The following is a 115,343-nucleotide window of genomic DNA, read 5'->3' as shown; positions in this document are numbered from 1 at the left end:
GTGGCAACCCGTGACACAGGATGACTTGCTGCGCGAACGCAGCTTCAACAATACGCCCATGCTGCTCAGCGTGCAGCCGTCAAACAGCGTGGCTCAGCCTCTGCGCATCATCTTCGGCCGCGAACCGGTCGACAAGCCTTTCGTGCTGACCCTGGCCAGCGGCGAACGCAGCGTGGCCATCCGCGCCGATGGCATCGGCCATTTCACGGTCGAGCAATGATGGGCATCTCCCGACACTACCGCCAGCGCGGCTTCACTTTACTGGAAGTATTGGTGGCCCTGGTCATCGTCGGCACGGCCCTGGGCGCGTCCTTGCGCGCCGTGGGCAGCCTGACGCAGAACAGCGATGGCTTGCGCAGCGCCATGATGGCCACCTGGTCGGCGGAAAACCACCTGGTGCGCTTGCGCCTGGCAAAAACCTTTCCGCAGACGGGCAAGCGCACGGTCGACTGCCCGCAAGGCGATTTAAAACTTATCTGCGAGGAGGAAGTGGTGGCCACGCCGAATCCCCGCATCCGGCAAGTGCGCGTGAACGTGTACGACGTGCAATACCCGGCCCGGCGCATCGTGCGCCTGGTCTTGCTGGCGTTTAACGACTGATGGCGCGCCGCAATCACTCCGCCGCTGGCTTCACCCTGATCGAGCTGCTCGTGGCGATCGGCATTTTGGCCATGGTCGCCGTGCTGGGCTGGCGCGGCCTGGACAGCATCATGCGTTCGCGTGAAGTGCTGACCAGCCAGCTGGAGCAGGCGCGCGGCATGCAGCTGGCGTTTGCCCAGATGCAAAGCGATTGCGACCATCTGGCCGGCGCCGGCCAAAGCAATACCCTGCTGAATGGCCGCACCAACCTGAGCGCCGAGACCGACCGCCTGACTCTGGTGCGCCTGGCCGCATCGGAACAGGAGCCGCAACAGTTGCAAGTGGTCACTTACCGCCTGCGCGGCGGCGTGCTGACGCGGCGCGAGTCGAACGGCACGCGCGACCTGGCGGTGCTCGACACCCTGTGGCAGGCGGCGCGCGACGATACCGATAGCTCCAGCGCCGACGTGGCCCTGATGCATGGCGTCGACAGCATGGTCATGCGTGGCTGGAACAATGGCGCCTGGAATGTGCTGACGGCGGGCGTCACCATCTCCACGCAAGTGCCGGGCCTGGAAGTGACCTTGCAAATGCCGGGCCAGGACGCTGGCCTGTCCAAAGTCTTTTTATTGGGACCGGGATGAAGCCCGTCAAGCTCCCTGCGCGCCAGCGTGGCGTGGCCGTCATCACGGCCCTGCTGCTGACGGCGCTGGCCATCACGGTCGTCGCCAGCCTGTTCTGGCAGCAGCAAGTGCAAGTGCGTTCGATGGAAAACCAGCGTTTGCGCCTGCAGACACAGTGGGCCATGCGCGGCATGGTTGACTTCGCCCGCTTCTGGTTGCGCCAGGACAATCCCATGCTGACGGCGCTGGACGGCGTGTGGGCGACGCCCATCGAGGAAGCGCGGCTTGACGATTACGTCGACCGTGAAAAGGTCGATACGGAAAAATTCGACGCCACCGTCTCTGGCCGCGCGCTCGACGCGCAGGCGCGGTTTAATATTACCAACCTGGTCGCCGCCACGGGCGGCATCAATCCGAAACAGGTGCTGGCCTACCAGCGATTATTGTCAAACATGAAGCTCGATAGTGGCTTGGCGCAGGCCACGGCCGATGCCGTGCTGCGCGCCAAGCCGAAACCACGCACTGGTAGCAGCGGCAGCGATGGCAAGACGCCCGCCGTCCCTGTCGCCTCGGGTAGCAGCAGCGAGCCGGTAGCGTTTACGCAGGTGGAGGATTTGCTGTCCGTGCCCGGCTATACGCCGCAGATGATCGAGCAATTGCGCGATGTCGTTATTATCTTGCCGGAGATCACGGGTGTGAACGTCAATACGGCCCCGGCCGAGGTGCTGGCTGCCGTGACGATGATGTCGCTGTCCGAGGCGAGTGCCCTGACTTTGAGCAATCCGCGTAAAAAGTTTGTTGATTTAGCAAACTTCAAGAATAATATTGATAGTAAGCAAGTGATTGAAGATGTGGAACTCGATGTGAAGAGCCGCTACTTTCTCACCGTCATCCGTGTGCGGCTGGACCGTGCCGCCCTGGATGCCGTGGCGCTCATCAATCGAAAAACGGATCCGCAGCGCACCACCAGCCTGGTCTGGCTGCGGGAAAATTAACAGCTGAAAGCGAGTCACTTTGACAATATTGTATATCCGTCACCCGGCCAAGGCGTCCACTGACAGCGCACCGGCCTGCCCCTTCGTGCTGGCCGGCGACGGCGGCGCCCTGCAGCAGCAGGGCAGCGCGCCGCTGGGCAGCCTGGGCCAGCTGATCGCTGGTGCGAAGCAGGTGGTGCTGCTGCTGGCGGCGGCCGACGTGACTCTGCTGCGCCTGAAAACGCCGCCACTGGCTGGCGCCCGTTTGCGCGCGGCCTTGCCCGGCCTGGTGGAAGAACATATCCTCGGCGACACCCAGGATTGCCTGTTGGCCGCCGGCGCGCCCGACGCTGCCGGCATGCGCACGGTGGCCGTGGCGCAGCGCGCCTGGGCCGAGGTACTCGTGAAAGCTTTGCTGGCGCAGGGCGCGCGCAAGGTGGCGCTGCTGCCGTCGCAGCTATGCCTGCCCTTGCAGCCGGGCAGCGTGACGGCATTCTTGCAGGCAAGCGGCGACAGCCTGGAACTGGCCTTGCGCCAGGCACCGCAAGAAGGTTTGGGCCTGGTATTGCCGGCCCAGCCGCAGCAGGCGCTGCTGACGACGCGCGCGTTTGCCGGCGATGTGCCACTGACGGTCTACGTGGCGCAGGCCGAGCTTGCGCAATATCAACAGCTCGCTGCCGGCATGGATGGCGTGACGCTGGAGCCTGACCACTGGGCGCACTGGATTGCTGGTGCCAAGAATGCAGGACTGGACCTGGCCGCCGCGCTTGGCACGGCCACGGGATCTGCCACGGAATGGCGCCGCTGGCGCTGGCCGCTGCGCCTGGCGCTGCTGGCAGTGATCGTCAACCTGGCCGGCATGAATATCGAATGGATGCGCCTGAAGCGCGAGGCCGCCACCGTGCGTACCTCGATGCAGCAAACCTTCAAGGCCGCGTATCCGAATGAAGCGCCCGTGTTTGGGCTGGAAGCGGAACAGATGCGGCGCAATATCGCTGCCGCCCGCCTGCAAAGCGGGCAAGCGAGCATGGATGACTTCACCAGCATGAGCGCGGCACTGGGCGAGGCCCTGGGTGGCCTGGCCGGGCGCGGCGTGGTGGCCTCGCTGGAATACCGCGAGCGCAGCCTGATCGTCAAGCTGAAACCGGACATGGTCGATGCCAGCGCACAGGCGCAGGTGCGCGATGGCCTGGCCGCGCGCAAGCTGGCCTTGAATGAAACGGCGCCGGGCGTGTGGAAGATCACGCCGGCCACGGGAGCAAAAGCATGAGTGCAGCAGTAAACAAGGCGCGCGCCGCGTTGACGCGGCAGCAGCAGGCCGTGCAAGCCTTCTGGGCGGAACGCACGCAGCAGGAGCGCAAGTTGTTGACCATCGGCGGCGTGGTGGCGGGGCTGGCCCTCGTCTACGCGGTGTTTTTCGAGCCGGCCTGGACGGGACGCATCGCCTTGCAAAAGAGCTTGCCCGAGCTGCGCCAGAACGCGGCCCAGTTGCAGGCACTGGCACGTGAAGCGGGCGAACTGGCGCGCCAGGCGCCCGTGCAGGTCGCTCCCATGGGCCGCGAAAGCCTCGACGCCTCGTTGAAAGCGCGCGGCTTGACGCCACAATCGCTGTCGCTGACGGGCGAATACGCGCGCGTGCAGCTCAATGGCGTGCCGTTTGCCAGCGTCATGCTGTGGCTGGACGGCTTGCGCCGCGAAGGCCGCGTGGCGGTGCAGGACGCGAAGATCACGGCACAGGGCAAGGCGGGGCTGGTCGATGCCAGTCTGACCCTGCACCAGAGTCCGGGCGCGGCACGATGATGCGCTTGCTTGGCTGGCTGCTGGCCATCATCGTCAGCGTGTGTGTCACCCTGCTGGTATTTTTCCCGGCTGGCTGGGTCGCGGGCATCGTGGAAAAGCAGACAGGCGGACGTTTGACCTTGGGCGACGCGCAAGGTACCCTGTGGCGCGGTTCGGCCTTTATTGGCGGGGCGGCCAGCGCGAATGGCGCCGTGACGCCACTGCTGCCGGGGCGGTTCAGCTGGCGTATTTCGCCGTCCGTGCTGTGGGGATCGGTCGACGTGGAATTGCAGAATGCGCAGGCGCTGTCGCAGGCCGTCAATTTGCGCGGCTCGTGGTCGCACTGGCAGGTCAGTCCGGCGGCCCTGCTGCTGCCGGCCGATGGCCTGGGCGGCCTGGGCGCGCCGTTAAATACCGTGGCGCCGACGGGCAGCATGCGCCTGTCGTGGAGCACCCTGGAGCTGGCTTTGGTGCAGCGGCAGTTTTCCGCCGTTGGCCGCACCACCTTGCAGATGACGGACATGGCCTCGCGCCTGTCGTCCTTGCGTCCGCTGGGAAGCTACGAGCTTGATTTCGATTGGCAGGGGCAGCAGGCGACGTTGACCTTGCGCTCCCTCAAGGGACCGCTGCTGCTCGACGGCAGCGGCAGCCTGCAACAGGGGCGCATGCAGTTTTCCGGCCAGGCCCAGGCCGCAGCAGGATATGAAGAGACCTTGGCGAGTTTGTTGAATTTGCTGGGACAGCGCCGTAGCAATAGCGAAAAAAACATCATCGCCTTAGAGTTCAGACAATGAAAAAACCATCCGTGAGCCCCCATACCTTCTCCTTTTCGCTGCGCCGCCTGTCGGCCGCCGCCTTGCTGTGCTGTTCCGTGGCCGGCATGCCGGCACCCGCCTGGGCCGCGCCCGGCGATGAAGCGGCACTCAATTTCGTCGGCGCCGACATCGAATCGGTGATCAAGGCAGTGGGCCATTACACCAACATCAATTTCGTCATCGATCCCCGCGTCAAGGGCACGATCACGCTGGTGTCGGAAAAATCCATCAGCAAGACGCAAGCCTTCGGGCTGCTGGCCTCCGCGTTGCGCCTGCAGGGCTACGCGGTGGTCTCCGGCGACGGCTATGCGAAAGTGGTGCCGGAAGCGGACGCCAAGCTGCAATCCGTGCCGACCCAGGTGGGCAACGGCGCCAGCCAGGTGAAGGGCGACCAGATCGCCACCCAGGTGTTTTACCTGAACTACGAATCGTCGTCCAATCTGCTGGCCGTGCTGCGCCCCTTGATCTCGCCGAACAACACGATCAACGCCAACCCGGGCAACAACTCCTTGGTGATCACCGATTACGCGGATAACCTCAAGCGCCTGGCGAAGATCATCGCCGCGCTCGACGTGCCCGCCTCGACGGACCTGGACGTGATCCCCGTGCGCTATGCCATCGCTTCCGACCTGGCCTCGATGGTGAACAAGCTGATGGAAGGCGGGAATGCGGGTGCCGGCGCGGCCGCCGACACGGGCAAGGTTTCCGTGCTGGCCGACCCGCGCACCAATTCGCTGGTGCTGCGCGCGCCATCGGCGGCGCGCGCCAACCTGGCCAAGTCGCTGATCTCCAAGCTGGACCAGCCCACCACGCAGCTGGGCAATGTGCACGTGGTGTACCTGAAGAACGCGGATGCCACCAAGCTGGCGCAGACCCTGCGCTCGGTGGTGACGTCGGACGGCACGGCCGCCACGGCGCAGCAGGGCACCAGCAACCAGGGCACGAATAACCAGATCAGCCAGAACAACAGTGGCATGAACAGCACTGGCCTGGGCGGCAATACGCAAAGCGGCACCACGGGTGGCGCTTCGCTGAACAACGGGCCGCAGCAGCTGTCGTCCGGTGGTGCGGCCGGCTTTATTCAGGCCGATGCGTCGACGAATACCCTGATTCTGACGTGCAACGAGGCTGTCTACCGTAACCTGCGCGCCGTAATCGACCAGCTCGACGTGCGCCGCGCCCAGGTCTACATCGAGGCGCTGATCGTCGAAGTGACGTCGTCCAAGGCGTCCGAATTCGGCGTGCAGTGGTTGGGCCTGTCAGGCGACAGCAGCAGCAACTACCGCGTGGGGGCGCTGCAGTCGTTCGCCTCGGGCACCACCAACAACATCGGCGCCATCGCCACGGGCGGCGGCAAGGTCTTGCCGACGGGCGGTCTGACGGTGGGCATCTTCAAGCAGATCAACGGCGCGCTGGGCCTGGGCGCCGTGGCGCATGCGCTGGAATCGGACGGCAACGCCAACATCCTGTCGACGCCGAACCTGATCACCCTGGACAATGAACTGGCGACCATCAAGGTGGGCCAGAACGTGCCTATCCTGACCGGTCAGTACACCAGCACGGCCGGCACCAATACCAATCCCTTCCAGACCATCGACCGCAAGGAAGTGGGCCTGACCCTGAAGGTGCGCCCGCAGATTTCCGAGGGCGGCACGATCAAGCTGGGCATCTATCACGAGACGTCGAGCGTGGACAAATCCACGGCGTCGGCCGTCAGCGGCATTACCATCAACAACCGCGTGATCGAAAACAATGTGCTGGCCGACGATGGCCAGATCATCGTGCTCGGTGGCCTGATCGAGGACAGCACGGGCGACAATGCGGAAAAAGTGCGCGGCCTGGGCGACATCCCCCTGATTGGCAACCTGTTCAAGTACCAGACGCGCGAGCGCAAGAAAACGAATTTGATGATCTTCCTGCGCCCCGTCATCGTGCGCAACAAGGAGCAGAGCGGCAGCCTGGCGGCCGACCGCTACGACTACATGCGCTCGGCCGAGACGGCTGCCGTGCCGGCCACGGGCAATCTGATGCTGAAAGACCTGGGCACGCCCGTCCTGCCGGCCCTGCAGGATGGCCAGCCGGTGGGTGGCAACATGGTGACGCGCCCCGTGCCGCCGGCACCGACGCCGCCGCCAGGCGCGCCGGCCAACGCCGCCACGCCGCCGCTGCTGCAGCAATACCAGCAGCAGTCGCAGTCGCAGCCTCCGCAGCAGCAGAAGTGACGGGACAGCCATGAGCAATCTGCTTCCCTACGCCTACGCGCGCGATTTCGGCCTGCTGGCCCGGCCCGGCGCGGTCGATGGCGCCCCGGTCGACGTGCTGGTGGCGGCATCGACGGCGCCTGCGGCCATTGCCGAAGTGTCGCGCCGTTTCGGCCAGATTCAATTGACGGTGCTGCCGCGCGGCGAACTCGATGCGGCCATCGCCAGCGCCTACGCGGGCGGCGGCGGCGACGCGTCGCAGATGGCCGATGAATTCGACGCCGACCTGGACTTGACCAAGCTGCTGCAGGACGTGCCGGCCATCGAGGACTTGCTCGAATCGTCCGACGACGCGCCCGTCATCCGCATGATCAACGCGCTGCTGACGCAGGCGCTGCGCGAAGGTGCTTCCGATATTCACATCGAGCCCTTCGAGCAGACGTCCGTCGTGCGCTTTCGCATCGACGGCAGCCTGCGCGACGTGGTGCGCCCCCGCAAGGCCATCCACGGTTCGCTGATCTCGCGCATCAAGATCATGGCGCAGCTCGACATTGCCGAAAAGCGCTTGCCGCAGGACGGCCGTATCACCCTGCGCGTGGGTGGAAAACCCGTCGACGTGCGCGTCTCGACCCTGCCGACGGGGCATGGCGAACGGGCCGTATTGCGTTTGCTGGACAAGGAAGCGGGCCGCCTCGACTTGCAGCACTTGGGCATGAGCGCCCCCATGTTGAAACAGTTCGATGGTCTGATCACGCAGCCGCACGGCATCGTGCTCGTCACCGGTCCCACCGGTTCGGGCAAGACGACGACTTTGTACGCGGCGCTGTCGATGCTCAACGCCACCACTACGAACATCCTGACGGTGGAAGACCCGATCGAGTACGACCTGGCGGGAGTGGGGCAAACGCAGGTCAACCCGCGCATCGACATGACTTTTGCCAAGGCGCTGCGGGCAATTTTGCGGCAAGATCCCGATGTGATCATGATCGGCGAGATCCGCGACCTGGAAACGGCGCAGATCGCCGTGCAGGCATCGCTGACGGGTCACCTGGTGCTGGCGACCTTGCACACGAACGATGCGTCGGCGGCCGTCACGCGATTGCTGGACATGGGCATCGAACCGTTCCTGCTGTCGTCATCCTTGCTTGGGGTGCTGGCGCAGCGCCTGGTGCGCAAGTTGTGCGGCTCCTGCAAAACCTTCGATGGCCAGTACTGGCAGGCGGTCGGTTGCGAGCAGTGCGGCCAGACGGGCTACCAGGGCCGCGTGGGCGTGTACGAGCTGCTGCGCACGACGGAGCAGATCCGCGCGCAGATCCACAACCGCGCCTCGGAAGCGGACGTGCGCGCCGTCGCCCTGCAGGACGGCATGACGAGCATGCGCGACGACGGCGAACGCTGGCTGCGCGACGGCACCACCACGCAGGCTGAATTGCTGCGCGTGACCAAAGACTAGGCCCGCCACCATGCCCGCATTCCGCTATGAAGCCGTCGACGCCCAAGGGGCCACCCGCAAGGGCGTGCTCAATGCCGATAGCCCCCGTTCCGCGCGCGCCGAGTTGCGCGTGCAAGGCCTGGTACCGCTGACCGTCGAGCCGATCGCCGCGCAGGTCGATGCCGCCGGCGTCACCAAGCGGCGCGGCTTCGGCGAGCGCCTGTCCAGCACCGAGCTGGCCCTGTTTACGCGCCAGCTGGCCAGCCTGCTGGAAGCGGGCCTGCCGCTGGAGCAAGCCTTTTCCGCCCTGCTGGAACAGGCCGAGCGGCAGTATCTGCGCGACCTGATCGCTTCCATCCGTTCGGAAGTGATAGGCGGCGCCGCGTTTTCCGACGTGCTGGCGCGCCATCCACGCGATTTTGCGGAAATTTATCGTGCGCTGGTGGCGTCGGGCGAGCAGATCGGCCATTTGTCGCGCGTGCTGTCGCGCCTGGCCGACTATATCGAGCGGCGCAATGCGCTGGTGCAGAAGGTCAAGCTGGCGTTTACCTATCCGGCCATCGTCACGGTGGTGGCGTTTTCCATCGTGATTTTCCTGCTCACCTACGTGGTGCCGCAGATCGTTTCCGTGTTCGCCAATACCAAGCAGAAGCTGCCCATGCTGACGGTGATCATGCTGGCGCTGTCGGACTTCGTGCGCCACTACGGCATCATCGTGGCGATTGCCCTCGTCGGCGCCTGGGTGGCCTGGCGCCGCGCGCTGCAGCAGCCTGCATTGAAACGGCGCTGGCATACCTGGCTGCTGACGGCGCCCCTGTACGGCAAGTTCGAGCGCAGCCTGAACACGGCGCGCTTCGCCAGCACGCTGGCCATCACCACGGGGTCCGGCGTGCCGATCCTGCGCGCGCTCGACACCAGCCGCGATACCTTGACCAATGTGGCGATGCAGGAACTGGTGGCCGAGGCCAGCGGCGCCGTGCGCGAGGGCGTCAGCCTGGCGCGCGCGCTGTCGGCGCAAAAGCATTTTCCGCCCATGCTGATCCACATGATACGCGCGGGCGAAATCACGGGCGAGCTGCCGGCCATGCTGGAACGCGCCGCCAGTGCGCAGGAGCAGGATCTGGAACGCCGCACCCTGACCATCGCCGGCTTGCTGGAGCCGGCGCTGATCCTGGCCATGGGTGTGGTGGTGCTGCTGATCGTGCTGGCCGTGCTGATGCCGATTATTGAGATTAATCAGCTGGTGCGTTAAGAGAAATATCAAGGAAACCATGAAGCGTTTGCCACAACTTGTAAGTTTGCTCGCCGTCGTGGCGCTGTCCGTGTCGCTGGCCTACTGGGCCATGCAGCTGTTCAAGGCACCGCAACGCCCCATCAATCCACCCCCCGTGCCGGTGGTGCAGGATGCCAGCGTGGAGGCGGGCGCTTCGCTGTTCGGCGGCCAGGTCAGCGTGGCCACGGCCAGCAACTACCAGCTCAAGGGCGTGGTCGCCGCCGGCAATGGCCGTGGCAGCGTGGCCATCATCTCGACCGATGGCAAGCCTTCTGTGGCACTGCCGGAAGGCGCCGAGGTGGTGCCAGGCGTGACGGTGCTGGAAGTGCATGCGCGCCATGTGCTGCTGCGCGATGGCGGCGTCAGCAAGCGTATCGACCTGGTGGCCGACGACAAGGCGCTGGCTTTGCCGGCGCAAGTGTCCGCCACCCCGGCGCCGGCCCCTGCGCCGACAACGAATTTGGTGCCGCCGCCGCTGCCGATGGAGCAGCAGCGTCCGGCAACCATAATGCCGGCGCCGCCGCAGGTGACCACCACCAGCACGCCGCCGTCGAATTGAGCTGATTTTCGGAACTACCCCATTACCATCATGCTGATGGCGCCGTGTCGCCATCGCGACAGGAGTCCTCATGTTTTCCATCCGTGCCGTCCTGGCAGCAGGCTGCGTGGCGGCGCTGTGCGCCTTGCCACAAGCTGGCGCCGCCGCTGATGTTCCCGCCGTCATTGCCCCTCCCCCTGTTTCCGCTTCCGCGCTGGCCGTTCCCGCACCCGTAGCGGCGCGTCCGCGCATCGCCCTGGTGCTGTCGGGTGGCGGTGCGCGCGGTCTCGCGCATATCGGCGTATTGAAAGTGCTGCAGGAGCTGCATGTGCCGATCGACATGGTGGTCGGCACCAGCATGGGTGGGGTGGTGGGCGGCGCCTATGCGGCGGGCGCGTCCGTGGCGGACCTGGAGAAGATGGCGCGCGAGACCAACTGGGCGCGCGTGGTGGCCGACCGGCCGCCGCGCGACGAGCTGGCTTTCCGCCGCCGCGAGGAAGATTTATTGCTGCCGTCGCGCATCGAATTTGGCGTGAGCCGCAATGGCATTTCCACGCCGCCGGCCGCGGCCAGCAATGCGGCGCTGGAGATGGCCTTGAACCGGCTGCTGCCGGCCGGCATGCGCGACCGTCCCGCCAGCCAGCTGCCGCTGCCTTTCCGCTCGGTGGCGTCGGACCTGGTCAATGGCGAGCTGGTGGAGCTGGTCGACACGCCGCTGTTCCTGTCGATGCGCGCCTCGCTGGCGGTGCCGGGCGTGTTTTCGCCCGTGCGCGTCAACAACCGGCTGGTGGTGGACGGGGGCCTGGTGCGCAACCTGCCCGTCGACATGGCGCGCGCCATGGGCGCCGACATCGTCATCGCCGTTAACGTGGGCACGCCGCTGGCGCCGGAAAAAGACCTGGGCAGCGCCATCGGCGTGGCGCAGCAAATGCTGCAGATTCTCACGGAGCAGAACGTGCAGCGCTCGCTCAAGGAGCTACGCCCGCAGGATATCCTTGTGGCGCCGGACCTGACGGGCGTCAGTTTCCTCGACTTTGAAAATTATGCGCGCGCCATGCGCGCCGGCGAGCAGGCGGCGCAAGCGCTGGCCGCGCGCCTGGCTCCCCTGGCCCTGCCGCCGGAGCAGTATGCGGCGCGCGAGCAGCTGCGCCTGGCCGCGCCGGCCCTGCTGGACGTGGCCTTGCCGCTGACCCGCCTGGTGGTGGAGAGCGAGGGGGATATCAACCCGCGCATCCTGCAAGCCCAATCGGGGCTGGAGGAAGGGCAGGCGGTCAGCCAGGAAGACGTGCTCAAGGCGGCCGGCAAGCTGTATGGCCGGGGCGACGTGGCGCGCGTGGAGACGGAAGTGGTCGATGCCGGTGAGCAGCGCGCGGTGACCATCAAGGCGGTCGAAGCGCCATGGGCCAGCAATCGCCTGCGCTTGGGCCTGGAGCTGTCCAGCGATTTCAGGGACAGCAATAGCTTTGCCCTGAAGCTGCTGCATGTGCGTTCGAACCTGAACAGCTGGGGCGGCGAGTTGCGCAGCATGGCGCAGATCGGCAATGCGCGCGGCTATGGCGTGCAGTTCTGGCAGCCGCTGGGTGCCGGCAACCCGTGGTACATCGCACCGCAGTTGCAATACACCTCGTCGGCGATGGATTTGTTCGACCAGGGACGGCGCAGCGCGCGCCTGGCCTATAACGGCCAGACGGCGGCGCTGGTACTGGGACGCCAGTTCGGCAACTGGGGCGATTTGCAGTTTGGCGTCACGCGCAGGGAAGTCAAGGGCAAGCTGGCGATTCCGGCCGACCCCGCGCTGCCTGAGTTGCGCGCGCTGGGCAGCACACAGTTTGTGCAGTTCCGCGCCGATACGCTCGATTCGCCCGGCTTCCCCACGCGCGGCGTGCTGTTTGACGCCACCTGGACGCGCGATACGACCACGGGGTCGGGCGAAGCGGCCGTGGGTCAATCGTCCATCACGGGGTTGAAGGCTTTTAGCCGCGGCAACTGGGCTGGCCATGTGTATGGCGAATGGGCGCGCTCGCAGCGTGGCGAGGCACCGCTCAACCTCGGTGGTTTCCTGCGCCTGTCCGGCACGGAATTTCAATCGGTGAGCGGGCGCAGCATCGCCCTGGCGCGCTTCGTGATGGCGCGCCGCATCGGTTCCCTGCCCAGCACTCTGGGCGGCGCCGTGCGGGCCGGATTTTCGCTGGAAATGGGCGGCGGTTTCGACCAGAACGCGCGCTGGAAGGCCAGCAAGTTCACGCAGGCGAGCAGCGCCTTCATCTCCGTCGATACGCGCTTCGGCCCCGTGTACGTCGCCTCGGGCGCGTCCAAGGGCGGCGAGAGCACCTTCTATCTGTTCCTGGGACCGGTCTGGTAAACGGCGCCCGGCGCTGCGGCCGAGCTGCGGCGCAAAGCCGTGAAGGCGGCAAATTCCCATGAACGGAAACCCAGCAGCAGGGTGAAACCGTCGCGCTCGGCGGGCGCCAGGCGCCGGTCATTCTGGTGCAGCCGCGCCAGTTCCTCGGCCAGCTGGCGGATTTTCTGCACCAGCTCTTGCGCACTCGACAGCGACAGGCGCGCCGGGATGCACATCAGGGTTTCGCCGGCGCCGTCGAAATGCCCGCTGAAATAATCGGCCACCACATGTTCGCGGAAGTACTGCTGCACCGGGCCGTCGGCCAGCCAGTGGAAGGCGTTCGAGACGCGCAGGCTGTAGCGGTTCAGCGGTTTGAGTTCGATCAGGCCTAGCCGGTCCAGTTCGGCCAGGCAGCCGATGCACTCGGCCTGCGTCAGCGCATACGTTTCCACCACCTGCTCCAGGCTCCAGTGGCCCAGGCAGCAGATCGCCACCAGCAGCAGGCGCGGATGCGCCACCAGCGACTTTTCCTGCACCAGGGTGAGTGTGTCGGCATGCGGCGTGATGTCGGCTGCGCCGCGCAGTACGTCTTCCATGGCGATGCCGGAGGCCTTGCAGATCAGGGCCAGGCGCGACAGCGACATATCGTGCTGGCCAAACATGCGCTTGACGCTCGATTCGCTCATGGCGATGCGTTCGGCCAGTACCTTGTACGTGATGCCGGCGGCGCGCAGTTGGGTGCGCAGCACGCGCAAAACCAGTTCAGGTGAACTCACGAGATATCCTTTTTTACAAGTTTGGTAGCGGATGACGGTACCGAATGTAGCCGCTAATGGCACTTTGCACAAGGTGATAGTACTTCTCGGCAAAAGAGATGACACTCCCGCTTGTGGCTCGCGCAGCGCGCTACAACCAGGCAATCCATCCACTTGTAGAGGTTATCCATGTTTCCATCTTTCCGTTTCCCCGCAGCGCTGCTGGCGTTGGCCGCCATCGCTCCCCTGCATGCCGCCGCAGCCGAGCCTGTACCAGGTCCTTTCTATGCGGGCGCCAGCTATGGCTTTCGCGCCAGTAGCGGCCTCGATTGCGTGCCTGGACAAGGCGACTGCGACAAAAGCAGCAAGCGCAATGGCAAGGCCTACCTGGGTTACAGTTTCGACGCGCTGCCGTTTCAGGGCGGCGTGGCCCTGCCTTCGGTTGAGCTGGTGGGGTATCTGGGTGGTGAAGTCAAATCCGGCTTCGACACGGGCGCAGGCAAGGTTGCCGGCCGCGGCAAGTTCACCGGCCTCGGCATGCAAGGCGTGCTCGCCTACCAGTTCGACGCCTTCAGCCTGAGCGGACGCGCCGGTGCTGCCTATACGCAGGGCAAGGTCGATTATCTGGGCGGCGGTTCGGACAAGAAGGACAAGATTGGCTTGATCTATGGCGTTGGCGCGGCGTATGCGCTGAACAAGAACTGGTCGCTGCACCTCGATTGGGACCGCGTGCCCGTCAAGTACAACAGCAAGCAAACGACCAAGGTTGACATGTTTTCGCTGGGCGCGTCCTACCGTTTCTGACGGTAGGTGGCCGGCAATGATGGCCTGATGGCGGACGCCCCCAGAAACGGGGGTGTCCGCGGGCGGCCTATTTATCCGTTTCTACCTTCAGCAGCAATTTCGCCAGCAGGCGTTTTTCCTGCTGGCGCTGGCCGGACATGGTTTTCACGTGCGCGCCGGCGGCGCGCTGCAGGGCGGCTGTGGCGACGGGGTTGCGTGGTTTTTGCGAGGGTTCGACGCGGAACTGCATTTTCTGCCGCGTCGCCAAGGCCTTGTTTGCCATCGGTTTCCCTCCTTGATTACAGCACGTAGCGCGACAGGTCCTCGTTGACCGACAGCGCCTCCAGGCGTTCATTCACATACGCGGCATCGATCACCAGCACGTTTTCCGTCGTGCTGCTGCCTTCGCTGGCCGTAAACGACACTTCTTCCAGCAGTTTTTCCATCACCGTGTGCAGACGGCGCGCGCCGATGTTTTCCGTGCGCTCGTTGACCGAATAAGCGATCTCCGCCAGGCGCGTGATGCCTTCCGGCGCGAATTGCAGCTTCAGGTTTTCCGTCGCCAGCAAGGCTTCGTACTGCATCGTCAGGCAGGCGTCGGTGCTGGTCAAAATGCGTTCGAAGTCCGAAATCGACAGCGATTCCAGCTCCACGCGGATGGGGAAGCGCCCCTGCAGTTCGGGAATCAGGTCCGACGGTTTCGACAGGTGGAACGCGCCCGAGGCGATGAACAGGATGTGGTCCGTGCGTATCATGCCGTATTTGGTGTTGACGGTCGTGCCCTCGACCAGCGGCAGCAGGTCGCGCTGTACGCCAGCGCGCGAGACGTCGGCGCCGCCCGATTCCGAGCGCGAGGCGATCTTGTCGATTTCATCCAGGAAGACGATGCCGTTCTGCTCGACGTTCTGGATGGCCTTCTGTTTCAGCTCATCTTCGTTGACCAGCTTGGCCGCTTCTTCCTCGACCAGCAGTTTCAATGCTTCGCGGATCTTGACCTTGCGCGCCTTCTTGCGCTGCCCGCCCACGCCCGAGAACATGGACTTGATCTGCTCCGTCATTTCTTCCATGCCCGGCGGCGCCATGATTTCCATCTGCGGACCCGCCTCGGCCAGCTCGATCTCGATTTCCTTGTCATCGAGCTCGCCCTGGCGCAATCGCTTGCGGAAGGTCTGGCGCGTGCTGTCGCCGTTGCCGCTGCCGCTGTCCACGGCCGCAGGCGTATTCGGCGTGAAACCGAAGTCGCGCGCCGGCGGCACCAGGATGTCGATCACGCGGTCTTCTGCCGCATCTTCGGCGCGTGCGCGCACTTTCTTCATTTCCAGCGCGCGCGTCTGCTTGATGCCGATGTCGATCAGGTCGCGGATGATGGTGTCGACATCGCGGCCCACATAGCCCACTTCCGTAAACTTGGTCGCTTCGATCTTGATGAACGGCGCCTCGGCCAGCTTGGCCAGGCGGCGCGCGATCTCCGTCTTGCCGACGCCAGTGGGGCCGATCATGAGGATATTCTTGGGCGTGATTTCATGGCGCAGGGGCTCGGCCACCTGCTGGCGGCGCCAGCGGTTGCGCAGGGCGATGGCGACGGCGCGCTTGGCCTTGGCCTGGCCCACCACGTGCTTGTCGAGTTCGGTAACGATTTCCGACGGGGTCATGTTCATGATCATAGTTGGCTTTCTGTATTCTTTGCTCGGGGACGTTTAGTCCAGCGTCTCGATGATGTGCGACATATTCGTGTAAATGCACAGCTCGGCGGCGATGGTCAGCGATTTCTTGACCACTTCGGCCGGCGACAAGTCCGTGTTTTCCTGCAGCGCCTTGGCGGCGGACTGGGCGAAGGTGCCGCCCGAGCCGATGGCGCCGATGCCGTCTTCCGGTTCCAGCACGTCGCCATTGCCCGTGATGACCAGGGTCGACTCGCTGTCGGCCACCAGCAGCATCGCTTCCAGGCGGCGCAGCACGCGGTCGGTGCGCCAGTCCTTGGCCAGTTCGACGGAGGCGCGCAGCAAATTGCCCTGGTGCTTTTCCAGCTTGCCTTCAAAACGGTCGAGCAGGGTGAAGGCATCGGCGGTGCCGCCGGCAAAGCCGACCAGGACCTTGCCCTGATACAACTTACGCACTTTGCGGGCCGTGCCCTTCATGACGATGTTGCCCAGCGTTACCTGGCCGTCGCCGCCCAGCGCGACTTGCTTGCCGCGCCGGACGCAGAGGATGGTGGTGCCGTGAAATTGTTCCATAGTGACCTCAAAAGATTCGTGCCGATGCGTGCAGCGTCATGCGGTGCGCGCCCATGGCTCAAAAGTGGGGATGGAAAAGGCAATTGCAAGCGGCACTTGCCGCAGCCCTGTCTGCTTTAGTGTAGTCGGCGCGGGACGAAAAAAAAGCACGCAACGCAGGTTGTGTGCTTTTTTTCGCCATCGCGGGGCCGCCGGGGCGGCCGCGCCAGGTGAGGGAGATCAGTCGCCGTACAGCTTTTGCTTCAGTTCGCGCCGTTGCTGTGCTTCCAGCGACAAGGTGGCGGTCGGACGGGCGATCAGGCGCGGGATGCCGATAGGCTCGCCCGTTTCTTCGCACCAGCCATAGTCGCCGGCGTCGATGCTGGCGATCGATTGCTGTACTTTCTTCAGCAATTTGCGTTCGCGGTCGCGCGTGCGCAGTTCCAGCGCATGCTCTTCCTCGATGGTGGCGCGGTCGGCAGGGTCCGGTACGAGCACGGTTTCACGCAAGTGTTCCGTGGTTTCGCCGGCGTTTTTCAGCAAGTCTTTTTCGAGCTGCTGCAGGCGCGCCTTGAAGAATGCCAGTTGTGCCGGATTCATGTAGTCATCTTCGCTCATGGCGCGAATTTGGTCTTCGCTGATGAGAGGGATGTCTTGGTTGGCGGCCGGGGTCGATTTATTAGTTTTGGTCATAACTTCGCTTACCTTCGATACGACAGAGTTTTCAAATTGATCAGTTGATGCGGCGATGCCGAGCAACTGTACAGGTTCCGCTGGGCATTGCTGTCCGGATGTACTGCTTGCGACCTTGGCTTGCCGGCGGCGGCCAGGACTACCGGCCGGCTACATTTGCCATGTTGATAACTTTTTACCGCTCTATGCCAGTCGCGCTATGCGCGCGACAATGGGCGTGTTGGGTGGATCGCTTGCATGCCTGGCATGTGGCCAGTGGCAGTTTGCCAGCATTTCATGACAGGCGAACGACATGGGCCGTTTTCGTCGCTGATTTTGGCATGCTTTGCCTTATATTGCCATCCCGATTTGTTGCCTAGCCGATCAGAGACGGCTACTTGTTGGTTTATACCAGCAAGATGGGTGTCGGACAGCGGGAAAGCATGCTTAACTTTCCCTTTTGTTTCTGCTTTGCAAAGAATACTTTGCAAAACCCGGCTAGTTTATACCAAACATTGTTCGAGTCCGCGAATAAAAATGTCTTTTGGTAGATTCTTGCCAATAAACACCATTTTGCTGCCACGCACCTCATTCTCTCCCCATTTGGCGCCCAGGTCGCTGCCCATCAACTGGTGCACGCCCTGGAATACCACCTTGCGTTCGGCACCCTGCATCAGCAGCACGCCCTTGTAGCGCAACATGCGCGGGCCATACACTTGCACCAGGCCGCCGAGGAACTCATCGAGCTTGGCGCTGTCGAACGGTTGCGTGCTCTTGAAAACAAAGGCGGCGATATCGTCGCTATGCTGCGCATGGTGGTGGTCTGCGTGGCCGCAATCGGTGGCGCAGGCGTCGCTGTGCTCGTGATGATGTGCTTTCTCGCCAGTATGCTCATGGGCGTGCTCGTGCTCGTGCGCGTGGTCATGATCGTGGACGTGCGCCGTTTCGGTGGCCAGGAAATCCGGGTCCAGTTCCAGCTTTTCATTCAGGTTGAAACCGCGGATGTCGAGCACTTCGGCCAGCGGCGCGCGGCCGAAATCGACCCTGGCGATGGGGGCGCGGGGATTGATGCGCTTCAGGCGGCGAGTCAGGGTGGCCACGTCCTCTTCACTGACGAGGTCAGTTTTCGACAGCAGCAGCTTGTCGGCGAAGCCCACTTGCCGCTGGGCTTCCTCATATTCATCGAGTTGTTTCATCGCATGGCGGGCATCGACCACCGTGATAATGGCGTCGAGCATGTAGTGGCTGCCCACTTCTTCATCGACAAAAAAGGTTTGCGCCACGGGGCCGGGATTGGCCAGGCCCGTCGTTTCGATGACGACGCGGTCAAATGCCAGCAGGCCGGCGTCGCGCTTGCGCGCCAGTTCCGTCAGGCCCACGATCAGGTCGCCGCGTACGGTGCAGCAGATGCAGCCGTTATTCATCTCGATGATGTGCTCGTTGCTATCCTGCACCAGGATTTCATTGTCGATGTTTTCCTGGCCAAACTCGTTTTCGATCACGGCGATGCGCATGCCGTGGTCTTCCTGCAGTATGCGGTTGAGCAAGGTGGTTTTGCCGGCGCCCAGGAAACCGGTAAGGATGGTGGTTGGAATCAGTGCCATGAAGGATGCCTATGCTGTAATCGATGGTGCCGCCGCGCAAGCGGAAGAATGCGGACGATTATGCCGGAATTTTGCAAATGCTTGCAAATGCGCGCCCATCCGCTTGATATGGATCAGGCTGGTCTACTGGCGCGGCTGCCTACTTGAGCTTGGCGCGCGGGTGCGCCTGGTCATACACGTGCGCCAGATGCTGGAAATCGAGGGCCGTGTAGACCTGGGTCGAGGTGATGCTGGAATGGCCCAGCATTTCCTGCACGGCGCGCAGGTCGCCCGACGATTGCAGCACATGCGAGGCGAAAGAGTGGCGCAGCACGTGCGGGTGCACGTTGGCGGGGATTTCGGTGGCCAGCGCATGCGCCTTCAGGCGCAGCTGCAATACGCGCGGCGAGATGCGCGTGTTGCGCGTGCTTAAAAACAAGGCAGCGCTGCCATCCCTGGCGGGCGGGCGCACGGCCAGCCAGCTGGCCAGCGCGACGAGCGCTGCCTTGCCAACGGGTACCTTGCGCATCTTGTTGCCCTTGCCCGTGACGATGACTTCGAAGCTGGCCATGTCTAGCCAGCCCAGCGAGGCGTGCTGGCCGCCCTCGGCCTTGCAGTAATGGGTGTCCAGGCTGGTCAGTTCGGAGACGCGCAAGCCGCTCGAATACAGCAGTTCGAACATGGCGCGGTTGCACAATTGCTCCGGCTCGGCGCTACCCTGCTGGTGTTGCGCGGGCGCCACGAGGCGCACGGCATCGTCCACCGACAGGGCTTTCGGTAAGGTTTTGGCCCGCTTGGGGGCGCGGATGCCGTCGACGGGATTGGCGTCGAGCTTGGTCTCGCCACTGAGCCAGTTGAAAAAGCCCCGCCACGACGACAGCTTGCGGGCGATCGAACGCGGGTCGAGGCCGCCGCTGTGCAGCTTGGCCGTGTAGCGGCGTATTTCGTTGTGTGCGAGGGCGGTCCAGGGCGTATCGCCGCTTAGTTCCAGCAAGGCGCGCAGGTCGCGCCCGTAGGCGTCGAGCGTGTGCGGCGACAGCTTGCGCTGCGTGGCCAGCTGCGCCAGGTAGCTGGCCAGCCATTCAGCCTTGCCGCGCGCCTCGCCCATGACTGACTCAGGCAGGCGAGCCGGCGCGCAGCGCGGCCAGGGCGGCGCTGGCCGTGGCGCCGATATGCACGAGGAAGTCGGTGCCCATGCTGGAGGTAAAACGTTCGCTGTCGGGCGAACCGAGCACCAGCAAGCCGAAGGTGCCTGTGGTGCCGGGGGCGCGCAGGGCGATCATGACGGTCGATTCGATTTTATCCGCCTGCAACCAGTGCACGGCCTCGAAATCGCGGTTGCTGCCGCAGTACGGCGCTTGCAAGCTGTTGGCGAACATGCGCACGTCGGCCGTGACATCTTCCGTGAACCAGCCATTGGCGTGTTCCGGCAGCACTTGCCACAGGCGCAGGCTGACATAGGGCACGTCGAAATTGCTTTGCAAGGCATCGACCAGCACGCGCGGCATGGCCGCATCGCTGCGCACTTGCAGCATGGCCTGGTTCCAGCCGTGGAACTTGCTGGCGATGTCGCCATTTTCCTCGGCCAGGCGGCTCAGCTTGGACATGCGCAGTTCCAGCGCCTTGTATTTGTCACGCATCACTTCCATTTGCCGCTCCTGCAGCGAGATGGTGCGTCCCGTCAGCGGGCTGCTCAGCTTGACCTCGCCGAGCAGCGCGGTATGCTCTTCGAAGAAAGTCGGATGCTCGCTCAGGTACTGGGCGACGGTGCTGGAATCGAGTGTGGCGGTCATTGAGAATGTCTGTCAGTGAAGGATGAACGCTTCATTCTAACCGAGAGTACGCCCGCATAGGCGCAAAGGGCAGGGCGCCGATGCATTTTCCGCGCGCACATGAAAAAGGCGGCATGGTTGCCCATGCCGCCTTGCATTCCTTGCTCAGCAATCACCCATTGAGGGTGACGTGCGGGGCATTAGAAGTTGTGATGTACGCCCAGGCCGATGTAGCTGACCGAGGTGGTGTTGTTGTAGTTGGCGGCGCTGGCCGATTTCTTGTTCGAAATATCTGCGTACAGGTAGGTACGTTTCGACAGATTGTAGTCATAGCCCAGCGATGCCTGTTTGGTCTTGGCGACGCCATCCGGCGTTTTCTGACCGTAGCCAGCGCGGATCTTGCCTGGGCCGACGTCGTAGTTGGCGCCCAGCACCCACGATTTGGTGTCGGTGTTGACGATTTTGAAATTGCCGTCATCCTGATGCTGGTACGACGCCATCAGTTTCAATTCCGCGATTGGATTGAACGATGCACCGACCGACCACAGTTTGGCTTGCAGGCCGTTACGCTCGTAGGCAGCCATGGCTGCGAACTGGGCGTAGTTGTACGTTGCCGAAACCGAGTACGGGTTCGATGCTGGCGCCACATTGGCTGCTACGGCGAAATTGCCCGTGGCATTCGTCGTCAGGTTGCGCACGGTGGCTGCAACGGCGGCGTTGTTGTTCGCTTCCTTGGCGGCCACGGTGGCGTTGAACTGGAAACCGCTCATGACTGGCGAGTTATAGAACACGGCATTCGAGAAGCGGTTTTTCGAGTTGCCTGGTGCGCTCAGCGGATCGCTACTATAGGCGGCCACGGTCAGGTCGGTCTGGAAACCCGCTGGCGTCGGCATGCCGGACCATGGTTCGAAACTGGTGCTCGTTTCCTGGAAGGCGGTCAGGCCACGACCCAGGCGCAAGGTACCGAAGTCGCCTTGCAGGCCGACGCGGCTTTGACCCTGGAACAGCGGACGCGAATTGATGCCCGAGGTGTTTTCTACGGTGCCGGTGTCGGATTCATAGCGAATTTCCAGTTGGAAAATAGCTTTCAAGCCATTGCCCAGATCTTCCGTGCCCTTGAAACCCAGCTTGTTATTGTCGCGTTTGGTGACGCTAGTGGTTCCATTCGATGCTTTACCCAGGCCTGCATCGATCGTGCCGTAGATTTGGACGGACGACTGTGCTTGTGCGGTTGCGGCAAAAGCGCCGAAGAGTGCGAGGGCAACGAGTGTTTTTTTCATGTCTTATTCCCTATTAAAAGTGAGTTCCGTCCGAGATCCGAGCAGATTGAAAGGCGCCAATTGCCGCGTTCCGATGAATGAACCTTAATTCGTCGGCGCGCAAGTCGCGCGGGATTGGTCAAATGTGCGTGAAAAGATTGGTGAAAAGCGTCATAAATCCATGGCCCTGTTGTATTTTTGTAACGCGCGGTTTCTGCCTATCCTGCGCCGATGGCCAGCCTTCTCCCTCTCGCCACGGTGGCAGCGCCTTGCCATATTGGCGTGTTCCGGCAAGGACATTGTTGCGTTGAATCAAGTTCTTAAGCCGGCTTGGTCGGATTTATGTCACAAGGACGTTACACTAAGGGACGGCCTGCACTGATGGGCCCGGAGACGACACTATTATTAGAATCATTGACTCAATATCGAGAATCGATGGCAAATCGCGAAACATTAGGATTGATCAAGGGCGCACGTGCCGGCGATGTGGCGTGCCAGCTGGCGTTGGGACGGGTGTATCTGTTCGGACAGGGTGTGCCGCAGAGCTTGCCGACAGCCTTGCACTGGCTGGCGCGGGCAGCCCAGGAGAATAGCCAGGAAGCATGCTTGCTGATCGGTACGCACGTGCCGTTCGAAGTGGCGCAACCGGCAGCCAGGACACTGATTCCGTATTACGCGCAGGCGTTCGATGCGGGCCTGGTGCAGGCGGGCCTGGTGCTGGCGCAACTGGTGCTGGGCAACAACGCCAGCAGTTGCGAAACCTTGCGCGCCAAGGCGCGCGTGGCGCTGGACGCCGCCGTGCGTGCCGGCTTGCCCGATGCGCAATGGTTGTTATCCATGCAAGAAGGATCGTCCGCAGCCTCCATGCCGGATAGCGGCGTCGCTGGCGAGCAAGCCCTCGACGGCGACGCGCCCCTGTACGCCTGGCTGGAGCAGGCCTGGAGCCAGGGCAACCATGCCGGCTTCCTGACGCAAGGCTTGCCGCAGGCGCGCGAGCTGTTACAGCGCCAGGCCGCAGCCGGGGCGCGCACGATCGCGCTGGACACGCAGCAGGTGCTGTTGTTGTCGCGTTGTGCCCAGGCACTGGCCCCAGGCGGCGATGTCGAGGGTTGGCAATGTTGCGAGCTGGCCGCGCATGGCGGCGACCGCACGGCGCAGCTGGAGCTGGGACTCGGCTATGCGCGCATGGATGCGCATGGCCGGCGGCTGGCCACGCGCAGCGGCGCGGCCAATTTCAAGCGGGCCGTGCGCTGGCTGACGCAGGCTGGCGAGCAGGGCCTGGCCGAAGCCTGGTTCGTGCTGTCGCGCATCTATACAAAGCCGGAATTTTCCCAGCGCAATGTGGTCGAAGCCCATTCCTGCCTGGAGCGTGCCGCCGACCTGGGACATGGCCCGGCCCAGCTCGAGTGCGGCATGCATGCCTGGCGCAATCGCCGCGATAGTGTCAACAACGATGTGCGTGCCGCCTATTGGCTGCTGCAGGCGCAGGCGCAAGGCAGCAGTGAAGCCGAGGCGGCGCTGGCGAAGATCGCGCCACGCGGCGAGCCCGGCGACTGGGGCCAGTGCGCCGCCCTGCACGCCGATGGACAACTGCGCCAGCTGGGTCAGAGCCACCCTTTGCTGGCGGCGCGGCTGGAGCTGGCGCGCCGCTTTCACCTGTCGCGTGCCGAGGCGCTGCTGCTCGATCTCCATGCGGCCGACCAGGGGCATTGCCTGCTGATCGATATCAGCGCCACGCATGGACGCGGCAAGCGGCGCCTGGCATTGATCCGCACGGCGCAGGAGCGCCAGCTGGTCGACCAGGTAGTACGCCTGTTCGAACGCGTCGATTGCGGCGTGACGGGGCCGGAAGGCAATTACCGGCAACGCCTGTACCGCCTGAAGTGTTACTTGGCCGAGCTGGGTGTCACGCAGGAACAGCAGTTCCTGGCGGCCTGACTTTTACTCCTGATTGTTCGCTGTTTACAGCTCGATTACAGCTCGATCGTGCCTTCGAACACGGTCACGGCCGGGCCCGTCATCAGGACGGGCTGGCCGGGGCCTTGCCAGGCGATCGACAGTTCGCCACCGCGCGCGCTGATGCGCACGGGCGAGTCGAGCAGGCCGCGCATGATGCCGGCCACGGCGGCGGCGCAGGCGCCGGTGCCGCAAGCGAGCGTTTCGCCCGCGCCCCGTTCATACACGCGCAGTTTCACGTGATGGCGGTCGATGACCTGCAGGTAGCCTGCGTTGACTCTGCGGGGAAAGCGCGGATGGTGCTCGATGCGCGGGCCAGATTGCTCCAGATCCTGCGCGTCGACATCGTCGACCACTTGCACGGCATGCGGGTTGCCCATCGACACGACAGATACCAGCACGGGGGTACTGTGGCCCGGCAGCGCCAGGTCCAGCGGCCACAAGGTGTCGTTACCCTCGGCCACGCCATCGAGGCCGCCAGCATCGAACGGCACCAGTTTTGGCTCCAGCACGGGCGCGCCCATGTCGACCGTGATGCTGCCATCGAGCTCCAGGCGCGGCGCAATGATGCCGGCCATGGTTTCCACGCGGATGCTGGTCTTGCTTGACAGGCCTTTTTCGCTGACGAACTTGACGAAGGCGCGCGCGCCGTTGCCGCATTGTTCGACTTCGCCGCCATCGTTGTTATAGATGCGATAGCGGAAGTCGCAGCCGGGCAGGCGCGGCTTTTCCACCACGAGGATCTGGTCGGCGCCGATGCCGAAACGGCGGTCGGCCAGGCGTTGCCACTGGGCCGGCGTGAAGTCGATATCTTGATTGATGGCATCGATGACGATGAAGTCATTGCCGGCGCCATGCATCTTGGTAAATTGGAGTTTCATGTTTTGCCGTATCACTTGTGCTGGTTATAGAACGACGCTTCGCCTTCGGGACGCGTCTTGAAGCGTTTATGCGTCCAGAAGTACTCGGCCGGCGCTTCGCGCACGCGCTCTTCGATAAATGCGTTCATGCGGCGCGTGGCGGCCGTGATGTCGTCGCCCGGATAATCGTCCCAGGCCGGGTAATAGGTCACTTTCCAGCCCTGGTAATTGGGCAAGAAGGTGGCGATGACGGGAATCACCTGCGCCTTGGCGGCCAGCGCCAGGCGCGCCGTAGCCGTCAGGGTGGCGGCGGGGACGCCGAAGAAGGGCACGAATTCCGCATCCTTTTCACCGAAATCCATGTCCGGCAGCATGAAATACGGCAAGCCGTCGCGCAGCGCGCGCAGAATCGTCTTGATGCCGTCCTGGCGCGTAAACAACTTGGGCGGCTTGAAGCGCGAACGGCCGTTGCGCAAGGCCTGGTCGAAGGCGGCGTTCTTTTGCTGCACATACATGGACGAGGCCGAAATTTCCATGGCCGTGGCGGCACCGGCCACGTCGAGGCAGACGAAGTGCGGGCACAGCAAGATGGTGGGCTTGGCCGCGATCTGCTGGCCCGGGAAGGCGGGCACTTTTTTGATCAGGCGATTCAGGCGTTCTTCCGACGACCACCACAGGATGCTGCGCTCCCACACGCTGCGTGAATACGCCTGGAAATGCTGGCGCGCCAGCGCCACGCGCTGCTGTTCCGTCAACTCCGGCATGCACAGGCGCAAATTCGTCAGGGCGATGGCGCGCCGCGTGGGCATGGCGATGAACAGCACGCTGCCGACGGCCACGCCGAAGCGGCCCAGGATGGGCAGGGGCAGCCAGTGCAGCAGCCACATGAAAGCGATCAGCAGTCTCATGGCTGCTCCTTGGCCGCATCGGGGCTGGCCGGCGTGGGCGGCGCCGCGCCGCGCGGCACCTTGTAGCGGTTGTAGCTCCACAGGTATTGCGCGGGACTACGCGCGATCAACTGTTCCATCGCCGCGTTGATGGTGCGCGCCTGCTCTGCCGAGGTGCTGGCTAGCGACTCGGTGAAGGGTACGAAATGCACGATGTAGCCGCGCCCGCCGGGCAGGCGCTCGGCGTAGGTGATGATGACTTCGGCGCCGCCCATTTGCGCCAGCTTGGCCGGCAGGGTCATGGTGTAGGCGGGGCGGCCGAAGAAATCGGCCCACACGCCTTCGCCCTCTTGCGGCACCTGATCGGGCAGCAAGCCGATGGGCTGGCCTTTTTTCAGGCATTTGGCAAAGATGCGCACGCCCGACATGTTGGCCGGCGCCAGCATCAGGTTTTCGCGCGCGCGGGCCCCTTCGATCAGCGGCTTCAGCGCGGCGCGCTTGGGCGGGCGGTACATCACGGTGAGCGGTGTGCGCAGGGCGATTTGCTGGGCGACGATTTCAAAGCAGCCCAGGTGCGGCGTCAGGAAGACGATGCCGCGGCCATGCTGCAGCGCTTTTTCCACCAGTTCCCAGTTTTCCACCGTCGCATGGCGCGCCACGCGTTCGGCTGGGGCGCACCAGATGAAAGGCAGTTCCAGCACGCTCTTGCCCGCTTCGGCCACGGCCGTGTGCAAGTGTTGCGAAAACCCCGCACCCTGCATATTCTCGCGCATGCGGCGCCGGTAAGACGGGGATATGGCGTAAATCACCCAGCCGAGTACAGCGCCAAGGCCATGCAGGACGGGCAGGGGAAAGATGGATAAAAAGCGGAAAATTGGGACTAACATGAATAAGCTGTTTCCAGGAATGGCGTGTTGCCGTGCCAAAATTTTTTAAGAAGCGTAAAATACCACGTATGCAGTAACCGCTGAGTTAATAGACAACTTGCGAAGCGGAATATAAATATCGCTAAAGCGTCGCAGGCAAAATCCTCTTTACTGCGACAGAACATTCACATAGTAATCAGGAGCTTGCAATGTCAAACGACTATCTCTTCACTTCCGAATCCGTCTCGGAAGGCCATCCCGACAAGGTTGCCGATCAAATTTCCGACGCCATCCTTGACGCCATCCTGACCCAGGATCCGACCGCCCGCGTGGCTGCCGAAACCTTGTGCAACACGGGTCTGGTGGTACTGGCTGGCGAGATTACCACTCACGCCAATGTGGATTATATTCAAGTTGCGCGCGAAACCATCAAACGTATCGGCTACGACAACACGGAATACGGCATCGACTACAAGGGTTGCGCCGTGCTGGTGGCCTACGACAAGCAGTCGCCCGACATCGCGCAAGGCGTCGATGAAGGTGCGGGGATTGACCTGGATCAAGGCGCTGGCGATCAGGGCCTGATGTTCGGCTACGCCTGCGATGAAACGGCCGAGCTGATGCCTGCCGCCATCCATTACGCGCACCGCCTGGTCGAGCGCCAGTCGCAACTGCGCAAGGATGGCCGTCTGCCATGGCTGCGTCCGGATGCAAAATCGCAAGTGACCCTGCGCTACGTCGATGGCCGTCCCGTCGGCGTGCACACGGTCGTGCTGTCGACCCAGCATGCGCCGGAAATCTCGCACAAGCAGATCGAAGAAGCGGTCATCGAAGAAATCATCAAGCCCATCCTGCCGCGCGAATGGCTGACGGAGACCAAATTCCTCGTCAACCCGACGGGCCGTTTCGTCATCGGCGGTCCGCAAGGCGATTGCGGCTTGACCGGGCGCAAGATCATCGTCGATACCTACGGTGGCGCAGCCCCGCACGGCGGCGGCGCGTTCTCGGGCAAGGATCCGTCGAAAGTCGACCGTTCGGCAGCCTACGCCGCTCGCTACGTGGCGAAAAACATCGTCGCGGCAGGTCTGGCGCGTCAATGCCAGGTGCAGGTCAGCTACGCCATCGGCGTGGCCAAGCCGATCAACATCACCGTCTACACGGAAGGCACGGGCGTGATTCCCGACGCGGAAATCGCCAAGCTGGTGCTGGCGCACTTCGACCTGCGTCCAAAAGGCATCGTGCAAATGCTGGACCTGCTGCGTCCGATCTACCAGAAGAGCGCCGCTTACGGCCACTTCGGCCGCGAAGAGCCGGAATTCACGTGGGAGCGCACCGACAAGGTCGCCCTGCTGCGCGACGCTGCCGGTCTGAAGTAATCTAGTCCGCTTGCAAGAAAAGCGCCCCGGCCAGCAGGCCGCGGGCGCTTTTTTTATGGGTGCGCATGGGACGGCGCGTACCGAACGGCGCGGTCATGGGGATACACTACAATTCATTGCAAATAAAACAATTAGGGAATTTCATGATCTTGTTGCGCCCACGCTCGCTGCTTGTTGTTCTGCTGGCTACATTGAGCCTGTCCGTTGTCGCGGCGGCGCCGGCTACGCTGACGGTGGGGCAATGGCTGGACAAGGCAGAAGGGGGCGATGGCCATGCCGTGCTGACCCTGGCGGCGGCCGGCAAATTTGTTTTCCCCGATGGTACGCTGGCGACGCCGGTCCAGATCCGGCCCGAGCTCACCGAGTTGATGGAGCAAATGTCGGTACGCCAGGCCTTGCATGTGCTCACCATTTATGCGGACAGTGGTTTTCTCGCCACGGATCCCGATGCCTGGCGCTCGAATATCAAGCCCGATCCCGTGATCACTTGCAAATGGGCCATGCGCGCCGCGAATTACCCGACCGACGGCAGCAAGGCCGATAAAGACATGGTGCCCATCCTGCGCGACCTGGCCGATGAAATGGCGCGGCGCCTGGATGCTGACGCGCGCGCCAGCTGTCTCAGCCAGGGCAAGAACTGGCCGCGCAAACCCTAGGGTGCCAGCGCGCGCCGCGGACCTGACAAGCGGCCGGCCCGCTTGACTAATGGTTGCCGCCGGCGCATGGCCAATGTTATGATGCAGGGTCCGAGGAGCGTTGCGACGAAGAAATTCGCCAGGCTCGGAATATCCTGCAACTGCGCTCACGTACCTTTTTCAACTGAAAGGAGGGCGTGATGAACGCCGTACTCAAATCGCAACACGACTACACCATCGCCGATATCACTCTGGCCGCATGGGGCGACAAAGAAATCAAGATTGCTGAAACGGAAATGCCTGGCCTGATGGCCATCCGCGAAGAATTCGCGGCAGCGCAGCCCCTGAAAGGCGCGCGCATCACCGGTTCCATCCACATGACCATCCAGACCGCCGTGCTGATCCAGACTCTGGAAGCACTGGGCGCGCAAGTGCGTTGGGCATCGTGCAACATTTACTCGACGCAAGATCACGCTGCCGCCGCCATCGCTGCCGCCGGCACGCCTGTCTTCGCCATCAAGGGCGAGTCGCTGGACGACTACTGGGAATACACGCACCGCATCTTCGAATGGCCGAGCGTGGATGGCAAGGCTGTCTACTCGAACATGATCCTCGACGATGGCGGCGACGCTACCCTGCTGCTGCACCTTGGCGTGCGCGCGGAAGCCGATCTGTCGGTGCTGGCGAATCCGGGTTCGGAAGAAGAAATCTGCATGTTCAACTCGATCAAGAAACACTTGGTGACCGACCCGACCTGGTACTCGAAGCGTCTGCCGGAAATCCTGGGCGTGACGGAAGAAACCACCACCGGCGTGCACCGTTTGTATCAGATGCACAAGGAAGGCAAGCTGGCTTTCCCTGCGATCAACGTCAACGATTCCGTCACGAAGTCGAAATTCGACAACCTGTACGGCTGCCGCGAGTCCCTGGTCGACGGCATCAAGCGCGCCACCGACGTGATGATCGCCGGTAAAGTGGCCGTCATCGCCGGTTACGGTGACGTGGGTAAAGGTTCGGCACAAGCCATGCGCGCCCTGTCGGCGCAAGTGTGGGTGACGGAAGTCGACCCGATCTGCGCACTGCAGGCGGCGATGGAAGGCTACCGCGTGGTGACCATGGATTACGCCTGCGAACACGGCGACATCTTCGTTACCTGCACGGGCAACTACCATATCCTCACGCACGACCACCTGACGCGCATGAAAGACCAGGCCATCGTCTGCAACATTGGTCACTTTGACAATGAAATCGACGTTGCTTCGTTGAAGCAATACGAGTGGGAAAACATCAAGCCGCAAGTCGACCACATCATCTTCCCGTCGGGCCGCCGCATCATCCTGCTGGCCGAAGGCCGCCTGGTCAACCTCGGTTGCGGCACGGGCCACCCGTCGTACGTGATGAGCTCGTCGTTCGCCAACCAGACGATCGCCCAGATCGAGCTGTACGCGAACACGGCCAATTACCCGGTCGGCGTGTACACCCTGCCAAAACACCTGGACGAAAAAGTCGCCCGTTTGCAACTCAAAAAGTTGAACGCGCAGCTGACGGAACTGACGCAAGAGCAAGCCGACTACATCGGCGTGCGCACGGAAGGTCCATACAAACCCGAACATTACCGTTATTAATCGGTAGTCCGGGGCTGTAACTCACCCTCTGAGGGCCGGCGCCTGCCGCCGGCCTGACCCTACTTTTGACAGGCTAGAGAAATGCGCTTGCTACTGATTTGGTTTATCAATGCGGCAGCCCTGTTTGCCGTTCCTTACCTGATGCACTCGGTGACGATGAGCAGCGGCTGGACCGCGCTGCTGGCCGCTGCCGTGCTGGGGCTGGTCAATGCGCTGATCCGCCCATTGCTGATCTTGCTGACCCTGCCCGTGACATTCTTGTCGCTGGGCCTGTTCATCCTGATCATCAACGGCTTCCTGTTCTGGCTGGTGGCGCAGGTGATAGATGGTTTCCATGTCGCCAGTTTCTGGTCTGCCGTGGGCGGTGCCATTCTGTACAGCATCATTTCCTGGGCCTTGTCGACCTTACTTTTGAGTAATGACGATGGAAAAGCATAATTTCAGTATTGAGTTTTTCCCGCCAAAAACCCCGGAAGGGGCGGAAAAGCTGCGCGCCACGCGTATCAAGTTATCTGAATTGCATCCGAAGTATTTCTCGGTGACGTTTGGCGCCGGTGGCACCACGCAGCAGGGTACCCTGGACACCGTGCGCGAGATCCTGGCGGCCGGCGAACAAGCCGCGCCCCATCTGTCTTGCGTCGGCGGGTCGCGCGAATCGATCCGCGCCGTGCTGGCCGACTTCAAGGCGGCCGGCGTGAGCCGTATCGTGGCTTTGCGGGGCGACTTGCCCAGCGGCTATGGCGCTTCGGGCGAGTTCCGCTACGCCAACGAGCTGGTGGAATTCATCCGCGCCGAGACGGGCGACCATTTCCATATCGAAGTGGCCGCCTATCCGGAAGTGCACCCGCAAGCCCGTTCGCCGCAGGACGACTTGAACGCGTTCGCGCGCAAGGTGCAGGCGGGCGCCGATGCGGCCATCACCCAGTACTTTTACAATGCCGATGCGTATTTCCAGTTTGTCGAGCAGACACAGAAGATGGGGATCAACGTGCCTATCGTGGCCGGCATCATGCCGATCACGAATTACACGCAGCTGATGCGCTTTTCGGACATGTGCGGTGCGGAAATTCCACGCTGGGTGCGTCTGAAGCTGGCCAGCTTTGGCGATGACAGCGCGTCCATCAAGGCTTTTGGCCTGGACGTGGTGACGGGCTTGTGCGAGCGTTTGCTGGAAGGCGGCGCGCCAGGCTTGCATTTCTATAGCATGAACCAGGCGGCGCCCACTACCGCCCTGTGGCAGCGCCTGGTCAAGTAATTCCTCGGGGTTATAGCGCCTAACAGAACCGTAGCGAGCGGATGCGAGTTGTGGCTGAGAAGCGGAACTGTGCTATAGCACAGTGAGCATCGGAGGCCGCAAATCGCGACGCGCAGTAGGTTATGTTAGGTGCTATCAGAACAGATCGCCCTCGGTCATTATGTGATCGAGGGCGATGTCGTATTCGCCACTTGCGAAGTGTGCCGCCAGGCAGGCATAGGCGATCCCCAGGGTGCGCGGACGGGGCGCTTGCGCCAGGGTACGGTCGTAATAGCCGCCGCCATAGCCGAGGCGAAAACGTTCCAAACTAAAACCCAGGCAGGGCACCAGCAGGGTGGTGGGCGCCGGGCGCAGGCGTAATTGGGCGGGCACGGCCACGCCCATGCCATCTTTCACCATCGCTTCGCCGGGCCTCCAGTTGCTGAATGCCAGCGGTGCATGCTTTTCCAGCACCACCGGCAGGCATAATTTCACGCCGCGCGCGTCCAGCTGCGCATACGCGCCATGCAGGTCCGGCTCGCCATGCAGGGGCCAGTACACGCCCAGTTCTGTAATATTTTCCTGCGCGCACCAGTCGAGCAGACGCCGGGCGATGGCAGCGTCCCACCCTGCGCGCGTGGTCTCGGGCAGGGCGCGGCGGGCCGCCAGCAGGGCCTTGCGCAAGCCGGCTTTGTCCTGTGGAGCAATGGGTGGCCGTGCAGCCGGATCGCATGTTATTCTAGGGTCGCTATTCATATCACCATCAAGTTAAGATTGAGAGTCGTACATTGATTTCCCCACTGAAATGGATTGCCGGCACGATGCTGTGTGTTGCATCGGCCTTGTCTCCCCTGGCCGCCCTGGCCCAGGTGCCAGCCACCGTCTCTCCTGCCGCACCGGACACGCGCAGCGAGGACGATGCCTTCCTGCTGCTGCGCGACGCCGCGCGCAAGGATGACGCCGAAAAAGCCGACTTTTATGCGGGTCGCCTGACGAATTACCAGATTCCATCGTATGTTGACTATTATCGGCTGAAACCGCGCATCAAACTGCTGACCGAGGCGCAATTTCGCGATTACCTGAACCGCTACAAGGGCAGTGCCATCGCCGACCGTTTCCGCAACGACTGGCTGCTGGAGCTGGGCCGCAAGCGTGATTGGGTCGTGTTTGACGAGCAATACCCGCAATTCGCCCTCGATGACGACACCCAGCTCAAGTGCTATGCGCTGATGTCGCGCGCCGCCAAGGGGCAGAACGTGGCGCCCGAGGCGCGCAACCTGCTCGTGTCGCCGCCCGGCTATGGCGAAGCGTGCGGCAGCCTGATCGCCATGTTGGCGCAAAATGGTCAATTCGACACGAATGACCTATGGGCGCAGATTCGCCTGGCGGGCCAGACGAATGCCACTGGCCCGGCGCGCCGCATCGCGCTGCTGCTGGGTGCGTCCGACGCGAAGATGGCGCAAGCCATCGATTTACCGGCGCTGATGCTGGCCAAGGGACCGGGACCCAGCCGCGCCGACCATGAAATGTACCTGGTGGCCGTCGGCCGCATGGCGAAAAGCACCCTGAAACTGGGCGTGGTGGCGCTGCAAAAAGCCAGTGGGCAGCTGACGCCGCAGGAGCAGGCCATCGGCTGGGCCAACCTGGCCTTGCAGGCATCGTATTCGCTGGCGCCGGAAGCGTTTGAATATTGGCAAAAATCCAATGGCGCACCATTGACCCTGGAACAGATGCAGTGGAAAACGCGCATAGCCCTGCGCGAAGGCAGCTGGCCCGTGGTGAAGTCGTCCATCCAGGCCATGCCCGCCTCCCTGCGCACGGACCCCACCTGGGTCTACTGGCTGGCGCGCGCACAGCAGGCGGAAACCCCGGGCCGCCCGAATACCCAGGCCGATACCCTGTACCGCACGATTGCCGACCAGTCGAATTTCTATGGCTTGCTGGCCAACGAAGAACTGGGCAACCATTTGGTCTTGCCGCCGCCGGGCCAGCCCGTCACGCCGATGGAAATCGCCGCCATGGCCGCCAATCCGGGCTTGCAGCGGGCGCTGAAATTTTTCAACATGCGCTTGCGCTTTGAAGGCACGCGCGAGTGGAACTGGGAATTGCGTTCGATGACGGATCGCCAGCATCTGGCGGCCGCGGAATTTGCGCGCCAGAACAATGTGCTCGACCGCATGGTCAATACCTCGGACCGCACGCGCCTGGAAGTCGATTACACGCAGCGCTACCCGACGCCGCACGACGACGTCATGCATCCGGCCACGCAAACCCTGGGCCTGGATAAAGCCTGGGTGTATGGCTTGATTCGCCAGGAATCGCGCTTCATCATGGATGCGCAGTCGCATGTGGGCGCGTCCGGCCTGATGCAGGTGATGCCGTCGACGGCCCGCTATGTCGCCAAGAAGATCGGCCTGACCGATTTCGTCACGGAAACATTGAGCGATGTGCGCACCAACGTCTTGCTGGGCACGAATTACCTGAACATGGTGCTCGGTGGCCTCGATGGTTCGCAAGTGCTGGCCAGCGCCGCCTACAACGCGGGACCGGGGCGCTTGCGCATCTGGCGCGCCACCATGACGCGTCCGCTGGAAGGGGCCGTCTTCGCCGAAACGATTCCGTACACGGAAACGCGCGGCTACGTGAAAAACGTGATGGCCAACGCCACCTATTACGCGGCCCTGTTCGAGAAGCGCCCGCAATCGCTGAAAGCACGCCTGGGTACCGTGGGGCCGAAAAACAGCGCCATCGCGGCCGATTTGCCTTGAACCATACCTTTGATACCCGACCATGCAAACGACTATCCTTGACCCCAGCCTGACGCAAACCCTGGCCGCCGCGCGCGAACCGGGCCTGACCCTCATCATCGGCAACAAGAATTACTCATCGTGGTCGATGCGCCCGTGGGTGGCCATGACAGCCTTCGGCATCCCGTTCCAGGAAGTGCGCGTGCTGCTCGACCAAAGCGACACGGCCACTAAAATCGCCGAATATTCGGCCTGCGGCCGGGTGCCCGTGCTGCTGGCGGGAGAAATAACCATCTGGGACAGCCTGGCCATTTGCGAATACCTGGCCGAGCAGTTTCCTGACAAACACATGTGGCCGCAAGACGTGGCCGCGCGCGCCATGGCGCGTTGTGTCTGCGCGGAAATGCATTCCGGCTTTGCCGGCTTGCGTACGGATATGTCGATGAATATCAAGGCCAAGTTGCCGGGCCGGGGCCGCACGGCTGCCGCGCAGGCGGACATAGGCCGCATCAGCGAAATCTGGGAAGAGTGTTTGTCGCGCTTTGGCCACCACCAGTTCCTGTTTGGTGAGTTTTCCATCGCCGATGCGTATTTTGCCCCCGTCGTCATGCGTTTCCGCACCTATGGCGTGAGCCTGGCGCCGGCCCTGAACGCGTATTGCGAGCGCGTGCAGGCGCACCCGGCCGTGGCGCGCTGGATCACGGAAGCGCTGGCGGAGACGGAAGTGGCTGCCAAGCACGACGCGGAATTACCTGATTAAGAAAAGAGTGTTATGAAGATTTACACGGTCGGTGGTGCGGTGCGCGACCAACTGCTGGGCTTGCCCGTGAAAGACCATGATCACGTCGTCGTGGGCGCGACGCCCGACGACATGCTGCGCCAGGGCTTCCGGCCTGTCGGCAAGGATTTCCCCGTGTTTTTGCATCCGAAGACGCAGGAAGAATACGCGCTGGCCCGCACGGAACGCAAGACGGCACCCGGCTACCGGGGCTTTGTCTTCCACACGGCGCCCGACGTCACGCTGGAAGAAGACCTGGTGCGGCGCGATCTCACCATCAACGCCATCGCCCGGGCCGAAGATGGCAGCCTGACCGACCCGTTCGGCGGCATCGAGGATATTCGCAACAAAATCTTCCGCCACGTCTCCGATGCGTTCGGCGAAGACCCCGTGCGCATCTTGCGCCTGGCCCGCTTTGCCGCACGTTTTGACGCTTTCACCGTGGCACCGGCCACCATGGCCCTGATGCGGCGAATGGTGGCGGATGGCGAAGTCGATGCCCTGGTGGCCGAGCGCGTCTGGCAGGAAGTGGCCAAGGGGCTGATGGAAAGCCATCCTTCGCGCATGCTGACGGTGTTGCACGAGTGCGGCGCGCTGGCGCGCATCATGGGGGAAATTCAGCTCAGCGAACGCTTGCTGCAGGTCATCGACCATGCCGCTGCGCAAGGTCATGAATTGCCCGTGCGCTTCGCCGCCTTGATGCTGCATGTGAGTAAGGATGCCATCGAGCAACTGAGCGAGCGCCTGCGCGTGCCCAACGAGTGCCGCGAGCTGGCTGTCATGGCGGCGCGCGAGCTGGACAATATCAACGGCGCGCTGAACTTGACCGCCGAAGCCGTGGTGAGCATGTGCGAACGCTGCGATGGCTTGCGCAAGCCGCAGCGCTTTGCGCAGATGCTGCAGGCCGTGGCGTGCGATGGGCTGGTCGCGGGCGACTTTGCGCCGGCGGCACGGCTGCAGGGCGGGCTGGACGCGGCGCGCGCCGTGAATGCGGGCGCTTTGGCGCAGGGCTGCGTGGAGCCGAAACGCATCCCCGAAGTCATCCATGCGGCGCGGGTGGCGGCCGTGCAAGCATTCCTGGCTCAGGCTTGAATGGTGGGAATAGGCTACAATGGCGACATAATGTTGCACTGCACAATATCGGCCTGACGTGCCGCAGCACCGCCCCAGGAGTCGTCGTGACCTTACCCAAGTTATTTCAAAATCCGTTTCGCCGCTGGCTCAGTCGTAGCGGCGGCGGGCGTCCGACCGTACTGGTCAAGCAGTTGCATGAGCGCGACCGGCGCCGCATGATGAAGCATTTCCTGTCGCTCGAAAAAAGCGATCGTTTGCTGCGCTTCGGCAGCGCCTTGCCCGATGAACTGGTGGCGCAGTACGTGCAGAAGATGGATTTCTCGCGTGACATGATTTATGGCGTCTACAACAGCCTGTTCAAGCTGGTGGGCGTGGGCCATCTGGCGTTCGCGCCGAAGGACAAGTCGCCGGCGAAAAGTGTCGTGACGGACAAGGAGCAGGTGGCCGAGTTTGGCGTGTCCGTGTCGAAATCCATGCGCGGCATGGGCGTGGGCTCGAAACTGTTCGAACGGGCGGCGATTCACTGCCGCAATAACGATGTCGATACCCTGTACATGCATTGTTTGTCGTCAAACAAGACGATGATGCATATCGCCAAGAAGGCAGGCATGGAAATCCAGCGCGACTATGGCGAAGCTGATGCTTATTTGAAACTATTGCCGCCGAACCCGACCAGCATGCTGCAGGAAGCCGTGCAGGAGCAGTTTGCCATGTTCGACTACACGTTCAAGGCGAACGCGCGCGCCGCATTCAAACTGTGGGATCGCTTGCCAGGACGCAAGAAGAAGCCCGAGCCACCGTCACCGCCGTCACAGTAAGGGCAGGGCCGTCGTATCCTTGATGCGCTGCAAGGCAAAGCTCGATTTCACGTCCAGCACGGCCGGGTGGCGCAGCAATGTCGCCATCATGAAGCGCGAAAAGTGCTCCATGTCTTCCACGTGCACGCGCAGCAGATAATCCATTTCCCCCGTCATCGCATAGCAAGCCACGACTTCGGGCCAATGCGCGACGGCCACGGCGAAGTCGGCGCGCGGCGAGGTATTCGTCACCAGGTTGGGCGCCAGTACCCTTGCCGTGCTGTGGGCGGTGGCGTCGCTGTGCTTTTCCAGTCGCACATTCACATAGGCCAGCAAGCCCAGGCCGATCTTTTCCGGGTCCAGCAGGGCCACGTACTGGCGGATGACGCCCGCTTCTTCCAGCCGTTTGACGCGGCGCAAGCATGGCGACGGCGACAGGCTGACCTGTTCGGCCACGTCCTGATTGGACAGGCGGCCATCGGCCTGCAGGACGGCAAGGATCTTGCGGTCCGTTTTATCCAGCGTAATTTTGCTCATGCTTCCTCCGGTGGTTCTCGTTTCACGCAATATTATTGCGCAAATCATGATTGTTCGGGAGATCTTTGGCATTTAATGCCCGTGACCCACGCCTATACTGTGCGCTACTTCTTGGAGGAGACATCATGCAATTTCAGCCTTGGGATAACCCGATGGGTACCGATGGTTTCGAGTTCGTCGAGTATGCAGCACCAGACCCAAAAGCATTGGGCAAGCTGTTCGAGAACATGGGCTTCACGGCCATCGCGCGCCACCGCCACAAGGATGTGACCCTGTACCGTCAGGGTGACATCAATTTCATCATCAATGCCGAACAAGATTCGTTCGCGCAGCGTTTTGCCCGCCACCACGGCCCATCCGTGTGCGCCATCGCCATCCGCGTCGACGACGCGGCCTTTGTGTACCGCCGCGCGCTGGAACTGGGCGCCTGGGGTTTCGACAATAAAACGGGCCCGATGGAGCTCAATATCCCTGCCATCAAGGGCGTGGGCGATTCCCTGCTGTACTTCGTCGACCGCTGGCGCGGCAAGGGTGCCGACAAGGAAGGCGCTGCCGCGCCGGGCGGCATCGGCGACATCAGCATCTATGACGTCGATTTCGTCGCCATTCCCGGCGCTGTCGCCAACCCCGTCGGCCATGGCCTGACGTATATCGACCACCTGACGCACAATGTGCACCGTGGCCGCATGAAGGAATGGGCGAGCTTCTACGAAAGCCTGTTCAACTTCCGCGAAGTGCGCTATTTCGACATCGAAGGCAAGCTGACGGGCCTCAAGTCGAAGGCCATGACTTCGCCCTGCGGCAAGATCCGCATCCCGATCAACGAATCGTCGGACGACAAGTCGCAGATCGCCGAATACCTGGACCAGTACCATGGCGAAGGCATCCAGCACATCGCCCTGGGCACGGACAATATCTACTCTTCCGTGCAAGGCATGCGCGATACAGGTATCGATTTCCAGGACACGATTGAAACTTACTATGAACTGGTCAACCGCCGCCTGCCGAACCACGGCGAGCAGCTGGAAGAACTGCGCCGCCTGCGCATCCTGATCGATGGCCACAGCACGGAAACGGAACGCGAACTGCTGCTGCAGATTTTTACGCAGACGGTGATCGGTCCGATCTTCTTCGAGATCATCCAGCGCAAGGGCGACCAGGGCTTCGGCGAGGGCAATTTCCGCGCCCTGTTCGAGTCGATCGAGCTGGACCAGATCAAGCGAGGCGTGCTGAAAGATACGAATGCGGCGTAATGTTGCTTTGTAGCAAGTAGTAGTAAAAATAGTAGCAAAAAGGCAGCGACGCGGGAGTGCAGTGCAGCAAAGAACTGCGCGCATTCCTGTGGTAGTCTACGACAAACAAGTCATTTTTCCGCACCGGCATTGCTCACAAAGCGCGGCCGGTACGTGTGAGTTCAACCGACTTTGCACGCGTAGCACAGAGAACAATGGAGACAAGTAATGAATGCACCAATCAAGGGCTCGAGTCTTGAGCCGGGCGCGCACGCGTCCGAGATTTCCCTGAACGACAAATACACGCTGGAGCGTGGACGCGCCTTCATGACGGGCACGCAAGCGCTGATCCGCCTGCCCATGCTGCAGCGCGAGCGCGACCTCAAGGCTGGCCTGAACACGGCCGGCTATATCACCGGTTACCGCGGTTCGCCTGTGACGTCCGTCGACATGACGGCGATCAAGGCCAAGAAATACCTCGATGAACACCACGTCAAATTCCACCCGGGCCTGAACGAAGACCTGGCCGCCACGGCTGTCTGGGGCACGCAGCAAACGAATCTGTTCGAAGACGCGAAATACGACGGCGTCTTCGGCATGTGGTACGGCAAGGGCCCTGGCGTCGACCGCTGCGGCGACGTGTTCAAGCACGCCAATAACGCCGGTTCCGCCAAGCACGGCGGCGTGCTGGTGCTGGCCGGCGACGACCATGCGGCCAAATCCTCGTCCACCGCGCACCAGTCCGACCATATCCTGAACGCCTGCGGCATCCCCGTGCTGTACCCGTCGTCGGTGCAGGAATACATCGACTACGGCTTGCACGCCTGGGCCATGAGCCGCTACACGGGCCTGTGGGTATCGATGAAATGCGTGACCGACATCATCGAGTCGGGCGCCGCCGTCGATTTCGACCCGGACCGCGTGCAGATCGTGTTACCGACCGACTTCGAAATGCCGGCAGGTGGCCTGAACATCCGCTGGCCCGACACGGTGCTGGAACAAGAAGTGCGCATGAACAGCTACAAATGGTATGCGGCGCTGGCGTATGCGCGTGCCAACAAGCTCAATAAAATCATCTGGGACAGCCCGAAGGCGCGCATCGGCATCATCACGGCCGGCAAATCCTACCTGGACACGCGCCAGGCGCTGGCCGACCTGGGCATCGACGAGCAGACGGCGTCCGACATCGGCATCCGCCTGTACAAGATCGGCATGACCTGGCCGCTGGAAGCGGACGGCGTGCACGAATTCGCTAAGGGTCTCGATGAAATCCTCGTGGTGGAAGAAAAGCGCCAAATCCTTGAATACGCGCTGAAGGAAGAACTGTACAACCTGAAGGATGGCGAGCGTCCGCGCGTGGTCGGCAAGTTCGACGACACGGGCGAATGGAGCAACCAGAAGGGCACGGGACACGGCGACTGGCTGCTGCCGGCCACGTATGAGCTGAACCCGGCCATGATCGCCCGCGCGATTGCCAGCCGCATTTCGCGCTACTACGCCGGGCATCCCGTCGAGCAGCGCGTGAAGGAACGCATCGCCTACCTGGAAGCCAAAGAGAATGTGCTGAAAGCGATCAGCGCGAAACCCGATCCGCAGAAAGACCGCACGCCGTTCTTCTGCTCCGGCTGCCCGCACAATACCTCGACCAAGGTACCGGAAGGCTCGCGCGCGCTGGCCGGCATCGGCTGCCATTACATGGTGCTGTGGATGGACCGCGAGACGTCGACGTTTACCCATATGGGCGCCGAAGGCGTCACCTGGGTGGGGCAGGCGCCGTTCACGAATGAAAAGCACGTGTTTACCAACCTCGGTGACGGCACGTATTTCCACTCGGGCATCCTGGCCATCCGCGCCGCCGTCTCGGCCAAGGTGAACATCACCTACAAGATTCTGTTCAACGATGCGGTAGCGATGACGGGCGGCCAGGAATTCGACGGCCCCCTGTCTCCGGCCATCATTTCGCGCCAGATCGCCGCCGAAGGCGTCGGTCCCATCATCGTTGTCACGGACGAACCGGAAAAGTACCCGGACGATTACGCCTGGGCGGAAGGCGTCACCGTGCGCCACCGTTCGGAACTGATGGACGTGCAGCGCGAACTGCGCGACATGCCCGGCGTGTCTGCCATGATTTACGACCAGACCTGTGCCTCGGAAAAACGCCGCCGCCGGAAACGCAATGAGTATCCGGATCCGGCCAAGCGCGCCGTCATCAACGAAGCCGTCTGCGAAGGCTGCGGCGACTGCTCCGTGCAATCGAACTGCCTGTCGGTGGAACCGCTGGAAACGGAACTGGGGCGCAAGCGCCAGATCAACCAGTCGTCCTGCAACAAGGATTTCTCGTGCACGACGGGCTTCTGCCCAAGTTTTGTCACGGTGGAAGGCGGCGGCTTGAAGAAGCCGAAGAAGGCGGCTGGCGCCGACAAGGATGCACCGGCGGTGCCGGCCTTGCCGACACCCGTCATTCCCTCGACGGCGGAACCATTCGGCATTTTAGTGACCGGCATTGGCGGCACGGGCGTGGTCACCGTCGGCCAGATCCTGGCCATGGCGGCCCACGTGGAAGGCAAGGGCTGTTCCGTGCTGGACATGAGCGGCCTGGCGCAAAAAGGCGGCCCCGTGATGTCGCACGTGCGCCTGGCTGACCGCCAGGAAGACATCCACTCGACCCGCGTCGGCACCGGTGCGGCCGATCTCGTGATCGGCTGCGACCTGATCGTCACGGCCAGCCGCGATGCCCTGTCGCGCATGGGAGAAGGACGCAGCTGGGCCATGATCAACTCGACCAGCTCGTCGACGGCCGCCTTCGTGAAAAACCCGGACTGGCAATTCCCAGGCGCTTCCGCGCGCATGGAAATCGAAAAGGCCTGCGGCAGCGACCACGTGGACTTCATCGATGCGGGCCAGATCGCCACGGCGCTGATGGGCGACTCCATCGCGACGAACATGTTCATGCTCGGTTATGCCTGGCAAAAGGGCAAGGTACCGCTCACCGAAGCGTCCATCATGAAGGCCATCGACTTGAACAACGTCTCGGTGGCGTTCAACAAGGCCGCCTTCAACTGGGGCCGCGCGGGCGCCCACGATACGGCCAGCCTGGTGCGCATGACAACCCCCGCCAAGGTGGTGGAATTCAAGCGCATTGACACGCTCGACGATGTGATCGAAAAGCGCGTGGCCCTGTTGACTGCCTATCAGGACCGCGCGTATGCGCAGCAGTACCTGGACTTCGTCGGCCAGGTGCGCGCCGCCGAAAGCGCCCTGAATGGCCCGCATCTGCGCCTGACGGAAGCCGTGGCCCGCTACTTCTACAAGCTGATGGCTTACAAGGATGAGTACGAAGTGGCGCGCCTGTACACGGACGGCGCCTTCCAGGCGAAGATCGCCGCCATGTTCGAAGGCGACATCAAGCTCAAGTTCCACCTGGCGCCGCCGATCATGGCGAAAACGGATGCCCAGGGCCATCTGATCAAGAAGGAATATGGCCCGTGGATGCTGAAGGCGTTCGGCGTGCTGGCCAAGTTCAAGGGCTTGCGCGGCACGGCCTTCGACGTGTTCGGCCATACGGCCGAGCGCAAGATGGAACGCGCGCTGATTGCCGAATACCGCGCGACGGTTGGCGGCTTGCTGCCGAAACTGACGACGGCCAAGCTGGCGCAAGCCGTGGCCATTGCCAGCATCCCGGAAGACATCCGCGGCTATGGCCATGTGAAGGAGCGTCATTTGAAGGCGGCGAAAGAGAAGGAAGCGAGTCTGCTGATCGCCTTCAACGCGCCAACGCCGCTGCCGCCCGTCGTGGCAGCGCCCGTGGCGGCCACCGTGGCGTGATGGAGTGAACTTTACGCTGTAACAATGGCGCCTGCGGGCGCCATTTTTTTGTGTCAAAGAAAACAACGCCTGTTTGTAAAACGCATTATAATTTTTCGATAATTTCTTTCTGGAAAGTTTGTCATGCCTTCCTTGCGCTTTTCCGCCCTGGCGGTTCCCCTTGCTCGTCCTCCTGCTCTTGCTCTTGCATTGCTGTTGAGTGCCTGCGGCGGTGGCGGTGGCAGCGATAGTGCACCCGTCGTCCCGCCCGTGGCGCCGACGGGCCCCACGGCGCTGGTCGCTGCATCCACGGTGGTGAACCGTTGCGCGGCGCCGCGCAGCGGCAGCAGCATCGACAAGCCGGGCACCTTGCTCGATGAGCTGACCTGGGTGCGCAGCTGGATCGATGAAACGTATCTGTGGTACCGCGAAGTGCCGACCTCGTACCTGCCGCAAAGCTTTGCCACGCCGAAGGCGTATTTCGATGTGCTCAAAACGACTGCCACGACGGCGTCCGGCAAGCCCAAGGACCAGTTCCATTTCACGTATACGACGGCGGAATGGGAAGCCTCGCTCAACGGCGTGGAACTGGGTTACGGCATGCTGCTGGCCATCACACAGACCACGCCGCCGCGCAAGGCCGTGATCTCCATCGTCGAGCCGGGTTCGCCGGCGGCGCTGGCGGGCTTGCGGCGCGGCGACGTGCTGCAAACCGTCGACGGAACCGATTTCGTCAATGCCCCCGATACGGCCAGCGTGAATATCATCAACGCGGGCCTGTTCCCTGCAGCGCAAGGCACGCACACGCTGGGATTCAGCCGTGGTGGGACGGCGCTGAGCGCCACCCTGCAGGCCGTCGAGGTCAGCACCAGCGCCGTGCAGAACGAGCGCATCATCGACACGCCCACGGGCAAGGTGGGCTACCTGACCTTCAATACGCATAACAACGTGGCCGAGCGCCAGCTGGTCGAGACCATGCGCCGCTTCCAGGCTGCCGGCATCAGCGACCTGGTGCTCGACGTGCGCTACAACGGCGGCGGCTACCTCGATGTCGCCAGCGAGCTCGCTTACATGATTGCAGGTCCGCAAGTCACCACCGGCAAGACCTTCGAGCAGGTGCTCTTCAATGACAAGACCACGCCGGAAGCGCCCATGCCATTCCATGCGCAAAGCCAGGGTTTCGGCGGGCCGAACCCCCTGCCCAAGGGGACGGCGCTGCCTTCGCTGGGTCTCAAGCGGGTGACCTTGCTGACAACGGGCAATACCTGCTCCGCCAGTGAAGCCATCATCAACGGCTTGCGCGGCGTGGATGTGCAAGTCAACTTGATCGGCGGTACGACGTGCGGCAAGCCCTACGGTTTTTACCCTGCACCGAATTGCGGCACCACCTATTTCGCCGTGCAGTTCCAGGGTGTCAACGCCAAGGGCTTTGGCGACTATGCCGATGGCATGGCGCCTACCTGCGACGTGACGGACGATTATCAGCACCAGCTGGGTGACGCCGCAGAAGGCATGCTGGCGGCGGCGCTGCGCTACCGCAGCAGCGGCAGCTGCGTCCCGGCCACGGGCGCGACCAGGCTGTTGAGTTCGATGGAGAATCCGGTCGACACAGCCACGCGCCTGTTGCGGCCGTCTTACAAGGAAATTGCCATCATGCGCCGTTAAAGCGCATGTTTCTGCCATGAGCTAGCCTCAGCGCTTGGCGTTTTCCTGCTCATGAATCTTTCTATATAACAATTTTGATATATAGAAAGATGAATCCATTCGTTCTGGAATGACTGGCATTTTGCTATCTTGCCGCTTTTCTCCCACCTTGAGAAGCGCAACGATGTCGAAACAGTTCAAGTTAACACCGCTCAGCCTTGGCGTACTGGCCATCCTGGGCGGCACCGCATGGCAGGCGCACGCGCAAACGCAAGCGCCCACAGCGGATCAGCAGCCGGCGGCCACCCCGCCAGCCGTCGTGGTCACCGGTTCGCGCATTCCCCGCGCCAGCCTGGAAGGCCCGTCCTCCGTCACCATCCTGACCGGCGATGAAATCACCAAGCAGGGCTACAAGAACGTCTTCGACGCGCTGACCAGCCAGGTGCAGAACAGCGGCTTTACGCAAGGCGAAGATTACGGCAATACCTTCACGCCGTCGGCCAATACCATCAGCCTGCGCGGCCTGGGTCCGAACCATACCTTGATCCTGCTGAATGGCCGCCGCCTGGCCGACTTCCCCATCGCCTATGACGGCGCCGTCAACTTCACCAACCTGGCGAACATCCCGTCTAGCATTGTCGATCGCATCGAGATCCTCAACGGCGGCGCCTCGGCCATCTATGGCTCGGACGCGATCGCCGGCGTGGTCAACGTGATCCTGAAAAAACAGGCGGAAGGTTTCGATATCAACGTCAAGCTGGGCGGCACCTCGCGTGGCGGCGCCGGCAACCAGCGCGTGCAGCTGACGGGCGGCGGCAATTTCGACAAGCTGCATACCCTGTTCAGCGTGGAATTGAGCGAGCGCGATCCGTTGTGGAGCATGGACCGCGACTTCATGACCAGCCGCTCGGGCGTGCCGACCACGGTCGCTTCGCGCCGCGTGATGGCGTCAGGCACGTCCGGCCGCTATGTGGACCTGGGCGACACTTGCAGCCAGTTTGGCGACATGTTCGGCGGCAGCGTCAGCAAGTACACGGCAAAAAATGGCAGCTATTGCGCCAGCCCGAAAGCCCGTCCCACTTACTGGACCACGCAGACCAAAAATAGCAGCCAGAACGTGTTTGGCAGCGCCAATTACGAGCTCGATGCCGATACGACCTTGTTTGCCGACTTCCTGCTTGGCAAGAACAAGACCGTCAACACGACGCGCGGCCCGTCGTGGACCTCGGCCTCGCTGGGCAACGGTTACTTCCTGAACCAGAACAGCGGTGCCTACGAAGAGTGGACCCGCTTCATGTCGCCCGAGGAAATCGGCGGCGTGCAGCGCTACAAACGCAGCTGGGACGACATGGCGACCGCCATCTCGCTGGGCGCCAAGGGCCGCATCCCGGGCACCGCATGGCAGTATGAAGCCAACTACAACGCGTCTGTCTACAAGAGCGAAGGCCACACGCCGCGCATATTGTCGAACATCGACAGCTTCTTCCTGGGACCCAAGCTGGGCACGGATGCCAAGGGCGTGGCCATCTACGCACCGGATGCGGCGCGCCTGTCTCGCCGCCTGACGCCCGCCGAATTCGACAGTATCAGCGGTTACAGCGACAGCAATGACAAGGCATGGACGAATACGCTGAGCCTGGCTACGAATGGCGACTTGTTCCAGCTGCCTGCCGGCACGGTGAAAATCGCCACGATAGCTGAAGCGAGCAAGCAGGGCTTCAGCAACGAACCCGATGCGCGCATCGATGAAGGCTATTTCAATATCGCCACCGGTTCGGGCACCACAGCCGGCACCCGTTCGCGCTATGCGCTGGGCGCGGAATTGAATGTGCCGCTGCATGAAAAGCTGACGGGTACCCTGGCTGGCCGCTATGACCGCTACAGCTTTGCCGGCCGCAAGGAAGGCAAGTTCACCTACAACGGCGGGCTGGAACTGCGCCCGGCGCCCGAGCTGCTGTTCCGCGCCAACTACGCCACCAGCTTCCGCGCGCCGGACATGAATTACATCTACCAGGCCCGCGGCAAAGGCTATTATTCGAGCACCACCGACTACTACCGTTGCGACGCTGCCGGGCAAGCCATCGAAGGCTGCGAATATGCCAATAAATCGCCTGGCGCCGATTACGTGCAAAACGGCAGCCGCGACCTGCAGTCGGAAAAGGGCAAGTCCTTCGGCGTGGGCGCCGTCTGGTCGCCGAGTTCCAATTTCGACGTCTCGGTCGACTACTGGAGCATCAAGATCGACGACCTGGTGACCAACCTGAGCGCCGACAAGCTGCTGCGCGATGAATCCGACTGCCGCCTGGGCAAGGCCGACATCGGCTCGCCGACCTGCGTCGATACCGTGGGCCGCATCGAGCGTTACGCGGCCAATGCCTTGAACAAGGCGGGCGAGATCAAGACCATCACCGTCAACCCGATCAACGCAGCCAAGCAAAGCAGCAGCGGCGTCGACATCAGCCTGAAGTATTTGCTGCGCACGACAGACTATGGCCGTTTTGCCTTCAAGGCCAACTACGCCCGGGTGCTGAGCAAGAAATCGCAGCAATTCGTCGGCGATGAAGAGACCGACGAAACCAAATCGATGACGAACATGGATTGGCCTGACAAGCTGAACCTGAGCGTCAACTGGGCGGCTGGCGACTGGTCGAATACCTTGCTGGTCAGCCGCTACGGCAAGGTGCCGAATGCCGCCGGCACCGGCTACCTGACGCCAACGGCGCTGGCCAACATCAGCACCGTCTACCGCATCAATGACCGCGCCACCGTCTCGCTGATCGTCAACAATGTGTTCGACAAGATCAAGCGCGATACCAGCAATGGCTGGCCGTACTACCCAATCGGCAATTACAGCCCGCAAGGCCGCCAGGGATGGATCGAGTTCAACTACCATTTTGGCTCGTAACTCACGCTTGCCAGAACAAGGCCGGAGCAGCTGACGCTGTTCCGGCTTTTTTATTGGCCGCTGCGTTTTTACCTGACCGCCACTCTATAATTGCCCGCTTGTCCTTCTTGATGGAGCTAGCCCGATGCTACGCCATGTCCTGTTGTCCGCCGCCGTGTTTTCCCTGTTTTCCGTCAACGCGCATGCCGCACGCGATATGCGGCAGTTTTCCCTGAGGACGGTGGCCGAGTACTCGGGTTTCCAGCAGACCGGCCGCTACGAGGAGGTGGAAGCCTTGTGCCAGCGCTTCGAGGAGCACCATCCGAAACAGGTGCGCTGCTTTGAATTTGGCCGCACGCCGGAAGGACGACGCATGCTGGCGCTGGCCGTTTCCAACACGGGAGCGCTGACGCCGGAGGCGGCCAAGCTGCGCAAGTTACCGGTACTGCTGGTACAGGGCGGCATCCATGCGGGCGAAATCGACGGCAAGGATGCCGGTTTCCTGGCCCTGCGCGAAGTCTTGGAAGGCAAGGCGGCCGCCGGCGCGCTGGACAAGCAGGTGCTGCTATTCGTGCCGGTGCTGAATGTCGACGGCCATGAGCGCTTTGCTGCCTGGAACCGCCCGAACCAGCGGGGGCCGCAGGAAATGGGCTGGCGCAGCACGGCGCAGAATTTCAATTTGAACCGTGACTACATGAAGGCCGACTCTCCCGAGATGCAGCACATGCTGGCGCTGGTCAATGCCTGGGATCCTCTGGCTTACGTGGACTTGCACGTGACGGACGGCGCGCAGTTCGAACCCGATATCTCGATCCAGGTCGAACCCGTGCACGCGGGCGATGCGGCCTTGCGTGTGGCGGGGACGGCCCTGCGCGACGGCGTGCTTGCCGACCTGGCAAAGCAGGGTTCCGATCCGAAGCCGTTCTACATGTCGTTTGCCGAGGAAGACAATCCCCAGTCGGGTTTTGTCGATTCGACGCCGAATCCGCGCTTTTCGCACGGCTATTTCCTGTTACGTAACCGTTTCGGCGTGCTGGTGGAAACCCACTCGTGGAAGGACTACCCGACCCGTGTGCGCATCACGCGCAACACCATCATTTCCCTGCTGTCGCACATGGCGCAGCACGGTGCCGCATGGCAGCAGACCGCAGTGGAGGCGGACATGCGCGCGATGCAGCTGGCCGGCAGCCAGCTTCCCCTCAGCTACAAGACCACGGAGAAAAGCCGCATGATCGCGTTTCGCGGCTATGCCTATACGCGTACGCCGTCCGAGGTCTCGGGCGCGCTGATGACGCGCTATGACGAAAAGACGCCGCAAATCTGGAACGTGCCCTTGCGCGACGAGATCGTGCCCGACCTGCAGGCGGCCGCGCCGAAGGCCGGCTACCTGGTGCCGCGCGCGCAGGCGGCCATGGTGGGCGCCAAACTGCGCCAGCACGGCATCGCTTACCAGGAAATGAGCAGCATCATCGCCAGGCAGAATGTGGAAGTCTTCCGCGCCACACAAGTGAAGTTTGGCGCGCAGTCGTTCGAAGGACGCCAGACGCTGGCGGTACAGGGCGAATGGCAAAAGGAAGAGCGCCTGGTCGATGCGGGCGTGCTGTACGTGCCCGTCAACCAGCCGAAGGCGCGCCTGGTGATGGCGCTGCTCGAACCGCGCGCGCCCGATTCGCTGCTGGCCTGGGGCAGCTTCAACACCGCGTTCGAGCGCAAGGAATACATGGAAGACTATGTGGCCGAGGATGTGGCGCGCGCGCAGATGGCGGCCGACCCGGCGCTGGCGGCACAATTCCGGCAGAAGCTGGCCGACGAGCCCGCGTTTGCAAAGAATCCGCATGCGCGCCTGGAATTTTTCGCCCGCCGCCACGCCTCGTGGGATGAGCGGCTGAACCTGTATCCGGTCATGCGTGTCGACGTGGCGCCCGTCAGTTTCATGGATTGATAAGGCCCATGATGACCGTGATGCGAAAATGCCAGCCTTCCAATCCTCCGCGTCAGCGGCCACCTGTTCCATGCATCGGTTTCCCATGACGGAAAAAAAGCAGAAAAAAATTCTCCTGTTGAGCTTCTCTGCCGGCGCCGGCCACATGCGCGCGGCGCAAGCCATCGAGGCATATGCGGCGCGCGATGACGGCACCGGTCTCGCGGCAAAGGCCCGTCATCTGGATGTGATGGACTTTGTCACGCCCGCATTCCGCAAGCTGTACACGGATTTTTACATCAAGCTGGTCAACAAGGCACCCGCGCTGTGGGGCTATCTCTATCATGCCAGCCATGACGCGCCCAAGGATAGCTCCATGCAGCGCCTGCGCCGTGGCATCGAGCGCCTCAACACGCGCGCCCTGATGGCGCAGATCGCCGCCTTCCAGCCCGACGCCATCATCTGCACGCATTTCCTGCCGGCGGAACTGCTGTCGCGCGCGCTGCGCCAGGAACAGCTGGCGTGCCCCGTCTGGGTACAGGTCACCGACTTCGATTTGCACCGCATGTGGGTGCAAGAACGGATGCAGGGCTATTTTGCCGCCACCGACGAGGTGGCGTTCCGCATGCGCCACGAAGGCATCCCCGCCGACCGCATCCACGTGACGGGCATCCCGATCATGCCCGCGTTCGCGCAAGTGCCGGAGCGCGTGCAGTGCGCGCAGGCATTTGGCCTCGACCCGCAGCGCACGACCATCCTCCTGATGGGCGGCGGGGCCGGCCTGGGCAGCCTGGAGACCGTCGCCGCGCGCCTGCTGGCGCTGGACGGCGACTTCCAGCTGATCGTGCTGGCGGGGAAAAATGCCGCCGCGCTGGCGGCGTTGCGGGACTTGGCCAGCCAGTACCCGGGCCGCTTGCTGGCGCAAGGTTTTACCAGCGAAGTCGAGCGCCTGATGGCCTGTGCCGACCTGGTGATCACCAAGCCGGGCGGGCTGACCACCTCGGAATGCCTGGCCCTGGGCTTGCCCATGATCGTCAATGCGCCGATTCCCGGCCAGGAAGAGCGCAACGCCGACTATCTGCTGGAACAGGGCGTGGCCTTGAAGGCCTTCGATGCCGTGACCCTGGAATATCGCGTGCGCCATTTGCTCGACCATCCGCAGCAGTTGCAATCCATGCGCGCCAAGGCCCTGGCCCTGGGCCGCCCGCGCGCCGCCTGCGACGTGCTGGCGCTGGTACTGGACGACGGGCGCGCTGGCGCCGCTCTTCGATAACAAGGGCATCACGACCGTGATCAGCCTGCGCTCCTTCCAATCTCGACGAGATACGCGCGCGCATCGACTCTCCGCAGCCCTGATCCCCGTGGGCGCGCCACTTCAGGCATGATTGCGATTCCAATCACGTTTTTCCGGAATCCGCATGGAACACCACAGCTTTCTCATCAACATACTGTTTTACCTGGTGGCCGCCATCATCATGGTGCCGCTGGCCAAGCGCCTGGGCATGGGCGCCGTCCTGGGCTACCTGGTGGCCGGCGTCGTTATCGGCCCCTGGGGCCTGGGCCTGATCAAGAATGTGGAGGTGATCCTCAGCTTTTCCGAATTCGGCGTGGTGCTGTTGCTGTTCCTGATCGGGCTGGAGCTCGAACCCAAACGATTATGGCTGCTGCGCCGGCCGATTTTCGGCTGGGGCGGGGTGCAGGTGGGCGTCGTCAGCGCGGGGCTGTGCGCGGTGGCCATGGCCTTCGGCGTGGACTGGCGCACGGCGCTGGTGGGTGCGCTGGGCCTGTCGCTGTCGTCGACGGCCATCGTGCTGGCCACCCTGGGCGAACGAAAATTGATGAGCACGCCAGCCGGCTCCGCCGGCTTTTCCATCCTGCTGTTCCAGGATATCGCCGCCATTCCCATGATCGCGCTGGTGCCGCTCCTGGGCGGCCTGGTCACGCATAGCGGCGAACCGGGCTGGCTGCGCGTGGCCAAGCTGGCCGCCGTGCTGGCGGCGCTGGTGATCGGCGGGCGCTTCCTCGTCAACCCCATCCTGCGCTTCATCGCCAGGACGGACTTGCGCGAAATCTTCACGGCCTTTGCCCTGCTGCTGGTGATCGCCATCTGCGTGCTGATGGAATCGGTGGGCTTGTCGATGGCGCTGGGCACCTTCATGGCAGGCGTGCTGCTGGCCGATTCCGAATACCGGCATGAACTGATCAGCGACCTGGAACCGTTCAAGGGCTTGCTCCTGGGCCTGTTCTTCATCGCCGTCGGCATGTCCGTCGATTTCGGCGTGCTGCGCGCCCAGCCGCTGCTGATCCTGGCCCTGGTGGCGGGGCTGCTGGTGGTCAAGATCGCCTTGCTGTACGTGTTGTCGAAGTTCGTCGACATTCCCCGCGGCCAGCAGCTGTTCTTTGCGCTGCTGCTGTCGCAGGGCGGCGAATTTGCCTTCGTCGTGTTTGCCGCCGCCGAGGCCGCGCATGTGTTTACCCCGCAGACGGCCGCGCTGCTGGTCGTGGTGGTGACCCTGTCGATGGTGGCCACGCCCTTGCTGCTGCTGTTGCACGACAAAATTGTCGCGCCGCGCCTTCAGGGCGAAAGGAAGCGCCGTCCCGACGACCATATCGAGGCGCAGGACAACCCCATCGTCATCGCCGGCTTTGGCCGCTTCGGCCAGATCATCGGCCGCCTGCTGGCCGCGAACAAGATCGGCGTGACGGTGCTCGACCACGACCCGGACCAGATCGAATTGCTGCGCAAGTTCGGCTTTAAAGTGTTTTATGGCGATGCCACGCGTGTGGACCTGCTGGTGGCGGCCGGCATCGAGAAGGCGAAGGCGCTGGTGATCGCCATCGACAATGTGGACGACAGCCTGGCGCTGGTCGACGCCGTGCGTCTGCGCCTGCCCGAACTGACGATTTTGGCGCGCGCGCGCAACGTCACGCACTACTATGAATTGATGAAGCGGGGCGTGACCCTGATCGAGCGCGAGACCTTTGCTGCGGCGCTGCTGCTGGGCGAGCAGACCTTGCAGCAGGTAGGATTCAGCGCGGAGCGGGCGCAGCACGCGGCCGGCATCTTTGGCCGGCATAACCTGAAAACCTTGCTGGAAGTGGCGCCGCACTTCCAGGACCAGCAAAAAGTCATGTCGCTCACGCGCCAGGCGCGCGAGGAACTGGAAGACATGTTCGAGAGCGATGCGGCGGCGTTTGCGGCTGCGGGAACGGAAAGTCCGGGGTCAGACCCTCAACACCGCTAACGCAGAGGCTTGCGCTAACGTACGTGGGGGTCTGACCCCAGCCTTTGCTTTTGGGGCTACTTCCCCCGCTTCGCTTCAATCGCCTCGATCTGGTCCATGATGCCGTTCATGCGCGCCACCAGCGCCTGGTATGGTTTCGGCGAGGCCAGGTCGACGCCGGCCGCCTTCACCAGATCATATGGATAGGCCGAGCCGCCCGCGCCGAGCATTTTCAGGTAGGCGGCCAGCGCGCCCGGTTCCTTGTCGAGGATGCGCTGCGCGAAATCCTGCGCCGCGGCGATCGAGGTGGCGTACTGGAACACATAGAAGCCGTGATAAAAATGCGGCACATACGCCCATTCCAGCGCGTAGGCGGGATCGATGGTCATGACGCCTTGCGCTTCGCCGTGGTAGCGCTTGAGGATGCCGGCGTAAATGGCCGTGATCTCTTCGCCCGTCAGCGATTCGCCCTTGTCCACTTTGCCGTGGATGGCCGCCTCGAATTCGGCGAACATGGCCTGGCGGAAGAAGGTGCCGCGCAGGTTTTCCAGCGCCGCGCCCAGATACAGCAGGCGTTCGTCATCGTCCTTGGCCTGCTTCAGGCGCGCGTCGAGCAGCAGCGCCTCGTTGGTGGTCGAGGCGATTTCCGCGACAAAGATGCTGTACGGCGCATAGATCGACGGTTGCGCCTTGTTGGCCAGCACCGAGTGCATGGCATGGCCCCATTCGTGCGTCAGGGTGCTGACGGCTTCGTAGTTGTCCGTGTAGTTGAGCAGCACGAACGGGTGCACATCGTACGCGTCGCCATTCATGTAGGCGCCCGCCGCCTTGCGCGGACGCGGATACACATCCATCCAGCGCGCCTCCACGGCGGCAGTGAGTGCCTTGACATAGTCCGGGCCCAGCGGCGCGACGGAGGCCAGCATCATCTGCTTGCCGTCGGCCAGCGGGAAGCTGCGCTCGCTTTTCAGCAGCGGCGCATAGATGTCGTAGTAGGCCAGGTCCTTGACGCCCAGCATGCGCGCGCGCAGCTTGAAGTAGCGGTGCAGGGTGGGCAGGTTGGCGTTGGTTTGCGCGATCAGGGTCTGGTAGACGGCCGGTGGCAGGTGGTCGGCGTCCAGCGCGGCGCTCTGCGAGTCGGCATAACGGCGTACCTTCGCATACGCGGCATCCGTTTTCAGCTGGCCGTACAGGGTTTCGCCGAACGTGCGTTCATACTCTTTCCACTTGCCGAAGAAGGCATCGAACACCAGTTTGCGGTCGGCGCGCTTGTCGTCGCCACGGTATTTGGTATAGGCCGCCTGGTCGAGCCGTACTTGCGTGCCATCCGATAATTTGACTGTCGGCCACGGGATTTCCGCATTGGCCAGGGTACGGTAGACGCTGGCGGCCGAGCTCGTCGCCAGGCCGAATTGCGCTACCAGCTGTTCGCCGGCCGCGTCGAGCGTATGTGGCGCGCTGCGCAGCATGTTGCTCAATTGAAAACGGTACAGCTGCAAACCCTTGTCTTTCGCCAGCATGGCATCGATTTTTTTGGCGCCCAGGGCCAGGATTTCCGGCTGCAAGAAGGTAGACGCCTGGGTAAATTCATTGCCGAGCAGGGCGGCGCGCTGGTTCAGCTGGTTACCCTTGCTGTCGCCCGTATCCTGGTCGTAGTACTGCGCCGCATAGGTAGTGAGCGTGTTGACGCGCTTGCGCGCATCGGCGTACAGGTCCAGGCAGCTTTTCAGGCGGGCCGGCGACGCACCCAGTTGGCCCTTGCAGGTGCTCAGTTGCTGCAGCTGAGCCGACAGCTTTTTCGCGTCGGCGTCGAATGCGGCCTCACTGGCATACAGCGCTGTCAAGTCCCAGCGGTCGGCCTGCCGGTCGGCTGGCATGGGAGCGGGGGCGGCAAAGGCGGTGGAGAGGGCAAAACTGAGGGCCAGCAGGGTCAGTACGGGGCGGTTGAGCGCGGTTGTCGGCATACAGTATCCGTTCATGGTCTGGTTGCAAGGGACGCCAGCACAGGCGTGGCGGCAGACACCGAGCTTAGCGCAGCATGGGGACGAAGGAAAGCACTTCGGGAAGGTAGGGAGGGAGCGGGGAAGGCCAGCTTCCCCGCCTGCTAAGTGATTACTGTTTCTTGCCCAGCAAGTCGAGCAGGATCGACGTTTCCGCCGTGATCGCCGCCTTGATGGTCGGCTGGTACTCGGGCGCCCATTGCGGCGAGTGCGGTCCGGCCAGCGGTTTGCCGCTGGCCTTGGCGGCGGCCAGCTTGCCCGGCTCTACCGCGCCGATATGCAGCAGCACGGCTTTTACGCCGGCCTGGCCATAGTTGGCGAAGTCTTCCGACGTCATCTTGGCGGGCATTTCCGTCACGTTGGCCGCGCCCAGCGATTTTTGCAAGGTCGATACCATGCGCAGGGTCAGGTCCGGGTCGTTGTAGACGGCGTCGGTACCGGGACGAATTTCCACCAGCGGCTCTTTCGGCGCGCCGGCGGCAAACGCCTCGCCCTTGACTTCACGCGCGATGCTGGCCAGCACGCGCTTGCGCACGGCATCCTTGAAGGTGCGCACCGTCAGTTGCATGGTCACCTGGTCGGGCACGATGTTGGCCTGGGTGCCGCCATGGATGCTGCCCACCGTGATGACGACGGGGTCCATCGGATTGTTTTCACGCGAGACCAGGGTTTGCAATGCCAGCACGATGCGCGCGGCCATCACGACCGGGTCGCGCGTGTCGTGCGGTGCTGCGCCGTGGCCACCCTGGCCATACACGGTAATGCTGATGGTGTCGGCGGCGGCGCGGAAGTAGCCGGCGTGGTAGCCGACCGTGCCCGATGGCAGTGTCGCTTCATCGTGGAAGGACAGCGCGTAGTCCGGCTTCGGGAAGCGCGTAAACAAGCCGTCCTTCAGCATGGCGGCCGCGCCCAGCAGCGGTTCCTCGGCCGGCTGGCCCACCAGCATCAGCGTGCCGCTCCAGTGCTGGCGGTTGTCGGCCATCAGCTTGGCGCTGCCATACCAGGCCGACATGTGCACGTCGTGGCCGCAGGCATGCATCACGGGAACGCTTTCGCCGGCCGCATTTTTCGTTACCGCGCTGCTGGCAAACGGCAGGCCGGTTTTTTCCAGCACGGGCAGGGCGTCGATTTCCGTGCGCAGCATGACGACGGGGCCGGGGCCGTTGCGCAGGATGGCGACGACGCCGGTGCCGCCGACGCCGGTGCTCACGTCAAAACCGAGGGCCTTGACTTTTTCGGCCAGTTTTTTTGCCGTCTCGACTTCCTGGAACGCCAGTTCCGGGTGGCGGTGCAGGTCCAGGTACAGGCTTTCCACGGCGGGATAGTTGGCATTCAGTTGCGCGGCGATGGCCGGTGGCAGGGCCGCGCCGTGGGCGAGGCCGGCACAGGCAAGGGCTGCGGCGCAGGTGATTTGTTTCAGGGGCAATGCGGGAAATTTCATAGATTTCTTTGAGAAACAGGCGTGCGGAGATGCGCGGCGCGTCTGTAGTTGCTGAGGAGACTTTTAAATTAACAGAAACATTTCTCAAAATCAACAAATCAGCTACATATATTTCAATAATGTATAATCTGCAATATAAATGATTCCTTAGGGAATTAAAAGTATCTTCAACGCATGATTTTAGAGAAAAGACACCATGGGCTTTATCGCAAATATCAAGATCGGCAAGCGCCTGAGTATCGGCTTTGTCCTGATCCTGGCAATGACCGTTCTGATTGCTACAGTGGGCGTGTGGCGCCTGAATGAGGTGGCGACGTCCACGCGCGCCATGATGGCCGAACCGCTGACCAAGGAACGCCTGATTACTGACTGGTATGGCTTGAACTTTGCCTCGATCCGCCGCACGGCCGCTATCGTCAAGAGCAGCGACCCGGCGCTGGGACCGTATTTCAAGGAAGACTCGGCCGCCTCGGTGAAGAAGGCGGCCGAATTGCTCAAGCAGATCGAGCCGCTGGTCTCGGGCGAGAAGGAAAAAGCCCTGTTCGCCAAGATCCTCGAGCAGCGCAAGGTGTACAGCGCTTCGCGCGATGGTGCCGTCAAGGCCAAGGCCGATGGCGACGTGGAAGGCGCGGCGAAAATCCTCGACACCGCGTTTACGCCGGCCGCCCAGGTTTACCAGGATTTGCTGCAGGAACTGGTGACCTTGCAGCGCGAAAGCATCGATGCGACGGCCAAGCAGATCGACGCCTCCGCCGTGCATGACACCACCGTCATCAGCCTGCTGACCCTGTTCGCCGTGGCCTTCGGCGTGTTGTGCTCGTGGCTGCTGACGACGGGCATCACGCGTCCGCTGCGCCAGGCGCTGGCGCTGGCTGAAACGGTGGCCGCCGGCGACCTGACGCAGACCGTCGCCACGACGGCGAAGGATGAAATGGGGGCGCTGCTCACGGCCCTGGGCAATATGAACAACAACCTGGTCAGCATCGTCAGCCAGGTGCGCAGCGGCACGGACAGCATCGCCACGGCATCATCGGAAATCGCCGCCGGCAACCTGGACCTGTCATCGCGCACGGAACAGCAGGCCGGTTCGCTGGAAGAAACGGCCTCGTCCATGGAAGAACTGACCAGCACCGTCAAGCAGAATGCCGACAATGCGCGCCAGGCCAACCAGCTGGCGATCACGGCGGCCGGCATCGCCAGCCGCGGCGGCTCGGTGGTGGCCGAAGTGGTGGCGACCATGGGCTCGATCAACGAATCGTCGCGCAAGATCGTCGACATTATCAGCGTGATCGACGGCATCGCCTTCCAGACGAATATCCTGGCGCTCAATGCGGCCGTGGAAGCGGCGCGGGCCGGCGAGCAAGGGCGCGGTTTTGCCGTGGTGGCCGGCGAGGTGCGCAACCTGGCGCAGCGTTCGGCAGCGGCGGCCAAGGAAATCAAGGGATTGATCGACGATTCGGTCAGCAAGGTGGGCGTGGGCGCCAAGCTGGTCGACCAGGCTGGCGCGACGATGGATGAAGTGGTCTCCAGCGTCAAGCGCGTGACCGATATCATCGGCGAGATTTCCAGTGCCAGCCAGGAGCAGACGCATGGCATCGAACAAGTCAATCAGGCCATCACGCAGATGGACCAGGTGACGCAGCAAAATGCGGCGCTGGTGGAAGAGGCGGCGGCGGCCGCCGGTTCTCTGCAAGAGCAGGCGCACGGCCTGGCGCAAGTGGTCAGCGTATTCAAGTTGCGTGAACAGCCAGGTTTGCTGCGCCGCGCGGCGCCACAGCCGGCAGTCGCGCGCCCTGCGCCAGTGCCGCGTGTTGCCGCGCGCAGCATTGCCGTCAAGGCGAAGCCGCCGGCTCCCGCGAAGGCGCTGGCTGGTGACGACTGGGAAGAGTTTTAAATCAAGACAGACGGCGGCGCCATCGCCATGATGGCGCCGTGCGTCGGGGTCAGCCTTGCTGGAGCGGAATGGTGCCGAACGTCGTCGGCGTCGAGCATGGCTCTTCGTCAAAGGCGATGTCGCCCATGGGGTTGGCCATACCGTCCGCCTTCAAATCCTTGAAGCCGAACAGCTTCGGGTCCATCAGGTGCGACGGCGCCACGTTCGACAGGGCCGAGAAGATGCTTTCCACGCGGCCGGGGAATTTCTTGTCCCATTCGCGCATCAGGCCCTTGATCTGCTTGCGCTGCAGGTTTTCCTGCGAGCCGCACAGGTCGCATGGAATGATGGGGAAGCCCTTGACTTCCGCATAGCGCTGCGTGTCTTCTTCTTTGACGTAGGCCATCGGACGAATGACGATGTGCTTGCCGTCGTCCGATTGCAGCTTGGCTGGCATGCCTTTCAGTTTTCCACCGAAGAACATATTCAGGAAGAACGTTTCCAGGATGTCGTCGCGGTGGTGGCCCAGGGCGATCTTGTTGGCGCCCAGCTCGTCGGCAACGCGGTACAGGATACCGCGGCGCAGGCGCGAGCACAGCGAGCAAGTCGTCTTGCCTTCCGGGATCAGGCGCTTGACGATGCTGTAGGTATCCTGGTTTTCGATGTGGAAGGCCACGCCCAGTTCCGTCAGGTAGGCGGGCAGGATTTCCGGCGGGAAGTTCGGCTGTTTCTGGTCCAGGTTGACGGCAACGATGTCGAAGTGAATCGGTGCGCGTTCGCGCAAGGTCATCAGGATGTCCAGCAGCGCGTAGCTATCCTTGCCGCCGGACAGGCACACCATCACCTTGTCGCCGTCTTCGATCATATTAAAATCGCCGATGGCTTGCCCCACCAGGCGGCACAAGCGCTTGTGCAGCTTGTTGTTTTCCAGGGCGATCTTTTCCGCCTTCTTGCGCGCCAGTTTCTGCGCTTCCACGTTGGCCGGGAATTCCACGGCCGTTGTCGTCGTTTCCATCACTGCGGCATTGCTCATGTTGCTCATACTTCATCCTTGATCTTGAATACTTCCACGCCCACGCCTTCGCAGTCGGGATACACGTCCGGTTTCATGCTCGACACGCGCGCGGCGCGCACGCGCGGGTGCGCCAGCATGGCGGCGAGCACGTCGTCGACCAGGCTTTCCTGCAGCTGCACATGGCCTTGCGCCATGCGTTTGGCGATGGTTTCGCGCATGAAGTCGTAGTCGACCACTTCGTCCAGCTGGTCATCCTTCGGCGTCGACAGGGCCAGGGGAATGTACAGGTCGACGTTGATGAGGACGCGCTGCTCGCCCTTTTTCTCGAAGTCGTAGACGCCGATATTGATGAGGATTTCATAATTGCGCAGGAACAGGCGGCGGCAATCAGCCAGGCGAGGATGGTACAGGGCGGACGACATAGTTTTACCTTTTAGGGAATGCTGGAATGCTGGTTGTTTGGCAGGACTGCTGATTATTTGGTCAAAAACATGACGTCACGCGGCAAACCGATCAAATGCTGGCCGCCATCGACCAGCAGGGTCGTGCCCGTCAGCGCGCGCGCGCCGGCCACGTAACAGACGCAGTCGGCCACATCCTCGGGCGTGCTGGAGCGGCCCAGCGGCGTGTTTTCATGCGCCTTGGCAAAGTTCGCTTCCGTCTGCTCGCCGGAGACCATGGTGATGCCGGGGGCAATGCCCACCACGCGCACTTTCGGCGCCAGCGCCTGGGCCAGCATGGTGGTCGCCGACAGCAGCGCCGCCTTGGACAGGGTGTACGACAAAAAATCAGGATTGAGATTGTACAGTTTTTGGTCCAGCAAGTTGATGACCACGGCTTGTCCGCCTGTCGGGGTGGCCTGGTACAAGGCTTGCGCCAGCAGGATGGGGGCGGCCAGGTTGGCGTGCATGTGGGCGTCGAGCGCGGTGACGGAAAAATCGCCCGCATTGTCGTATTCAAACAACGATGCGTTGTTGACCACGCAAGTGATCGGGCCCAGCGCTGCCTGCGCCTGCGGCAACAGCTGGCGCACGGCCTCTTCCTGCGCCAGGTCGCAGGGGAACGCTTGCGCGCGGCGTCCCAAGGCGGTGATTTCCGCTACCAGGCTGAGCGCTTCGTCATGCGATGCGCGGTAATGCACGGCGATATCCCAGCCGTCGCGCGCCAGGCCCAGCGCGATGGCGCGCCCGATGCGGCGCGCGGCGCCAGTGACGAGGGCGACGCGGGGTGTGCTGTGTGGCAGTGTCGATGCTGGAGTCATGTCTCTATTTACTGTGCTTGTGTGTGAAGTGCGCATGGCCGCCTCGGCCGGTACTGGCGCCGTGGCCCGCCGATTCGCTACAATGCGGGAATGTCTCTTCCCGCACCCGATAGCGACGCGCTGGCCGCGTCCCATGCCTTGCAGCACCAGATTGCCGCCGAAATCGCGCGCAATGACGGTGCCATTCCCTTTGTCCGCTTCATGGAGCTGGCGCTGTATGCGCCTGACCTCGGCTATTACAGCGGCGGCGCCGCCAAGCTGGGTAAAGATGGCGATTTTACAACCGCGCCGGAGATTTCTCCCCTGTTCGGCGCCACGCTGGCCCATGTGGCAGCCGCTATTATGGCGCAAACGGCTCCGCGCATCCTCGAATTCGGCGCCGGCACGGGCAAGCTGGCCTTCGATATCCTGACAGAAGCGGCCAGCGCCGGTATCCCTATAGAACAGTATGCGATCGTCGAATTGTCCGGCGAATTGCGCGCGCGCCAGGAACTGGCGCTGGCAGCCTTTCCGCAAGTGGTGTGGCTCGACGGCTTTCCCGACAGTTTCGAGGGCGCTGTGTTCGGCAATGAAGTGCTGGACGCCATGCCCGTCAACCTGATCAGCAAGACGCCCGCCGGCTGGTGTGAACTCGATGTCAGCATTGCCGATGGCCAGTTCGTCTTTGTCGAACGCCCGGCCGGTGCCGACGTCGCCGCGCAGATCGCCGCCCAGGTGCCGGACGCCGATGCCTTGCCGGTCGGCTATGTCAGCGAGATCCACGGGGTCGCCTGCGGCTTCATGCGCTCGCTGGCGCGCATGCTGACCAATGGCAAGGGTGGGGCGGCCGTGCTGTTCGACTATGGCTTCCCCGCGCATGAGTATTACCTGGACCTGCGCGCCACGGGCACCCTGATGTGCCATTACCGCCATCATGCCCATGCGGAGCCGTTTTATTTGCCTGGCTTGCAGGACATCACGGCGCACGTCGATTTTACGGCCATGGCGGTGGCGGCGCAGGATGCGGGCCTCGATGTGCTCGCGTACATGAATCAGGCTTCCTTCCTGCTGGGCGCAGGTATCGGCGACTTGCTGCTGCGCACCGATCCGGAGCAGGTCAAGACCTACCTGCCGCAGGCCAGCGCCGTGCAAAAGCTGGTATCGCCGGCCGAGATGGGGGAATTGTTCAAGGTGCTGGCGGTGGGGCACCGCGTGGAGTTGCCGGAAGCCCTGTTGTCCTCTGACCGCAGTCATCGCTTATAAGCGCTGCAATATCAAGGCAGGGCAGTCTTGCCCTGCAATTTCCTGTCCGCCGGTGGTTATTATCTTGTCATATCGTATATGATGACCGACACAGCACGGTTCCATCCTGCAAGAACCCGTCGCCGCGCACCGATTTCAAGATAGAACGATGGGAAAGATACATACACACTATGACAACCTGAAGGTGGCGCGCCTGGCGCCGCAGGAAGTCATACGTGCCGCGTACAAAGCCCTCAGCCAGAAATACCACCCTGACAAGAATCCCGGCGACGAAAAGGCCGCCCGCATCATGGCGATCCTCAACAGCGCCTATGGCACCTTGTCCGATCCGCAACGTCGCAGGGAACACGACGAATGGATCGCTGCCGAGGAGTGGGAAATCGAATGGCTGGAAAGCACCCACCACGAAGAAGGCAAAAGCCGCGATGGCCGCGCGAAAGGCCATGCCCAGTCGCATGAGCATGCTTGGGCGCAGGATGTGCCACCACCAAAGGGCAAACCGCGACGCGGCCTGCAGCCCATCTGGCGCAACTGGCGCTGGTGGCTGAGCCTGCTTGTCTGCCTGTTGCTGGGCTGGCTGGGCGCCTTGCTGATGCTCGATACCTCCCAGCCCATGCCGACCGCGCTGGCGTCGGCCTGGAGCGGGCTGGCCCGCGATGGCGCCAAGCCCCATGCGCCGACCGCCACGCCAGCGGCCAGTGCCACGCCAGCGGCATCGAAAGCTGAGGCCGTGGCAGTCGACAGCTGGGCGGTGGGCAAGCCGTATGCACCGGAACCCCGGGAAACGCCGATGCCCGAGATCCGCGTGCTGGCCGTTTCCCAGCTGAGCCTGAAAGCCATCCAGCCCGCCTGCGATGGCGTAGCTAAGGCAGAGTCCGCATCGCTGGTGGCGCCCAATGGCGAACCCTGGCCAGTGCATTCCGGCTATGTCGATGGATTTCCGATCGGGAACAAGGGCGATGAGCTGGCCGTCAGCATCGACAACAGCAACAATACCGCGCCCGTGTTCGTCAAACTGTATGACACGGAGCGGCGCTCGAACGTGCGCTACCTGTACATCCTCGCCAACGACAAGCTGCTGGTGGAACAGCTCAGCGCGGGCAGGTATGAAGTGCGCTACCAGGCAGTCGGGCCGGGCCAGGACAATTGTGGCGGCACCACGCGCGGCGGTGCATCGGCTCCCGCGCCGGCCGTTGGCGAAGATGGTGCGAAGAATCCTGTTGTAAGCAGCATCTAATCTGATTATGCTTGATATGCATCAACGCAGCGTCCACATCGAACTTATCCATTAGGAGTATTCATGACCGACCTCAAAGCCGATGCAGACGATGACTGGCTGCTCGACGAGGATGAGCCGGTGGCCAGTCCTGCCGGGCTGGCCGCGCCCGACCAGCGCCTGTGGCGCGTCCTGATCGTCGATGATGACGTCGATGTGCATGCGGTAACGCGGCTGGCGCTGCGCAATGTCAGCTTCAAGGGCCGCGAACTGGAACTGTTTTCCGCCTATAGTGGCCGCGAAGCGTTTGAGATCTTGCGCGATACGCCCGATATTGCGCTGGTGCTGCTCGATGTGGTGATGGAAACGGACGATGCGGGTCTGATCCTCGCCAAGCGCATTCGCGCCGACCTGAACAACTCCATCGTGCGCGTCGTGCTGCGCACGGGCCAGCCGGGCCAGGCGCCCGAGCAGCGCGTCATCATCGAATACGACATCAACGATTACAAGGCCAAGACGGAGCTGACGACGCAGAAGCTGTTTACCACCGTCATCTCGGCTCTGCGTGCCTACGAGAGCCTGATGATGCTCGAGCGCAGCCGCATCGGCCTGGGCAAGATCCTCGCCGGCGCCACCAATCTGTACCAGATCCATTCTCTGCGCGAATTCGCTTCCGGTGTGCTCAACCAGGTGAGCGCCATCCTCGATGTGGGTGCCGACGGAGTGCTGTGCCTGATGCAGGGCGGCGCCGGAGGGCCAGAGGTGGTCGCCGCCACGGGCACCTATGCCACGCTGGCCGAGTCGGAAGCCCTGCCGGCCGACCATGCGCTCGCCCCCACCATCGCCAAGGCGTTTGCGGAAAAGCGCAGCCAGTTCGAGCATCCGGCCAATGTGCTGTTTATCCACACGGAAGGCAACCGCGAGCTGGCCATCTCCGTCACGCCGCCCTGGCCGCTGGCGCAGATCCAGCGCGACCTGCTGGAAGTATTTTGCCAGCGCATCGCCGCCGCCTTCGACAACCTGTATATGTTTGGCCAGCTGCGCAAGGCGCAGGAAGCAACTGTGGTGGCGCTGGCCGACCTGGCCGAGTTCCGCGACAGCGACACGGGCGGCCATGTGCGGCGGGTACAGCAATTGTCTGATGCCATCGCCCGGCGCATGCAGCAGCGCGGCGTATATGCCGACGAGCTGACGCCGCAGCTGCTCGACATGATCGGCCTGGCCAGCATCTTGCACGACGTGGGCAAGGTGGCCACGCCGGACGCCGTGCTGCTGAAACCAGGCAAGCATACGGATGAGGAGCGGGCGCAGATGCAGCTGCATGCCAGCGTCGGGCGCACCATCCTCGAGCGGGCCGCCAATATGGTCGACGGCGTCAGCTACCTCACGTATGGCGCGCAGATCGCCGGCGGCCACCACGAGCATTTCGATGGCGCCGGCTATCCGGACGGCCTGAAGGGGCGCACTATTCCCATAGCCGCGCGCATCGTTGCCGTGGTCGACGTCTTCGATGCCCTGTTGCACGAGCGGCCCTACAAGGAGCCATGGCCGTATCCGCAGGTGCGCGAATACATCGAACAGCGCAGCGGCAGCCAGTTCGATCCGGAAGTGGTGACGGCACTGCTGGACCTGATCGACCATGAGCCGGAACTGTGGCATCCGGAGAGCGCCGCCGCTTGAGTTGCAGCTTCCTGCCCGGCTTCGTTGGCGTTTTTCGGCGCCACACCATTCCCTTGCGCGCGGCGCCGTCATATACTCGGCTGCCTCATGCTGGCCGGCGCCACGCACCAGTGTGGCGCGCCGCGGAGTTTTCGGACATTACGACATGAAAGAACTCAAGGGTCTCAGCGCACTGATCATCGAGCCGCATCCGGGCATGCGTGCCAGCCTGCACAATATGCTCAATCTGTGTGGCTTGGCAAAGATCGATGACGCGGCCAGTTCGGGCCAGGCGATCCGCATGCTGGGCAGCAAATCGTATGATTTGATCCTGTGCGAATATGATCTCGACGGAGGACAGGATGGCCAGCAGATGCTGGAAGACTTGCGCCACCACAAATTGATGCACGCGTCCACCATGTTTTTCATGGTCACGGGCGAGGGCAGCTTCGCCAAGGTGGTCAGCGCCGTCGAGCTGTTGCCCACCGATTACATTCTCAAGCCATTCACCGCTGACAACATGCTCGAGCGCATCGGCCGCGCGCTGGACAAGCGCAACGCCTTCGTGCCCGTCTATGAACTGATCGACGTGGGCAATGAGCGTGCGGCGATTGCCGCCTGCGCCGAGGGCGCCAGCCTGTATCCCCGTTACGCTACCGATTTCCTGCGCCTGCGCGCGGAACTGCATTTGTTGCTGGGCGAAGCGGCCGACGCGGAACCGATCTACGCAGCCCTGTACGGCGCCAAGGCTATCGGCTGGGCGCGCCTGGGACAGGCGAAGACGCAATTCCTGCTGGGCGAGTACGAAGCGGCGCAGGGCACGCTGGAAGGATTGCTGGAAAATAACAAGCGCTTTCTCGATGCGTATGACTGGCTGGCGCGCACGCACTTGGCGCAAGGCAAGCCGGAACTGGCGCAGGCGGCCCTGAGCGAAGCGGTGGCCCTGTCGCCGCATGCCGTGCGCCGCTTGCGCCGGCTGGGCGAGGCGGCCCTCGCGGCCGACGATATAGAGATGGCGGAAAAAGCCCTGAAGCTGGTGGTCAGCAAGGCCAAGTATTCGGAGTTCCGCGACCCGGAAGACCATGTGCGCCTGGTGCAGACCCTGGTGCGCAAGGGCGACCCCTTGCAGGTGGGCGCCGTGATCCGCGACCTCGACAAGTCGATGGGCGGACAAAAGAATGCGCAATTGTGCAGCGCCCTGTGCAGCGCCATGCTGCATGCGCATACGGGCAACGAGGAGCGCCTGCAGCAATCGCTCGACGCCGCCCTGGCCGCCAACCGCCATAGCGTGGGCAGCTCGAATACGCTGAAAACGGAACTGGCGCGCCACTGCCTGGCGCACGGGCGCGAAGACGGCGCGGCCGAGGTGATGCGTGAAGTCATGCGCAATGCGCCCGACAGCGCGGCCATGACGCGCGCCATGGCCGTGTTCGAACAGGCGGGGCGCGAAGAGTTGGCCAAGGCACTGGCGCGGCAAAGCCGCCAGGAAGTGGCCGATATGGTGGCGGCGGGCGCCGCCAAGGCGGGAGAAGGCGATTTCCGTGGTGCCGTCGAACTGATGGGCGAAGCCGTCACGCGCCTGCCCGACAATCCGCAAGTGGTGTTCAATGCGGCCGTGGCGGTACTGAAATGCCTGGAGCACGAAGGTTGGGATGAGCGCATGGGGCAGCAGGCGCTGACTTTTATTGCCGGTGTGCGCCGCCTGGACCCGCGCAACCCCAAATTACCGGTGCTGTCGGGCCTGCATCAGCAGTTGTTGCGTAAATATAAGCCCCTTGGCAACTCCTGGATGCATCCGCCTGACGCCCGGTAAACAGGAAAAATGCGGGGTGAGTGACGGAAAAATGCGGCTTGCAGCCAGGGGGGATAAAAAAATGCGAAAAAAAGTCGACTTTTTCGCGCCAACCCTTGCACATTCTCAAATCGGGAGCTTATAATCACGCCCCGAAGCAGCCAACTTCTTCTTTATACGCAAATGCAGCAGTCAGGCATCAGTAAATAAGGTTGACAGTTGTGAGTAGATGCTTCATACTCTGCGGTTCCCGCGGAGGGGTGGCCGAGTGGTTAAAGGCGACAGACTGTAAATCTGTTCTCTATGAGTACGCTGGTTCGAATCCAGCCCCCTCCACCAAGTTTTTGCAAGGAAAACTGGGTAGTAGCAAGTAAGTGAAGATAAGTGAACGATACCTCGCGGGTGTAGCTCAATGGTAGAGCAGAAGCCTTCCAAGCTTACGACGAGGGTTCGATTCCCTTCACCCGCTCCAGTTTCCGTTCAGATGCTTGATGCATCGCATGCAACAAATTACAGCCCTTGTAGCTCAGTGGTAGAGCACTCCCTTGGTAAGGGAGAGGCCACGTGTTCGATCCACGTCAAGGGCACCAGAATTCGCAGCAGGCAGCACAGAAGCAATTCAAACCAGACCGTCGGGCGTGTGCCTGAGCAATCTAATCAAATCATTAGGAGTTCAAAATGGCAAAAGGTAAATTCGAACGGACCAAGCCGCACGTCAACGTCGGCACCATCGGCCACGTCGACCACGGTAAAACCACGCTGACCGCTGCAATCGCAACGGTTCTGTCGAAGAAATTCGGCGGCGAAGCTAAAGCATACGACCAGATCGATGCGGCTCCAGAAGAAAAAGCGCGCGGTATCACGATTAACACCGCCCACGTTGAGTACGAAACGGCGACGCGTCACTACGCGCACGTTGACTGCCCAGGCCACGCCGATTACATCAAAAACATGATTACCGGTGCTGCGCAGATGGACGGCGCGATCCTGGTATGCTCGGCAGCTGACGGCCCAATGCCACAGACCCGCGAACACATCCTGCTGGCCCGCCAAGTTGGCGTTCCATACATCATCGTGTTCCTGAACAAGTGCGACCTGGTCGACGACGCAGAGCTGCTGGAACTGGTTGAAATGGAAGTGCGCGAGCTGTTGTCGAAGTACGAATTCCCAGGCGACGACCTGCCTATCATCAAAGGTTCGGCACGTATGGCGCTGGAAGGCAAAGAAGGCGAAATGGGCGTTGACGCAGTATTGCGTCTGGCCGATGCGCTGGATGCTTACATCCCAACGCCAGAGCGCGCTGTTGATGGTGCATTCCTGATGCCAGTGGAAGACGTGTTCTCGATCTCGGGTCGCGGTACCGTTGTGACCGGTCGTATCGAGCGCGGCATTGTTAAAGTCGGCGAAGAGATCGAAATCGTTGGTATCACCGATACCGTCAAAACGACTTGCACCGGCGTGGAAATGTTCCGCAAACTGCTGGACCAAGGTCAAGCAGGCGACAACGTTGGTCTGCTGCTGCGCGGCACCAAGCGTGAAGACGTGCAACGTGGTCAAGTTCTGGCAAAGCCAGGCTCGATCAAGCCGCATGCTCACTTCACCGGCGAGATCTATGTTCTGTCGAAAGACGAAGGCGGCCGTCATACGCCATTCTTCAACAACTACCGTCCACAGTTCTACTTCCGCACGACGGACGTGACTGGTTCGATCGAGTTGCCAGCAGACAAAGAAATGGTTATGCCAGGCGATAACGTGTCGATCACCGTCAAGCTGATCAACCCGATCGCGATGGAAGAAGGTCTGCGCTTCGCTATTCGTGAAGGCGGTCGTACCGTCGGCGCCGGCGTGGTTGCAAAAATCCTCGCATAAGGAAATGTTATGCTTCCACCCGGGGCGTCCTGGGTGGTAGAATAGCACTCCTCGAAAGTTTTACGTAGGGACGTAGCTCAATTGGCAGAGCGTCGGTCTCCAAAACCGAAGGTTGGGGGTTCGATGCCCTCCGTCCCTGCCACCGTCAAGGTGCAGGGCACCGAAAGTAGAAAAATGTCAAATCAATCCGTGCAAACCGTTAGCACGTCGAGTGACAAGATAAAAGTCGCGCTGGCAATAGTGGCTGCGATTGCAGGAGTAGTCGGGTTTTATTACCTGGCAGGCCAACCAGCTCTGGTGCGTGCAAGCGCGCTTGTGGCTGGTTTGGTTATTGCTGTTGCACTCTTGTATATCTCGACGACCGGCCGTGAATTTCTCAATTTCGCCAAAGAAGCTGTGCGCGAAACCAAGAAAGTCGTTTGGCCTACCCGCAAAGAAGCCACGCAGATTACTGCGATCGTGTTTGCCTTTGTGCTGGTCATGGCGATTTTCCTGTGGGGCACGGATAAATTGCTCGAGTTTTTGTTGTATGACGTAATTCTGGGTTGGAAAAAATAATGAGCGAAAATGTGCATGATGAAGCGGCGGACGAGTCCGTTCCGGGCGACGCTCCGGTAGCGGATACTGGTGCAGCGCTGAGCGTGCCAGTGAGCAGCAAGCGCTGGTATGTCGTGCATGCTTATTCCGGCATGGAAAAAAGCGTCATGCGCGCACTGACCGAGCGCATCGAGCGCGCGGGCATGCAAGACCAGTTCGGCCAGATCCTGGTGCCGATCGAAGAAGTAGTCGAAGTCAAGAATGGTGTGAAGTCCGTCACCGAACGTCGTTTCTATCCTGGCTATGTGCTGGTTGAAATGGAAATGACGGACGAGAGTTGGCACTTGGTCAAGAACACCAGCAAGGTTACCGGCTTTATCGGTGGCAAGTCGAACAAGCCGACGCCGATCTCCGCGCGCGAAATCGACGGCATCATGAAGCAGATGCAAGAAGGTGTTGAAAAGCCCCGTCCAAAAACCTTGTACGAGGTGGGCGAGCAGGTACGCATCAAGGATGGTCCGTTCACCGATTTCAACGGCAATGTCGAAGAAGTCAATTACGAGAAATCCAAAGTGCGCGTCTCGGTCACCATCTTCGGCCGCGCTACTCCGGTGGAGCTCGAATTCGGCCAGGTCGAAAAAGTTTAAGTTGTATCAGCGCCACCAGGAGCGTCGCGGCAGTCTCAGCGAAATCCGGTCAGAGGAGCCCCGCCAGGGTAGGATCGGCGGGGCGCTACTACTCAATCCAAGATAGGAGCCATCATGGCAAAGAAAATCATTGGTTTTATCAAGCTGCAAGTGCCAGCTGGTAAAGCAAACCCATCCCCACCAATCGGTCCAGCTCTGGGTCAACGTGGTCTGAACATCATGGAATTCTGCAAGGCCTTCAATGCACAGACCCAAGGTCTGGAGCCAGGCATGCCGATTCCAGTCGTGATCACCGCGTTTGCGGACAAGTCCTTCACGTTCGTGATGAAGACGCCTCCAGCAACCTACCTGATCAAAAAAGCTGCTGCGATCACCAAAGGTTCGCCGAAGCCACATACCGACAAAGTCGGTACGCTGACCCGCGCACAAGCTGAAGAAATCGCTAAATTGAAAACCCCTGATCTGACCGCTGCCGACATGGATGCTGCTGTACGCACCATCGCTGGTTCCGCTCGTTCGATTGGTATCACGGTGGAAGGTGTTGTATAATGGCTAAGTTATCCAAACGTATCAAGGCTTTGAAAGCCAAAGTCGACCGTACCAAAGTGTACGCTTTCGACAACGCTGTCGCTCTGATCAAAGAGTGCGCAACGGCCAAGTTCAATGAATCGATCGACGTATCGGTACAACTGGGTGTTGATCCTAAGAAATCCGACCAAGTGGTGCGCGGCTCCGTCGTGCTGCCAGCTGGTACCGGCAAAACCGTACGCGTTGCAGTATTCGCGTCGGGTGAAAAAGCAGAAGCTGCTAAAGCAGCTGGCGCCGACATCGTTGGTATGGAAGACCTGGCTGAGCGTATCAAAGCCGGCGACATGCCTTTCGATATCGTTATCGCTTCGCCAGATACCATGCGTATCGTTGGTACCCTGGGTCAGATCCTGGGCCCACGCGGCATGATGCCTAACCCGAAAGTTGGCACTGTTACTCCTGACGTCGCTACCGCCGTGAAAAACGCGAAAGCCGGTCAAGTTCAGTACCGTACCGACAAATCCGGTATCATCCACGCTACCATCGGTCGTAAATCGTTCGCTGACGCAGATCTGAAATCGAATCTGGTCGCACTGATCGACGCACTGAACAAAGCCAAGCCAGCATCGAGCAAAGGCGTGTACCTGCGCAAAGTTTCGCTGTCGTCGACCATGGGCGCTGGCGTCCGTGTTGACCAGGCTAGCCTGGCAGCTTAAGTAAAGAATCAAGTCCTGTGGCGCCTCCGGGCGCTGCGGGCGCATCTTTGGGCTGTCTGCCCGGTGTTCGCACCAGGCAGGCAGACAATCAAAGACCGTTGGGCCGACTGCGATCGCACATGCAGAAGGTTAATAGGCTTGCCGGCAACGGCAAGTGCCCAACGCAGATGGTGTACCCGAACAAGTTTTGTAGTCCTCATGCTGCGTGAATCCATCCGCTCAGTTTAGTACTTCTTGACTTCGGACGCCGTGTTCGAACCGATGCAAGGCGCTCAACCACTCGGTTGTGATTGCCGAACATCATTTAAGGAGGTTGACCGTGAGTCTCAATCTGAATGACAAAAAGGCCGTCGTCGCCGAAGTTTCCGCACAAGTAGCAAATGCGCAAACGATCGTCGTGGCCGAATATCGTGGCATCCAGGTTGGTCACTTGACGCAACTGCGTGCTAAAGCGCGTGCCCAAGGCGTGTACCTGCGTGTGTTGAAAAACACTCTGGCTCGTCGCTCCGTTGAAGGTACCGCATTCGCCAGCCTGGCAGATGCCATGACCGGCCCGTTGATCTACTCGATCTCGGCCGATGCCGTTGCAGCAGCTAAAGTCATCGCTGACTTCGCTAAAACCAACGACAAACTGGTCATCAAAGCAGGTAACTACGCAGGCAAGCCGCTGGATACAGCTGCTGTCACCGCGTTGGCGAGCATTCCTAGCCGTGAAGTCCTCATTTCGCAGTTGTTGGGCGTTATGCTGGCTCCGGTTTCGGGCTTTGCACGTGGTCTGGCTGCCCTGGCAGCGAAAAAAGGCGAAGGCGCCGAAGCTCCTGCAGAAGCAGCAGCAGAAGAAGCCCCAGCAGCCGCTTAATTGCGCGCGCTTTTTTCTCTCAGTACCAATCTGATGTAACTAACGTAATAAATTTAGGAGTTTCAAAATGGCAATTAGCAAAGACGATATCCTGGAAGCAGTTAGCGCCATGTCCGTAATGGACCTGAACGACCTGGTTAAAGCATTCGAAGAAAAATTCGGCGTGTCCGCAGCAGCTATGGCTTCGGCCGGTCCTGCAGCAGGCCCAGCAGCAGCTGCTGAAGAGCAAACCGAATTCAACGTCATCCTGGACAGCTTCGGCGCAAACAAAGTTGGCGTCATTAAAGCAGTTCGCGAAATCACCGGCCTGGGCTTGAAAGAAGCTAAAGACCTGGTCGATGGCGCACCAAAAACTGTGAAAGAAGCAGTGTCGAAAGCTGACGCTGAAGCAGCACAGAAGAAACTGGTAGAAGCCGGCGCAACCGCTTCGATCAAGTAATATCTGTACCGGCGGCAGTTAGCGCCCGAGTCAAAGTCTGAGGTTTCCCCTCGCAAGGGGGGAAATCCGACTTTGGCTCCTTTGTCGTCTGCATCGTATTTGTCATGTAGTTGTAGCAGCAGTTTTTATTCGATTCAAGCCGGAAAGCAGAGCCTTGAGGTTTCGTCTGTGTCACACGCAGCGGTGCAAACGAACACTTGCAAAACCTGAATTTTCTATCCTTTCTGTCACTCACGGAGTGTCCATGCACTACTCATTTACTGAGAAGAAACGCATTCGCAAATCATTCGCGAAGCGCGCCAACGTTCACCACGTTCCGTTCCTGCTGGCGACCCAGCTCGAGTCTTATCATAGCTTCTTGCAAGAGGACATAGCACCGTCTGGCCGCAAGAATGATGGCCTGCAGTCGGCTTTCACTTCGATTTTCCCTATCGTTTCGCACAATGGTTTTGCGCGTCTCGAATTCTTGTCGTACGTTTTGGGCGATCCTGCCTTTGACGTCAAAGAATGTCAACAACGTGGCCTGACGTTCGCGTCGCCGCTGCGCGCGAAAGTGCGCCTGGTGATTCTGGACAAGGAATCGCCAACCAAGCCTGTCGTCAAGGAAATGAAAGAACAGGAAGTCTACATGGGCGAATTGCCGCTCATGACGACCACCGGTTCGTTCGTGATCAACGGCACGGAGCGGGTGATCGTTTCCCAGTTGCACCGTTCGCCTGGCGTGTTCTTCGAGCACGACCGCGGCAAGACTCACTCGTCCGGTAAACTGCTGTTCTCCGCGCGTATCATTCCTTACCGCGGTTCGTGGCTGGACTTCGAGTTCGATCCGAAAGACATCCTGTTCTTCCGCGTCGACCGCCGCCGCAAGATGCCAGTGACGATCCTGCTCAAAGCCATCGGCATGTCGCATGAGCAAATCCTGGCCAATTTCTTTGTCTTCGACAATTTCAACCTGCGCTCCGAAGGCGCGGAAATGGAATTCGTCGCCGAACGTCTGCGCGGCGAAGTGGCGCGCTTTGACATCGTCGACAAGTCGGGCAAGACCCTGGTGCTGAAAGACAAGCGTATCAACGCCAAGCACGTGCGTGATATCGAAGCTGCCGGCATCAAGCACATTTCCGTACCGGAAGACTACCTGCTGGGCCGCGTATTGGCGAAGAACATCGTCGATGGCGACACCGGCGAAGTCGTCGCCTCCGCGAACGATGAGCTGACCGAAGACCTGTTGGGCCGCTTGCGCGATGCCAACATCAGCGAAATCCAAACGTTGTACACCAACGACCTGGATCAAGGCGCCTATATCTCGCAAACCCTGCGTATCGACGACACCGCCGACCAGATGGCTGCGAAAGTGGCGATCTATCGCATGATGCGTCCAGGCGAACCGCCAACGGAAGACTCCGTTGAAGCGCTGTTCAATGGCCTGTTCTACAACTCGGACCGCTACGACCTGTCGGCCGTGGGCCGCATGAAGTTCAACCGCCGCATTGGCCGCGATGAACTGACCGGCGCCATGACCCTGTCGAACGAAGACGTGCTGGCCGTGATCAAGATCCTGGTGGAACTGCGCAATGGTCGCGGCGAAGTCGACGATATCGATCACCTGGGTAACCGTCGCGTACGTTGCGTAGGCGAACTGGCTGAGAATCAATTCCGCGCCGGCCTGGTGCGTGTTGAGCGCGCCGTCAAGGAACGCCTCGGCCAAGCCGAAGCGGACAACCTGATGCCGCACGACCTGATCAACTCGAAGCCGATTTCGGCTGCGATTCGCGAGTTCTTCGGTTCGTCCCAGCTGTCGCAGTTCATGGGCCAAACCAATCCTCTGTCGGAAATTACCCACAAGCGCCGCGTATCGGCTCTGGGACCCGGCGGTCTGACACGCGAACGCGCTGGCTTTGAAGTGCGCGACGTGCATCCGACCCACTACGGCCGCGTCTGCCCGATCGAGACACCGGAAGGTCCGAACATTGGTCTGATCAACTCGCTGGCTCTGTATGCCCGCCTGAATGAATACGGTTTCCTGGAAACCCCGTACCGCAAGGTCGAAGGCTCCAAGATTACCGATCAGATCGACTACCTGTCCGCCATCGAAGAGGGTCGCTACATCATCGCTCAGGCGAATGCGACCATCAGCGATGAAGGTACGCTGTCCGATGAACTGGTCTCGGCCCGTGAAGCCGGCGAAACCATTCTGGTATCCCCGGAGCGCATCCAGTACATGGACGTGGCGCCAGGCCAGATCGTTTCCGTCGCTGCCTCGCTGATTCCGTTCCTCGAACACGATGATGCAAACCGTGCATTGATGGGCGCCAACATGCAACGCCAGGCTGTGCCTTGCTTGCGTCCTGAAAAAGCGCTGGTCGGTACCGGTATCGAACGCACCGTTGCGGTCGACTCGGGCACCACCGTGCAAGCCTTGCGTGGCGGTATCGTCGATTACATCGATGCGGGCCGTGTCGTGATTCGCGTCAACGATGACGAAGCTACCGCTGGTGAAGTGGGCGTCGACATCTACAACCTGATCAAGTACACCCGTTCGAACCAGAACACCAACATCAACCAGCGTCCTATCGTGCAGGTGGGCGACCGTGTTGCCAAGCGCGACGTGATCGCCGACGGCGCATCGACCGACCTGGGTGAATTGGCTCTGGGCCAGAACATGACCGTGGCGTTCATGCCATGGAATGGTCTGAACTTCGAAGATTCGATCCTGATCTCGGAAAACGTCGTCAAGGACGACCGCTACACCTCGATTCACATCGAAGAGTTGTCGGTTGTTGCCCGTGACACGAAGCTGGGCGCGGAAGAAATTACGCGCGACATCTCGAACCTGGCTGAAAATCAGCTGGCACGTCTGGATGAGTCCGGTATCGTCTACATCGGCGCTGAAGTACAAGCCGGCGACACCCTGGTCGGTAAAGTGACGCCTAAAGGCGAAACCCAGCTGACCCCGGAAGAGAAGCTGCTGCGCGCGATTTTCGGCGAAAAAGCGTCGGACGTAAAAGATACTTCGCTGCGCGTGCCTTCGGGCATGATCGGTACCGTGATCGACGTCCAGGTCTTCACCCGTGAAGGCATCGTGCGCGACAAGCGTGCCCAGCAAATTATCGATGACGAACTGAAACGTTTCCGTCTGGATTTGAACGACCAGATGCGTATCGTTGAAGGCGATGCCTTCCAGCGTCTGGAAAAAATGCTGATCGGCAAAGTTGTCAACGGCGGTCCTAAAAAGCTGGCCAAAGGCGCCAAGATCACCAAGGAATACCTGGCCGATCTGGATAAATACCACTGGTTCGACATCCGCCCTGCGGACGACGATGCAGCGGTAGCGCTGGAAGCGATCAAGGAATCGATCAACGAGAAGCGTCACCAGTTCGATCTGGCCTTCGAAGAGAAGCGCAAGAAACTGACGCAAGGCGATGAGCTGCAACCAGGCGTGCAAAAAATGGTCAAGGTGTACCTGGCCGTGAAACGCCGCCTGCAGTCGGGCGACAAGATGGCCGGTCGCCACGGTAACAAGGGTGTGGTTTCCCGTATTGTTCCTGTGGAAGATATGCCATACATGGCCGACGGCACGCCAGCCGACGTTGTGCTGAACCCGCTGGGCGTTCCTTCGCGGATGAACGTTGGTCAGATTCTCGAGACTCACTTGGGCTGGGCTGCCAAGGGTCTGGGTATCCGCATCGGCGAAATGCTGAAGGCGCAAACCAAGGTCGAGCAAGTGCGCAAGTACCTGACGACGATCTACAACGAGAATGGCCGCGCGGAAGATCTGGACAAGTTTGATGATGAAGAGATCATGAAACTGGCCGAGAATCTGAAAAAAGGTGTGCCATTCGCCACGCCAGTGTTTGACGGCGCGAACGAAGAAGAGATCCGCCGCATGCTGGACCTGGCGTATCCGGACGACATCGCCAAGAACCTGGGCATGACCCCGTCGAAGAACCAGGTGACCATGTATGACGGTCGCACCGGTGAAGCATTCGAGCGCAAGGTCACTGTCGGCGTCATGCACATGCTGAAACTGCATCACTTGGTTGATGACAAGATGCATGCGCGTTCGACCGGTCCTTACTCGCTGGTGACGCAACAGCCGCTGGGTGGTAAAGCCCAGTTCGGTGGTCAGCGTTTCGGTGAGATGGAAGTCTGGGCACTGGAAGCGTATGGCGCGTCGTATGTCTTGCAAGAGATGTTGACCGTCAAGTCCGATGACGTGAATGGCCGTACCAAAGTGTACGAGAACCTGGTCAAGGGCGATCACGTGATCGACGCCGGCATGCCGGAATCGTTCAACGTGCTGGTCAAGGAAATCCGTTCGCTGGGTATCGATATCGACCTCGAACGCAACTAAAAGACAGCCACCTGTCATTTGGTTTGGGAAACACAAAGCCCGGCTGGGAAACCACGCCGGGCAATGTAGTCTCAGGAATATAGAAATTTAATCACCTCTGGAGTGATACATGAAAGCACTGCTCGATCTATTCAAGCAAGTACAGACCAACGAGACCTTCGATGCAATCAAGATCGGTCTCGCTTCGCCTGAGAAAATCCGTTCGTGGTCCTACGGCGAAGTCAAGAAGCCGGAAACCATCAACTACCGTACCTTCAAGCCTGAGCGCGATGGCCTGTTCTGCGCCAAGATCTTTGGCCCGATCAAGGATTACGAATGCCTGTGCGGCAAGTACAAGCGCCTGAAACACCGCGGCGTGATCTGCGAAAAGTGCGGCGTCGAAGTCACGCTGGCCAAGGTGCGCCGCGAGCGCATGGGCCACATCGAACTGGCCTCGCCTACCGCGCACATCTGGTTCCTGAAGTCGCTGCCGTCGCGTCTGGGCATGGTCCTGGACATGACCCTGCGGGACATCGAACGCGTGCTGTACTTTGAAGCATACGTCGTGACCGATCCGGGCATGACCCCGCTGAAGAAGTGCCAGATCATGTCGGAAGACGACTACGCCGCCAAGTACGAAGAGTACGGCGACGACTTCACCGCCTTCATGGGCGCCGAAGGTATCCGTGAACTGCTGCGCTCGATCGACATCCACCGCGATGCCGAAACCCTGCGCGTGGAACTGAAGGAATCGAAATCCGAAGCCAAGATCAAGAAATACGCGAAGCGCCTGAAAGTGCTGGAAGCGTTCCAACGTTCGGGCATCAAGCCTGACTGGATGATCATGGAAGTGCTGCCAGTGCTGCCGCCGGAACTGCGTCCGCTGGTACCGCTGGATGGTGGCCGTTTCGCGACCTCGGATCTGAACGATCTGTATCGCCGCGTCATCAACCGTAACAACCGTCTGAAACGCCTGATGGAGCTGCGCGCTCCAGAGATCATCACGCGCAACGAAAAGCGCATGCTGCAAGAAGCAGTCGATTCGCTGCTGGACAACGGCCGTCGCGGCAAAGCGATGACCGGCGCCAACAAGCGTCCGCTGAAATCGCTGGCAGAGATGATCAAAGGCAAGGGCGGCCGTTTCCGTCAAAACTTGCTGGGCAAACGCGTCGATTACTCCGGTCGTTCGGTCATCGTCGTGGGCCCGCAATTGAAACTGCATCAGTGCGGCTTGCCGAAACTGATGGCGCTGGAACTGTTCAAGCCATTCATTTTCAATAAACTGGAACTGATGGGTCTGGCGACCACGATCAAGGCAGCGAAAAAGCTGGTCGAGATCCAGGAGCCGGTCGTGTGGGACATCCTGGAAGACGTGATTCGCGAACATCCGATCATGTTGAACCGCGCACCTACGCTGCACCGTCTGGGTATCCAGGCGTTCGAGCCAGTCCTGATTGAAGGCAAGGCCATCCAGTTGCACCCACTCGTCTGCGCGGCATTCAATGCCGACTTTGACGGTGACCAAATGGCGGTCCACGTTCCTCTGTCGATCGAAGCGCAGATGGAAGCACGCACCCTGATGCTGGCATCGAACAACATCCTGTTCCCATCGAACGGCGAACCGTCGATCGTGCCGTCGCAGGATATCGTGCTGGGTCTGTACTACGCGACCCGCGAAGCGATCAATGCGAAGAACGAAGGGATGATGTTCCCTGACGTTTCGGAAGTGATCCGCGCCTACGACAACAAGGAAGTCGAACTGACGACCCGCGTTACCGTGCGTATTACCGAATACCCGAAAAACGCCGAAACGGGCGAGTTCGAGAAAACGGTAACCCGCTACGAAACGACGATCGGCCGTGCGATCCTGTCGGAAATTCTGCCTAAAGGCTTGCCGTTCTCCGTTCTGAACCGCGCGCTGAAAAAGAAAGAAATTTCCAAGCTGATCAACACGTCGTTCCGCAAGTGCGGCCTGCGCGCCACCGTGGTGTTCGCAGACAAACTGATGCAATCGGGTTTCCGCCTGGCGACACGCGCCGGTATCTCGATCTGCGTCGACGACATGCTGGTACCGCCTCAAAAAGTTACCCTGATCGCGACGGCCGAATCGGAAGTCAAGCAGATCGAACAGCAATACGCCTCGGGTCTCGTGACCGCCGGCGAGCGTTACAACAAGGTAGTCGATATCTGGGGCAAAACCTCGGATGAAGTCGGCAAGGCCATGATGGACCAGCTCAAAGTCGAAGACGTGATCCGCCGCGACGGCACCAAGTCGACGCAAGAATCGTTCAACGCCATTTACATGATGGCCGACTCCGGCGCGCGCGGTTCCGCAGCCCAGATTCGCCAGTTGGCCGGTATGCGTGGTCTGATGGCCAAACCGGACGGCTCGATTATCGAAACGCCGATTACCGCGAACTTCCGCGAAGGTCTGAACGTTTTGCAGTACTTCATTTCGACCCACGGCGCGCGTAAAGGTCTGGCCGATACGGCGCTGAAAACGGCTAACTCCGGTTACCTGACGCGTCGTCTGGTTGACGTGACGCAAGATCTGGTGGTGATCGAGGACGATTGCGGCACCATGAACGGCGCCGTCATGAAGGCACTGGTCGAAGGTGGTGAAGTCATCGAACCGTTGCGTGACCGTATCCTCGGCCGCGTGGTGGTGCATGACGTCGTCAATCCTGAAACCCAGGAAACGCTGTACGAAGCCGGCACCCTGATGGACGAAGACATGGTCGAAGAGATCGAGCGTCTGTCCATCGATGAAGTCAAGGTCCGCACGCCACTGACTTGCGACACGCGCTTCGGCCTGTGCGCCAAGTGCTATGGCCGCGACCTGGGCCGCGGCATGCTGGTCAACGCCGGCGAAGCCGTCGGTGTGGTGGCAGCGCAGTCGATTGGTGAGCCGGGTACCCAGCTGACCATGCGTACGTTCCACATTGGTGGTGCGGCTTCGCGTGCAGCAGTGGCATCGTCGGTGGAAGCCAAGTCGAACGGTACCATCCGCTTCACGGCAACCATGCGTTACGTGACGAACGGCAAGGGCGCGCAAATCGTCATTTCCCGTTCCGGCGAAGTGCTGATCACCGACGACCATGGCCGTGAGCGTGAGCGTCATAAAGTACCGTACGGTGCGACCCTGATCGTCAAGGACGGCATGGTCATCAAGGCCGGTACGGCCCTGGCAACGTGGGATCCGCTGACCCGTCCGATCATTACCGAATACGCCGGTCAAGTGCGTTTCGAGAACGTCGAAGAAGGCGTCACCGTCGCCCGTCAGGTCGACGAAGTGACCGGTCTGTCCACCCTGGTGGCGATCGATGCGAAACGTCGCGGTTCGCTGACGAAAACGTTGCGTCCGCAAGTCAAGCTGATCAACGACGCGAACGAAGAAGTCAAGATCGCCGGCACTGAACACTCGGTGGCGATCGGCTTCCAGGTCGGCGCACTGATCATGGTGAAAGACGGTCAACAGGTATCGGTTGGTGAAGTGCTGGCACGTATTCCTACCGAATCGCAAAAAACGCGCGATATTACCGGTGGTCTGCCACGCGTTGCGGAACTGTTCGAAGCGCGCTCGCCGAAAGATGCCGGTATGCTGGCGGAAGTCACGGGTACCGTTGCGTTCGGTAAAGAAACCAAGGGCAAGCAGCGTCTGGAAATCACGGACATGGACGGCAACAAGCATGAGTTCTTGATTACCAAGGACAAACAAGTGCTGGTGCATGACGGCCAAGTCGTGAACAAGGGCGAGATGATCGTGGACGGCCCTGCCGATCCGCAAGACATCCTGCGCCTGCTGGGTATCGAAGCACTGGCACGTTACATCGTTGACGAAGTGCAAGACGTGTACCGTCTGCAAGGCGTGAAGATCAATGACAAGCACATCGAAGTGATCGTGCGTCAGATGCTGCGCCGTGTTCAGATCGTCAATGCCGGCGACACCAACTACATCGTTGGCGAGCAGGTAGAGCGTTCGGAACTGTTGGACGAGAACGATCGCATGGCTGTTGAGAACAAGATTCCAGCGACCTACGAAAACGTCTTGTTGGGTATTACCAAGGCATCGCTGTCGACCGATTCGTTCATCTCGGCCGCATCGTTCCAGGAAACCACCCGCGTGCTGACCGAAGCGGCGATCATGGGCAAGCGCGATGGTCTGCGCGGCCTGAAAGAGAACGTCATCGTCGGCCGTCTGATTCCTGGCGGTACGGGCCTGGCCTTCCACCGCGCACGCAAAGAGAAAGAAGCGTGGGAAGTGGAAGAGCGTCAAGCGCTGCTGCTGGCCGAGAAAGCCTCGATGGCTGGCGAAGCTGCCGAAGCGCTGCAAGATATCGAAAGCCAGCAACACCACGGCGACGAAGCGTAATTTACGCTGTCAGCTGACAAGAACGGCACCTTCGGGTGCCGTTTTTTTATGCTTTACGGCGCCTTTCCACCGCACACGCAAGGAGAAGGCGGCGTGGGAAGTGGCGGAGTTTCCAGCCCCGCTGCTGGCCGATAAAGCCACCCTGGCCAGTGAAACCACCGAAGAGCTGCTAGCCATCGAAAGCCATCTACACCATGGCGACGAAGCGTAATTTACGCGGTCAGCTGACAAGAACGGCACCTTCGGGTGCCGTTTTTTTATGCCTTACGGCGCCTTTCCACCGCACACGCAAGGAGAAGGCGGCGAGGGAAGTGGCGGAGTTTCAAGCCCCGCTGCTGGCCGATAAAGCCACCCTGGCCAGTGAAACCACCGAAGAGCTGCTAGCCCTCGAAAGCCAGCAACACCACGGCGACGAAGCGTAATTTACGCGGTCAGCTGACAAAAACGGCACCTTCGGGTGCCGTTTTTTTATGCCTTACGGCGCCTTTCCACCGCACACGCAAGGAGAAGGCGGCGAGGGAAGTGGCGGAGTTTCAAGCCCCGCTGCTGGCCGATAAAGCCACCCTGGCCAGTGAAACCACCGAAGAGCTGCTAGCCATCGAAAGCCAGCAACACCACGGCGACGAAGCGTAATTTACGCGGTCAGCTGACAAGAACGGCACCTTAGGGTGCCGTTTTTTTATGCCTGAACGATTAAGCAAGATATGTGCAGGAATAGCGTGGTACGCGGAAAATCATGGTGGCGCATTGATAGAGGGTAAAGCGTCATTTATATGCTGCATTAAAATATGGCTAGTATGGGTAAATGGAAAGTGCCTGATGCAATGAAAGTCATGTAGTTATTAGTGGCTGAGATTGTGAATAAAATTTATGTACCGGTATGCATGCTGTTTGGCTTCTGAATAAATATGGCCAAGTTACTATTGCATCTGGCATGCCTGAATTGATGGACTAAATTCGGTGATGCGGTTGGCGCCAGAATGGCGCAGGCACGGTTTGGTATATCGGCCCGCTGTGCCCGCGTATCTGAAGTGAGCGCTCACAAAGAGATGTGCTTGCTGACCTTGTCACCCATTGCTGTGCCATCCCCACGTTGCTGCGCATGGGCCCGCCCAATTGCTGGTGACGGCGCATGCCGCTTTGTTGTGGCGTCACGCCCTATTGCCCTCGTCGCGCCAGTTTTCAGTTCATTCATGCTAAGATTTGGCGCATGATTGCCCAAGCCCTGTTCACTCCCGCCCAGCAAAAATTGCTGGGCTTGCTCTTTGTTCGCGTGAATGAAGGTTTTCATTTGAACGAGATCATGCGTCTGACGGGCCTGGGCAGCGCGTCTGCGCAGCGTGAACTGCGGCGTCTGCATGAATCCGGCCTCATCACTTCGGAGCGGATCGGCAATGTGCGGCGTTTCTGGCCCAACAAGGAAAGCCTCGTGTATCCCGAGTTGAGCGGGCTGGTGCAGAAAACCTTCGGCATCGTTGGCGTGCTCAGCGGGACCCTGGAACCTTTGCGTGCCCAGTTGCACCTGGCATTCGTGTCGGGTGCCACAGCGAAGGGACAGGACATGCCCGGTAGTGCCATCGACTTGCTGCTGGTGGGCGAAGAAGCCAATTATGGCGACCTGTTGACGGGATTGGCCCCGGCCGAGCGAACCTTAAGGCGTAAAATCAATCCCAACTTATATACGCTGGCCGATTATCGCCGACGTCTGCGTGAAGGTCAGCCATTTCTGTTGCAGGTATTGCAGCAGCCGAAATTATTTGTCATTGGCGATGAATCACTATTGCAGGCGCTGGCATTGCCGGACGCTTCCTTGCAAGCGAATGACATCCCATCTTTATTCTAAAGGCCGGGCCTGGCATTCAATTTCTGATGCATGAAATTGTTGGCTGGAAAAACATCTGAGGCGGATTAATCGTATGATGAATAAACTACAGGCTTTCGGTTTAATTGTTTCCCAGGCAGTGCGCGGAGAATTGACGTTTCCCACAAGTGTTAATTCCGCATTGCAATTGCAATTGGCCCTGGCTGAACCGGACTGCCATATCGACCATGCGATCAAGCTGGTATTGGGCGAGCCCTTGCTGGCCGCGCGCACGGTCGCGCTGGCCAACTCGGCCGTGTACAGCCGCGGGGATGCGGCGCCCGTGACCAGCGTGCGCGCCGCCGTCATGCGCATGGGTTACCGCAATCTGTATGCGCTGGTGGTGGCCATGGTGGTGCGCCAGTTCGGCAGCAAGATCATCGACCCCGTGCTGCGCCAGAAGGCGAACCAGTTGTGGGAGCACACGGCGCACGTGGCGGCGCTGGCGCATGTGCTTGCCCGCCGCGTGACGCACGTTGATGTCGACACGGCCCTGTTCGCCGGTATTGTGCATGAGGTGGGCGGTTTTTATTTGTTGTCGCGTGCCGATGAATTTCCCGGTCTGCTCGACGACGATGTGAATCACTGGATGGAGTCCGCCGAAGAAATCATTTCCCGCGAAGTCATGAAGAAGCTGCTGATCCCGCTGGCCGTGAGTGTCGCCATCGAAGGCTTGCGCGATGGCTTGCTGTCCATCCCGCCCGACTCCCTGCTCGACACCTTATTGTTGGCCAAGCAACTGTCGCCCGTGCCGTCGCCCTTGCAGGTGACCTACGTGGAAATGCTCACGCCTTCCGATTCCGTCATCGATTTCATTATCGATAACGAGACCCTGCAAAGCCTCCTGGCCGAATCGGCCGAGGAAGTGCGCTCGATGAGTGCGGCGCTGCTGGTGTAGCTGAAAACGCCAGCAGCGAAAAAAAAACGGCAGCGCCATCGAGGTGCTGCCGTTTTGATTTCAGGCGCTGCGTTTTACTTCTGCTGCGCGATCCACCGGTCGACCTTGGCTTCCAGCAGCTTCAGGGGAAGGGTGCCGTCGCCGAGCACCACTTCATGGAACTTCGGCAGGCTGAACTTGTCGCCCAGCGCCTGTTGCGCGCGCTGGCGCAGTTCGACAATTTTCAGCGAGCCGATCTTGTAGCCCAGGGCCTGGCCTGGCCATGCCATGTAGCGTTCCGTTTCGCTTTTCGCTACGGCGTCATAGCCGAGGGTGTCGCGCATGTACTTGATCGTTTGCTCGCGCGTCCACCCCTTGGTGTGCAAGCCCGTGTCGACCACCAGGCGCACGGCGCGCAGCATCTCGTCGTTCAAGTGGCCGAAATACTGGGCCGGATCGTCGAACAGTCCCATTTCCTTGCCCAGGGTTTCCGCATACAGGGCCCAGCCTTCCGTGAAGGCATTGTTGCCGCCGAAACGGCGGAAGTTCGGCAAGTCCATCTCTTGCACCAGCGCCAGGTGGAAATGGTGGCCGGGCTTGCCTTCGTGCAGGAACAAGGTGGTCATGCCCGTGTCGCCATACAGTGTGGGATCCGTGACGACGGACCAGAATACGCCGGGGCGCGAGCCGTCGGCGGCGGGCGCCGTGTAGTGGTCGGCGGCCGTGTCGCGGCTCAGTTCAGGTTCCAGGCGCAAGTCCAGCGGCGCCTTCGGCACCAGGGTGAACAGGGCGGGCAATTTGCTGTCGAGCAGCACGTTCAGTTTGCGGTAGACGTCCAGCACTTCCTGTTCCGTCTTGAACGGGCGGTATTTCGCCTGTTCCGACACCCACACGGGCAAGCCGGCGGCCGGACCGTTGTAGCCCATCTTCGGGCCCACGATCGCATATTGTTCCTGGATGCGCGCCACTTCCTTCAAGCCGATGGCGTGGATCTGCTCCGGTTTCAAATCCGTGGTGGTGCTGCTGGCCACGCGCGCCTGGTACCAGGCAGCGCCATCGGGCAGGGCGCTCCAGCCGCTGCTCGTGCGGCCGGCAGGCAGGTAGTCGCGTTCCATGAAGGTGGACAGGCGCTGCAGCGCAGGCATCAGCTTGGCCTCGATGATGCTGGTGTAGCTTTGTGTCAGGCGCGCCTTGTCCGCATCGGAAAAGCTGGCCGGCAAGTTTTTGATGGGCGTGTAATAAACGCTGTCCTGCGGCGTGGCGCTGACGAGTTTCTTGAATTGCGGCAATGCCGATTCCGTCAGCGCCTTCGGCAGCACGATGCCCTTTTGCATGCCGACTTTCATGTTGGCGATGGCCTGGTCTATCCAGCCCGGCAATTGGCCGATACGGCTCAGGTAAGCGTCATACTCCTTGACCGTGGTCAAAGGCTGCGATGCCTCGCCGCCCGCATAATTGGCCAGGGTGACGGGCATGCTGTCCATCTGGTTCAGTGGCAGCAGGTATTCGGGGAAGCGTTCGAAGCTCAGCGCCGTGGCCAGTTCATAGTCGAGGATATCGTAGTTGATCTGGTCCTGGCGCGACAGCTGTGCGCGGGCGATGGCGCGCAGGGTCTTCTGGTACTGGCGGTACAGGGCGAACTGTTTTGCGCGCGCGGCGGGCACGATGGCTGAACCGAGCTGGTCGTCAAAACGGTTGTCGCCGCTCTCGGTGGCATTGATCGGCTCGAAACGGGCCTGCGCATCGTAGTATTTGTCGGCCAGCACTTGCAGCTGATGCTTCGCTTGTGGCGCACTGACGGCCACGGTCTTGGTTGCGGGCTGGGCCGCTTGTGCCATGGGCGCGTGGGCGAGTAACAGGGAGATGGCCAGGGTGCCGAGGGTGCCGGCGGCAAAACGATGCTTCATGCGCGATGTCCTTTGTAAGGAGAGGAATGAACGGGGGCGTAGCGAGGTCGGGGTGGCCGCTCGCGAAGGAACAGCCGGGGCGTAAGCATACGCCATTGCCCAGTGCGTTTGGATAAATTGTAGTGAGGGAATGTTGCTATTTCGCCGTAGGCGGCAGGGCCGCTTTCATGGCCTGCCAGTGCTTGCTCGCCAATGGGACGCAGGCGGGGCAGGGCTTGCTGGCGATCAGGCTCTCGATCTGCTGGGCGCGCGCCGCCGTTTGCGGGTGCGAGGAAATCCAGCCCGGCGTCGCCCCCTTGTCCTTGTCATCAAGCTTCTGGAAAAAGCGCAGCATGCCATCGGGACGGATCTGCGCGCGCTGCAAGGCAAGCAAACCCAGCCGGTCCGCTTCCTCTTCCATGTCGCGGCTGAAATACAGGGTGCCGGCCTGGTGCGCCAGCATGGAGGCCACGGTGCTGATGTCGCCGATGGTCACGCCTACTAGTGCGCCCCAGCCCAGGCTGCTGATCATTTGCCGCAGCGAATGGCGCTGTTCCACATGCTGCACTTCATGCGCCAGCACGCCGGCCAGCTCGCCCGGGTCGCCCGCCTGGCGCAGCAAGCCCGTATGCACGACGATGATGCCGCCTGGCATGGCAAAGGCGTTCACGGTGTCGTCCTGCTTGATCAGCCAGCGGTATTGGTAGCGCGAACCGGCCGTCAGCGTGCGGCCGATGTCCTGCACCGTTTGCTGTGCCGCGCCGTGCTCGCTGATGCCGCCCTGCGCGCGCACGTGCGTCAGGGCCAGTTCGCCCAGCTGTTTTTCCACCGACAGGGGAATCAATCGCGCCAGTGCGCCAACGGCATGGCCGCCTTGCCACCACAGCAGGGCAGAGGCGATGACGGCTGTACCCGTCAAACCGGCCAGCCAGCCCGACACTTGCCGCCGGTTGCGCTGGCGCTCCCCCCACAGGCGCTGCAGTTGCGGCTGCAGCGCGGGCGGCGCTTCCTTCAGGACGATGGCGATGTCGCTCGCTGTCAACGGCTTGAGCGACGCCTGCCGGCCTTGTGCATCGAGCCAGTTCAGGAACAGTTCGGGTCCATCGATACCGCCCACGCTGACAAGCAGTTGCGCCACATCGACGGCGGAGCCGGGTGCATCGATGGCCAGTTGCGCGCCGAAAAAATGCGCGTTGACAATCGCGCCGGTGGCGCCGCCATCGGGGCCGGTCAGCAGTGCCTGGAATGGCGTCATGCGGCCGCCTCGGCGAAGCGGCTTTCATATAAGGCCGCCATCAGATCGGACTGGCTGATGATGCCAGCCAGGCGCTCTTCATCGTCAAGGATGGGAATATGGTGATAGCCGGCGTCTGCCATCAGGGGCACGAGATCCATGATGGGCGTGCCCCGGCGGGCCGTGTGTGGCGACGGCGTCATCAACTGGCCCACCACTTCAGGCTTGTCGCTGTGGGACAGGCCGCTGCGCTGCAGCAGGCTGCGCAGGCGCTGGCGCATGCCTTGATAATCGTCGAGTCCGCCATGGCGCAGAAAATCCGTCTGCGTGATGATGCCGATGACCCGGCGCGCCCGGTTGACGACGGGCAGGGCACCCACGTCGTGTTCGCGCATGGTGCGCCAGGCAACATCGAGCGGCGTGCCGAATTCCACGCTGAGCACGTCCTTCGACATGATGTCGGCGCAGGTGACGACGCCGAAGCGGCGCTGGTAGGCACGCATTTCCGTTTGCAGGAAGATCGCCTGCAAATCGTCGCGGCTGATGTCGAGCACTTCGCTGTGCTGGCGCAAGACGGCATCGAGGTCATCCGGCGAAAATCCCAGGCGGGTGCTGGGGATGTCATCCTTCGTGGCGTGCGGATGCGGTGCGGCCAGTTGCTGGGTGTGCGGGTAGCGGCGTCCCGTCAGGTTGTTGTACAGCACGGCGCAGGCGACCAGCACGGCTGAGTTGAACAGCACGGTGATGAAGACGAATTCGAAGCCGGCCGCATGCACGCTGGCGCCGCCGACCACGGTGGTCAGGGCCACGGCGCCGCCCGGCGGATGCAAACAGCGCAGGGCAAACATGGCGCCGATGGCCAGGCAGGCCGCCAGCGCAGCCACGCCCACGCTGGGCCCTAGCCATTTGACGCAAGCCATGCCCACCAGGCCGGAGACGACATTGCCGCCCACCACGGACCACGGTTGCGCCAGCGGGCTGGCTGGCAAGCAGAACAGCAGCACGGCCGAGGCGCCCATGGGTGCGATCAGGTAGACGCTGGCGCTATCGGGCGCCAGCAGGAAGTGGCAGATGAGTCCTGTCAGCAGCAAACCGCAGATGGCGCCCGCGCAGGCGCGCACTTGTTCGCGGCGACTGCCATTGTTCGGCTGCGGCAGCCAGCGTGCCAGAAAAGAAGTCGTCATGTGGGAGGGCGCGTTCGGGCCGCGTTGCTCAGTGTGAGCCCTGTATTATCCCATGCGTTCCATTTCGCTGCCGGCGGAGCCTAGTCCTCGGCGCAGACCGCTTGCAAGCCGTGCCGCTCCAGCAAGTGCCTGGTGGCCTCGATGGCGGAGGGCTCCGGTTTGCTGCTGACGCAGGCATAGATGTCATTGAGGATCGTCGCCGCATCCTTGCCCGTAACGGCTGCCATCAGCTCGACCAGGTTGCGGTCGGAAAAGTGTTCATACAGCAAGGCCAGCACGGCGAAATACGCCGTATCGGGCATGCCGCCGGGATAGGCGCTGCGCAGCATGTGCGCGGCGCCGGACAGCGTTGGGGGCAGGGTATCTGGCATGTGCAAGCGGCTTCTCCTTGGTGGCGCTTATACGTGCTTATACGTTTTCCGCATAAGCACAGTGCAATTAAATGGTGGATATTTCCCACAAGCAGGCATATTCTAGACAATCACGCCCGCTGGCAGCTGTCCAGCTGGCCCCACGATTTCTCCCAGGAGCCCTGCATGCGCTTTTCCCTTCTTCTTGCCAGCCTGCTGCTTGCCGGCACCGCTGTTGCCGCCGCCCCGACACCGGGCAACCCTGTCGCCACGCCGCATTTGCCGTATAACGCGGCGGCCGACGCCAAGGCCGACGTGGCCCGCGCGCTGGCCGAGGCCAAGGCGGCGCATGTGCCCGTACTGCTGATCTTTGGCGCCAACTGGTGCGAGGATTGCCGCGCGCTGGACAAGGCCTTGAAGGAGGGCAAGAACGCCGAGTTGATGCAACAGCAGTTCAAGGTCGTCAAGGTCGACGTGGGCAACTTTGACCATAACCTCGATGTGGCGCAAGCCTATGGCAATCCGCTCAAAAAAGGCATCCCGGCTGCCGTGCTGGTCTCGAGCGACAACAACCAGGTGCTGTACGCCACCAAGGGAGGCGAACTGGCGAATGCGCGCCGCATGAGCGAGAGCGGTATTTATGACTTCTTCAAGCAAGCGGCGAGCGTGAAAGCACCGGCGATTTAATCGCCTTTAAAACTCTTCCCACGCATCGCTGGCCGGCGCTTTCGGGCGCGCGGCGCGGATCGCTGCTTTGACCATCACCGGGCGGGACGGCTTGGCCAGCGTGGGCTTGCGGGCCGGTTGCTGCGGCGGCGCTGCATGCCCCGTTTCTTCCAGTTTGAAGACGCTGACCACCTGTGCCAGCTTGCCAGCCTGATCTTGCAAGGATTGGGCTGCCGCTGCTGCTTCTTCCACCAGGGCCGCGTTTTGCTGGGTCGCGTCATCCATTTGCGTGACGGTGGCATTGACTTGCGCGATGCCCTGGCTTTGCTCCTGGCTGGCTGAAGCGATCTCGCCCATCAGGTCGGCAACCCTCTGGACCGACACGACGATGTCCTGCATGGTGGCGCCGGCGGAGTCGACCAGTTTGCTACCCGCCTCCACCTTGCTGCCCGAGTCGATGATCAAGTCCTTGATTTCCTTGGCCGCCGCTGCCGAGCGTTGCGCCAGGTTGCGCACTTCTGTCGCCACCACGGCAAAGCCGCGGCCCTGTTCGCCCGCGCGCGCCGCCTCGACTGCAGCGTTCAGGGCAAGGATATTGGTTTGAAAGGCAATGCCGTCAATTACGCCGATAATGTCCGCGATCTTGCGCGAACTTTCCGTAATCGCGCCCATCGTCTGCACCACCTGGCCCACCACCTCGCCACCCTTGACAGCGTGGCTCGAGGCCGACACCACCAGCTGGTTCGCCTGGCGCGCATTATCCGCGTTCTGTTTCACGGTCGACGTCAGCTCTTCCATGGCCGCCGCCGTCTCTTCCAGGCTCGATGCCTGGGCTTCCGTACGGGCCGACAGGTCCAGGTTGCCCGAGGCGATCTGGCTCGATGCGCTGGCAATGGATCCGGTACTGTCGCGAACTTCGCGTATCGTCACGTTCAGCGATGCGACGAAACGGTTGAAGGCAGCGGCCAGCGCGCCGACCTCGTCTTCCGATTCGACGGGCATGCGGCGGCTCAGGTCGCCGTTTCCGCTGGCAATTTCGCTGAGCATGTCGGCCGCCCGTGCGACGGGGGCGGCGATGGCGCGGCTGATGACATAAATGATGCACAGGGCGATACCGCCACCCACCAGTCCGGCGATCAGGGCGGCGATCAGGGCTGACCGCGTGACATTGCCCAGCACTTCCGCTTCCGGCACTTCGGCCATTACATATAAATTCAACTCGGGCACGAAGGAGGCGGCGACGAACTGCTTGCCGGCCGGCGCCGAATAACTGGCATAGGTGTATTTGTGGCCGGTCAGCAGAGTCTTGCTCAATGCCTCATTAAAGCCGGGCAAGTTCTTCAACTGATGCTTACCGTCGGCCAGGGCAGGATCGCGGTGGATCAGCAGGCTGCCGTCGGCGCGTACCAGGTAGACATGGCCCGTCTGGCCGACCTTGTAGCTACGGATGGTTTCGGCCATGGTGTCGACGCTCAAGCCCATGCCTGCAATGACGGCCTTGCCACCGGCCGTCTGGCCCCGCGCATTCAGGAACAGCATGAAACTGCCCGAGGCCGGATCGCGATCCAGATTGATCGTGTGCTGTTTGTTTTCGTCGAGCATGCTGAAGAACCAGTGATCTGCTGGCAACTGCTTGTCCAGCGTGCGGATCAAGCCCGCATCGGTCATGTACCTGGACGCAGCCTGTGAGCTCCAGCTGACGACGGCCGCCTTGTTTTTTTCCTTGAGCATCTTGGCATAGCGCTGGAAAGTGGCCATGCCAATGTCGGCCAGCTCCGCGTCTTCCCAGTCCTGCAGGAAGACATCATTGGCCATCGTCTGCACCACCGACAGCGGCTGGCTGATCTGGCGCAGCACGTCGTTGCGGATCTCGCCTACCTGGGCCGGCAGTTCCTGGCCGACGACGCGCTCGCGCACATAATCGCTGCTCATGCGCACGCTGAGGAAAGAGGAAATGCCCATGAACAGCAACAGACATAAACCCATGCTGAACATCAATTTTTTCTGAATGGAGAGGTGGCGAAGCAGATGCATGGACGACCCTGGGAATGGGCCCGCGCGCCTGGCAGAGGTTGCCGGACATGCACAGGCACGTGCGCAGTATAGCGACGGATAGGGTGGAAATATGGGGAGAATATCGTATTTAATTGATGGTTGTTGCCACAAGGCAACGATTGCATGATGTTAACATGCGTGATTTTCATGCGCATCCGTACGGCGCGGAAAAACGTTCAGGCAGGTAAGCCGTGGGCGATCAATTCCAGTGGCAATTCCGTGCTGCACTTGATTTGCTCCATGGAAAAGGCGGACGACACGCCCGTCAGTTGCACGGCCTTGATGAGTTTTTTATAGAAGGTATCGTAGCCCTTGATGTCGGTGGTGACGACTTTCAGCAGGTAGTCGATGTCACCGCTCATGCGGTGGAATTCCTGTACCTCGGGCAGGACGATGACAGCGGCGGCGAAGCGGCGCAACCATTTTTCATCGTGCTGTCCCGTGCGCACGCTGACGAAAACCGTGACGGGCAAGCCCACTTTTTGCCGGTTGACGATGGCCACGCGGCTCTCGATATAGCCCTCTTCCTCCAGGCGCTTGACGCGCTTCCAGCAGGGCGTGCTGGACAGGCCGATCTTCTCGCTGAGGGCGGCGATCGACAGGGTGCCGTCCTGCTGCAGGGCGGCCAGGATGGCGCAGTCGAATTTGTCGAGCAGGGTATTTAGTGAATTCATTTTGTTTTTCAGGTTTTTATGGCATAAGCATGCTACATAGTACCGTGTTTGCAGTGTCTTTTGGCATATCTTCACGGGAGCATGCCGGTAGACTATTCATACGTTCCAGCCGCCTGCGCTGCGTCCTTTTTAGCTGCGCCCTTTTCATAGAATACTCAGACTGCCATCATGAAAGAAATCTACCTCGACAGCAATGCCACTACCTGCGTGCTGCCCGCCGCCGTTGCCGCCGCCCGGCAAGCGATGGAGCAGGGCTATGGCAATCCCAGCAGCACCCATGCCACGGGTTTGCAGGCCAAGGCCATGATGGATGGCGTACGCCAGCGCGCCAGCCGCTTGCTGGGCGTGGGTGACGGCCGCTTGATGTTTAATAGCGGCGCCACCGAAGGCATTCAGACGGCCGTGCTGTCGGCCCTGTGCGCGCTGCGCGAACGCCGCGATGCGGGCAAGCGCATCGGCAGTCTGCTGCTGTATGGCGCGACCGAGCACAAGGCCGTGCCGGAAAGCCTGGCGCACTGGAACCGTTTATTGGGCCTGAACCTGGAAGTGCGCAAGCTGCCTGTCGACGCGCAGGGACGCCACGATCTGCAGGCGCTCGATGCGCTGATCGGCGATACGGCCATGCTGTGCACGATGGCAGCCAACAATGAAACGGGCGTCATCAGCGATTTGTCCGCCATCGCCCAGCTGCTGCAGGACCGCGGTGCGGACGCCTACTGGATGGTCGATTGCGTACAGGCGCTGGGCAAGCTGAAATTGAACCTGGCCGCCACGCGCATCGACTACGCGCCGTTCTCTGGTCACAAGCTGTATGCGCCCAAGGGTATCGGCATGCTGTACGTGCGCGCCGGTGCGCCATTTACACCGTTGATGATGGGCGGCGGCCAGGAAGCTGGCCTGCGCTCGGGCACGGAGAACATGGCCGGCATCGCTGCCTTGGGCGCCGTGCTGGCCGCCCTGGAGGATAGCAAGACTTTCCGCAGCCACGCGGAACTGGCTACTTTTCGAGAGCAGCTGGTGGCCAGCCTGGAGCACGCATTTCCCGGCATCGTGTTCAATATGCCGTTTGACTTGGCGCTGCCGACGACGCTCAATTTTTCCGTGCCTGGCTTGTCCTCAAAAGAGCTGCTGGACCTGTTCGACGCGGCGCGCGTGCGCGTCAGCTCGGGCAGCGCCTGTTCCGCCGCCAAGGCCCTGCCCAGTTATGTACTGGAAGCGATGCATGTGCCGCAATGGCGTGCCAGCTCGGCCATCCGTTTGTCGTTCGGCCCCCTGATTGACGCGGCAACCGTCGCATCCGCCTGCGCGCGCATTGAACGCTGCGGCGAGGCGCTGCGCAGCAGCTGTCTGTTGCCGTCGGCCCTGGCGCCATCGCCGCAGGACGGGGTGATCCAGCTGAGCGTGGACGGCCAATGCACCTGGCTGCTCAGCGACGCCGCCAGCGCCAGTTGTGTCGTCATTGATCCCGCCGCCGAACTCGTGCCGCGCCTGGCCGCTTTTATCCGTTGCCAGCACCTGGCCTTGCGCGCAATCGTGCACACGGCGGCTCCAGCCGACCACGGCGTGGCGCGCCTGGCGCTGCTGCAGGAACTCGCCATTGAACAGGTGGGGCGTTTCGATATCGACGGTGGGCTGGCACTGGGCCAGCAGCGCCTGCGCCAGATCGAGTGCGGTGAGACGCATGTTTACTTGCTGGGGCAGCGCTTCGCCTTTATCGGCAATCTGGCGCCCGACGCGCTGACGCCCTTGCTGGAGGCGGCGCTGGTGACGCCAGACACCGTACTGTGCGGCTCACGCGACGACGGCGACATCTGCAGCACCGTACGCGCGGTGCGGGAAGGCATCGTGGCGGCTGCCGACCGGCAGCTCGATGCGGCCGCTTTGCCCGGCTTCCTGCGCCAGCATCCCGACGCCATCCTCGTCGACGTGCGCGAAGCATATGAACATGCGGCCTGCGCCGGCACGGTGTTCGAGGGCTGTGCCGTGCACAGCGTACCGCTGAGTCGCCTGGCAGGGCAGGTGGCCGCCTGGCTGCAGCAGCCACAGCGCCCCCTGATCTTTTTCTGCCGCAGCGGCAACCGCAGCGCGCGCGCAGCCGCCTGTCTGCGCCGTCTGGGCCATGCTGCGGCATGGCAACTCAACGGCGGCATGGCGATGGCGGAAGCGACACGTCTCCCGCTAGCCATCGCGGCCTGACGGGGCAGAAGTTCCTCCGTTGGAATGTTGCACCGTGCCATCATTGGCACGGTGTCTCAGTTTATTTTCTCGCCTTCCTTTCCTGCCGGCATTTTTCTCCCCTGCCATTGGCTGATTTCTTTGCCTGCACGTCCCCAATACCTCGGCTATGTACGCTAGCGCACGGTCTTGCGCGCTGGGCGGACCTACGATGAAGTTCAGAAAATCTCCCTATACCCTGAGATTCGTCGCAACGCTCCGGCGCTTCGCTTTCCGTCTTCGCCAGTGTCCGATCGTTTTCTTCCAGACTCGGCCGGCGTGATGGCGGCCGCTGATTGCCTGCGCGCACCTAGCGAGGCCAAGTTGAAAGAGTACACCGCAGTAGTCACGCAGCAAATCAAGGAACGGCTTTCCAAATTCAAGGAAAGCTTCCGCGACCATCCCCATGTACCGGACAGTTTCGACGCCGCGCGCGACGATGCCTTGCCCCTGCGTTCGGAGTTATTCAGTGCCATGCAGATGGCCGCCCACGGCAAGAACGTGGCCGCCGGCCACGCGGTGGGCAAGCACCATGGCCGCGACCGCCTACTGGCGCGTCTGGCTGACAATGCGGCCCTGATCACGGCCACCATCAATGAACTGACGGCCACCGTCAAGAGCGGGCGCCAGGTCACGCCCGCCTCGGAGTGGCTGCTGGACAATTTTTACCTGATCGAAGAGCAGATCCGCACCACGCGGCGCCACCTGCCGAAGAACTACAGCAAGGAGCTGCCGCGCCTGACGTCTGGCGTGGACGCGGGCTGCCCGCGCGTGTATAAAATTGCGCTGGAAATCATTTCGCATGGCGACGGCCGGGTCGACCTGGAAAACCTGTGCCATTTCATCGAGGCTTACCAGGATGTGGCAACGCTCACGCTGGGCGAATTGTGGGCCGTGCCCATCATGCTGCGCCTGGCCCTGATCGAAAACCTGCGCCGCGTCGCCGTGCGCGTGGCCGACGACCGCATGCAGCGCGACCTGGCCAATACCTGGGCCGACCAGATGACGGACATCGCCGAGCGCAATCCCAGCGGCTTGATACTGCTGGTGGCCGACATGGCCCGTTCGAATCCGCCGATGACCAGCGCCTTCGTGGCTGAATTGTCGCGCCGCCTGCAGGGACAAAGCTCGTCGCTGACCCTGGCCCTGTCGTGGCTGACGCACAAGCTGGCCGAATCGGGCCTCACCCTCGAGCAGCAGGTCCAGTCCGAGATCGGGCAGCAGGCGGCCGACCAGGTGTCGATCGCCAACAGCATCGGCAGCTTGCGTTTTCTGGGCACCATGGATTGGCAGGAATTCGTCGAGACCATGAGCGTGGTCGAGCAAACCCTGCGCCTGGATCCGGCCGGCACGTATGGCTTGATGGATTTCGCCACGCGCGACAGCTATCGCCACGCCATCGAGCGTATCGCCAGGCGCAGCGCGCGCAGCGAAGTGGAAGTGGCCGAGATGGTGGTGCAACTGGCACATACGCACGGCAACGGCAATGACGCACGCCGTGGCCACATTGGCTTTTACCTGGTCGGGCGCGGCGTGCTGGTGCTGGAAAAGCAGGCCGGCGCGAAGCTGCCGTTCATCGAGGCGCTGCAGCATACGGCGCGCGCCGCGCCGCTGGCCGTCTACCTGGGTGCCATCTCGTTCCTGACCCTGGCGACGAGCGCATTGCTGCTCGAACGCGCCGTGCGCCATGGCGTGCAGGGCTGGCCATTGGCGGCGCTGGGCGCGCTGGCGCTGCTGGGCAGCAGCCAGCTGGCCGTGGCCGTGGTGAACTGGCTGGCGACCCTGATGACGTCGCCGCATCCGCTGCCGCGCATGGATTACCAGGCCGGCATTCCGTCGGATGCGCGCGGCATCGTCGTGGTACCGACCCTGATCTACAGCGAGGAAAACGTGGCCGCCCTGTGCGAGGCGCTGGAAGTGCGCTACCTGGCCAACCGCGATCCCAACCTGCGTTTCTGCCTGCTGACGGATTTTGTCGATGCATCCGCGCAAACGATGCCGGGCGACGAAGCCTTGCTGCGCCAGGCGCAGGAGACCATCCGTGGCTTGAACGATAAATACCGCGTGGAAGGCACCGAGTTCAAGGGCAATGGCGAGCCGGCCGACCGCGACGAGCTGGGTCATGCAGGGCCATTTCTGCTGCTGCACCGTCCGCGCTTGTGGAATTCGCAGCAGAATGCGTGGATGGGGCAGGAGCGCAAGCGCGGAAAATTGTCCGACCTGCACGCCTTTCTGCGCGGCGGCGCGCGTGACAAATTCTCGCTGGTGGAAGGCGAATTGCGCGGCTTGCGCACCATCAGATACGTGATCACGCTCGACACCGATACGCAGCTGCCGCGCGACGCGGCACGCGAATTCATCGCCACCATGATGCACCCGTTGAACCGTCCCGTGCTGGACGCGGCGGGCACGCGCGTGGTGGCCGGCTATGGCATCCTGCAGCCGCGCGTGGCCGTGGCGCTGCCCAGCGCGAATGCGTCGCGCTACGAGCTGCTGTGCGGTGGCGAACCGGGCATCGATCCCTACACGCGCACCGTCTCCGACCTGTACCAGGATGTATTTTATGAAGGCTCCTTCATCGGCAAGGGCATCTATGACCTCGACATGTTCGAGCGGGTGCTGGGCCAGCGCCTGCCCGACAACAAAATCCTCAGCCACGATTTGCTCGAAGGCTGCTATCTGCGCGCCGGCCTGCTCAGCGACTCGCAACTGTATGAGGAATATCCGGCCCGCTACGACGCCGATGTCAGCCGCCGCCAGCGCTGGATACGCGGCGATTGGCAGCTGATCGGCTGGCTGCTGGGCCGCGTGCCTGGCCGCGCCGGCAAGCGTGAACGCAATCCCCTGTCGATGCTGTCGCGCTGGAAGCTGTTCGACAATCTGCGCCGCAGCGTCGTGGCGCCGGCCACCACGCTGTCGCTGCTGCTGGTGTGGGGCTTCTTGCCCCATGTGGCCTTCTGGAGTGCGGCGGTGCTGGCCATTATCTTCCTGCCGCCCGTCTTCTCGGCCCTGTACGACCTGTTGCGCAAGCCGCGCGACACCCTGTGGCGCCAGCATCTGGCCGCGTTCGAGCGGCGCTGCGGCGTGCAGTTTTCGCATGCCATGCTGACCCTCGTCTTCCTGCCCTACGAGGCGTGGATCAGCCTGGACGCCATCGCGCGCACCCTGTGGCGCCTGGGCGTGTCGCATAAACATTTGCTTGACTGGCGCGCCTCGAATCTGCATACGGCTTCCGGCTCGCAGGGAGACAGTTGGCGCGCCATGTGGTGCTCGCCCGCGCTGGCGCTGGCCACCTTTGCTGCCTTGCTGCACTGGCGCGCGGAAGCGTTGCCGGCCGCCGCCGTGGTGCTGCTGCTATGGCTGGCCGCACCTGCCATCGCCTGGTGGATCAGCCGCCCCATCGAACGGGCCGTGGCGCGCCTGTCGGCCGAGCAGGGGCGCTTCCTGCATGGCGTGGCGCGCAAGACCTGGGCGTATTTCGATACTTTCGTCGGTCCCGATGATCACTGGCTGCCGCCCGATAACATGCAGGAGCATCCGAGCCTGGTGGTAGCGCACCGCACCTCGCCGACGAATATCGGCCTGGCGCTGCTGGCCAACCTGACGGCCTACGACTTCGGCTATGTCACCATGGGCCAGTTGATCGAGCGCAGTCGCGCCACCTTGCATAGCATGGGGGAACTGGAACGCTTTCAGGGGCATTTCTATAACTGGTACGACACGCAAACGCTCAAGGCGCTGCAGCCGATGTACATCTCGACGGTCGACAGCGGCAACCTGGCCGGCCATCTGCTGACCTTGCAGCCTGGTCTGGTGGAACTGTACGACGCCCCCATCATGGGGCCACAGATCGTCGATGGCATCCGCACGACGGCGCAGGTACTGCAGGAGTTCATTGCCGCCGAAGGCGAAGGCCAGGAGGTGCGCTCATCGCTGGCGCTGCTGCAAATGCCGGCCGCGCCAGCCAGCCTGGCCGAATGGCATGCCTACCTGAGTACCGCGAATGGCGCAGCCGACGCGCTGCTGTCGCTGACCCTGCAAAGCGAGGATGGCGAGCGGTCCATGTGGAGCGGTGCGCTGGCGCGCCAGTGCCGCGCGGCGCTGGCCGAATTGCTGCAACTGGCGCCGTGGGCGGCGCAGGCTGGCATTGATGCGGCGTGGCTGCGCGTGCCGACCCTGCGCGAACTGGCCAAACTGGACGTGGCGGAAGGTACGCCGCCCGAGCTGGCGGCATTGTTGGCGCAAGGCCGCGAGCAGGCGGGTCGCCACATGCGCGACATCGCCCACGCGGCGGGCCAGGCGCGCGACTTCGCGCAGATCGAATACGCTTTCCTGTACAACCCGTCGACAAAACTGCTGGCCATCGGCTACAACGTCAGCGAACGGCGGCTCGACCCCAGCTACTACGATTTGCTGGCCTCCGAAGTACGCCTGGCCAGCTTCATCGCCATCGCCCAGGGACAGCTGCCGCAGGAGCACTGGTTTGCCCTGGGCCGCCAGCTATGCATGGTGGCCGGCCAGCCCGTGCTGCTGTCATGGAGCGGCTCGATGTTCGAGTACCTGATGCCGCTGCTGGTGATGCCTAATTATCCGAATACCCTGCTCGACCAGACTTACCACTCCGTCATCGAGGCGCAGATCGACTATGGCCGCCAGCGCGACGTGCCGTGGGGGATTTCCGAATCCGGCTACAACACGGTCGACGCCAGCCTGAATTACCAGTATCGCGCCTTTGGCGTGCCGGGGCTGGGCCTGAAGCGGGGCCTGGGCGACGACCTGGTGGTGGCGCCGTACGCCAGCATGATGGGCCTGATGGTGCAGCCGGAAGCGTCGTGCCAGAACTTGCAGCGCATGCAGGCGGCCGGCTACATGGGCCGCTACGGGTTTTTTGAAGCCATCGATTTCACCACCGCGCGCCTGCCGCGCGGGCAGAGCAGCGCCGTCATCCGCTCCTTCATGGTGCATCATCAGGGCATGGGTTTCCTGGCCCTCAGCTACCTTTTGCACGACCGCCCCATGCAGCGCCGCTTTGAGTCCGATCCGCTGCTGCAATCGGCCTTGCTGGTGCTGCAGGAACGTACGCCGCAGGCAGGTGCGTTTTACTCGAACACGGCCGAACTGGCGGTGCTGCGCAGCGGCGCGTCCGAGCAGGCCATGCCGATGCGTATCCTCACGCAGGCCAACAGCGCCGTGCCTGAAACGCAGTTGCTGTCGAATGGCCGCTACCACGTCATGGTAAGCAATGCTGGCGGCAGCTATAGCCGTTGGAAAGACTTGTCCGTGACGCGCTGGCGCGAGGACAGCACGCGCGACAACTGGGGCAACTTCTGCTATTTGCGCGACCTCGACGACGGTGCCGTCTGGTCCACCATGTACCAGCCCACGTTGGCCGAGCCGAAGAATTACGAAGTGATTTTCTCCGAGGGACGCGCGGAATTTCGCCGTGCCGACCATGGTCTCGACTTGTACACGGAAATCGTCGTCTCGCCCGAGGACGACATCGAAATCCGGCGTACGCGCATCAGCAATAATTCGAACCGCCAGCGGCGCATCGAGATCACCAGCTTTGCCGAAGTGGTGATGGCGCCGGCGGCGGCCGATGCGGCCCACCCCGCGTTCAGCAAGTTGTTCGTGCAGACGGAAATCCTCGCGCATGAAAATGCGATTTTGTGCACGCGTCGGCCCCGCTCGAAGGACGAGCAGATGCCATGGCTGCTGCACGTGATGACCGTGCACGATATCGAGCACTATGCCGTGTCGTTCGAGACGGACCGCGCGCGTTTCATCGGCCGCGGCAACACGGCGCAACTGCCGCAGGCACTGCAGGAGAGTGGCCCGCTGGCTGGCGGCCACGGCTCCGTGCTCGACCCCATCGTGGCCATCCGTTACGTCATCACGCTTGAACCCGACCAGGCAGTGACGGTCGACAGCGTGACCGGCATGGTGGAGCAGCGCGAGGCGGCGTTGCACCTGATCGATAAATACCAGGATCGCCATCTGGCTGACCGCGTGTTCGAGCTGGCCTGGACGCACAGCCAGGTAGTGCTGCGCCAGTTGAATGCCAGCGAAGCCGATGCGCAGCTGTATGCGCGCCTTGCCAATGCCGTGATCTATGCGAATGCGGCCTTGCGCGCCGAGGCGGGCATCCTGATCAAGAACCAGCGCGGCCAGTCCGGCCTGTGGGCGTATGCCATCTCGGGTGACCTGCCCATCGTGCTGTTGCAGATACGCGACGTAGCCAATATCGAACTGGCGCGCCAGATGGTGCAGGCGCATGCCTACTGGCGCCTGAAAGGGCTGGTGGTGGACCTGGTGATCTGGTGTGAGGACCAGTCGGGCTACCGCCAGCTGCTGCACGACCAGATCATGGGCCTGATCGCCTCGGGCATCGATGCGCAGGCGATCGACCGCCCGGGCGGCATCTTCGTACGCCAGGCCGAGCAGATCGCCAATGAAGACCGCATCTTGCTGCAATCGGTGGCGCGCGCCATCATCAGCGACTTGCGCGGTACCCTGGCCGAGCAGGTCAAGCGCCCTCCCAGCCCCGTGCTGCGCATGCCGCCGCTGCTGCAGGATCCGGCCCGCGAACATGGCGGCGTGCCGTACCAGGCACCAAAGCGCGAGTTGATCCTGGAAAATGGCCTGGGCGGTTTCACGCCCGACGGGCGCGAATACGTGATTACCACTGGCGAAGGCAAACAGACTCCGGCGCCATGGTCGAACGTGCTGGCCAATGCGCAATTTGGCACGGTGGTGTCCGAAGGCGGCCAGGCGTATACATGGAGCGAGAATGCGCATGAATTCCGTTTGACACCATGGCAAAACGACCCCGTTTCCGACTTGTCCGGCGAAGCGTTTTACGTGCGCGACGAGCAGAGTGGCCAGTTCTGGTCGCCGTCGGCCCTGCCGGCGCGCGGCAGCGGCGACTACGTGACACGTCACGGCTTCGGCTACAGCATTTTTGAACACAGCGAGGGCGGCATCGCCACCGAACTGTGCACCTATGTGGCGCTGGACGCGGCGGTCAAATACTCCGTCATCAAGGTGCGCAACGACAGCGGCGTGCCGCGCCGCCTTTCCGTCACGGGCTATGTGGAATGGGTACTTGCCGACCTGCGCGCCAAGTCCGGCATGCATGTGGCCACCGAAGTCGACACCATCAGCGGCGCGCTGTTTGCGCGCAATAACTACAACACGGAGTTTTCCGGTCGTGTCGGCTTTTTCAATACTGACGCCAGCATCCGCTCCATCACTTGCGACCGCAATGAATTCATCGGCCGCAACGGCAGTCTGGCGCAGCCGGCGGCGCTGCGGCGCGTGCGCCTGTCCGGCAAGGCGGGCACTGGGCTGGACCCGTGCGCAGCGATCCAGGTACCGTTTGAACTGCAGCCGGGGCAGGAGCGTGAAATTGTCTTCCTCCTTGGCGTGGGCGGTCGCCGCAATGCCGACGCCAGTACCATGGTGCAGCGCCATGCGGGCAAGGATGCGGCGCGCAATGCCCTCGACGCGGTGCGCGCGCACTGGGAGAGCACCCTGAGTGCCGTGCGCATCGAAACGCCCGATCCGTCGCTGGATGTGATCGCCAATGGCTGGCTGATGTACCAGACCATTGCCTGCCGTTTGTGGGCGCGCAGCGGCTATTACCAATCGGGTGGCGCGTATGGTTTCCGCGACCAGCTGCAAGATGCGATGGCCATGATCCACACGACACCGCAACTGTTGCGCGGCCATTTGCTGCTGTGCGCGGCGCACCAGTTTGTCGAAGGCGACGTACAGCATTGGTGGCATCCGCCATCGGACCGGGGCGTACGCACGCACTGCTCCGACGATTACCTGTGGCTGCCGCTGGCTGCTTGCCGCTATGTGATCGCCACGGGCGAAGTCAATGTGCTGTCCGAAGTGGCGCCCTTCATCGAGGGGCGCGCCCTCAAGCCTGACGAGGATTCGTATTACGACCTGCCCGTGCGTTCGGGCGAGTCGGCCGACCTGTACGAGCACTGCGTGCGTGCTATCCGCCATGGCCTGCGCCTGGGCGTGCACGGCTTGCCCCTGATGGGTTCGTGCGACTGGAATGACGGCATGGACAAGGTGGGTGAGCATGGCAAGGGCGAGAGCGTCTGGCTGGCCTTCTTCCTGTACGAAGTGCTGCAGCGCTTCGCCGAGGTGGCCATGCTGCGCGGCGATGCGGCTTTTGCCCAGTTCTGCCGCGACGAAGCCGCCAAGCTGGCGGCCAATGTCGAGGAACACGCGTGGGATGGCGAGTGGTACCGACGTGCCTACTTCGACGACGGCACGCCATTGGGATCGCACACCAACGAGGAATGCCAGATCGATTCGATTTCGCAAAGCTGGGGCGTGCTGTCGGGCGCGGCCAACAAGGAGCGTGTCGCCGGCGCCATGCGCCAGGTCGATGCGCGCCTGGTTCGGCGTGATTCTGGAGTGATCCAGCTGCTCGATCCGCCGTTCGACAAATCCAGCCTCAATCCCGGCTATATCCGTGGCTATGTGCCGGGCGTGCGCGAGAATGGTGGCCAGTACACGCATGCAGCTATCTGGACGGCAATGGCGTTTGCCCGCATGGGAGAGAGTGAGAAGGCGTGGGAACTGCTGCGCATGATCAATCCCGTGCGCCACGGTGTTGACGCGCAGGCTGTGGCGCGCTACAAGGTCGAACCGTACGTGGTGACGGCCGACGTGTATGCCGTGGCGCCGCACGTAGGACGGGGAGGCTGGAGCTGGTACACGGGATCGTCGGGTTGGCTGTACCGGCTGATCGTCGAATCCCTGCTCGGCGTGACGCGCGAAGCGAATGTGCTGCACCTGCGGCCGGCCATGCCGGGCGAGTGGGACAGCTTCAAGCTGCAGTACCGCTTCGGCGCCAGCAGCTATGCCATCACGGTGGAGCGTGCGCAGGGGCGGCCGGCGGGGCTGTCGCTCGATGGCGTCGCGCAGGGCGGCAACAGCATCGCGCTGCGCGACGAGGGCCGCGAGTATGCGGTGCTACTGCTGGTCTAGTCTTGCCACGTGTCGTGTTCCGGACGGCGCCGGCCAAGCAGCAGGATCAGGCCGGCGCCCAGCAACAGCAGGTCGCGCGTGGAGACTTCGTTCGCGGTGGGGCGTGCGGCGTGCGTGGCAACTGCCTGGCGTTGCGTATGGGGGGCTGCGGCGCCGGCCTGGCTTGCGTAGGCGGCCAGGCACAGCGCCGCCATCTTTCCATTCAAATGCATACATTCCTCAAGAAAGCGCGCTGGCCAATCGGGACCAGCGCGCCGGTATTCAAGTCGCTGCCATTGTAATTATGAGCATGAATATTGTAAATGGGAAATTATATGAGGCTGCGTCAGTGTGATGCCTCAACATCCCAAGGCCGCGCCCGCGCCCAGCAAGGTTGCCACGCCCAGTATGGCAAAGACCAGCGCCGCGATGCCATGCACCAGGCGCAACGGGACGCGGTTGGCGATCTTGTCGCCCAGGTACACGGCCGGTACGTTGGCCAGCATCATGCCGAAGGTGGTGCCTAGCACGACGGAAACAATGTCGTGGTAGCGCGCCGCCAGCGCCACCGTGGCTACCTGCGTTTTATCTCCCATTTCGGCCATGAAGAAGGCGATTAGGGTGGTCAGGAAGACGCCGTACTTGGCCAGCTTCGCCTCGTCTTCATCGATCTTGTCGGGAATCAGGGTCCAGGCCGCCATCGCCAGGAATGACACGCCCAGTACCCAGCGCAGCACGTCGGGTCCCAGCATGCTGGTGATCCAGGCGCCCACGGCGGCGGCGAACGCGTGATTGGCGATGGTGGCGACGAAGATCGCCAGCACGATGGGCAGGGGCCTGCGGAATTTGGCGGCCAGCAAAAAGGCCAGGAGTTGGGTTTTGTCGCCGATTTCAGCGAGACCGACGATGCCGGTGGAGATGAGGAAAGCTTCCATGAGATTGCAAGAGGTACGCGGGCCGGACGAATTAACCAATGACCCACGGGCGACTCCGGCCCATGCGGCCGCCCTGGATCAATGGTCTCGTCAAGTTCTGCAACCACCTGCACCATGGCCTGCGGGCCAATTATGTTGATACAGGTTCCTGCGGCTGACCGCAGGACGACTACTCCCCAATGTTCGAGGCGCATGATACGCCAATGCCGGCGTCGGCGCCAGTGCCGCGGGGGCGGGGCGCGGCCTTGTGTGTGGGACTTCGACAACAATGATCGATTTGCAAACAGACTCGACTTAGAATGCAGTTTGTCCACGACTCCCAGATGGAATGCGCCATGCCGGTCCTTGTCCGCTTGCTTGCCTTGTGTTTGACCCTGTTTGCTCCTTTGCCCGTCCTGTGCGCCGCCACGCCTTTCGATGACAAGTTCCGCCAGCTGGAAGAATTGCTGCCCACGCCCAACGCCTATCGCACCGCGTCAGGCGCGCCGGGCCACGCCTACTGGCAGCAGCGGGCCGACTACGTTATCCGCGCCACCTTGGACGAAACGCGCCGCGAAATCACGGCCAGCGAACAGATCACCTATCACAACCGCTCGCCGGACAGCCTCGCGTATCTGTGGCTGCAACTGGACCAGAATGGCTTGCGCCAGGATGCCGACCAGCGCCGCGTCCTGAGCGCGCCGTCGCGTCAGGCCTGGCTCAGCGGCACTGAAGAGGAAGCGCTGAAATTCGAGGACTTGCGCGCCATTCATGCGGGGCGCGAGTTTGATGGCGGCTTCAAGCTCACCGCCGTGAAAGCGGCCAGCGGCAAAGCCTTGCCGTATGTAGTCAACCAGACCATGCTGCGCATCGATTTGCCCGTGGCGCTGGCGCCCGGCCAGAGTATCAGCTTTGGCATCGACTGGTCCTATAAAGTCAATGACCAGAAGGTGCTGGTCGAGCGCTCCGGCTATGAATATTTTGAAGACGACAAGAACACGATTTTCCAGATCGCACAGTGGTTTCCGCGCATGGCCGCGTATTACGACGCTGTCGGCTGGCAGCACAAGCAGTTCCTCGGTTCCGGTGAATTTACCCTGGAGTTTGGCGACTACGAGCTGTACCTGACAGTGCCGGGTGATCACGTCGTCGCCGCCACGGGCGAGCTGCAAAATCCTGCCAGCGTGTTGAGCGCGGCGCAGCGCGAGCGTCTGGCGCGGGCGAAAAACAGCAATACGCCGCTGCTGGTGATCACGCCTGCCGAGGCGCTTGCGGCGGAAAAGGGCCGGGCGGCTGGGATGAAAACCTGGCACTTCAAGGCGGCCAATGTGCGCGACGTGGCGTGGGCGTCGAGCCGCAAGTTCATTTGGGATGCGCAGGGACTGGACAGTGGCGGCAAGCGCGTGATGGCCATGTCCTACTATCCGAACGAGGGCAACCCGCTGTGGCAGCAGTACAGCACGCGCGCCGTCGTGCACGCCATCGAGCAGTACAACAAGTACAGTTTCGACTATCCGTATCCGAACGCGATTTCCGTCAATGGCGCCGTGGGCGGCATGGAGTATCCGATGATCTCGTTCAATGGCGGGCGCCCCGTGAAGGACAAGAAGACGGGCGAGCTCACGTATTCGAAGACGGCGAAATATGACCTGATTGGCGTGATCATCCACGAAGTGGGACACAATTACTTCCCCATGATCGTCAACTCGGACGAGCGCCAGTGGACGTGGATGGACGAGGGCCTCAATTCCTTCCTGCAGTACTTGGCCGAGCAGGCGTGGGAAGAGCATTTCCCCTCCTGGAATGGCGAGCCGCGCAAGATCGTCGACTACATGCGCAGCCAGAACCAGGTGCCCATCATGACCAATTCCGAGTCCTTGCTGCAGTTCACGGCGAATGCCTACGACAAGCCGGCCACTGCGCTCAACATCCTGCGCGAGACGATACTTGGGCGTGAACTGTTCGACTTCGCCTTCAAGCAATATGCCTTGCGCTGGAAGTTCAAGCGTCCCACGCCGGCCGATTTTTTCCGCACCATGGAAGACGCTTCCGGCACGGACCTGGACTGGTTCTGGCGCGGCTGGTTTTATACCACCGATGCGGTTGATATCAGCATTGACGGCATCAGCGAATATGGCGTGAGCACGAAAAATCCAGAAACGGAAAAGGCGTGGAAGAAGGCGCAGAAGGCCGCGCAGCCCATCTCGATCTCGGACCAGCGCAACAAGGCGCTGCCAAAGAAGGTTGACCTGGACCCCGCGCTGAAGGACTTCTATAACCGGCACGATGAATTCACGGTCACCAACAAGGACCGCAACAGCTATGCGGAGGAGCAGGAAACGCTGGAACCTTGGGAGCGGAAACTGCTTGAGCAGCGCAATATGGGCAAGCATCTGTACCTGGTCGACTTTTCGAATATTGGCGGCCTGGTGATGCCGCTGATCCTGGAAATCGAACTGAAAAGCGGCAAGAAGATCATCGAGCGCGTACCGGCCGAAGTATGGCGTTATTCGCCGCACAAGATCAGCAAGGTCATCATCACGGACGAGCCAATGGTGAGCCTGGTGCAAGACCCGTACTGGGAGACGGCCGATATCGACACCAGCAACAACGCCTGGCCGCGAAAAATCACGCCATCGCGCCTGGAGCTGTTCAAGCTGGACCGCGACAAGAATAACCTGATGAAGGATTTTAATACGCCGCTGAAGGCGCCCGAAGCCAAGGCCGGAACGAAATAGTGAAACAGCGCCGGCCAGTCCGGCGTTTTTTTTCTGCCTGCCTGCGCCGGAAGTGCTATTCTGCGCGACGCCTCGGCGCACACGGACCGGGGCTTTCGCAAATCATTCAAAAGACGACCATGCAAACTTTGACCTTCCTGCGCGCGCTGGGCTGTGCGCTACTTTGCCAGGTAACCCTGGCGGCGCACGCCGATCCCCTTAGCTACGCGCGTTACGACCAGGTGCGCACGCGCGACCTGCAGCTGGACCTGAAAGCCGATTTCAAGCAAAAGACCCTCTCCGGCTATGCCGAGCTGTCCTTGAACTGGATCGATCCGGCGGCGCGCACCCTGGTGCTCGATACGCGCGATTTGTCGATCGCGAAAGTGCAGGTGCAGGACAAGCGCGGCGCATGGCAGATGGCGCCGTATCAGCTGGACAAGGCCGACCCGGAAAAGGGCCAGGCGCTGCGCATCACCACCACGGGCCAGCCGGGCAAAGTGCGCGTCTACTATCACACGGCGCCAAACGCCATCGCGCTGCAGTGGCTCACGCCGCAGCAGACCATGTCGGGCAAGCTGCCCTTCATGTTCAGCCAGTCGCAAAGCATCAACGCCCGCTCATGGGTGCCGTCGCAGGATACGCCAGCCGTGCGTTTTACCTACAGCGCACGCATTGATGCCCCAAGCGGCATGCGCGTCGTGATGAGCGCCGAGAATGACGAAAAAGCGACGGGCAAGGGCGGTTGGAAATTCAGGATGCCGCAGCCGATTCCATCGTACCTGCTGGCCATTGCCATCGGCGAACTGGAAGTGCGCAAGCTCGGTCCCCGTTCCGCCGTGTATGCCGAACCGCCGCGTATCAAGGCGGCCGAATACGAACTCGCCGACACGGAAAAGATGATCCAGGCCGCCGAAGCGCTATACGGTCCGTATGGATGGGGACGCTACGACATGATCGTGTTGCCGCCATCGTTCCCCTACGGTGGCATGGAAAACCCGCGCCTGACCTTCCTCACGCCAACCATGATCGCGGGCGACCGCAGCCTGGTCGACCTGATCGCGCATGAACTGGCCCACTCGTGGTCGGGCAACCTGGTCACCAACGCCTCGTGGAAGCACATGTGGCTCAACGAAGGTTTCACCACCTACGTCACCACGCGCATCGTCGAGCAGCTGTATGGCAGCGAAGTGGCGCAGATGGGCGTGCAGGTCGACCAGGAAGAACTGGCCGCGTCGATCAAGACATTGCCGGCGGCGAAAACGGCGTTGATCACGCGCGATGCGGATGCCAATCCCGCAGAAACGTATACGGACGATGGCATCATCTACCCGAAAGGTGCCTGGTTCCTGGCTACCATGGAGCGCCGTGCCGGCCGTGCCGTGTTCGATCCCTTCCTGCGCGGCTGGTTCGACCAGCACGCGTTCCAGAGCGTGACGACGGAGCAGTTCATCGCCTACCTGCGCAAGAATCTGCTGGCGCAGCATCCGGACGTGATGCCGGAAGCGGAACTCGATGAATGGCTGTATGGCACCGGCGTGCCGGCCAGCGCGCAGCGCGTTGTCTCGCCGCGCCTGGCGCTGCTCGACCAGCACCGCGACGCCTGGCTCAAGGGGGAGCTGGCGACGAAAGAGCTGGGCATGGATCATTGGGTCGCCATCGAATCGATGCACTTCCTGAACGACATCAACAACAAGGCCAGCGCGGCGCAATTGCGCGAACTGGATCAGGTCTACGGTGTGGGCAAGAGCGGCAACAATGAAGTGGCCTACCGCTTTTACCTCGCTGCCGTGAACGCCGGCTACGACGTGCAGCAGCCCTTGCAGGCATTCCTGATGAGCGTGGGCCGCCAGAAGTTCGTCGTGCCCCTGTACAGCGCGCTGATGAAGACGCCGCAAGGCCATGCCTGGGCCAAGGACGTGTATGCGCAGGCGCGCGCACGCTACCACCCGGTGACGCAGGAAAGCGTCGATAAATTGATGGCCGCGCAAGCGCATTGAACTTTCTTTGGACATCCTGAGCATGCATTCCATGAACCGTCTCGCCGCCGCCATCGTGCTGGCGTTTTCCAGCGTCACTGTGCCGGCACTGGCCTTTGACGCCGCCCCTGTTGCTGCTGCTGCGCCGGCGCCCGCGCCTGCCTTCGATCTTGACCGTGACGTCGCCACCGCCCTGAAGGTTTTCGACGTGCCCGGCATGGCGATCGCCATCGTCAAGGATGGCAAGGTCATCACCGCCAAGGGCTTTGGCGTGCGCAAGCTGGGCGAACCGGCATCCGTCGGCGCCAAGACCCTGTTCGAAGTGGCATCGAACTCGAAAGGCTTCACGGCCGCCGCTCTGGCCATGCTGGTTGACGAGGGCAAGCTGGCCTGGGACGATCCCGTCACCAAGCACTTGCCAGGCTTCCAGATGCACGATTCCTACGTGACGGGCGCCATGACCATCCGCGATTTGCTGACGCACCGCAGTGGCCTGGGCCTGGGCGCCGGCGACTTGCTGTGGTGGCCCACCACCACGTTCAGCACCGACGAGATCATCGAGAAGCTGCGCTACATCCGCCCAGCCACGAGTTTTCGCAACAGCTATGCCTACGATAATCTGCTGTACATCGTCGCTGGCAAGATCATCGCCGACAAGGCCGGCAAGAGCTGGGGCGAGGCGATGCACGAACGCATCCTGGCGCCGTTGGGCATGACGGGCAGCACCACCAGCCTGGCCGAGAACGTTGGCAATCCCGACGTGGCCAATGCGCACAGCAAGATCGACGGCAAGGTCACCGCCGTCAAATCGATGCCGGTGCCGAACGCCGTGGGCGCCGTCGGCATCAACACGAATGCGGAAGATATCGCCAAGTGGATGATGGTGCTGCTCGACGAAGGCAAGATCGCCGGCGTGATGGACAAGGATGGCAAGGAAGCGCGTCTGTTCAGTGAAAAGCAGGGCCGCGAGATGTGGACGGCGCAAACGCCGATCAAGATTGCCGAGCCGAAGCCAAAGCTGGCAGCGACCAAGCCGAATTTCAGCGCGTATGGCCTGGGCTTCCAGCTACGCGACTACAAGGGCATGAAAGTGGCCATGCACGGCGGCGCGCTGCAGGGCTTTTATTCGCGCGTGGTGATGGTGCCGGAAGCGAAACTGGGGGTGGCCATTCTCACCAATGCTGAAAATGGCGGTTCCATGACGGCGTTGCAATGGCGCATCCTCGACCATTACCTGCAGGCAGCGCCGTCGGACTGGCTCGCGCTGGTGGCCCAGGTGGAGCAGGACCAGCATGCGGAAGAAGTCAAGAAGCAGGGCAAGGCGTCGAGCGCGCGCGCGGTGAAATCGCAGCCATCGCTGCCGCTGGCGGCGTATGACGGCGAGTATGAGGATGCCTGGTACGGCAAGGTCGTGATCAAGCCGGAGGGGAAAAAACATATCCTCAGCTTCACGCGCACGCCGGACCTGACGGGCGAGCTGGAACACTGGCAGCATGATACCTTCATCGTGCGCTGGAAAGAGCGTAACTTCAACGCCGACGCCTATGTGACCTTCTCGCTCAATCCCGATGGCAGCATTGACAGGGTGAAAATGGCGCCCGTGTCGGCCGAAACGGATTTCAGCTATGACTTCCAGGATTTGAGCCTAGTACCGGTGAAGCCGAAGGAAACGAAGAAATAAAGCGGTAGGTCGGGTTAGCGCGTTACGCGTAACCCGACGCCATCACCGACGCCAACGATGTTGTCGGATTACGCGCGGCGGTGCCGCGCTAAGCCGACCTACTTGACGAACTTCAGGGTCATACGGTCACTCTCGCCGATGGCCGTGTATTTGGCCCGCTCCACATCCTTGTTGGCGTAGGTGGGTGGCAGTGCCCAGACGCCGCCCTGGTGGTCTGCCGTGTCCTTGGGATTGGCGTTGATGTCCGACTTGGCCGCCAGTTTGAAACCGGCGCCTTCAGCCAGTTTGATCACATATGCTTCGTGCATGTAGCCGCTGCTGGCCGTGGCATCCTGCACCTTGTTCGCCGGCAGGCGGTGTTCGACGACGCCGAACACGCCGCCCGGTTTCAGGCTGTCATAGACTTCCTTGAACAGGGTCTGCATGCCTGCTTCGCCAATGGGTATCCAGTTGTGGATATTGCGGAAGGTGAGCACCATGTCGGCCGTGCCTTTGGGCGCGATGCGGTAGGTGGTGGGTGGCGCGAAGGCGCCGATTTCCACCTTGCCGAAAGCGGCCGGATTGGCGTCGAGTTTTTGCTGGAAGCGGGCCGCGCCGCGGCGTGCGCCTTCGCTGGCGGATTGCGGATCGTTGCCGGCGGCGATCAGCTTGCCGTTCTCGCGCAGGTAGGGCGCCAGGATTTCCGTATACCAGCCGCCGCCAGGCGCCAGTTCGACCACTGTCATGCCCGGTTTGATGCCGAAGAACGTCAGCGTTTCATACGGGTGGCGGGCGCTGTCGCGTAGCGCGTTGGCCGGCGTGCGCGCACTGCCGGCAATGGCTGCCTTCAGGGCCGCGTCGCCGGCATCGGCGGCCAGTGCCGCACCGCTGCCGCCACAGGCCAGCATGACCATCAAGGCCGCAGCCAGGGATACTCGCTTCATCATCATATGCTCCATGCGTGATTGGATCGGTTGGTAAATTGGTGGCGATCGCCATCAACGCCGATCATCGGGCAAGCACGCCGGCCGGTCAAGCGGATTCCGTACCCCATGCAGCGGCATATGCGGGCAACTCGCTGGTGTTGAGCGCATCGGCGATGGCCGCGCCCCGACCGTGCGTAAACGGCAGTTCACCCGTCCAGACGTCATGCGCCATGTCGCCCGCATCGTCCAGCGGACCGCCCCTGCGCTGCTTGACGGCGCATTCGTCGAGCGCGATGCGCAGCACGGTGGTAGCGGCGTATTCCTTGGTGCTGCCACCGCGCACTTGTGCCAGGCGTCCCGGCGCCAGCTTTTCCATCAGCGCATCCATGGCCGCATGCTGCTGGCCGATGTCGCTTACTTTTTCAAACTGCCCGTACACCATCGCCGAGCGGTAGTTCATGGTGTGATTGAAGGCCGAGCGCGCCAGCACCAGGCCGTCGAGATGGGTCACCGTCACGCACACGCCCGTATCGCGCAGCAGCTGCTTGAGCATGCGGCTGCCGTTCGAGCCATGGATGTACAGGTGGCCGCCGATGCGCCAGCAGGCGGTCGGGATGCAATGGTTTCCGTGCTCGTCCTGGAAGGCGATATGGCACAGATAGGCGGCGTCGAGGACGGCGTACAGGGTGGCTTGCTCGTAGCTGGCCAGTTCGGCGACGCGGCGTACGCGGGTGCGGGGGCTGGGAGGCAGGGCGGTAGCGGTCATGGTGGAAATCCGGTTGGTTGAAGAAGCAGGCCGCACTATAATCGGCATCTGGCCCTGAAAAAAGATCCAGAACTGATAAATAATTTAGAGCCACAAGGAGGCGCATGGACTTTGCTTTGCTACTGGGTGCATTCGAACGCACGCATCGCGAGCGGGGCTGGCCGCGTCAGCGCCTGCTGCATGAATGCCTGCGCGCGGCGATCCGCGGCGGCCAGCTGGCTCCTGGTACGCGGCTGGCCGCCACGCGCGTGCTTGCTGCGGAACTGGGACTGGCGCGCAATACCGTGCTGTACGCCTACGAGCAATTGGCCAGCGAAGGGTTTGTCTTGCCGGACCGGCGCGGCACCGTCGTCGCCGGCAGTGCCGGCGAGCCGATGGCATCGCCAGTGAGTGGCGGCCAGGATGGCTTGTCGCGCCGCGCCCGGCATTTGCGCGGCGTGGCGGGACAGGATGTGAATGCGGCGCTGGTATTTCCTGCTGACGCCATGGGCGCGTTCGCGCCTGGCGTGCCGGCGCTCGACGAATTTCCGCTGGCGCAGTGGCGGCGCATGCTGGATCGTGCATGGCGTGCGCTGACGCCGCGCCAGCTCAATTACGGCGACCCTGCCGGTGAGCCGCAGCTGCGCATGGCCATCGCCGACCATTTGCGCGCCGCGCGCGGCGTCGTCTGCGATGCGAGCCAGGTGTTCATCACGGATGGCACGCAGAGCAGCCTGGATGTGTGCCTGCGCGCCTTTGCCGACCAGGGCGACACCTTGTGGATCGAGCACCCTGGCTATGGCGGCGCGCTGGCGGCGGGCCGCGGCGCCGGCCTGCAGGTGAGGGGTATTGCGGTAGACATGGATGGCATCGCACCGACAGACGACGACTGGAACGCGGCGCCGCCGCGCCTGATCTACACCACACCGTCGCACCAGTATCCGACCGGCAGCGTGCTTAGTCCCGCGCGCCGCATGGTGCTGCTCGACCGGGCCCGTGCCGCCGGCGCCCTGATTATTGAAGATGATTACGATAGCGAATTTCGCCATGGCGGCCCGCCCCTGGCTGCGATGCAGGGACTGGTGGAGGATGCGCCCGTCGTGTATATGGGCACCTTCAGCAAGACCATGTTTCCCGCCTTGCGCCTGGCCTTTATCGTCGTGCCGGCGACGCTGGCTGGGGCCTTCGCGCAGATGCAGGCACAGGGCGCCGCCAGGGGGCGCGTGGCTGAACAACTGGCACTGGCCGAGTTCCTGCGCAGCGGTCTGTTTGCGCGCCATGTGCGCCGCATGCGCCGCCTGTACCGCCAGCGGCGAGACGCCTTGAGCGAGGCATTGCAGCGCCATGCGTGTGCGGGCGCTGGCATCCATGGCGGCACAGCCGGCATGCATTTGGCGCTGCGTTTCCAAGATGCCGCATGGGATGATCTGGCGCTGAGTCGCCGCGCAGCGCAGGACGGCATCGTGGCGCTGGCGCTGTCCGCGCATGGCACGGGAGAGAGGAGGGGCGAGGGCGCCGGCTGGAACGGTTTCCTGCTCGGTTATGCGCAGGTACCGGCCGAGAATATGGATGGCCTGGCGCGCCGCCTGGGCGCGCTGCTGCCGGCGTGATGCCGCGCTACTGTATTACTGCTGGTCCTGCATCCACTGCTTCAAGCCGTTGACCCAGTTCTTGGCGGGCAGGTTGAACTGCTTCTTGATGGCGGCGGCACGTTCGTACAAGTCGCTGAAATCGAGCGACGGCGATTTTTTGAACGCCAGCACGACTATATTTTCATCTTCCATTTCTGGCACCCAGACGACGGCGTCGAAGACCAGTTCCATCGCCTGCAAATTCTTGTCGTAGTTGGGGAAGTCGCCGAAGACATTCGTGCACATGATGCCGTCGTCTGCCAGGCAGTCGAAGCAGGCCTGGTAGAACTCGGGCGTGTCGAGTACGGGGCCGCGCGCGTCTTCGTCGTACAGGTCCACCTGCAGCGCATTGACCGTGCCGTGGTTGGCAGGATCGAGCACGAAGTCGAGCGCATTCATCTCGCGCACGTCGAGGCGCGCGTCATTCGGCGGCAGCGCAAACTGGGCGCCGCAGATGGCGATCACATTCGGATTGAGTTCGATGGCTGTGACCGAGGCATCGGGGAAGCGGCGGTAGCTGAATTTTGTCAGCGCAGCGCTGCCCAGTCCCAGCTGCACGATGCGCCTGGGCTGTGTCTTGAACAGCATCCACATCATCATCATCTGCACGTATTCGAGCTCGATGGCGTCGGGTTTGTCCAGGCGCATGGCTCCCTGCACCCACTTGGTGCCCAGGTGCAGGTAGCGGATGCCGCGGTGTTCGGTGGTGGTGGCAGGCGGGTGGCCAGGATGGCTGAAAGCGGTACTGCTGGTGGAAGTGAAATCTGTTGTCATGGCTCCAGTGTAGCAGGAGCGAAAAAAAAGACGCTGCAGCGTCTTTTGGGAGGGGAGCTCAAGATTGCTTGCGGCGTCGTGCCAGGAAGCCCAGTATCCCCAGGCCGGCCAGCATCATGGCATACGTTTCCGGCTCCGGAACCGGGGCCAGGGTCAGGTTGAAGTCGCCGGCATAACTGCCACCTTTGGAGTTGCCCATGACTGTGAGAACCAGGGGCGCGCCGATCAAAATCTCAGTCGGAGCAAGGAGCGCGCCATGGAAGGCGCCGAAAGGCGTGCTGGTGCTGACATCTGTCAGGGCAATGCTGTTCAGCGAGACGGAGCTGAACGTGACCGCCATATTGTCAGCGCCGGTATAGGAGATGTTCGCAAGAAAGGTTTGCACGAACGAACCGGCAGTTGCTGATGGACTGAACGTGAATGTATCGGTAAAGTCACCTATGACGGGAGTGGCGCCGTAGCTTGCCGTCCATACATTGGTGCCTGTATTGTTAAGGTCTATGGAATACGCCGCCGCACAGGCGCTGCCGATGGACGCCGCGCCCAAGACCGTTGCTGCAATGAGTGATTTCAGTTTCATATTTATCCCCGCGAGAAAACGATTGATGTTTCAAAAAAACCGTACCGCTCAGATAAATTATCGCCAAGACATTTCATTGTCAATCAGCTATTTTTATATCATTATGCAAACTTAAATAGCTTATTTCTAACATACGGGCATGGCGCTCATGATGTTGCAATATTTAAAACTCTAATTATCAATATTGCACCGCGAAATAATTGCGAATGGTGTGATTTAAAAATCGTTACACGAGGAACTAATTTCTGTCCTGCAATGGAAGAATCAAGGTTACCGCCAGCCCTCCGCCTTCGCGGTTGGCGAGGGTGATGCGTCCACCGTGCGCTTCGGCGATTTCGCGCGCCAGGGCCAGGCCGAGTCCCGTGCCGCTGCGCTTGGTGGAATAAAACGGCACCAGCGCGTTTTCCAGCACGGCACCGCTCATGCCCGGCCCGCGGTCGCGCACTTCGATGCGCAGCTGCCCTTGACCCTGGCTGACGTGCAGGCCGATATGCTGGGGCTTTGAACCGGATTCCAGCGCGTTCTTGAGCAGGTTGAGCAGCGCCTGCTGCATTTGCGCCGCATCGAACACGGCGGCCTGCGCGGGCGGCGTGCCGTCAAGCGTGAAGGCCGCTTGCGAGGTCAGGCTGTCGAGGAAGGGTTGCCACTCGCATGGCGCCAGACGTGGTGCGGGCAGCTTGGCAAAGCGCGCATAGCCGAGGATAAAAGTTTCCAGGTGACGCGTGCGTTCCTCGATGGTGGCGAGGATTTGCGGCAGGCGCTCGGTCTGGCCGCGGCGCACCAGCTCGGCGCCGGAATGGGCCAGCGAGGCCAGTGGCGCCAGCGAGTTGTTGAGCTCATGGCTGATGACGCGGATGACTTTCTTCCAGGTTTGCACCTCCTGGCGCCGCAGTTCCAGGGTTAGCTGGCGCAACAGCAGCAGTTCGTGCTTGCGCCCGTTCAGGCTGAAGCTGCGCCGTGCCAGGTGATACACCTCTTCCTGCTCCCCTTCGCCGCTGGTAAACAGGCCGTCGTTGCGGCGCGCCAGCGCCTCGGCCAGGGCTGGCGCCGCCTCGCGCACGATGTCTGCCAGGTGGTGTCCTTCGAGCCGGCGGCCGTGGTGCAGCAACTGGCGCGCGGCCAGGTTGGCGTAGACGATGGCGCTGCCCTCGGCCACCAGCAGCATGGCCACCGGCGTGTTTTGCACCATGGTGTCGAGCAGCAGTTCGCGCTGCACCAGATCCAGGCGCTGCTTGCGCAGCACGTCACCCAGCGCATTGTGGGCCGCCACCAGGTCGGCCAGTTCATCGTTCTGCGGCCAGCGCAAGCTGAAGCCGAAGTCGCCGTCCTGGTAACTGGCAACCGTGCCGCTCAAGGCGCGAAACAGCGACAGCATCGATTGCAGCTGCGCGCGGATGGTAATGACGGCCACCGGCAGCACGCACAGCAGGGTACCCGCCAGCACCAGCAGCGGCTGGCCCGGCAAAAAATGCGCCAGCAGCAAGGCGATGACTATGCCCAGCACCAGCAAGGTGACGATCAGCGCCGTCCAGCGCGTGAGCAGGGAGAGGCGCATGGGAGGGTATGCCATCAGCCGCGTGCGATGCCCAGGCGTTCCATGCGCCGGTACAGCGCCTGGCGCGAGAGCCCCAGTTCCTGCGCCGCCTGCGCCACCACGCCGTGTGCGCGCGCCAGGGCGGCGACGACGCTGTCGCGGTCCGTCTCTGTCGCGTCGGCATCCTGAGGTGCGCGCAGCGATGGCAGTCCCGCCAGTGGCAAGCCTGTTTCCTGCGCGCTGATCACCGGGCCGGCCGTCAGCAGACTGGCGCGCTGCATGACGTTTTTCAGTTCGCGCACATTGCCCGGCCAGCCGTGCGCCAGCAGGGTAGCCTCTGCCAGCACATCCAGCGTTTTCTCACTGCCCAGGAAATGCCGCGCCAGCACCAGGATGTCAAGCGGGCGCTGGGCCAGTGG

The 115,343-nt window shown here is 61.9% G+C and carries 86 protein-coding genes, 4 tRNA genes and 2 riboswitches (2 of these 92 cut by a window edge); of the genes, 57 read left to right on the top strand and 33 right to left on the bottom strand.

Annotation, left to right across the window (positions count from 1 at the left end; all coding sequences use genetic code 11):
• From C8C89_RS03160 to C8C89_RS03105, 12 genes are all read left to right on the top strand, one after another.
• Positions 1-220: the 3' end of a GspH/FimT family pseudopilin gene (locus tag C8C89_RS03160; protein WP_101483508.1), read on the top strand. Its footprint begins 275 nt before the window's first position; the window shows 220 of its 495 coding nt (coding positions 276-495); its start codon lies off the left edge, out of view; it ends in the stop codon at positions 218-220.
• Positions 217-600 carry a type II secretion system minor pseudopilin GspI gene (gspI, locus tag C8C89_RS03155; protein ID WP_133988859.1) on the top strand — a complete coding sequence of 128 codons (384 nt, stop codon included), beginning with the start codon at positions 217-219 and terminating at the stop codon, positions 598-600. Before C8C89_RS03160 ends, gspI begins: the two co-directional genes overlap by 4 nt.
• Complete coding sequence (locus tag C8C89_RS03150; RefSeq protein ID WP_101483510.1) at positions 600-1,223, top strand: prepilin-type N-terminal cleavage/methylation domain-containing protein; 624 nt, start codon at positions 600-602, stop codon at positions 1,221-1,223. The genes gspI and C8C89_RS03150 overlap by 1 nt, the downstream gene beginning before the upstream one ends.
• The gene (gene gspK / locus C8C89_RS03145) at positions 1,220-2,197 is read left to right on the top strand and encodes a type II secretion system minor pseudopilin GspK (protein ID WP_133988858.1); all 978 of its coding nucleotides are present in this window, start codon (positions 1,220-1,222) and stop codon (positions 2,195-2,197) included. Before C8C89_RS03150 ends, gspK begins: the two co-directional genes overlap by 4 nt.
• Positions 2,198-2,216: 19 nt before the next feature.
• On the top strand, positions 2,217-3,446 hold the full coding sequence (gene gspL, locus C8C89_RS03140; RefSeq protein ID WP_243857883.1) for a type II secretion system protein GspL: 1,230 nt from the start codon (positions 2,217-2,219) through the stop codon (positions 3,444-3,446).
• Complete coding sequence (gspM, locus tag C8C89_RS03135) at positions 3,443-3,976, top strand: type II secretion system protein GspM (RefSeq protein ID WP_101483513.1); 534 nt, start codon at positions 3,443-3,445, stop codon at positions 3,974-3,976. Before gspL ends, gspM begins: the two co-directional genes overlap by 4 nt.
• Positions 3,973-4,749 carry a type II secretion system protein N gene (locus C8C89_RS03130; RefSeq protein WP_133988857.1) on the top strand — a complete coding sequence of 259 codons (777 nt, stop codon included), beginning with the start codon at positions 3,973-3,975 and terminating at the stop codon, positions 4,747-4,749. The genes gspM and C8C89_RS03130 overlap by 4 nt, the downstream gene beginning before the upstream one ends.
• Entirely contained in the window at positions 4,746-6,992 is a 2,247-nt protein-coding gene (gspD, locus tag C8C89_RS03125) for a type II secretion system secretin GspD (RefSeq protein ID WP_101483515.1), read from the top strand. The genes C8C89_RS03130 and gspD overlap by 4 nt, the downstream gene beginning before the upstream one ends.
• 10 nt (positions 6,993-7,002) lie before the next feature.
• Complete coding sequence (gene gspE, locus C8C89_RS03120; protein WP_101483516.1) at positions 7,003-8,424, top strand: type II secretion system ATPase GspE; 1,422 nt, start codon at positions 7,003-7,005, stop codon at positions 8,422-8,424.
• 10 nt (positions 8,425-8,434) lie between these two features.
• Positions 8,435-9,655: a type II secretion system inner membrane protein GspF gene (gene gspF / locus C8C89_RS03115; protein ID WP_133988856.1), complete on the top strand. Its 1,221-nt coding sequence runs from the start codon at positions 8,435-8,437 to the stop codon at positions 9,653-9,655.
• 19 nt (positions 9,656-9,674) lie between these two features.
• Positions 9,675-10,235, top strand: a complete 561-nt coding sequence (locus C8C89_RS03110; RefSeq protein WP_101483518.1) for a type II secretion system protein N — start codon at positions 9,675-9,677, stop codon at positions 10,233-10,235.
• Positions 10,236-10,305: 70 nt separating this feature from the next.
• Complete coding sequence (locus tag C8C89_RS03105) at positions 10,306-12,576, top strand: patatin-like phospholipase family protein (RefSeq protein WP_101483519.1); 2,271 nt, start codon at positions 10,306-10,308, stop codon at positions 12,574-12,576.
• Here C8C89_RS03105 and C8C89_RS03100 read toward each other — a convergent pair.
• A complete protein-coding gene (locus C8C89_RS03100; protein ID WP_243857882.1) occupies positions 12,549-13,331 on the bottom strand; it encodes a helix-turn-helix transcriptional regulator in 783 nt (260 codons plus the stop codon). The two genes, C8C89_RS03105 and C8C89_RS03100, sit on opposite strands and share 28 nt — an antisense overlap.
• 168 nt (positions 13,332-13,499) lie before the next feature.
• Here C8C89_RS03100 and C8C89_RS03095 point away from each other — a divergent pair, with 168 nt between their 5' ends.
• Entirely contained in the window at positions 13,500-14,114 is a 615-nt protein-coding gene (locus C8C89_RS03095; RefSeq protein WP_133988855.1) for an outer membrane beta-barrel protein, read from the top strand.
• A 67-nt stretch (positions 14,115-14,181) separates the two neighbouring features.
• On the opposite strand, the gene C8C89_RS03090 is transcribed toward C8C89_RS03095, so the two are convergent.
• The 8 genes from C8C89_RS03090 to C8C89_RS03055 all read right to left on the bottom strand — a co-directional run bounded on the left by C8C89_RS03090 (position 14,182) and on the right by C8C89_RS03055 (position 21,613).
• Entirely contained in the window at positions 14,182-14,376 is a 195-nt protein-coding gene (locus tag C8C89_RS03090; RefSeq protein WP_101483521.1) for a hypothetical protein, read from the bottom strand.
• A 16-nt stretch (positions 14,377-14,392) separates the two neighbouring features.
• Positions 14,393-15,751, bottom strand: coding sequence for an ATP-dependent protease ATPase subunit HslU (gene hslU, locus C8C89_RS03085; RefSeq protein WP_133988854.1), 1,359 nt, complete (start codon positions 15,749-15,751; stop codon positions 14,393-14,395).
• Between the two features lie 39 nt (positions 15,752-15,790).
• The gene (gene hslV, locus C8C89_RS03080; RefSeq protein ID WP_096233303.1) at positions 15,791-16,327 is read right to left on the bottom strand and encodes an ATP-dependent protease subunit HslV; all 537 of its coding nucleotides are present in this window, start codon (positions 16,325-16,327) and stop codon (positions 15,791-15,793) included.
• 219 nt (positions 16,328-16,546) lie between these two features.
• Complete coding sequence (dksA, locus tag C8C89_RS03075; RefSeq protein ID WP_034753066.1) at positions 16,547-16,999, bottom strand: RNA polymerase-binding protein DksA; 453 nt, start codon at positions 16,997-16,999, stop codon at positions 16,547-16,549.
• 482 nt (positions 17,000-17,481) lie between these two features.
• Positions 17,482-18,582: a GTP-binding protein gene (locus C8C89_RS03070; RefSeq protein WP_133988853.1), complete on the bottom strand. Its 1,101-nt coding sequence runs from the start codon at positions 18,580-18,582 to the stop codon at positions 17,482-17,484.
• A 139-nt stretch (positions 18,583-18,721) separates the two neighbouring features.
• A complete protein-coding gene (locus C8C89_RS03065; protein WP_133988852.1) occupies positions 18,722-19,669 on the bottom strand; it encodes a tyrosine recombinase XerC in 948 nt (315 codons plus the stop codon).
• A 7-nt stretch (positions 19,670-19,676) separates the two neighbouring features.
• Positions 19,677-20,354, bottom strand: a complete 678-nt coding sequence (locus tag C8C89_RS03060) for a DUF484 family protein (protein WP_101483524.1) — start codon at positions 20,352-20,354, stop codon at positions 19,677-19,679.
• A 179-nt stretch (positions 20,355-20,533) separates the two neighbouring features.
• Positions 20,534-21,613: a porin gene (locus tag C8C89_RS03055; protein WP_101483525.1), complete on the bottom strand. Its 1,080-nt coding sequence runs from the start codon at positions 21,611-21,613 to the stop codon at positions 20,534-20,536.
• A gap of 414 nt (positions 21,614-22,027) precedes the next feature.
• Between C8C89_RS03055 and C8C89_RS03050 the strand changes: the two genes are divergently transcribed.
• Positions 22,028-23,530, top strand: a complete 1,503-nt coding sequence (locus C8C89_RS03050) for an SEL1-like repeat protein (RefSeq protein WP_133988851.1) — start codon at positions 22,028-22,030, stop codon at positions 23,528-23,530.
• Between the two features lie 35 nt (positions 23,531-23,565).
• On the opposite strand, the gene dapF is transcribed toward C8C89_RS03050, so the two are convergent.
• The 3 genes from dapF to C8C89_RS03035 are packed head-to-tail and all read right to left on the bottom strand — an operon-like array spanning position 23,566 to position 26,182.
• Positions 23,566-24,429 carry a diaminopimelate epimerase gene (dapF, locus tag C8C89_RS03045; RefSeq protein WP_133988850.1) on the bottom strand — a complete coding sequence of 288 codons (864 nt, stop codon included), beginning with the start codon at positions 24,427-24,429 and terminating at the stop codon, positions 23,566-23,568.
• A gap of 11 nt (positions 24,430-24,440) precedes the next feature.
• On the bottom strand, positions 24,441-25,316 hold the full coding sequence (locus C8C89_RS03040; RefSeq protein ID WP_101483528.1) for a lipid A biosynthesis acyltransferase: 876 nt from the start codon (positions 25,314-25,316) through the stop codon (positions 24,441-24,443).
• A complete protein-coding gene (locus C8C89_RS03035; protein WP_101483529.1) occupies positions 25,313-26,182 on the bottom strand; it encodes a lysophospholipid acyltransferase family protein in 870 nt (289 codons plus the stop codon). The genes C8C89_RS03040 and C8C89_RS03035 overlap by 4 nt, the downstream gene beginning before the upstream one ends.
• A 188-nt stretch (positions 26,183-26,370) precedes the next feature.
• On the opposite strand from C8C89_RS03035, the gene metK reads away from it, so the two are divergent.
• From metK to metF, 5 genes are all read left to right on the top strand, one after another.
• Positions 26,371-27,537: a methionine adenosyltransferase gene (metK, locus tag C8C89_RS03030; RefSeq protein ID WP_101483530.1), complete on the top strand. Its 1,167-nt coding sequence runs from the start codon at positions 26,371-26,373 to the stop codon at positions 27,535-27,537.
• 143 nt (positions 27,538-27,680) lie between these two features.
• A complete protein-coding gene (locus C8C89_RS03025) occupies positions 27,681-28,193 on the top strand; it encodes a hypothetical protein (protein ID WP_133988849.1) in 513 nt (170 codons plus the stop codon).
• Between the two features lie 86 nt (positions 28,194-28,279).
• A riboswitch (S-adenosyl-L-homocysteine riboswitch) is annotated at positions 28,280-28,348 on the top strand.
• A 24-nt stretch (positions 28,349-28,372) separates the two neighbouring features.
• Positions 28,373-29,797: an adenosylhomocysteinase gene (ahcY, locus tag C8C89_RS03020; protein WP_133988848.1), complete on the top strand. Its 1,425-nt coding sequence runs from the start codon at positions 28,373-28,375 to the stop codon at positions 29,795-29,797.
• An 81-nt stretch (positions 29,798-29,878) separates the two neighbouring features.
• Positions 29,879-30,235, top strand: a complete 357-nt coding sequence (locus C8C89_RS03015) for a phage holin family protein (RefSeq protein ID WP_034783534.1) — start codon at positions 29,879-29,881, stop codon at positions 30,233-30,235.
• On the top strand, positions 30,222-31,052 hold the full coding sequence (gene metF, locus C8C89_RS03010; protein WP_131687971.1) for a methylenetetrahydrofolate reductase [NAD(P)H]: 831 nt from the start codon (positions 30,222-30,224) through the stop codon (positions 31,050-31,052). Before C8C89_RS03015 ends, metF begins: the two co-directional genes overlap by 14 nt.
• A 135-nt stretch (positions 31,053-31,187) precedes the next feature.
• Here the strand turns inward: metF and C8C89_RS03005 are convergent, their stop codons facing one another.
• Positions 31,188-31,715, bottom strand: coding sequence for a 5-formyltetrahydrofolate cyclo-ligase (locus C8C89_RS03005; protein ID WP_133988847.1), 528 nt, complete (start codon positions 31,713-31,715; stop codon positions 31,188-31,190).
• A 137-nt stretch (positions 31,716-31,852) separates the two neighbouring features.
• On the opposite strand from C8C89_RS03005, the gene C8C89_RS03000 reads away from it, so the two are divergent.
• From C8C89_RS03000 to C8C89_RS02985, 4 genes are all read left to right on the top strand, one after another.
• Complete coding sequence (locus tag C8C89_RS03000; protein ID WP_243858236.1) at positions 31,853-33,799, top strand: lytic transglycosylase domain-containing protein; 1,947 nt, start codon at positions 31,853-31,855, stop codon at positions 33,797-33,799.
• A 22-nt stretch (positions 33,800-33,821) separates the two neighbouring features.
• Positions 33,822-34,538: a glutathione S-transferase family protein gene (locus C8C89_RS02995; protein ID WP_101483536.1), complete on the top strand. Its 717-nt coding sequence runs from the start codon at positions 33,822-33,824 to the stop codon at positions 34,536-34,538.
• 12 nt (positions 34,539-34,550) lie between these two features.
• A complete protein-coding gene (locus C8C89_RS02990; RefSeq protein ID WP_101483537.1) occupies positions 34,551-35,648 on the top strand; it encodes a multifunctional CCA tRNA nucleotidyl transferase/2'3'-cyclic phosphodiesterase/2'nucleotidase/phosphatase in 1,098 nt (365 codons plus the stop codon).
• 86 nt (positions 35,649-35,734) lie between these two features.
• On the top strand, positions 35,735-36,448 hold the full coding sequence (locus C8C89_RS02985) for a GNAT family N-acetyltransferase (RefSeq protein WP_133988845.1): 714 nt from the start codon (positions 35,735-35,737) through the stop codon (positions 36,446-36,448).
• On the opposite strand, the gene C8C89_RS02980 is transcribed toward C8C89_RS02985, so the two are convergent.
• Positions 36,440-36,964 (bottom strand): Lrp/AsnC family transcriptional regulator, encoded by a 525-nt coding sequence (locus tag C8C89_RS02980; protein ID WP_070220829.1) that lies wholly within the window; start codon positions 36,962-36,964, stop codon positions 36,440-36,442. The genes C8C89_RS02985 and C8C89_RS02980 overlap by 9 nt on opposite strands.
• Positions 36,965-37,089: 125 nt before the next feature.
• Between C8C89_RS02980 and hppD the strand changes: the two genes are divergently transcribed.
• The 7 genes from hppD to kefC all read left to right on the top strand — a co-directional run bounded on the left by hppD (position 37,090) and on the right by kefC (position 51,694).
• Entirely contained in the window at positions 37,090-38,217 is a 1,128-nt protein-coding gene (gene hppD / locus C8C89_RS02975) for a 4-hydroxyphenylpyruvate dioxygenase (RefSeq protein WP_101483539.1), read from the top strand.
• Positions 38,218-38,424: 207 nt separating this feature from the next.
• Positions 38,425-42,021 carry an indolepyruvate ferredoxin oxidoreductase family protein gene (locus C8C89_RS02970; RefSeq protein WP_101483540.1) on the top strand — a complete coding sequence of 1,199 codons (3,597 nt, stop codon included), beginning with the start codon at positions 38,425-38,427 and terminating at the stop codon, positions 42,019-42,021.
• Between the two features lie 123 nt (positions 42,022-42,144).
• Positions 42,145-43,665, top strand: coding sequence for a S41 family peptidase (locus C8C89_RS02965; RefSeq protein WP_133988844.1), 1,521 nt, complete (start codon positions 42,145-42,147; stop codon positions 43,663-43,665).
• 163 nt (positions 43,666-43,828) lie between these two features.
• On the top strand, positions 43,829-46,549 hold the full coding sequence (locus tag C8C89_RS02960; protein WP_133988843.1) for a TonB-dependent receptor: 2,721 nt from the start codon (positions 43,829-43,831) through the stop codon (positions 46,547-46,549).
• Positions 46,550-46,673: 124 nt separating this feature from the next.
• A complete protein-coding gene (locus tag C8C89_RS02955) occupies positions 46,674-48,470 on the top strand; it encodes a M14 family metallopeptidase (RefSeq protein ID WP_133988842.1) in 1,797 nt (598 codons plus the stop codon).
• A gap of 85 nt (positions 48,471-48,555) precedes the next feature.
• On the top strand, positions 48,556-49,722 hold the full coding sequence (locus C8C89_RS02950; RefSeq protein WP_243857881.1) for a glycosyltransferase: 1,167 nt from the start codon (positions 48,556-48,558) through the stop codon (positions 49,720-49,722).
• 145 nt (positions 49,723-49,867) lie between these two features.
• Positions 49,868-51,694: a glutathione-regulated potassium-efflux system protein KefC gene (kefC, locus tag C8C89_RS02945; RefSeq protein ID WP_133988841.1), complete on the top strand. Its 1,827-nt coding sequence runs from the start codon at positions 49,868-49,870 to the stop codon at positions 51,692-51,694.
• 56 nt (positions 51,695-51,750) lie between these two features.
• Here the strand turns inward: kefC and pepF are convergent, their stop codons facing one another.
• Positions 51,751-53,637 carry an oligoendopeptidase F gene (pepF, locus tag C8C89_RS02940; protein ID WP_243857880.1) on the bottom strand — a complete coding sequence of 629 codons (1,887 nt, stop codon included), beginning with the start codon at positions 53,635-53,637 and terminating at the stop codon, positions 51,751-51,753.
• A gap of 148 nt (positions 53,638-53,785) precedes the next feature.
• Positions 53,786-55,114: an amidohydrolase gene (locus C8C89_RS02935; protein WP_101483545.1), complete on the bottom strand. Its 1,329-nt coding sequence runs from the start codon at positions 55,112-55,114 to the stop codon at positions 53,786-53,788.
• A 196-nt stretch (positions 55,115-55,310) separates the two neighbouring features.
• Between C8C89_RS02935 and C8C89_RS02930 the strand changes: the two genes are divergently transcribed.
• The gene (locus tag C8C89_RS02930; RefSeq protein ID WP_101483546.1) at positions 55,311-57,008 is read left to right on the top strand and encodes a methyl-accepting chemotaxis protein; all 1,698 of its coding nucleotides are present in this window, start codon (positions 55,311-55,313) and stop codon (positions 57,006-57,008) included.
• A gap of 49 nt (positions 57,009-57,057) precedes the next feature.
• On the opposite strand, the gene ttcA is transcribed toward C8C89_RS02930, so the two are convergent.
• The 3 genes from ttcA to C8C89_RS02915 are packed head-to-tail and all read right to left on the bottom strand — an operon-like array spanning position 57,058 to position 59,263.
• Entirely contained in the window at positions 57,058-58,002 is a 945-nt protein-coding gene (gene ttcA, locus C8C89_RS02925) for a tRNA 2-thiocytidine(32) synthetase TtcA (protein WP_101484816.1), read from the bottom strand.
• Positions 58,003-58,025: 23 nt separating this feature from the next.
• Positions 58,026-58,424: a dihydroneopterin aldolase gene (locus C8C89_RS02920; RefSeq protein WP_101483547.1), complete on the bottom strand. Its 399-nt coding sequence runs from the start codon at positions 58,422-58,424 to the stop codon at positions 58,026-58,028.
• 53 nt (positions 58,425-58,477) lie between these two features.
• Positions 58,478-59,263, bottom strand: a complete 786-nt coding sequence (locus tag C8C89_RS02915; protein WP_133988840.1) for an SDR family oxidoreductase — start codon at positions 59,261-59,263, stop codon at positions 58,478-58,480.
• Positions 59,264-59,353: 90 nt separating this feature from the next.
• Between C8C89_RS02915 and C8C89_RS02910 the strand changes: the two genes are divergently transcribed.
• The 19 genes from C8C89_RS02910 to C8C89_RS02820 all read left to right on the top strand — a co-directional run bounded on the left by C8C89_RS02910 (position 59,354) and on the right by C8C89_RS02820 (position 82,228).
• The gene (locus tag C8C89_RS02910) at positions 59,354-60,505 is read left to right on the top strand and encodes an SAM-dependent methyltransferase (protein WP_133988839.1); all 1,152 of its coding nucleotides are present in this window, start codon (positions 59,354-59,356) and stop codon (positions 60,503-60,505) included.
• A 148-nt stretch (positions 60,506-60,653) separates the two neighbouring features.
• Positions 60,654-61,742 carry a J domain-containing protein gene (locus tag C8C89_RS02905; protein ID WP_133988838.1) on the top strand — a complete coding sequence of 363 codons (1,089 nt, stop codon included), beginning with the start codon at positions 60,654-60,656 and terminating at the stop codon, positions 61,740-61,742.
• A gap of 63 nt (positions 61,743-61,805) precedes the next feature.
• Positions 61,806-63,401 (top strand): DUF3369 domain-containing protein, encoded by a 1,596-nt coding sequence (locus C8C89_RS02900; RefSeq protein WP_101483551.1) that lies wholly within the window; start codon positions 61,806-61,808, stop codon positions 63,399-63,401.
• A 145-nt stretch (positions 63,402-63,546) separates the two neighbouring features.
• Entirely contained in the window at positions 63,547-65,193 is a 1,647-nt protein-coding gene (locus C8C89_RS02895; RefSeq protein WP_101483552.1) for a tetratricopeptide repeat-containing response regulator, read from the top strand.
• 233 nt (positions 65,194-65,426) lie between these two features.
• Positions 65,427-65,511, top strand: a tRNA-Tyr gene (locus C8C89_RS02890).
• A gap of 59 nt (positions 65,512-65,570) precedes the next feature.
• Positions 65,571-65,644: transfer RNA gene (locus tag C8C89_RS02885), tRNA-Gly, on the top strand.
• Between the two features lie 43 nt (positions 65,645-65,687).
• A tRNA-Thr gene (locus C8C89_RS02880) sits at positions 65,688-65,762 on the top strand.
• A gap of 88 nt (positions 65,763-65,850) precedes the next feature.
• A complete protein-coding gene (gene tuf, locus C8C89_RS02875) occupies positions 65,851-67,041 on the top strand; it encodes an elongation factor Tu (protein ID WP_101483553.1) in 1,191 nt (396 codons plus the stop codon).
• A 66-nt stretch (positions 67,042-67,107) separates the two neighbouring features.
• Positions 67,108-67,183 (top strand) — tRNA-Trp (locus tag C8C89_RS02870).
• 32 nt (positions 67,184-67,215) lie between these two features.
• Positions 67,216-67,599 carry a preprotein translocase subunit SecE gene (gene secE / locus C8C89_RS02865; protein WP_035823944.1) on the top strand — a complete coding sequence of 128 codons (384 nt, stop codon included), beginning with the start codon at positions 67,216-67,218 and terminating at the stop codon, positions 67,597-67,599.
• Positions 67,599-68,225, top strand: a complete 627-nt coding sequence (gene nusG, locus C8C89_RS02860) for a transcription termination/antitermination protein NusG (RefSeq protein ID WP_034753130.1) — start codon at positions 67,599-67,601, stop codon at positions 68,223-68,225. Before secE ends, nusG begins: the two co-directional genes overlap by 1 nt.
• 114 nt (positions 68,226-68,339) lie before the next feature.
• Positions 68,340-68,774, top strand: a complete 435-nt coding sequence (gene rplK, locus C8C89_RS02855; RefSeq protein ID WP_034753131.1) for a 50S ribosomal protein L11 — start codon at positions 68,340-68,342, stop codon at positions 68,772-68,774.
• Positions 68,774-69,469, top strand: a complete 696-nt coding sequence (rplA, locus tag C8C89_RS02850; protein ID WP_100875274.1) for a 50S ribosomal protein L1 — start codon at positions 68,774-68,776, stop codon at positions 69,467-69,469. The genes rplK and rplA overlap by 1 nt, the downstream gene beginning before the upstream one ends.
• 319 nt (positions 69,470-69,788) lie before the next feature.
• Positions 69,789-70,328: a 50S ribosomal protein L10 gene (gene rplJ, locus C8C89_RS02845; RefSeq protein WP_034753621.1), complete on the top strand. Its 540-nt coding sequence runs from the start codon at positions 69,789-69,791 to the stop codon at positions 70,326-70,328.
• Between the two features lie 67 nt (positions 70,329-70,395).
• Complete coding sequence (gene rplL / locus C8C89_RS02840) at positions 70,396-70,767, top strand: 50S ribosomal protein L7/L12 (protein ID WP_010394320.1); 372 nt, start codon at positions 70,396-70,398, stop codon at positions 70,765-70,767.
• A 244-nt stretch (positions 70,768-71,011) separates the two neighbouring features.
• Complete coding sequence (gene rpoB / locus C8C89_RS02835; protein ID WP_133988837.1) at positions 71,012-75,118, top strand: DNA-directed RNA polymerase subunit beta; 4,107 nt, start codon at positions 71,012-71,014, stop codon at positions 75,116-75,118.
• Positions 75,119-75,227: 109 nt separating this feature from the next.
• Positions 75,228-79,469 carry a DNA-directed RNA polymerase subunit beta' gene (gene rpoC / locus C8C89_RS02830; protein WP_101483555.1) on the top strand — a complete coding sequence of 1,414 codons (4,242 nt, stop codon included), beginning with the start codon at positions 75,228-75,230 and terminating at the stop codon, positions 79,467-79,469.
• A 1,132-nt stretch (positions 79,470-80,601) separates the two neighbouring features.
• Positions 80,602-81,312, top strand: a complete 711-nt coding sequence (locus C8C89_RS02825) for an ArsR family transcriptional regulator (protein ID WP_243857879.1) — start codon at positions 80,602-80,604, stop codon at positions 81,310-81,312.
• Positions 81,313-81,388: 76 nt separating this feature from the next.
• A complete protein-coding gene (locus C8C89_RS02820; RefSeq protein WP_133993098.1) occupies positions 81,389-82,228 on the top strand; it encodes an HDOD domain-containing protein in 840 nt (279 codons plus the stop codon).
• Positions 82,229-82,302: 74 nt separating this feature from the next.
• Here the strand turns inward: C8C89_RS02820 and C8C89_RS02815 are convergent, their stop codons facing one another.
• The 4 genes from C8C89_RS02815 to C8C89_RS02800 all read right to left on the bottom strand — a co-directional run bounded on the left by C8C89_RS02815 (position 82,303) and on the right by C8C89_RS02800 (position 86,882).
• A complete protein-coding gene (locus tag C8C89_RS02815; protein WP_133988836.1) occupies positions 82,303-84,114 on the bottom strand; it encodes a DUF885 domain-containing protein in 1,812 nt (603 codons plus the stop codon).
• Positions 84,115-84,250: 136 nt separating this feature from the next.
• On the bottom strand, positions 84,251-85,348 hold the full coding sequence (locus C8C89_RS02810) for a M48 family metallopeptidase (RefSeq protein WP_133988835.1): 1,098 nt from the start codon (positions 85,346-85,348) through the stop codon (positions 84,251-84,253).
• Entirely contained in the window at positions 85,345-86,511 is a 1,167-nt protein-coding gene (locus C8C89_RS02805; RefSeq protein WP_133988834.1) for an HPP family protein, read from the bottom strand. Before C8C89_RS02805 ends, C8C89_RS02810 begins: the two co-directional genes overlap by 4 nt.
• Before the next feature lie 80 nt (positions 86,512-86,591).
• Positions 86,592-86,882, bottom strand: coding sequence for a DUF3349 domain-containing protein (locus tag C8C89_RS02800; protein ID WP_101483560.1), 291 nt, complete (start codon positions 86,880-86,882; stop codon positions 86,592-86,594).
• 165 nt (positions 86,883-87,047) lie between these two features.
• On the opposite strand from C8C89_RS02800, the gene C8C89_RS02795 reads away from it, so the two are divergent.
• Entirely contained in the window at positions 87,048-87,548 is a 501-nt protein-coding gene (locus C8C89_RS02795; protein ID WP_133988832.1) for a thioredoxin family protein, read from the top strand.
• 6 nt (positions 87,549-87,554) lie between these two features.
• On the opposite strand, the gene C8C89_RS02790 is transcribed toward C8C89_RS02795, so the two are convergent.
• Entirely contained in the window at positions 87,555-89,561 is a 2,007-nt protein-coding gene (locus C8C89_RS02790) for a methyl-accepting chemotaxis protein (RefSeq protein ID WP_243857878.1), read from the bottom strand.
• A 197-nt stretch (positions 89,562-89,758) separates the two neighbouring features.
• Entirely contained in the window at positions 89,759-90,256 is a 498-nt protein-coding gene (locus C8C89_RS02785; protein ID WP_101483563.1) for an Lrp/AsnC family transcriptional regulator, read from the bottom strand.
• Between the two features lie 168 nt (positions 90,257-90,424).
• Here C8C89_RS02785 and C8C89_RS02780 point away from each other — a divergent pair, with 168 nt between their 5' ends.
• Entirely contained in the window at positions 90,425-92,452 is a 2,028-nt protein-coding gene (locus C8C89_RS02780) for an aminotransferase class V-fold PLP-dependent enzyme (protein WP_101483564.1), read from the top strand.
• A 498-nt stretch (positions 92,453-92,950) separates the two neighbouring features.
• Positions 92,951-101,485, top strand: coding sequence for a glucoamylase family protein (locus C8C89_RS02775; protein ID WP_243858234.1), 8,535 nt, complete (start codon positions 92,951-92,953; stop codon positions 101,483-101,485).
• Here C8C89_RS02775 and C8C89_RS02770 read toward each other — a convergent pair.
• Entirely contained in the window at positions 101,482-101,697 is a 216-nt protein-coding gene (locus C8C89_RS02770; RefSeq protein WP_133988831.1) for a hypothetical protein, read from the bottom strand. The two genes, C8C89_RS02775 and C8C89_RS02770, sit on opposite strands and share 4 nt — an antisense overlap.
• A 126-nt stretch (positions 101,698-101,823) precedes the next feature.
• On the bottom strand, positions 101,824-102,399 hold the full coding sequence (locus C8C89_RS02765; protein WP_133988830.1) for a TMEM165/GDT1 family protein: 576 nt from the start codon (positions 102,397-102,399) through the stop codon (positions 101,824-101,826).
• A gap of 9 nt (positions 102,400-102,408) precedes the next feature.
• Positions 102,409-102,589, bottom strand: a riboswitch (yybP-ykoY riboswitch).
• Positions 102,590-102,734: 145 nt separating this feature from the next.
• Between C8C89_RS02765 and C8C89_RS02760 the strand changes: the two genes are divergently transcribed.
• From C8C89_RS02760 to C8C89_RS02750, 3 genes are all read left to right on the top strand, one after another.
• Entirely contained in the window at positions 102,735-105,116 is a 2,382-nt protein-coding gene (locus C8C89_RS02760; protein ID WP_133988829.1) for a M1 family aminopeptidase, read from the top strand.
• A 119-nt stretch (positions 105,117-105,235) separates the two neighbouring features.
• Positions 105,236-107,095, top strand: a complete 1,860-nt coding sequence (locus tag C8C89_RS02755; RefSeq protein WP_133988828.1) for a M1 family metallopeptidase — start codon at positions 105,236-105,238, stop codon at positions 107,093-107,095.
• 22 nt (positions 107,096-107,117) lie between these two features.
• A complete protein-coding gene (locus C8C89_RS02750; protein WP_133988827.1) occupies positions 107,118-108,755 on the top strand; it encodes a serine hydrolase in 1,638 nt (545 codons plus the stop codon).
• Between the two features lie 98 nt (positions 108,756-108,853).
• On the opposite strand, the gene C8C89_RS02745 is transcribed toward C8C89_RS02750, so the two are convergent.
• Positions 108,854-109,681: a class I SAM-dependent methyltransferase gene (locus C8C89_RS02745; RefSeq protein WP_101484820.1), complete on the bottom strand. Its 828-nt coding sequence runs from the start codon at positions 109,679-109,681 to the stop codon at positions 108,854-108,856.
• 85 nt (positions 109,682-109,766) lie between these two features.
• Positions 109,767-110,426, bottom strand: a complete 660-nt coding sequence (locus tag C8C89_RS02740; RefSeq protein WP_208327665.1) for a pyridoxamine 5'-phosphate oxidase family protein — start codon at positions 110,424-110,426, stop codon at positions 109,767-109,769.
• 104 nt (positions 110,427-110,530) lie between these two features.
• Here C8C89_RS02740 and C8C89_RS02735 point away from each other — a divergent pair, with 104 nt between their 5' ends.
• Positions 110,531-112,015, top strand: coding sequence for a PLP-dependent aminotransferase family protein (locus C8C89_RS02735; RefSeq protein WP_133988826.1), 1,485 nt, complete (start codon positions 110,531-110,533; stop codon positions 112,013-112,015).
• Between the two features lie 15 nt (positions 112,016-112,030).
• Here the strand turns inward: C8C89_RS02735 and C8C89_RS02730 are convergent, their stop codons facing one another.
• The 4 genes from C8C89_RS02730 to C8C89_RS02715 form a co-directional block, all read right to left on the bottom strand.
• Complete coding sequence (locus tag C8C89_RS02730) at positions 112,031-112,810, bottom strand: spermidine synthase (protein ID WP_133988825.1); 780 nt, start codon at positions 112,808-112,810, stop codon at positions 112,031-112,033.
• A 58-nt stretch (positions 112,811-112,868) separates the two neighbouring features.
• Positions 112,869-113,390 carry an FxDxF family PEP-CTERM protein gene (locus tag C8C89_RS02725; protein ID WP_133988824.1) on the bottom strand — a complete coding sequence of 174 codons (522 nt, stop codon included), beginning with the start codon at positions 113,388-113,390 and terminating at the stop codon, positions 112,869-112,871.
• Positions 113,391-113,628: 238 nt separating this feature from the next.
• Positions 113,629-114,945, bottom strand: a complete 1,317-nt coding sequence (locus C8C89_RS02720; RefSeq protein WP_243857877.1) for an ATP-binding protein — start codon at positions 114,943-114,945, stop codon at positions 113,629-113,631.
• 14 nt (positions 114,946-114,959) lie between these two features.
• On the bottom strand, positions 114,960-115,343 hold the end of the coding sequence (locus C8C89_RS02715) for a sigma-54 dependent transcriptional regulator (protein WP_133988823.1). It continues 969 nt past the right edge of the window; 384 of the gene's 1,353 nt are visible here — the last part of the coding sequence; the start codon falls outside the window, past its right edge; its stop codon occupies positions 114,960-114,962.

It is taken from the genome of Janthinobacterium sp. 75 (assembly GCF_004365495.1).
Lineage (GTDB): Bacteria > Pseudomonadota > Gammaproteobacteria > Burkholderiales > Burkholderiaceae_D > Janthinobacterium.
The sequence above is the reverse complement of the archived record's forward strand: the minus strand, read 5'-3'. Positions and strand labels throughout refer to the sequence as shown.

Excerpts from the sequence above, each read along its gene's own strand:
- gspI (WP_133988859.1), top strand. The coding sequence starts at position 217 with ATGATGGGCATCTCCCGACACTACCGCCAGCGCGGCTTCACTTTACTG.
- C8C89_RS03150 (WP_101483510.1), top strand. The coding sequence starts at position 600 with ATGGCGCGCCGCAATCACTCCGCCGCTGGCTTCACCCTGATCGAGCTG.
- gspK (WP_133988858.1), top strand. The coding sequence starts at position 1,220 with ATGAAGCCCGTCAAGCTCCCTGCGCGCCAGCGTGGCGTGGCCGTCATC.
- gspM (WP_101483513.1), top strand. The coding sequence starts at position 3,443 with ATGAGTGCAGCAGTAAACAAGGCGCGCGCCGCGTTGACGCGGCAGCAG.
- C8C89_RS03130 (WP_133988857.1), top strand. The coding sequence starts at position 3,973 with ATGATGCGCTTGCTTGGCTGGCTGCTGGCCATCATCGTCAGCGTGTGT.
- gspD (WP_101483515.1), top strand. The coding sequence starts at position 4,746 with ATGAAAAAACCATCCGTGAGCCCCCATACCTTCTCCTTTTCGCTGCGC.
- gspE (WP_101483516.1), top strand. The coding sequence starts at position 7,003 with ATGAGCAATCTGCTTCCCTACGCCTACGCGCGCGATTTCGGCCTGCTG.
- gspF (WP_133988856.1), top strand. The coding sequence starts at position 8,435 with ATGCCCGCATTCCGCTATGAAGCCGTCGACGCCCAAGGGGCCACCCGC.
- C8C89_RS03110 (WP_101483518.1), top strand. The coding sequence starts at position 9,675 with ATGAAGCGTTTGCCACAACTTGTAAGTTTGCTCGCCGTCGTGGCGCTG.
- C8C89_RS03105 (WP_101483519.1), top strand. The coding sequence starts at position 10,306 with ATGTTTTCCATCCGTGCCGTCCTGGCAGCAGGCTGCGTGGCGGCGCTG.
- C8C89_RS03095 (WP_133988855.1), top strand. The coding sequence starts at position 13,500 with ATGTTTCCATCTTTCCGTTTCCCCGCAGCGCTGCTGGCGTTGGCCGCC.
- C8C89_RS03090 (WP_101483521.1), bottom strand. The coding sequence starts at position 14,376 with ATGGCAAACAAGGCCTTGGCGACGCGGCAGAAAATGCAGTTCCGCGTC.
- hslU (WP_133988854.1), bottom strand. The coding sequence starts at position 15,751 with ATGAACATGACCCCGTCGGAAATCGTTACCGAACTCGACAAGCACGTG.
- hslV (WP_096233303.1), bottom strand. The coding sequence starts at position 16,327 with ATGGAACAATTTCACGGCACCACCATCCTCTGCGTCCGGCGCGGCAAG.
- dksA (WP_034753066.1), bottom strand. The coding sequence starts at position 16,999 with ATGACCAAAACTAATAAATCGACCCCGGCCGCCAACCAAGACATCCCT.
- C8C89_RS03070 (WP_133988853.1), bottom strand. The coding sequence starts at position 18,582 with ATGGCACTGATTCCAACCACCATCCTTACCGGTTTCCTGGGCGCCGGC.
- C8C89_RS03065 (WP_133988852.1), bottom strand. The coding sequence starts at position 19,669 with ATGGGCGAGGCGCGCGGCAAGGCTGAATGGCTGGCCAGCTACCTGGCG.
- C8C89_RS03060 (WP_101483524.1), bottom strand. The coding sequence starts at position 20,354 with ATGACCGCCACACTCGATTCCAGCACCGTCGCCCAGTACCTGAGCGAG.
- C8C89_RS03055 (WP_101483525.1), bottom strand. The coding sequence starts at position 21,613 with ATGAAAAAAACACTCGTTGCCCTCGCACTCTTCGGCGCTTTTGCCGCA.
- C8C89_RS03050 (WP_133988851.1), top strand. The coding sequence starts at position 22,028 with ATGGCAAATCGCGAAACATTAGGATTGATCAAGGGCGCACGTGCCGGC.
- dapF (WP_133988850.1), bottom strand. The coding sequence starts at position 24,429 with ATGAAACTCCAATTTACCAAGATGCATGGCGCCGGCAATGACTTCATC.
- C8C89_RS03040 (WP_101483528.1), bottom strand. The coding sequence starts at position 25,316 with ATGAGACTGCTGATCGCTTTCATGTGGCTGCTGCACTGGCTGCCCCTG.
- C8C89_RS03035 (WP_101483529.1), bottom strand. The coding sequence starts at position 26,182 with ATGTTAGTCCCAATTTTCCGCTTTTTATCCATCTTTCCCCTGCCCGTC.
- metK (WP_101483530.1), top strand. The coding sequence starts at position 26,371 with ATGTCAAACGACTATCTCTTCACTTCCGAATCCGTCTCGGAAGGCCAT.
- C8C89_RS03025 (WP_133988849.1), top strand. The coding sequence starts at position 27,681 with ATGATCTTGTTGCGCCCACGCTCGCTGCTTGTTGTTCTGCTGGCTACA.
- ahcY (WP_133988848.1), top strand. The coding sequence starts at position 28,373 with ATGAACGCCGTACTCAAATCGCAACACGACTACACCATCGCCGATATC.
- C8C89_RS03015 (WP_034783534.1), top strand. The coding sequence starts at position 29,879 with ATGCGCTTGCTACTGATTTGGTTTATCAATGCGGCAGCCCTGTTTGCC.
- metF (WP_131687971.1), top strand. The coding sequence starts at position 30,222 with ATGGAAAAGCATAATTTCAGTATTGAGTTTTTCCCGCCAAAAACCCCG.
- C8C89_RS03000 (WP_243858236.1), top strand. The coding sequence starts at position 31,853 with ATGCTGTGTGTTGCATCGGCCTTGTCTCCCCTGGCCGCCCTGGCCCAG.
- C8C89_RS02995 (WP_101483536.1), top strand. The coding sequence starts at position 33,822 with ATGCAAACGACTATCCTTGACCCCAGCCTGACGCAAACCCTGGCCGCC.
- C8C89_RS02990 (WP_101483537.1), top strand. The coding sequence starts at position 34,551 with ATGAAGATTTACACGGTCGGTGGTGCGGTGCGCGACCAACTGCTGGGC.
- C8C89_RS02980 (WP_070220829.1), bottom strand. The coding sequence starts at position 36,964 with ATGAGCAAAATTACGCTGGATAAAACGGACCGCAAGATCCTTGCCGTC.
- hppD (WP_101483539.1), top strand. The coding sequence starts at position 37,090 with ATGCAATTTCAGCCTTGGGATAACCCGATGGGTACCGATGGTTTCGAG.
- C8C89_RS02970 (WP_101483540.1), top strand. The coding sequence starts at position 38,425 with ATGAATGCACCAATCAAGGGCTCGAGTCTTGAGCCGGGCGCGCACGCG.
- C8C89_RS02965 (WP_133988844.1), top strand. The coding sequence starts at position 42,145 with ATGCCTTCCTTGCGCTTTTCCGCCCTGGCGGTTCCCCTTGCTCGTCCT.
- C8C89_RS02960 (WP_133988843.1), top strand. The coding sequence starts at position 43,829 with ATGTCGAAACAGTTCAAGTTAACACCGCTCAGCCTTGGCGTACTGGCC.
- C8C89_RS02955 (WP_133988842.1), top strand. The coding sequence starts at position 46,674 with ATGCTACGCCATGTCCTGTTGTCCGCCGCCGTGTTTTCCCTGTTTTCC.
- C8C89_RS02950 (WP_243857881.1), top strand. The coding sequence starts at position 48,556 with ATGACGGAAAAAAAGCAGAAAAAAATTCTCCTGTTGAGCTTCTCTGCC.
- kefC (WP_133988841.1), top strand. The coding sequence starts at position 49,868 with ATGGAACACCACAGCTTTCTCATCAACATACTGTTTTACCTGGTGGCC.
- pepF (WP_243857880.1), bottom strand. The coding sequence starts at position 53,637 with ATGCCGACAACCGCGCTCAACCGCCCCGTACTGACCCTGCTGGCCCTC.
- C8C89_RS02935 (WP_101483545.1), bottom strand. The coding sequence starts at position 55,114 with ATGAAATTTCCCGCATTGCCCCTGAAACAAATCACCTGCGCCGCAGCC.
- C8C89_RS02930 (WP_101483546.1), top strand. The coding sequence starts at position 55,311 with ATGGGCTTTATCGCAAATATCAAGATCGGCAAGCGCCTGAGTATCGGC.
- ttcA (WP_101484816.1), bottom strand. The coding sequence starts at position 58,002 with ATGGAAACGACGACAACGGCCGTGGAATTCCCGGCCAACGTGGAAGCG.
- C8C89_RS02920 (WP_101483547.1), bottom strand. The coding sequence starts at position 58,424 with ATGTCGTCCGCCCTGTACCATCCTCGCCTGGCTGATTGCCGCCGCCTG.
- C8C89_RS02915 (WP_133988840.1), bottom strand. The coding sequence starts at position 59,263 with ATGACTCCAGCATCGACACTGCCACACAGCACACCCCGCGTCGCCCTC.
- C8C89_RS02910 (WP_133988839.1), top strand. The coding sequence starts at position 59,354 with ATGTCTCTTCCCGCACCCGATAGCGACGCGCTGGCCGCGTCCCATGCC.
- C8C89_RS02905 (WP_133988838.1), top strand. The coding sequence starts at position 60,654 with ATGGGAAAGATACATACACACTATGACAACCTGAAGGTGGCGCGCCTG.
- C8C89_RS02900 (WP_101483551.1), top strand. The coding sequence starts at position 61,806 with ATGACCGACCTCAAAGCCGATGCAGACGATGACTGGCTGCTCGACGAG.
- C8C89_RS02895 (WP_101483552.1), top strand. The coding sequence starts at position 63,547 with ATGAAAGAACTCAAGGGTCTCAGCGCACTGATCATCGAGCCGCATCCG.
- tuf (WP_101483553.1), top strand. The coding sequence starts at position 65,851 with ATGGCAAAAGGTAAATTCGAACGGACCAAGCCGCACGTCAACGTCGGC.
- secE (WP_035823944.1), top strand. The coding sequence starts at position 67,216 with ATGTCAAATCAATCCGTGCAAACCGTTAGCACGTCGAGTGACAAGATA.
- nusG (WP_034753130.1), top strand. The coding sequence starts at position 67,599 with ATGAGCGAAAATGTGCATGATGAAGCGGCGGACGAGTCCGTTCCGGGC.
- rplK (WP_034753131.1), top strand. The coding sequence starts at position 68,340 with ATGGCAAAGAAAATCATTGGTTTTATCAAGCTGCAAGTGCCAGCTGGT.
- rplA (WP_100875274.1), top strand. The coding sequence starts at position 68,774 with ATGGCTAAGTTATCCAAACGTATCAAGGCTTTGAAAGCCAAAGTCGAC.
- rplL (WP_010394320.1), top strand. The coding sequence starts at position 70,396 with ATGGCAATTAGCAAAGACGATATCCTGGAAGCAGTTAGCGCCATGTCC.
- rpoB (WP_133988837.1), top strand. The coding sequence starts at position 71,012 with ATGCACTACTCATTTACTGAGAAGAAACGCATTCGCAAATCATTCGCG.
- rpoC (WP_101483555.1), top strand. The coding sequence starts at position 75,228 with ATGAAAGCACTGCTCGATCTATTCAAGCAAGTACAGACCAACGAGACC.
- C8C89_RS02825 (WP_243857879.1), top strand. The coding sequence starts at position 80,602 with ATGCCGCTTTGTTGTGGCGTCACGCCCTATTGCCCTCGTCGCGCCAGT.
- C8C89_RS02820 (WP_133993098.1), top strand. The coding sequence starts at position 81,389 with ATGAATAAACTACAGGCTTTCGGTTTAATTGTTTCCCAGGCAGTGCGC.
- C8C89_RS02815 (WP_133988836.1), bottom strand. The coding sequence starts at position 84,114 with ATGAAGCATCGTTTTGCCGCCGGCACCCTCGGCACCCTGGCCATCTCC.
- C8C89_RS02810 (WP_133988835.1), bottom strand. The coding sequence starts at position 85,348 with ATGACGCCATTCCAGGCACTGCTGACCGGCCCCGATGGCGGCGCCACC.
- C8C89_RS02805 (WP_133988834.1), bottom strand. The coding sequence starts at position 86,511 with ATGACGACTTCTTTTCTGGCACGCTGGCTGCCGCAGCCGAACAATGGC.
- C8C89_RS02800 (WP_101483560.1), bottom strand. The coding sequence starts at position 86,882 with ATGCCAGATACCCTGCCCCCAACGCTGTCCGGCGCCGCGCACATGCTG.
- C8C89_RS02795 (WP_133988832.1), top strand. The coding sequence starts at position 87,048 with ATGCGCTTTTCCCTTCTTCTTGCCAGCCTGCTGCTTGCCGGCACCGCT.
- C8C89_RS02790 (WP_243857878.1), bottom strand. The coding sequence starts at position 89,561 with ATGCATCTGCTTCGCCACCTCTCCATTCAGAAAAAATTGATGTTCAGC.
- C8C89_RS02785 (WP_101483563.1), bottom strand. The coding sequence starts at position 90,256 with ATGAATTCACTAAATACCCTGCTCGACAAATTCGACTGCGCCATCCTG.
- C8C89_RS02780 (WP_101483564.1), top strand. The coding sequence starts at position 90,425 with ATGAAAGAAATCTACCTCGACAGCAATGCCACTACCTGCGTGCTGCCC.
- C8C89_RS02775 (WP_243858234.1), top strand. The coding sequence starts at position 92,951 with ATGGCCGCCCACGGCAAGAACGTGGCCGCCGGCCACGCGGTGGGCAAG.
- C8C89_RS02770 (WP_133988831.1), bottom strand. The coding sequence starts at position 101,697 with ATGCATTTGAATGGAAAGATGGCGGCGCTGTGCCTGGCCGCCTACGCA.
- C8C89_RS02765 (WP_133988830.1), bottom strand. The coding sequence starts at position 102,399 with ATGGAAGCTTTCCTCATCTCCACCGGCATCGTCGGTCTCGCTGAAATC.
- C8C89_RS02760 (WP_133988829.1), top strand. The coding sequence starts at position 102,735 with ATGCCGGTCCTTGTCCGCTTGCTTGCCTTGTGTTTGACCCTGTTTGCT.
- C8C89_RS02755 (WP_133988828.1), top strand. The coding sequence starts at position 105,236 with ATGCAAACTTTGACCTTCCTGCGCGCGCTGGGCTGTGCGCTACTTTGC.
- C8C89_RS02750 (WP_133988827.1), top strand. The coding sequence starts at position 107,118 with ATGCATTCCATGAACCGTCTCGCCGCCGCCATCGTGCTGGCGTTTTCC.
- C8C89_RS02745 (WP_101484820.1), bottom strand. The coding sequence starts at position 109,681 with ATGATGAAGCGAGTATCCCTGGCTGCGGCCTTGATGGTCATGCTGGCC.
- C8C89_RS02740 (WP_208327665.1), bottom strand. The coding sequence starts at position 110,426 with ATGACCGCTACCGCCCTGCCTCCCAGCCCCCGCACCCGCGTACGCCGC.
- C8C89_RS02735 (WP_133988826.1), top strand. The coding sequence starts at position 110,531 with ATGGACTTTGCTTTGCTACTGGGTGCATTCGAACGCACGCATCGCGAG.
- C8C89_RS02730 (WP_133988825.1), bottom strand. The coding sequence starts at position 112,810 with ATGACAACAGATTTCACTTCCACCAGCAGTACCGCTTTCAGCCATCCT.
- C8C89_RS02725 (WP_133988824.1), bottom strand. The coding sequence starts at position 113,390 with ATGAAACTGAAATCACTCATTGCAGCAACGGTCTTGGGCGCGGCGTCC.
- C8C89_RS02720 (WP_243857877.1), bottom strand. The coding sequence starts at position 114,945 with ATGCGCCTCTCCCTGCTCACGCGCTGGACGGCGCTGATCGTCACCTTG.